General features: G+C 62.2%; 107 protein-coding genes, 5 pseudogenes and 2 riboswitches (1 of these 114 only partly in view). Of the genes and pseudogenes, 40 read left to right on the top strand and 72 right to left on the bottom strand.

Features of this window, described 5'->3' with window-relative positions; genetic code table 11:
- Positions 1-267: 267 nt before the first annotated feature.
- Positions 268-873, top strand: coding sequence for a hypothetical protein (locus AYK65_RS09195; protein WP_046120831.1), 606 nt, complete (start codon positions 268-270; stop codon positions 871-873).
- A gap of 69 nt (positions 874-942) precedes the next feature.
- On the opposite strand, the gene AYK65_RS09200 is transcribed toward AYK65_RS09195, so the two are convergent.
- The 7 genes from AYK65_RS09200 to AYK65_RS09230 form a co-directional block, all read right to left on the bottom strand.
- Positions 943-1,296, bottom strand: a complete 354-nt coding sequence (locus tag AYK65_RS09200; RefSeq protein ID WP_026613794.1) for a hypothetical protein — start codon at positions 1,294-1,296, stop codon at positions 943-945.
- The gene (locus AYK65_RS09205; protein WP_046120830.1) at positions 1,293-1,964 is read right to left on the bottom strand and encodes a hypothetical protein; all 672 of its coding nucleotides are present in this window, start codon (positions 1,962-1,964) and stop codon (positions 1,293-1,295) included. Before AYK65_RS09205 ends, AYK65_RS09200 begins: the two co-directional genes overlap by 4 nt.
- A 100-nt stretch (positions 1,965-2,064) precedes the next feature.
- Complete coding sequence (locus tag AYK65_RS09210) at positions 2,065-4,308, bottom strand: hybrid sensor histidine kinase/response regulator (protein WP_081158213.1); 2,244 nt, start codon at positions 4,306-4,308, stop codon at positions 2,065-2,067.
- Entirely contained in the window at positions 4,305-5,474 is a 1,170-nt protein-coding gene (locus AYK65_RS09215; protein ID WP_046120828.1) for an FIST signal transduction protein, read from the bottom strand. The genes AYK65_RS09210 and AYK65_RS09215 overlap by 4 nt, the downstream gene beginning before the upstream one ends.
- Positions 5,475-5,516: 42 nt before the next feature.
- Positions 5,517-6,206 carry a response regulator gene (locus tag AYK65_RS09220; protein WP_026613791.1) on the bottom strand — a complete coding sequence of 230 codons (690 nt, stop codon included), beginning with the start codon at positions 6,204-6,206 and terminating at the stop codon, positions 5,517-5,519.
- A 267-nt stretch (positions 6,207-6,473) separates the two neighbouring features.
- Complete coding sequence (locus AYK65_RS32905; protein WP_046120827.1) at positions 6,474-6,683, bottom strand: hypothetical protein; 210 nt, start codon at positions 6,681-6,683, stop codon at positions 6,474-6,476.
- A 406-nt stretch (positions 6,684-7,089) separates the two neighbouring features.
- The gene (locus tag AYK65_RS09230) at positions 7,090-7,338 is read right to left on the bottom strand and encodes a hypothetical protein (RefSeq protein ID WP_026613789.1); all 249 of its coding nucleotides are present in this window, start codon (positions 7,336-7,338) and stop codon (positions 7,090-7,092) included.
- Positions 7,339-7,714: 376 nt separating this feature from the next.
- Here AYK65_RS09230 and AYK65_RS09235 point away from each other — a divergent pair, with 376 nt between their 5' ends.
- From AYK65_RS09235 to AYK65_RS09250, 4 genes are all read left to right on the top strand, one after another.
- Positions 7,715-7,954 (top strand): DUF982 domain-containing protein, encoded by a 240-nt coding sequence (locus tag AYK65_RS09235; RefSeq protein WP_026613788.1) that lies wholly within the window; start codon positions 7,715-7,717, stop codon positions 7,952-7,954.
- A 447-nt stretch (positions 7,955-8,401) separates the two neighbouring features.
- Positions 8,402-8,608, top strand: a complete 207-nt coding sequence (locus AYK65_RS09240) for a hypothetical protein (protein ID WP_034885077.1) — start codon at positions 8,402-8,404, stop codon at positions 8,606-8,608.
- Positions 8,609-8,798: 190 nt separating this feature from the next.
- Positions 8,799-9,485: a fumarylacetoacetate hydrolase family protein gene (locus tag AYK65_RS09245; protein ID WP_026613786.1), complete on the top strand. Its 687-nt coding sequence runs from the start codon at positions 8,799-8,801 to the stop codon at positions 9,483-9,485.
- A gap of 75 nt (positions 9,486-9,560) precedes the next feature.
- Complete coding sequence (locus AYK65_RS09250; RefSeq protein WP_081158214.1) at positions 9,561-10,091, top strand: gamma carbonic anhydrase family protein; 531 nt, start codon at positions 9,561-9,563, stop codon at positions 10,089-10,091.
- 81 nt (positions 10,092-10,172) lie between these two features.
- On the opposite strand, the gene AYK65_RS09255 is transcribed toward AYK65_RS09250, so the two are convergent.
- Genes AYK65_RS09255 through AYK65_RS09265 form a run of 3 tightly spaced genes read right to left on the bottom strand, consistent with a single transcriptional unit; the run spans position 10,173 to position 12,296 of the window.
- The gene (locus tag AYK65_RS09255) at positions 10,173-10,568 is read right to left on the bottom strand and encodes a Fur family transcriptional regulator (protein WP_026613784.1); all 396 of its coding nucleotides are present in this window, start codon (positions 10,566-10,568) and stop codon (positions 10,173-10,175) included.
- Positions 10,568-11,395: a zinc ABC transporter permease subunit ZnuB gene (gene znuB / locus AYK65_RS09260; protein WP_046120825.1), complete on the bottom strand. Its 828-nt coding sequence runs from the start codon at positions 11,393-11,395 to the stop codon at positions 10,568-10,570. Before znuB ends, AYK65_RS09255 begins: the two co-directional genes overlap by 1 nt.
- The gene (locus tag AYK65_RS09265) at positions 11,388-12,296 is read right to left on the bottom strand and encodes a metal ABC transporter ATP-binding protein (protein ID WP_081158271.1); all 909 of its coding nucleotides are present in this window, start codon (positions 12,294-12,296) and stop codon (positions 11,388-11,390) included. Before AYK65_RS09265 ends, znuB begins: the two co-directional genes overlap by 8 nt.
- Positions 12,297-12,443: 147 nt before the next feature.
- On the opposite strand from AYK65_RS09265, the gene znuA reads away from it, so the two are divergent.
- Positions 12,444-13,445: a zinc ABC transporter substrate-binding protein ZnuA gene (gene znuA / locus AYK65_RS09270; protein WP_046120824.1), complete on the top strand. Its 1,002-nt coding sequence runs from the start codon at positions 12,444-12,446 to the stop codon at positions 13,443-13,445.
- 154 nt (positions 13,446-13,599) lie between these two features.
- Here the strand turns inward: znuA and AYK65_RS09275 are convergent, their stop codons facing one another.
- Both AYK65_RS09275 and AYK65_RS09280 read right to left on the bottom strand, forming a co-directional pair.
- The gene (locus AYK65_RS09275; RefSeq protein ID WP_046120823.1) at positions 13,600-13,968 is read right to left on the bottom strand and encodes an RcnB family protein; all 369 of its coding nucleotides are present in this window, start codon (positions 13,966-13,968) and stop codon (positions 13,600-13,602) included.
- Between the two features lie 162 nt (positions 13,969-14,130).
- Entirely contained in the window at positions 14,131-15,753 is a 1,623-nt protein-coding gene (locus tag AYK65_RS09280) for a glycoside hydrolase family 43 protein (RefSeq protein ID WP_081158272.1), read from the bottom strand.
- Positions 15,754-16,113: 360 nt separating this feature from the next.
- On the opposite strand from AYK65_RS09280, the gene AYK65_RS09285 reads away from it, so the two are divergent.
- Together AYK65_RS09285 and AYK65_RS09290 are read left to right on the top strand one after the other, a co-directional pair.
- The gene (locus AYK65_RS09285) at positions 16,114-16,689 is read left to right on the top strand and encodes a TRAP transporter small permease subunit (protein WP_026621737.1); all 576 of its coding nucleotides are present in this window, start codon (positions 16,114-16,116) and stop codon (positions 16,687-16,689) included.
- Positions 16,686-18,479 carry a TRAP transporter large permease gene (locus AYK65_RS09290; protein WP_081158215.1) on the top strand — a complete coding sequence of 598 codons (1,794 nt, stop codon included), beginning with the start codon at positions 16,686-16,688 and terminating at the stop codon, positions 18,477-18,479. Before AYK65_RS09285 ends, AYK65_RS09290 begins: the two co-directional genes overlap by 4 nt.
- Before the next feature lie 277 nt (positions 18,480-18,756).
- Here the strand turns inward: AYK65_RS09290 and AYK65_RS09295 are convergent, their stop codons facing one another.
- The 9 genes from AYK65_RS09295 to AYK65_RS09335 all read right to left on the bottom strand — a co-directional run bounded on the left by AYK65_RS09295 (position 18,757) and on the right by AYK65_RS09335 (position 30,256).
- On the bottom strand, positions 18,757-19,863 hold the full coding sequence (locus AYK65_RS09295; RefSeq protein ID WP_081158216.1) for a TRAP transporter substrate-binding protein: 1,107 nt from the start codon (positions 19,861-19,863) through the stop codon (positions 18,757-18,759).
- A 291-nt stretch (positions 19,864-20,154) separates the two neighbouring features.
- The gene (gene mgrA, locus AYK65_RS09300) at positions 20,155-21,183 is read right to left on the bottom strand and encodes an L-glyceraldehyde 3-phosphate reductase (protein WP_081158217.1); all 1,029 of its coding nucleotides are present in this window, start codon (positions 21,181-21,183) and stop codon (positions 20,155-20,157) included.
- 87 nt (positions 21,184-21,270) lie between these two features.
- Complete coding sequence (locus AYK65_RS09305) at positions 21,271-22,404, bottom strand: Gfo/Idh/MocA family protein (protein ID WP_026613774.1); 1,134 nt, start codon at positions 22,402-22,404, stop codon at positions 21,271-21,273.
- 15 nt (positions 22,405-22,419) lie between these two features.
- The gene (locus AYK65_RS09310) at positions 22,420-23,181 is read right to left on the bottom strand and encodes a sugar phosphate isomerase/epimerase family protein (RefSeq protein WP_081158218.1); all 762 of its coding nucleotides are present in this window, start codon (positions 23,179-23,181) and stop codon (positions 22,420-22,422) included.
- 132 nt (positions 23,182-23,313) lie between these two features.
- Positions 23,314-25,788 carry a beta-mannosidase gene (locus AYK65_RS09315; RefSeq protein WP_081158273.1) on the bottom strand — a complete coding sequence of 825 codons (2,475 nt, stop codon included), beginning with the start codon at positions 25,786-25,788 and terminating at the stop codon, positions 23,314-23,316.
- Between the two features lie 91 nt (positions 25,789-25,879).
- Positions 25,880-26,962: an ABC transporter ATP-binding protein gene (locus tag AYK65_RS09320; RefSeq protein ID WP_046120820.1), complete on the bottom strand. Its 1,083-nt coding sequence runs from the start codon at positions 26,960-26,962 to the stop codon at positions 25,880-25,882.
- Between the two features lie 6 nt (positions 26,963-26,968).
- Positions 26,969-27,910: a carbohydrate ABC transporter permease gene (locus AYK65_RS09325; RefSeq protein ID WP_139793159.1), complete on the bottom strand. Its 942-nt coding sequence runs from the start codon at positions 27,908-27,910 to the stop codon at positions 26,969-26,971.
- Entirely contained in the window at positions 27,903-28,811 is a 909-nt protein-coding gene (locus tag AYK65_RS09330; protein WP_046120819.1) for a carbohydrate ABC transporter permease, read from the bottom strand. Before AYK65_RS09330 ends, AYK65_RS09325 begins: the two co-directional genes overlap by 8 nt.
- Before the next feature lie 209 nt (positions 28,812-29,020).
- Complete coding sequence (locus tag AYK65_RS09335) at positions 29,021-30,256, bottom strand: ABC transporter substrate-binding protein (RefSeq protein ID WP_081158219.1); 1,236 nt, start codon at positions 30,254-30,256, stop codon at positions 29,021-29,023.
- A 504-nt stretch (positions 30,257-30,760) separates the two neighbouring features.
- Here AYK65_RS09335 and AYK65_RS09340 point away from each other — a divergent pair.
- Positions 30,761-31,810, top strand: coding sequence for a LacI family transcriptional regulator (locus tag AYK65_RS09340; protein ID WP_026613767.1), 1,050 nt, complete (start codon positions 30,761-30,763; stop codon positions 31,808-31,810).
- 23 nt (positions 31,811-31,833) lie between these two features.
- Here AYK65_RS09340 and AYK65_RS09345 read toward each other — a convergent pair whose 3' ends face one another.
- The 3 genes and pseudogenes from AYK65_RS09345 to ccoS all read right to left on the bottom strand — a co-directional run.
- Positions 31,834-32,103, bottom strand: coding sequence for a hypothetical protein (locus AYK65_RS09345; protein WP_046120817.1), 270 nt, complete (start codon positions 32,101-32,103; stop codon positions 31,834-31,836).
- 99 nt (positions 32,104-32,202) lie between these two features.
- Positions 32,203-33,633: an NADP-dependent phosphogluconate dehydrogenase gene (gene gndA, locus AYK65_RS09350; RefSeq protein WP_081158220.1), complete on the bottom strand. Its 1,431-nt coding sequence runs from the start codon at positions 33,631-33,633 to the stop codon at positions 32,203-32,205.
- Between the two features lie 180 nt (positions 33,634-33,813).
- Positions 33,814-33,969: pseudogene (ccoS, locus tag AYK65_RS09355) on the bottom strand (cbb3-type cytochrome oxidase assembly protein CcoS); the annotation flags it as partial.
- Positions 33,970-34,003: 34 nt separating this feature from the next.
- Here ccoS and AYK65_RS32725 point away from each other — a divergent pair.
- Positions 34,004-34,361, top strand: a pseudogene (locus tag AYK65_RS32725) (SRPBCC family protein).
- Positions 34,345-34,698, top strand: coding sequence for a VOC family protein (locus tag AYK65_RS09365; protein ID WP_026613763.1), 354 nt, complete (start codon positions 34,345-34,347; stop codon positions 34,696-34,698). Before AYK65_RS32725 ends, AYK65_RS09365 begins: the two are co-directional and overlap by 17 nt.
- A 384-nt stretch (positions 34,699-35,082) precedes the next feature.
- On the opposite strand, the gene AYK65_RS09370 is transcribed toward AYK65_RS09365, so the two are convergent.
- From AYK65_RS09370 to AYK65_RS09430, 13 genes are all read right to left on the bottom strand, one after another.
- The gene (locus tag AYK65_RS09370) at positions 35,083-35,793 is read right to left on the bottom strand and encodes a PAS domain-containing protein (protein ID WP_034885119.1); all 711 of its coding nucleotides are present in this window, start codon (positions 35,791-35,793) and stop codon (positions 35,083-35,085) included.
- A gap of 460 nt (positions 35,794-36,253) precedes the next feature.
- Positions 36,254-37,177, bottom strand: a complete 924-nt coding sequence (locus AYK65_RS09375) for a lipid A biosynthesis lauroyl acyltransferase (protein WP_034885076.1) — start codon at positions 37,175-37,177, stop codon at positions 36,254-36,256.
- 11 nt (positions 37,178-37,188) lie between these two features.
- Positions 37,189-38,217: a zinc-binding dehydrogenase gene (locus tag AYK65_RS09380; RefSeq protein WP_026613760.1), complete on the bottom strand. Its 1,029-nt coding sequence runs from the start codon at positions 38,215-38,217 to the stop codon at positions 37,189-37,191.
- 37 nt (positions 38,218-38,254) lie between these two features.
- On the bottom strand, positions 38,255-39,538 hold the full coding sequence (locus AYK65_RS09385; RefSeq protein ID WP_026613759.1) for a beta-ketoacyl-ACP synthase: 1,284 nt from the start codon (positions 39,536-39,538) through the stop codon (positions 38,255-38,257).
- Between the two features lie 11 nt (positions 39,539-39,549).
- The gene (locus tag AYK65_RS09390) at positions 39,550-40,752 is read right to left on the bottom strand and encodes a beta-ketoacyl-ACP synthase (RefSeq protein WP_081158221.1); all 1,203 of its coding nucleotides are present in this window, start codon (positions 40,750-40,752) and stop codon (positions 39,550-39,552) included.
- Between the two features lie 2 nt (positions 40,753-40,754).
- On the bottom strand, positions 40,755-41,231 hold the full coding sequence (locus AYK65_RS09395) for a 3-hydroxyacyl-ACP dehydratase FabZ family protein (RefSeq protein ID WP_081158222.1): 477 nt from the start codon (positions 41,229-41,231) through the stop codon (positions 40,755-40,757).
- A gap of 171 nt (positions 41,232-41,402) precedes the next feature.
- Complete coding sequence (locus AYK65_RS09400; RefSeq protein WP_139015633.1) at positions 41,403-41,690, bottom strand: acyl carrier protein; 288 nt, start codon at positions 41,688-41,690, stop codon at positions 41,403-41,405.
- 191 nt (positions 41,691-41,881) lie between these two features.
- Positions 41,882-42,634 carry a glycerophosphodiester phosphodiesterase gene (locus tag AYK65_RS09405; protein WP_081158223.1) on the bottom strand — a complete coding sequence of 251 codons (753 nt, stop codon included), beginning with the start codon at positions 42,632-42,634 and terminating at the stop codon, positions 41,882-41,884.
- A gap of 16 nt (positions 42,635-42,650) precedes the next feature.
- Entirely contained in the window at positions 42,651-43,634 is a 984-nt protein-coding gene (gene cbiB, locus AYK65_RS09410; protein ID WP_081158224.1) for an adenosylcobinamide-phosphate synthase CbiB, read from the bottom strand.
- Entirely contained in the window at positions 43,635-44,636 is a 1,002-nt protein-coding gene (gene cobD / locus AYK65_RS09415) for a threonine-phosphate decarboxylase CobD (RefSeq protein ID WP_046120810.1), read from the bottom strand.
- Positions 44,637-44,638: 2 nt separating this feature from the next.
- Complete coding sequence (locus tag AYK65_RS09420) at positions 44,639-45,937, bottom strand: cobyrinic acid a,c-diamide synthase CobB (RefSeq protein WP_046120809.1); 1,299 nt, start codon at positions 45,935-45,937, stop codon at positions 44,639-44,641.
- Positions 45,934-46,776: a uroporphyrinogen-III C-methyltransferase gene (gene cobA / locus AYK65_RS09425; protein WP_046120808.1), complete on the bottom strand. Its 843-nt coding sequence runs from the start codon at positions 46,774-46,776 to the stop codon at positions 45,934-45,936. Before cobA ends, AYK65_RS09420 begins: the two co-directional genes overlap by 4 nt.
- Positions 46,777-46,782: 6 nt before the next feature.
- Entirely contained in the window at positions 46,783-47,220 is a 438-nt protein-coding gene (locus AYK65_RS09430) for a cobalamin biosynthesis protein (RefSeq protein WP_026613750.1), read from the bottom strand.
- A gap of 395 nt (positions 47,221-47,615) precedes the next feature.
- Here AYK65_RS09430 and AYK65_RS09440 point away from each other — a divergent pair, with 395 nt between their 5' ends.
- On the top strand, positions 47,616-48,401 hold the full coding sequence (locus AYK65_RS09440) for a TSUP family transporter (protein WP_026613748.1): 786 nt from the start codon (positions 47,616-47,618) through the stop codon (positions 48,399-48,401).
- 179 nt (positions 48,402-48,580) lie between these two features.
- Here the strand turns inward: AYK65_RS09440 and cobO are convergent, their stop codons facing one another.
- The 4 genes from cobO to cobU are packed head-to-tail and all read right to left on the bottom strand — an operon-like array spanning position 48,581 to position 54,916.
- Positions 48,581-49,225, bottom strand: a complete 645-nt coding sequence (gene cobO / locus AYK65_RS09445; protein WP_081158225.1) for a cob(I)yrinic acid a,c-diamide adenosyltransferase — start codon at positions 49,223-49,225, stop codon at positions 48,581-48,583.
- A gap of 10 nt (positions 49,226-49,235) precedes the next feature.
- Positions 49,236-53,309, bottom strand: a complete 4,074-nt coding sequence (gene cobN / locus AYK65_RS09450) for a cobaltochelatase subunit CobN (RefSeq protein ID WP_139793160.1) — start codon at positions 53,307-53,309, stop codon at positions 49,236-49,238.
- An 11-nt stretch (positions 53,310-53,320) separates the two neighbouring features.
- Complete coding sequence (cobW, locus tag AYK65_RS09455; protein WP_046120804.1) at positions 53,321-54,385, bottom strand: cobalamin biosynthesis protein CobW; 1,065 nt, start codon at positions 54,383-54,385, stop codon at positions 53,321-53,323.
- 3 nt (positions 54,386-54,388) lie between these two features.
- Complete coding sequence (gene cobU, locus AYK65_RS09460; protein WP_026613744.1) at positions 54,389-54,916, bottom strand: bifunctional adenosylcobinamide kinase/adenosylcobinamide-phosphate guanylyltransferase; 528 nt, start codon at positions 54,914-54,916, stop codon at positions 54,389-54,391.
- 450 nt (positions 54,917-55,366) lie between these two features.
- Positions 55,367-55,516, bottom strand: a riboswitch (cobalamin riboswitch).
- 237 nt (positions 55,517-55,753) lie between these two features.
- Between cobU and AYK65_RS09465 the strand changes: the two genes are divergently transcribed.
- Positions 55,754-56,701, top strand: coding sequence for a FecR family protein (locus AYK65_RS09465; RefSeq protein WP_046120803.1), 948 nt, complete (start codon positions 55,754-55,756; stop codon positions 56,699-56,701).
- A gap of 51 nt (positions 56,702-56,752) precedes the next feature.
- On the opposite strand, the gene AYK65_RS09470 is transcribed toward AYK65_RS09465, so the two are convergent.
- The 3 genes from AYK65_RS09470 to AYK65_RS09480 form a co-directional block, all read right to left on the bottom strand.
- Positions 56,753-58,924 carry a CHASE2 domain-containing protein gene (locus AYK65_RS09470; RefSeq protein ID WP_081158275.1) on the bottom strand — a complete coding sequence of 724 codons (2,172 nt, stop codon included), beginning with the start codon at positions 58,922-58,924 and terminating at the stop codon, positions 56,753-56,755.
- Positions 58,925-59,048: 124 nt separating this feature from the next.
- Complete coding sequence (locus AYK65_RS09475; RefSeq protein WP_046120802.1) at positions 59,049-59,864, bottom strand: alpha/beta fold hydrolase; 816 nt, start codon at positions 59,862-59,864, stop codon at positions 59,049-59,051.
- A gap of 118 nt (positions 59,865-59,982) precedes the next feature.
- Positions 59,983-61,437: a cobyric acid synthase gene (locus AYK65_RS09480; protein ID WP_081158226.1), complete on the bottom strand. Its 1,455-nt coding sequence runs from the start codon at positions 61,435-61,437 to the stop codon at positions 59,983-59,985.
- A 243-nt stretch (positions 61,438-61,680) separates the two neighbouring features.
- Here AYK65_RS09480 and AYK65_RS31600 point away from each other — a divergent pair, with 243 nt between their 5' ends.
- From AYK65_RS31600 to AYK65_RS09490, 3 genes are all read left to right on the top strand, one after another.
- Entirely contained in the window at positions 61,681-61,824 is a 144-nt protein-coding gene (locus AYK65_RS31600; RefSeq protein WP_139015632.1) for a hypothetical protein, read from the top strand.
- A 476-nt stretch (positions 61,825-62,300) separates the two neighbouring features.
- Entirely contained in the window at positions 62,301-63,299 is a 999-nt protein-coding gene (locus AYK65_RS09485; protein WP_046120800.1) for a glycine betaine ABC transporter substrate-binding protein, read from the top strand.
- Positions 63,300-63,512: 213 nt separating this feature from the next.
- A complete protein-coding gene (locus AYK65_RS09490; protein WP_026613739.1) occupies positions 63,513-64,559 on the top strand; it encodes a quaternary amine ABC transporter ATP-binding protein in 1,047 nt (348 codons plus the stop codon).
- Between the two features lie 47 nt (positions 64,560-64,606).
- Here AYK65_RS09490 and AYK65_RS09495 read toward each other — a convergent pair whose 3' ends face one another.
- Entirely contained in the window at positions 64,607-65,017 is a 411-nt protein-coding gene (locus AYK65_RS09495) for a tautomerase family protein (protein ID WP_026613738.1), read from the bottom strand.
- Positions 65,018-65,123: 106 nt separating this feature from the next.
- Between AYK65_RS09495 and AYK65_RS09500 the strand changes: the two genes are divergently transcribed.
- Both AYK65_RS09500 and bmt read left to right on the top strand, forming a co-directional pair.
- On the top strand, positions 65,124-65,987 hold the full coding sequence (locus tag AYK65_RS09500) for a LysR substrate-binding domain-containing protein (protein WP_081158227.1): 864 nt from the start codon (positions 65,124-65,126) through the stop codon (positions 65,985-65,987).
- A 122-nt stretch (positions 65,988-66,109) separates the two neighbouring features.
- On the top strand, positions 66,110-67,126 hold the full coding sequence (bmt, locus tag AYK65_RS09505; protein ID WP_081158228.1) for a betaine--homocysteine S-methyltransferase: 1,017 nt from the start codon (positions 66,110-66,112) through the stop codon (positions 67,124-67,126).
- Between the two features lie 12 nt (positions 67,127-67,138).
- Here the strand turns inward: bmt and AYK65_RS32910 are convergent, their stop codons facing one another.
- Positions 67,139-67,642, bottom strand: a complete 504-nt coding sequence (locus AYK65_RS32910; RefSeq protein ID WP_244559961.1) for an SGNH hydrolase domain-containing protein — start codon at positions 67,640-67,642, stop codon at positions 67,139-67,141.
- On the bottom strand, positions 67,639-68,907 hold the full coding sequence (locus AYK65_RS09510) for an acyltransferase family protein (RefSeq protein ID WP_244559962.1): 1,269 nt from the start codon (positions 68,905-68,907) through the stop codon (positions 67,639-67,641). The genes AYK65_RS32910 and AYK65_RS09510 overlap by 4 nt, the downstream gene beginning before the upstream one ends.
- 220 nt (positions 68,908-69,127) lie before the next feature.
- Between AYK65_RS09510 and AYK65_RS09515 the strand changes: the two genes are divergently transcribed.
- Positions 69,128-69,472, top strand: coding sequence for a hypothetical protein (locus AYK65_RS09515; RefSeq protein WP_046121013.1), 345 nt, complete (start codon positions 69,128-69,130; stop codon positions 69,470-69,472).
- 83 nt (positions 69,473-69,555) lie between these two features.
- Here AYK65_RS09515 and AYK65_RS09520 read toward each other — a convergent pair whose 3' ends face one another.
- The 3 genes from AYK65_RS09520 to AYK65_RS09530 form a co-directional block, all read right to left on the bottom strand.
- Positions 69,556-70,308, bottom strand: coding sequence for a phosphodiester glycosidase family protein (locus tag AYK65_RS09520; protein ID WP_081158276.1), 753 nt, complete (start codon positions 70,306-70,308; stop codon positions 69,556-69,558).
- A gap of 238 nt (positions 70,309-70,546) precedes the next feature.
- Positions 70,547-71,242, bottom strand: coding sequence for a 4Fe-4S dicluster domain-containing protein (locus AYK65_RS09525; protein ID WP_081158229.1), 696 nt, complete (start codon positions 71,240-71,242; stop codon positions 70,547-70,549).
- Between the two features lie 107 nt (positions 71,243-71,349).
- Complete coding sequence (locus tag AYK65_RS09530) at positions 71,350-72,924, bottom strand: trimethylamine methyltransferase family protein (protein ID WP_026613732.1); 1,575 nt, start codon at positions 72,922-72,924, stop codon at positions 71,350-71,352.
- Positions 72,925-73,549: 625 nt separating this feature from the next.
- Between AYK65_RS09530 and AYK65_RS09540 the strand changes: the two genes are divergently transcribed.
- Complete coding sequence (locus AYK65_RS09540) at positions 73,550-74,248, top strand: corrinoid protein (RefSeq protein ID WP_026613731.1); 699 nt, start codon at positions 73,550-73,552, stop codon at positions 74,246-74,248.
- Positions 74,249-74,356: 108 nt separating this feature from the next.
- On the opposite strand, the gene AYK65_RS09545 is transcribed toward AYK65_RS09540, so the two are convergent.
- Positions 74,357-74,515: an entericidin domain-containing protein gene (locus tag AYK65_RS09545; protein WP_026613730.1), complete on the bottom strand. Its 159-nt coding sequence runs from the start codon at positions 74,513-74,515 to the stop codon at positions 74,357-74,359.
- 39 nt (positions 74,516-74,554) lie between these two features.
- On the opposite strand from AYK65_RS09545, the gene AYK65_RS09550 reads away from it, so the two are divergent.
- The gene (locus AYK65_RS09550; RefSeq protein WP_026613729.1) at positions 74,555-75,175 is read left to right on the top strand and encodes a DUF1638 domain-containing protein; all 621 of its coding nucleotides are present in this window, start codon (positions 74,555-74,557) and stop codon (positions 75,173-75,175) included.
- Between the two features lie 207 nt (positions 75,176-75,382).
- Positions 75,383-76,195, top strand: coding sequence for a formyl transferase (locus AYK65_RS09555; protein WP_172401988.1), 813 nt, complete (start codon positions 75,383-75,385; stop codon positions 76,193-76,195).
- Between the two features lie 78 nt (positions 76,196-76,273).
- On the opposite strand, the gene AYK65_RS09560 is transcribed toward AYK65_RS09555, so the two are convergent.
- Together AYK65_RS09560 and AYK65_RS09570 are read right to left on the bottom strand one after the other, a co-directional pair.
- A complete protein-coding gene (locus AYK65_RS09560; RefSeq protein WP_081158230.1) occupies positions 76,274-76,426 on the bottom strand; it encodes an entericidin in 153 nt (50 codons plus the stop codon).
- Positions 76,427-76,832: 406 nt separating this feature from the next.
- Positions 76,833-77,312, bottom strand: coding sequence for a BA14K family protein (locus tag AYK65_RS09570; RefSeq protein WP_081158232.1), 480 nt, complete (start codon positions 77,310-77,312; stop codon positions 76,833-76,835).
- Positions 77,313-77,637: 325 nt separating this feature from the next.
- Here AYK65_RS09570 and AYK65_RS09575 point away from each other — a divergent pair, with 325 nt between their 5' ends.
- The 7 genes from AYK65_RS09575 to AYK65_RS09605 all read left to right on the top strand — a co-directional run bounded on the left by AYK65_RS09575 (position 77,638) and on the right by AYK65_RS09605 (position 84,526).
- Positions 77,638-77,940, top strand: coding sequence for a virulence factor (locus AYK65_RS09575; protein WP_046120794.1), 303 nt, complete (start codon positions 77,638-77,640; stop codon positions 77,938-77,940).
- Positions 77,933-78,517, top strand: a complete 585-nt coding sequence (locus AYK65_RS09580) for a methylenetetrahydrofolate reductase C-terminal domain-containing protein (protein ID WP_026613724.1) — start codon at positions 77,933-77,935, stop codon at positions 78,515-78,517. The genes AYK65_RS09575 and AYK65_RS09580 overlap by 8 nt, the downstream gene beginning before the upstream one ends.
- Positions 78,514-79,605, top strand: coding sequence for a methylenetetrahydrofolate reductase (locus tag AYK65_RS09585; protein WP_046120793.1), 1,092 nt, complete (start codon positions 78,514-78,516; stop codon positions 79,603-79,605). The genes AYK65_RS09580 and AYK65_RS09585 overlap by 4 nt, the downstream gene beginning before the upstream one ends.
- A 141-nt stretch (positions 79,606-79,746) precedes the next feature.
- Positions 79,747-80,709 carry a methyltetrahydrofolate cobalamin methyltransferase gene (locus tag AYK65_RS09590; protein WP_026613722.1) on the top strand — a complete coding sequence of 321 codons (963 nt, stop codon included), beginning with the start codon at positions 79,747-79,749 and terminating at the stop codon, positions 80,707-80,709.
- Between the two features lies 1 nt (position 80,710).
- Positions 80,711-81,049 carry a hypothetical protein gene (locus AYK65_RS09595; RefSeq protein WP_026613721.1) on the top strand — a complete coding sequence of 113 codons (339 nt, stop codon included), beginning with the start codon at positions 80,711-80,713 and terminating at the stop codon, positions 81,047-81,049.
- A 20-nt stretch (positions 81,050-81,069) separates the two neighbouring features.
- Entirely contained in the window at positions 81,070-83,115 is a 2,046-nt protein-coding gene (locus AYK65_RS09600; protein ID WP_081158233.1) for an ASKHA domain-containing protein, read from the top strand.
- 190 nt (positions 83,116-83,305) lie between these two features.
- Positions 83,306-84,526 carry a GNAT family N-acetyltransferase gene (locus tag AYK65_RS09605; RefSeq protein ID WP_139793161.1) on the top strand — a complete coding sequence of 407 codons (1,221 nt, stop codon included), beginning with the start codon at positions 83,306-83,308 and terminating at the stop codon, positions 84,524-84,526.
- Here AYK65_RS09605 and AYK65_RS09610 read toward each other — a convergent pair.
- The 3 genes and pseudogenes from AYK65_RS09610 to AYK65_RS09620 all read right to left on the bottom strand — a co-directional run bounded on the left by AYK65_RS09610 (position 84,514) and on the right by AYK65_RS09620 (position 86,413).
- A pseudogene (locus AYK65_RS09610) lies at positions 84,514-84,980 on the bottom strand (SRPBCC family protein). The gene AYK65_RS09605 and the pseudogene AYK65_RS09610 sit on opposite strands and share 13 nt — an antisense overlap.
- 68 nt (positions 84,981-85,048) lie before the next feature.
- Positions 85,049-85,363: an ArsR/SmtB family transcription factor gene (locus tag AYK65_RS09615; protein WP_046120789.1), complete on the bottom strand. Its 315-nt coding sequence runs from the start codon at positions 85,361-85,363 to the stop codon at positions 85,049-85,051.
- Between the two features lie 159 nt (positions 85,364-85,522).
- Complete coding sequence (locus AYK65_RS09620) at positions 85,523-86,413, bottom strand: LysR substrate-binding domain-containing protein (RefSeq protein ID WP_026621256.1); 891 nt, start codon at positions 86,411-86,413, stop codon at positions 85,523-85,525.
- Positions 86,414-86,550: 137 nt separating this feature from the next.
- On the opposite strand from AYK65_RS09620, the gene AYK65_RS09625 reads away from it, so the two are divergent.
- On the top strand, positions 86,551-86,889 hold the full coding sequence (locus tag AYK65_RS09625; RefSeq protein ID WP_026613716.1) for a hypothetical protein: 339 nt from the start codon (positions 86,551-86,553) through the stop codon (positions 86,887-86,889).
- 127 nt (positions 86,890-87,016) lie between these two features.
- Positions 87,017-87,217 (top strand): hypothetical protein, encoded by a 201-nt coding sequence (locus AYK65_RS09630; RefSeq protein ID WP_026613715.1) that lies wholly within the window; start codon positions 87,017-87,019, stop codon positions 87,215-87,217.
- Between the two features lie 154 nt (positions 87,218-87,371).
- On the opposite strand, the gene AYK65_RS09635 is transcribed toward AYK65_RS09630, so the two are convergent.
- On the bottom strand, positions 87,372-88,235 hold the full coding sequence (locus tag AYK65_RS09635; RefSeq protein WP_081158235.1) for an alpha/beta fold hydrolase: 864 nt from the start codon (positions 88,233-88,235) through the stop codon (positions 87,372-87,374).
- A gap of 191 nt (positions 88,236-88,426) precedes the next feature.
- On the opposite strand from AYK65_RS09635, the gene AYK65_RS09640 reads away from it, so the two are divergent.
- Both AYK65_RS09640 and AYK65_RS09645 read left to right on the top strand, forming a co-directional pair.
- Entirely contained in the window at positions 88,427-89,038 is a 612-nt protein-coding gene (locus tag AYK65_RS09640) for a YdeI/OmpD-associated family protein (protein WP_026613713.1), read from the top strand.
- Between the two features lie 405 nt (positions 89,039-89,443).
- Positions 89,444-90,448, top strand: a complete 1,005-nt coding sequence (locus tag AYK65_RS09645; protein ID WP_026613712.1) for a GlxA family transcriptional regulator — start codon at positions 89,444-89,446, stop codon at positions 90,446-90,448.
- 96 nt (positions 90,449-90,544) lie between these two features.
- Here AYK65_RS09645 and AYK65_RS09650 read toward each other — a convergent pair whose 3' ends face one another.
- The 4 genes from AYK65_RS09650 to AYK65_RS09665 form a co-directional block, all read right to left on the bottom strand.
- A complete protein-coding gene (locus AYK65_RS09650; protein WP_046121010.1) occupies positions 90,545-91,831 on the bottom strand; it encodes a diguanylate cyclase in 1,287 nt (428 codons plus the stop codon).
- Between the two features lie 440 nt (positions 91,832-92,271).
- The gene (locus AYK65_RS09655) at positions 92,272-93,105 is read right to left on the bottom strand and encodes a response regulator (protein ID WP_026621263.1); all 834 of its coding nucleotides are present in this window, start codon (positions 93,103-93,105) and stop codon (positions 92,272-92,274) included.
- A gap of 137 nt (positions 93,106-93,242) precedes the next feature.
- Positions 93,243-94,859 carry an SMc04171 family calcium-binding repeat protein gene (locus tag AYK65_RS09660; RefSeq protein WP_081158236.1) on the bottom strand — a complete coding sequence of 539 codons (1,617 nt, stop codon included), beginning with the start codon at positions 94,857-94,859 and terminating at the stop codon, positions 93,243-93,245.
- A 255-nt stretch (positions 94,860-95,114) separates the two neighbouring features.
- On the bottom strand, positions 95,115-95,792 hold the full coding sequence (locus AYK65_RS09665; RefSeq protein ID WP_081158237.1) for a redoxin domain-containing protein: 678 nt from the start codon (positions 95,790-95,792) through the stop codon (positions 95,115-95,117).
- Positions 95,793-95,955: 163 nt separating this feature from the next.
- Here AYK65_RS09665 and AYK65_RS09670 point away from each other — a divergent pair.
- From AYK65_RS09670 to AYK65_RS09685, 4 genes and pseudogenes are all read left to right on the top strand, one after another.
- A pseudogene (locus AYK65_RS09670) lies at positions 95,956-97,364 on the top strand (DUF5939 domain-containing protein).
- A gap of 117 nt (positions 97,365-97,481) precedes the next feature.
- Positions 97,482-97,727 (top strand): hypothetical protein, encoded by a 246-nt coding sequence (locus tag AYK65_RS09675; RefSeq protein ID WP_026613707.1) that lies wholly within the window; start codon positions 97,482-97,484, stop codon positions 97,725-97,727.
- 221 nt (positions 97,728-97,948) lie between these two features.
- Positions 97,949-98,608 carry a dihydrofolate reductase family protein gene (locus AYK65_RS09680; protein WP_026613706.1) on the top strand — a complete coding sequence of 220 codons (660 nt, stop codon included), beginning with the start codon at positions 97,949-97,951 and terminating at the stop codon, positions 98,606-98,608.
- 171 nt (positions 98,609-98,779) lie between these two features.
- A complete protein-coding gene (locus AYK65_RS09685; RefSeq protein WP_026613705.1) occupies positions 98,780-99,199 on the top strand; it encodes a CBS domain-containing protein in 420 nt (139 codons plus the stop codon).
- Between the two features lie 91 nt (positions 99,200-99,290).
- Here the strand turns inward: AYK65_RS09685 and AYK65_RS09690 are convergent, their stop codons facing one another.
- Positions 99,291-99,554 carry a hypothetical protein gene (locus tag AYK65_RS09690; protein ID WP_046120783.1) on the bottom strand — a complete coding sequence of 88 codons (264 nt, stop codon included), beginning with the start codon at positions 99,552-99,554 and terminating at the stop codon, positions 99,291-99,293.
- A 464-nt stretch (positions 99,555-100,018) separates the two neighbouring features.
- On the opposite strand from AYK65_RS09690, the gene AYK65_RS09695 reads away from it, so the two are divergent.
- Positions 100,019-100,660, top strand: a complete 642-nt coding sequence (locus AYK65_RS09695) for a TerC family protein (RefSeq protein WP_026613703.1) — start codon at positions 100,019-100,021, stop codon at positions 100,658-100,660.
- A gap of 101 nt (positions 100,661-100,761) precedes the next feature.
- On the opposite strand, the gene AYK65_RS09700 is transcribed toward AYK65_RS09695, so the two are convergent.
- From AYK65_RS09700 to AYK65_RS09740, 8 genes are all read right to left on the bottom strand, one after another.
- The gene (locus tag AYK65_RS09700) at positions 100,762-103,455 is read right to left on the bottom strand and encodes a mechanosensitive ion channel domain-containing protein (protein WP_081158238.1); all 2,694 of its coding nucleotides are present in this window, start codon (positions 103,453-103,455) and stop codon (positions 100,762-100,764) included.
- Between the two features lie 261 nt (positions 103,456-103,716).
- Positions 103,717-104,184, bottom strand: coding sequence for a GFA family protein (locus tag AYK65_RS09705; protein ID WP_026613702.1), 468 nt, complete (start codon positions 104,182-104,184; stop codon positions 103,717-103,719).
- 23 nt (positions 104,185-104,207) lie between these two features.
- Positions 104,208-104,768: a DUF924 family protein gene (locus AYK65_RS09710; RefSeq protein ID WP_026613701.1), complete on the bottom strand. Its 561-nt coding sequence runs from the start codon at positions 104,766-104,768 to the stop codon at positions 104,208-104,210.
- 134 nt (positions 104,769-104,902) lie between these two features.
- Positions 104,903-105,907 carry a FecCD family ABC transporter permease gene (locus tag AYK65_RS09715; protein ID WP_234706869.1) on the bottom strand — a complete coding sequence of 335 codons (1,005 nt, stop codon included), beginning with the start codon at positions 105,905-105,907 and terminating at the stop codon, positions 104,903-104,905.
- Between the two features lie 172 nt (positions 105,908-106,079).
- Positions 106,080-107,027: an ABC transporter substrate-binding protein gene (locus AYK65_RS09720; RefSeq protein ID WP_026613699.1), complete on the bottom strand. Its 948-nt coding sequence runs from the start codon at positions 107,025-107,027 to the stop codon at positions 106,080-106,082.
- Entirely contained in the window at positions 107,024-107,884 is an 861-nt protein-coding gene (locus AYK65_RS09725) for an ABC transporter ATP-binding protein (RefSeq protein ID WP_063769986.1), read from the bottom strand. Before AYK65_RS09725 ends, AYK65_RS09720 begins: the two co-directional genes overlap by 4 nt.
- A gap of 19 nt (positions 107,885-107,903) precedes the next feature.
- Positions 107,904-108,284, bottom strand: coding sequence for a DUF1636 family protein (locus AYK65_RS09730; RefSeq protein WP_051440429.1), 381 nt, complete (start codon positions 108,282-108,284; stop codon positions 107,904-107,906).
- Positions 108,285-108,392: 108 nt separating this feature from the next.
- Positions 108,393-108,605, bottom strand: a riboswitch (cobalamin riboswitch).
- Positions 108,606-108,873: 268 nt separating this feature from the next.
- A complete protein-coding gene (locus tag AYK65_RS09740; RefSeq protein ID WP_026613698.1) occupies positions 108,874-110,649 on the bottom strand; it encodes an SLC13 family permease in 1,776 nt (591 codons plus the stop codon).
- Between the two features lie 399 nt (positions 110,650-111,048).
- On the opposite strand from AYK65_RS09740, the gene AYK65_RS09745 reads away from it, so the two are divergent.
- Entirely contained in the window at positions 111,049-111,330 is a 282-nt protein-coding gene (locus AYK65_RS09745; protein ID WP_026613697.1) for a putative periplasmic lipoprotein, read from the top strand.
- Between the two features lie 35 nt (positions 111,331-111,365).
- On the top strand, positions 111,366-111,653 hold the full coding sequence (locus AYK65_RS33615; protein ID WP_077068091.1) for a hypothetical protein: 288 nt from the start codon (positions 111,366-111,368) through the stop codon (positions 111,651-111,653).
- A gap of 51 nt (positions 111,654-111,704) precedes the next feature.
- Here the strand turns inward: AYK65_RS33615 and AYK65_RS09755 are convergent.
- Positions 111,705-112,028, bottom strand: a pseudogene (locus AYK65_RS09755) (DUF1515 family protein); the annotation flags it as partial.
- Positions 112,021-112,203, bottom strand: the 3' portion of a protein-coding gene (locus tag AYK65_RS09760; RefSeq protein WP_046120781.1) for a hypothetical protein. Its footprint extends 69 nt past the window's final position; only the last 183 of its 252 coding nucleotides appear in the window; its start codon lies off the right edge, out of view; it ends in the stop codon at positions 112,021-112,023. The pseudogene AYK65_RS09755 and the gene AYK65_RS09760, both read right to left, overlap by 8 nt.

Below are 112,203 nucleotides of genomic sequence, written 5' to 3' on the forward strand. Positions count from 1 at the left end.
CTCGACCAGCACCTCGCCGGCCCTCGGGCCCTCGAGCTCGACTTCGGTCACAACAAGGGGTTTTCCGGCCTCAACAGCCAGAGCAGCGCGTGTGCGCATGGATCGCCTCCGGTAATGCATTATTTATGCGGCCTTGTCGGGCCTTGTGCACAGATTACAGACGGGCCAAAGCACAAAGACAATTGCGACCTTAGTGTGTAAAACGCGACTTTTGGCTTCTCCCGTGGTCAGCCTATACTGACGTTTGTTCGATGAGGGAGACGAGCGATGAGAGCCGCCGGTTACGCGCTCGGTCTGGCGCTTTGCCTAACACAGGCCCTCGGCACCGCAGGCGCCGTGGACTTTTCCGACCCCGGCTGGCCATGCATTCAGCGCAAGGTCGAGAAGCTGTCGGCAAGCCTGATGTGGCCGGCGCCGGTAACCCGCACGCCCCTTCCGCCCGCGGCAAACGACCTCGTCGAGGTCCTGTCGCTGCGCCGCGTTTCGCTTAGGGAGGCAGAGGCCCTTATTCAGACCTTCGTCGAGAAGACCGCGCCGGTGGACGACCAGCTGGTCGGCAATATCTTCTACGGCGTATTCGAAAATCTGTCCGGCAATCGGCAACGGCTGATCGCTGGCATCGCCCGCTATTCCCGTAGTCAGATCGCACTGGCCGCCCGGATTGACGAGGCCAGGGTCGAGATGGCGAAGCTGACGGGTGAAGCGAAACCGGACTTCGACCGTATCGACAAGCTTGAGGAGCAGATCGACTGGGATGAGCGCATCTACCGTGATCGCTCGCAGGCGCTCACGTATGTCTGCGAAACGCCGGTGATTCTGGAAAAGCGCGCCTATGCCATTGCCCAGCTCCTGCTCAAGCACATGCCGGATTGAGCTATATCGCTCCGTGCGGCAGCCGGGCGTCGCAGGAGTTGAAAAGATTTGGCGCCATCGGAGCGTGGGTCAGAAACACAGCATCTCCGCCTCTGCCTGCGCGCGTCTCAAATCGGCTACCATGGTGCGGGGCACGACCGCCGACTTGAACATGGCCATCTGTTCGCCGCTTCCCTGCTGGAGGGACAGCACCGTTTCGGCTTCGACATATTTGTCATAGGGCAGGATGGAAGCGATCACATCGATCGAGCAGGCACATTTGCTTAACACCGCCCGGCTCTGGCCGTTGGCCGCCATGCAGGCAAACACATAGTCGGCCCGGACCTCGGTCGGATAATCGTTCAGACGCTCCGACATCCTCTGCCCGCTGGCCGGCACCGCCGCTGCGACGAGCGCCAGCGCCGATATGACAGCCCGCATCATGGCCGGCCCTCCCCTGCCGCTTTCAGGGTAATGGCATTGGAGTAGCCGACCTCCGCTCCACCGGCGGCTGCGGGAACCGTGGCAACAAGCGAATAGTACCAACCGGGAATGTCGTCCGACAGGGTGACGGCGAGCGCTAGTTCGGAGAACCGCCCCATCCGCTCGCGCGCCTTGTCCTTCATGAACGGTCGGATCGTCACCTCCCGTGCAGCGATGTCGCGATCCCGGTAGCGGACTGACACGGGCATGATTTGGGCATCGCGCAACAGCGCCTCCTTGATACGGTTGCGCATATAGAAGGGGCTGCCTCCCGATTGCGCGGAAATATCGGCAAGGACGCTTTCAAGGAAATACATGATGACGGGATTGCCGGCCGAGACCGGATAGTTGCCAAGCCCGCGCGACCGGGTGCCCTGATAGAGCGTCATGGCGACATTGTCGTCGGGCTTGATCTTCAGACCGATGCTGAAGCTGCCGCCTGCCTGGCCTTCGTCGAGACCCGTTATGATCCTGTCGTAGACGAGCGCGCCTTGGCCAGCTTCGCTACCCGGCATCGCCTGGAGCCCCTTCAGCGCCGTCGACCGGAAGAGAAGGTCGTAAGTTTCCGCAGCCGCAAGCGGCCCGTGACCGACGCCGAGCAGCAAGGCAAGCAAAAGAAGAACACGCATCGCTGACCTCCCGTTTCGCGGCCCGTTCGGGCTCCCGACCATTCCACAAGGGTAGCAATGGCTGCTTCAATGTCATCGGAGACCTTTGTCTGTGTTTGATTCACGCCACGCGCGGACGGGTCTTCCAGTCGATCAGTGCCCGCAGCCGCACCGGTTGCACGGGTTTGGCGAGCATGGCGAACGACATTTCGTTGCAGAGCCGCAGAAATTCCCGCTGCCGGTTGGCCGAAATGATGACCGCCGGAATTTCGACCCCCGCCAGCGCGCGCAGCGTGCGGATCGTTTCTATGCCATTGTCGCCGTCGTCCAGCTGGTAATCGGCCAGCAGAATGTCGGGGGCCGTGCCGATTTCCTGCATCAGCGCCACGGCATCGGCAGTCGACCCGGCCGCCAGAACGCTCGCCCCCCAGCTCTCCAGAATCTGCGTCATGGCGTGAAGCTCGGCGGGATCGTTCTCGATAACCATGACGATGAGATCGAGGCTGCCATCGATCATCGACTCCATCGTCGGACCTTCGCAGATGCTGGCACGGCCGGGCGCGGCGACCGGCACCTCGATCGAAAAGACGGAGCCACGGCTGGGCCGTGACACCAGCCGGATTGGATGATCGAGGTGCCGACACGCCCGTTCGACGATCGATAACCCGAGTCCCATGCCTGTGCCTTTTTCCGCACCGGCGGCCCGGGTGAACTCGTTGAAGATCCGCGTCTGGTCCTCCTCCGAAATGCCGATGCCTGTATCCCACACTTCGATCCGCAGCCGATTGCCGCTGAGCCGACAACCGACCAGCACACGGCCATGCTCGGTATACTGGATGGCGTTTACCACCAGGTTCTGCACGCAGCGCATCAGGTATCGCTGATCGCTGGTGACCCAACGCGTGGAAGGAACGATCCGAAGATCTATTTCCTTTTCTGCCGCCAAGGGCGCCAGATCTTCGGCCACGCCCTGCAGCAGGGTGCCAAGATTGAACGACGTGATGTTGAACTCGGCCCCGGAACTGTCGAGGCGCGAAATATCGAGAAGTGCCTGCAGAAGCGATTCGATCGAGGTGAAGGATCGGTTGAGACGGCTGACCACTTCCTCCGCCCCCGGTTGCCCCACCGTTTCCGTCAACATCGAGAGATAGAGTTTCGCGGCATTGATCGGCTGAAGAAGATCATGGCTGGCCGCCGCCAGAAAGCGCGTCTTGGATGCATGCGCCGATTCGGCCGCCTCCTTGGCCTGCCGAAGAGCGGCTTCGATTTTGGCTTGCTCATCGGCATGGATCTGCAGCAGGCGATTGGCCTCGGTCAGTTCTGCGGTCCGCTCCTGTACACGTTGCTCCAGAAGCGCCGCCGCCTGGGTCTCCGTCGTCACGTCCATGATCGACACGATGAACCCGTCGTCGGGCAAGGAACGGACGCGAATGTCGAGGCTCATCCCGTCGCGCCGCTTGAATCGCTCTTGCACCGTCTCGCCGCGACGCGCGGCCTTGAACCAGCCGGCAAACCCGGATCGGCGACCTTTGCGGTCGAGAATCTCGTGACGCTCGACATGTTCGACGATGCGCTGAAAGCGGCTTCCCTTCTTCAGAAGTGAAAGAGGCACGCCCAGAAGCTCGCCGAAACGCTCGTTGCGAACGAGCAACTCGCCGCCCGACGAAAACGTGCAGATGCCGAGCGACATGTGATCGAAAGCGGCTTGCAGGAAATGGGCCTGCTGGTCGATCAGGCGATTCTTCTCGCGCCGGTTTTCCCGCACGATGTCAGTAATCTCGGTTTGCAGGACCGTGATATTGTCGGAGCTCGTCTGCCGATAGGAAATCTGAAACCAGCGGTCGTTCCTGAGCGCCACCACGAAGGACGAAAAACGCTGGCCGGATCTTTGCTCTTTCACCACCGGCTGAGGCCGGCCGATCTCCCCCTTTTCGTCCCGGTTCAGATACTTGCTCGCATCGACAGCCGCGAGATAGTCGTCGAAACCGAGGCCCGGCTTGATCAGCGGCTCGACATCGGGAAGCAAGTGCCGGAACTGCGCATTGCAAACCTGCAACCGCTCTTCGGAGAAGAGGGCGAAGCCGTCTTCCATGGCGACCATGGCATCGGCAAGATTTCTCTGGATGCGCTCCTGCGTCTGGTAGGCGATTTCAAGCTCGCTCGACGCCCTGCCGAGCGTGTCGAGGGCCTTTTCAAGATCCTTGGTCTTTTCCCAGACCTTCGCCTGCAGTGCGATGGCCGATTCGAAAAGCGAATAGGCGGAGCCCCCGACTTCATGACTGCGCTCAGCCCGGTTGATCAGGGCCTCGATGATCTTGGCCTGCTTGGCGATCTGGATCTCGTAGGGTTCGTCCGGATTGATCACAGCGGCACGCCTCCCTTCGGCCGGAAAAATGCGACGCCCACGAAGGTCTGGTTCACATGCACGCCGAAATGCTGTTCACCATAGGTGCTGAAACCGACGACCCGTCGCTGCCGGAAATGCTCGGACGCCTCGCCACCCAGGCCCTTGCGCTCGATCTCGAGCTTGCGAAGATAGCAGTCGAAACCCAGGATGAAGTCGGGCGCTTCACCTTCCTCGTTGCTGACAGCGAGCCCTGTATCGAGGGTGCGGATGATTTCCTTGCCGCGACCGAGCGTCAGCAGCAGGCCGTCGTCGATCGCCGAAAGGAAGGTGAGCCCATATTCGCCGTGAATCTGCTGGATCGCCCGCACGTGATAGAGATTGCGATTGCGCACCAGCACCGGGTTCTCGGCGAAGATCGTCGGCGACAACTCGGCGACGGGCACCTTGACGAGCCGCGCATATTCCTCGGCCGCCGGCGAGCCGTTGATCTCGAGAACCAGCCGCTCCTCCGGAACCGCGCGGGTGACCACCATGCGTGTTTCCGTGGGCTGGAAATGATCGAAGCCGAGACCGCTGAAGGGCAGATCGGTTTCCAAGAGCAGCAGAAGCGCGGCGTTGCTGTGGAACTCCCCGTTGCGCAGCACCTGCGTGCGCTCGAACCGCAGCCCGTCGCCGGCCGAACCGCCAAACACGGGAATGTCCTTCAGTCCGGCCTCAAGGGCCGCCATCAGGATATCCTCCTGTTTCGACAATCCGTCGGCGAAAATCAGGGCAAGCCTTTTTCGGCCCGGCGTTGCGCGAAACTGCGAGACAAGCCGCTCCGTCTGCGACACCACATCGGCAATCGAGACCGGTGAGATCGGCTCGAACAGGATCGAGGCCACCCGAAAGTGACGCCGCTGAAAGGCGATCGCCAGCAATGCGTCGTCTTCGTACCCTCGCGGCGTGATCTGGCCGGCCGTCGTGCAGCCGAAGACAACAGTATTCGGCAACGACATCCGCAGAGCGTTGGCAAGCTCAACGGGCTGCAGCCTGTTCGGCACAAACAAAAAGATGAAGCTTGGCCTTGCCGTGGCGAGCTGCCGCCTGATCTCGGCAAGGGCGAGGGCCGCGTCGTCGGCGTGCGACACGGCGATCCGCACCGCCTCCGCCGGTTTGCGATCAAGATCGTCGACAGCCGTCATGCGCCGCCATTTCTCCGCTTCCTGGCCTTGTTCCGGCACGCCTCACTGCAGGTTATGGCGGATCGAGACTTCGCGCACCAACATTGCCGCCTGCGTGCGATTATGAACGCCCAGCCGGCGCAGAAGCGCCGTGATATGCGCCTTGACGGTCGCCTCGGCCAGCTTCATCTCGTAGGCGATCAGCTTGTTCGGCATCCCTTCGCAGATCAGGCCCAATATGCGGGTCTGCTGCTGCGACAAATGTGCGATCTTGCGCGAAATCGTTTCCACCGACTCGTCCACAGCCGGGGTGCGTGCCGGCAATGTGTAGCCCGGCGGCACGTAGATCTTGCCGTTCCAAATATCCTGCATCGCCTCCTGAAAATTCTCACGGCCGATATCCTTGGGAATGAATCCCGCAGCACCGGCGGCAATGACCGACTGGACGATGCCTTTGGATGTGATCGCCGAGATTACAATGACCGGTATATCGGGCGTCTTTTCCTTGATCTTGAGAAATCCGCTCAGACCGGATGCATCGGGCAGGTTCAAGTCAAGCATGATCAGATCGGGTGAAAACCGCATCCGCAGTTGGTGCAGGGCTTCGCTCAGCGAGGTCGCGGTTCGAATTCGACGCGTATTGAAGGTGTTTTCCATCGTCGCGGCCAGCGCATCGCAATAGAGCGGATGATCATCGATCACCAGTGCCGACTTAATGGAAAGCGGGTGGACGGACGAAGCGGTCCGCGGCATGGCTCTCCTCCCAAGAATACTTCCCAGGTTAACCGAGCAGCCGACCGGCTCCACGCATTACCGGCAAGTATTTCTACTCCCAATGCCGTCATGCTCTCCTCAGCACGACAGTGGGGGAATTTGTCGCACAGTTTTCCGGACCGGGCAATTCCCGAGTTCAGGACGCCCGCAATGCTGGACCACTGGCATCCGCCGGCAAAGGATTGGGAAGAGGCAGCGCGGGCCGCATCCGGATGATCCATCCTAGGGGAATGCCGGACTAAGGACTCAGATGAGCTTGCCCACGTCTGGGCGCTTGCAGCGCCATTTTTTGACACGAAGAGCCGGATGCTGCTCCGACCACTCGGCGATGTACATGACGGAGCGGAACATGCATTGGGTAAGAGAGCCTGGGCCTTGGAGCGGCAGAGTCTCCTCTCGGCACCGATCGGGTGCGGATGCAAGGCATACGATCAATACAAGCGCTACCAGCTCCATGATATTTTCAAGCCTTCGATTATTTTCCCCTCATCGAATTTACGCATGCGCTAATAAAAACTTCAATGAAGGCGCCCTCACCCGGTATCACCAAAACTGGGCCAATCTGTAGCTGCTCGAGGGTACTTTAGAGCGGGATGCACTCACATGCGTTCGCCGCAGCCCTATCCATTTGTATTTGCTGCATCTGAAGCGGGTGACGCGCCATGCGTCACTGCGGGCGGCCGACGGGCTGACTAACCGACTTGGAACACTCCCACGCCGCAGGCCGTTCATTCCTCATGAAAGGAGGAAGCAATGAACCAGATCATCTATCTCGTGGGATTGGTTGTGATCGTAATCGCTATCTTGTCGTTCTTCGGTTTGGGCTGAACTCGGCCGCAGCGATCTCGCATCTTCCCGGCGGCTATTCGAACCCCGCCTGGCGAAACCATTCCTGTATGCCGGCAAGCACCGCTGCCTTGGCGCCATCGAGGGTTGGCGCATAGTGGAAGCCCGTCTCGCGCGTACCGTTGCATTGGGAAATCCGCCAGGCCCAGTCGCTCATCGTCTGGCGCTTCATCACAAAGGCGACTTCGTGCCGCCCGAGCATAGCGCAATAGGTTTCGTTGCGCAGCGGCAACCACATCAGGCGAATCTCGGTAACCGACACCATCCCAACCCTCCAGCACAACCTTAAGATATAGGACGGCCGCCAAGTGCCTGAAACCCCACCAATTGAGGGGCATTGCATCCCACGGGGGCCGCGCACGCGAAGCGGCGTGTGCAACCCAGGATATGAAAGGCGGACGGCCAATGCCCTGTCCGCCCAAAAATACGGACAAACGGCAATTCCTGAGCTACATTGAGGCTCCGGGGCGCGGTTCCACCCGGGGGAGTTGCACGGAACCGGGGCCTATTTGACAACGTTTTAGAAGTTGATCCTTAGCGCGGGATCGACAGGACGTCAGCAGTCTCTGCCGGCATCGCGCCCGACGTACATGGCGACGCCTCAAATCCCACTTTGGGCATCGCATACCAGGAGGAGAAGCATGCATCAGGTATTGTGGAGCCGTCCTATCGAGCTTGGAATTTCCGGCGGCGGCGTGCGCACGGTAAAGGGACCGTCCGACGCGCTCGCATGCCTTGCGGGCCAGTGGCCCCACCGCGGCCCTTACTATGTGGCTGCGCGCAGCGCCTGCCGTGCCGCCATCGATGGCCGCCGGACGGCCGAGGAAGCCCGCAGGCTCTTCATATCCGCGGCCGAAGAGGCCCATTTGAAAGCGCATTAGAGAGTGATCCGACGGCGGTTCCGCGCCTTGTCGAGCGGCCGACCTCGGGACCGCGGTCGCGCGTTGCGTTCTAGCCATTCACCCTGCTCGTCGATACCGCTTCCAAAAGATAATACTATTTTCAATACCTTTCCCGAGTAGACGTATTGGTAATATTATTGTGTTGCAGCGCAATATTTCATCGGCTCTGCTCCGTCTTACTTGAAAAGTCGGGCGCCTTCTAATATAAGCGACCACGCGAGCTTATTTGCAGATGTGTCAGCGAGATCCTCACGGGTCTCGAGCCCGATTTCGAATTGAGACAGAAATCTCCGTGAAACTGCCCGATTTCTGTCGCGAAGCCTTCATTTATTGCCGCTATATTCTGAGGTGCCTCACAAAAACCAACATCGGAGCGTTTAAGTCCCTTAAAAAAGGGAGACAAAAATAAGAGACGGGAGAGCCATCATGAACGAGAGTAATCTCTATCGAATCGTCGAAGTCAGTATGAAGCGCGAAAGCGGCCGCAAGGACATCGGCATCATGACCGTGCGCCAGGCCCTTGAGCTTCCCGAAGTACCGAGCCTTGAATACAGCCATCCGGATCTCAACTCGCGCTCGGACGGCCGGTTCCTCACGCGCGACCAGCTCGAGGCTTATGCCCGCTGCGCCTGAGCCGCTGCGATTGCGGCTCTCATCATTCCTCTCGCCAGATCATCTTTGCGGTAGCCGTTCCGGCTGCTAACGTCCTTCCCAGATTCGCTACAGCGTCGAGCCTAGCCGGGCCGGCTGCTGTGGCGTTTCAAATTTCCGCATGTGTTTCGCCGGCAAACTGAATGAAACCGTGCGACGGAGCCGGACGACCATGGACACCATTCTGCCACCCCCGCCGCCCGTGCTACTGCCGATCTCCGGCAGCCCCGTGGGCTTTCCTGTGAGGCGGGTCTACTGCGTCGGGCGAAACTATGCGGCCCACGCGATCGAAATGGGGCATGACCCCGACCGCGAACCGCCCTTCTTCTTTCAGAAGAACCCGGACAATCTGTTGCTGCCGGGCGAGGATTTCCCCTACCCGCCTCTTTCCTCCGACGTGCATCACGAAGTCGAGCTGATCGTTGCCTTGCGCAGTGGCGGTGCCGACATTCCGGTCGCGGTAGCGACCGACCACGTCTTCGGCTATGGCGTCGGAATTGATTTCACCCGCCGCGACCTGCAGGCCGAAGCGAAAAAAGCCGGGAAGCCCTGGGCCGCAGCCAAGGCCTTCGAGCACTCCGCGCCGGTTTCGGAAGTCGTGCCAGCCAAGGCAATCGGCCATCCGAAGAACGGGAACGTCTGGCTCAAGGTCAATGGCGAGTTGCGTCAGCACGGCGACCTTGATCAGATGATATGGACAGTACCGGAGATCATCGCGGAGCTCTCCCGCCTTTTCACGCTCGCACCGGGCGATATCATCATGACCGGAACGCCCTCTGGCGTCGGTCCGGTTGCCCGCGGCGATGTCGTGACCTGCGGCGTCGATGGTGTCGCGGCACTCGCAGTCAAAGTCGTCTAAAAGGAGCGGAGCCGAGTTATCGGCCGAAGGCCGGTGTCCAGACGCCGCCCAAAAACGAGCCGGGAGGAAGTTCGCATGCCGCTCTACGCCTTGGGATCTCTGCAACCGCAGACGCCGCCGGAAGGCAGCTATTGGCTCGCGCCGGACGCCAATCTCATCGGTCAGGTGGAAATCGGCGAGGATGTCGGCATTTGGTTCGGCGCGACGTTGCGCGGCGACAATGAACCGATCCGTATCGGCGCACGCACGAACATCCAGGAAGCCGTCATCATCCATGTCGACCCCGGCCTTCCAGTGACCATCGGCGAAGGCTGCACCATCGGCCATCGGGCGATCATTCATGGCTGCACGATCGGCGACAATTCCCTGATCGGCATGGGCGCGACCGTGCTGAACGGCGCGAAAATCGGCAGTAACTGCCTCGTCGGAGCAAACGCGCTCGTCGCGGAAGGCAAGGAATTTCCCGACAATTCGCTGATTGTAGGTGCTCCGGCCAAAGTGGTACGCACGCTCGACGACACCACGATCGAAGGGTTGAAGCGCTCCGCCGAACATTACGTGAGGAACTGGCAGCGCTATGCGGCGCACCTCACGCGAATGGATTGAGCCTGCCGTTCGCCGCATTCACGCTCGGCCTTCCCACTTCGGGAAAGCGCGTCGCATGAATTCGATTGAACGTGAGGCGCTTTAGGCGCAGCTCTTGCAGTGGCCGCGGATCTCAATCGTCGTCTTCTCGGTTTTGAAGTTCTGCGTGCGGACGAGCGACGAGAGGCGCTCCTCGATCGCCTCGTCATGGAACTCCGTCACCTGTCCGCAGCCTTCGCAGATCGTGAAGGCCGTGACGCCGTGGTCGTGCTCGTGCTCATGCGGGCAGGTGCAGGCGACGAAGGCGTTGAGGCTCTCCAACCGGTGTACCAGGCCGTATTCCAAGAGCTTGTCGAGCGCGCGATAGACCTGCAACGGCGCACGAAAACCGTGGTCGCGCAGTTTGTCGAGGATCGTGTAGGCGCTCATCGGGCCGTCCGAATGGGCAAGCGCTCCCATCACCAGCGACTGGTTCTTCGTCAGTTGGGGCGTACCCATCAGCGTTGTCCTCCATGGGAAGAATGTGACGCGTGCTCAGTCCGGCGACCGACCGGCAGGAGACTCAGCACGAAGAGGGCCAATGCCGCAACCACGATAGACGGCCCGGACGGTGTATCCCAGTGGAGCGAGCCGAAAAGACCGCCGGCCACAGCAAGTGCGCCGATCAACGAAGCGAGAACGGCCATGATTTCCGGCGACGTTGCGAAGCGGCGCGCGGTCGCTGCCGGTATGATCAGCAGCGAGGTGATCAGCAGGATGCCGACGATCTTCATGGCGATCGCGATCACCAGCGCCATCAGCAGCATGAAGAAGAGCCTCGCCCTGTCCGGCTTCAAGCCCTCGGCCTCCGCCAACTCGGGATTGACGGTCGAGGCGAGCAGCGGCCGCCACAGATAGATCAGCGCGAAGATCACCAGCATGCCACCGCCCCAGATGATGTCGATATCGGCCTCCGAAACGGCGAGGATGTCGCCGAAGAGAAAGCCGACGAGATCGATCCGGACCCAGGTCATGAAGGCGACGATGACGAGGCCGATCGACAATGCCGAATGCGACAGAATACCGAGCAGCGCATCGGTGGAGAGGGCGCCGCGCCTCTGCAGGAACAGCAGCAGCACCGAAACGACCGAAGCGACGATGAAGACGCTGACCATCAGATTGAGGTCCATCAACAGCGACAGCGCGACGCCGAGTAGCGCCGAATGCGCCATGGTGTCGCCGAAATAGGCCATGCGCCGCCAGATGACGAAGCAACCGAGCGGCCCCGCCACCATAGCAATGCCGATGCCGGCGACGAGCGCGCGAATGAAGAAATCGTCAAACATCGCGCTTCTCCGCCGCCTCAAATCCCTGCAGCCTTGAGTGATGCCCGCAGCCGCAGTCCGGCTCGTGATCGTGCACGTTCTCGGCCTCGTCGTGATGGTGATGACCATCGCCCGGGAAGCAGCTTTCGGTGATGCTGCCGTCGGCATGCAGCACCCGCCCGTCCGGCAGGTGCGTATGGTCGTGGTGGTGGCTGTAGACCGCGAGCGCGCCGGCGGCCCGGCGGCCGAAGAGCTTGAGATATTCCGGGCTCTGGCTGACGGCTTGCGGGGTGCCGCGGCAGCACACATGGCCGTTGAGACACACGACGGTATCGGTTTCCGCCATGACGATATGAAGATCGTGCGAAATCAGGAGGATGCCGCAGCCGGTGCGGTTGCGGATCTGCTTGATCAGTTCGTAAAGCGCGATCTCGCCGGAAAAATCGACGCCCTGCACCGGTTCGTCGAGCACGAGGAGATCGGGCTTGCGGGCGATCGCCCGGGCAAGCAGCGCCCGCTGGAATTCGCCGCCCGACAGATGCTGCACCTCGGCCTTCGCCATGTGCAGCATCCCCGTGGCCGCCAGCGCCTCCTCGATCTCGCGACCTTTCAGCGGGCCGGTCAATGTCATCAGGCGCTCGACCGTCAAAGGCAGCGTCCAGTCGACGGCGAGCTTCTGTGGCACGTAGCCGGCCTTCAGGCCTTGTATCCGCTCGACCTGGCCCTCGTCCGGCTTCACGACTCCGATCGCCGTTTTCGCAGTCGTCGATTTTCCCGAACCGTTCGGCCCGATGAGCGTGACGATTTCGCCGCGATTGATCGAGAAGTCGACGCCGCGCACGAGCCACCGCCCGTTTCGCCGTACTCCGGTATTGGCAAGACGGACGAGAGGGGTCGTTTCTGGCGATCGATAATTCAGCATCAAAAAATCCAAGCTGATGGTTGCCTCTGGCTATCGCACACGTTATAGCATAACGCAATTGATGTAATAACATTACACGGCACTGCCTTGCAATGTCAGATGCATGCAAGCCCGCCGCAGCATTTTGAACCAAGCTCGGAGAACCCGATGAAATCGACGCCCGCCCTGCTTTTCGCATCCACCCTCCTCCTCTCCTCGCCAGCCTGGGCGGAAGCCCCCAACGTGGTGGTGTCGATCAAGCCCATCCATTCTCTCGTCGCGTCCATCATGCAAGGCGTCGGCGAACCCGCGCTCATCGTCGAGGGCGGCGCCTCTCCTCACACCTACAGCATGAAACCGTCGAACGCCGCAGCACTGCAGGCAGCAAACGTGGTCTTCTGGGTCGGGCACGGTTTCGAGGCCTTCCTCGACAAGCCGCTCGACGCGCTCGGCAGCGGCGCCAAGGTGGTGGAACTCGGTAAGGCTCCGGGAATCGAGAAGCTGAAGTTCCGCGAGGGCGGCGCCTTCGAAGCGCATAATGACGAGCACGAGGAAGGACACGGCGCGGGTGCCCATGAGGCCGAGGAAGCAGGGCACGAGAACCACGCCGCCGAAGCCGGCGAACATGGCCACGATCACGCCGAGGGCGAGTTCGACATGCATATGTGGCTCGACCCGATGAACGCCAAGGCAATGGCGGCCGAGATCGAGAAGACGCTCTCGGAAGCGGACCCGGCCAACGCGGCCGCCTACAAGGCCAATCTGGAGAAATTCAACGCGAGGATCGACGCTCTCGACAAGCGCCTTGCCGAGACCGTGGCGCCGGTCAGGGACAAGCCGTTCGTGGTGTTCCACGACGCCTATCAGTACTTTGAACACCGCTACAAAGTGCGCGTCGCCGGCTCGATCACGGTCAGCCCGGAAGTGCTGCCGGGCGCCGAGCGCCTTTCGGAGATCCATGCGAAGATCGAGGAGCTCGGCGCGACGTGCGTCTTCGCCGAACCCCAGTTCGAACCGAAACTGATCAGTGTCGTCATCGAAGGCACGCCGGCGAAATCCGGCACGCTCGATCCGGAAGCCGCGAGCCTCGAGCCAGGGCCGGATCTTTATTTCCAACTGATGGAAAATATCGGCACCTCACTGAAGGAGTGCCTTTCCTCGGCGAGCTAATGCACGTAGCCCAAACTGTGCAGCGGGCTTGGGATCATGACATGCAGGAACAAGATCTAAAGCGCGCATGACGCGCTTTCAAGTCGTCCTCCCAAGACGGCGAAGGCGGGCCTATCCGGGCCCGCCTTTTCTACGTTTCTTCAGTGCTGCCGGGTCAGTGAGCCGCTGCGAGGCCGACGATCACGCCTGTCGCCAGGCTGACCAGCAGGAAATCGTTGTCGATGCGCACCCATTGCTGGCCGCGCGGCGGAGGCCGCAGCCGATAGCGGCGGTAATCGTGGACATAGGCCATGTGACGGCGCTCGGCGGGGCTCAGCCGGTATCCGCGCGCCCAATGCTTCTTCTTGATGATCACGCGCTTCTCGATGGTCTTTTCCACACGCTTATCGACGTGGCGATCGACCTGCCTGTGGCGATAGCGGTCATGTGCCTGTGCCAGTTCAAAAGAGCCGGCCGTCTGAGCGAACGCCATCGGCGTGGCGAGGAACGAGCTGGCGACAAGCGCTATCAGGAGGCGTTTCATGGGGTTTCCTTTCGTTGTACGCCCCTTGAAACTAGGTCTGCCTTCCTGAACGGAATATGAAATATGGCATTACAATTGCGTAACGATTACCGTCGCTTATGATGAATTTCTCATAAACTAATGAATGCGGTCGAAAGTGCGCAGCGGCGTTGCACTTGGGTCTCACCCCTGCGCCGTGGTCGCCTCATAGCCGAACCGGTCGAAGTCCGCGGGCATTGCGTTGCCGGAAGTATCGAAGGCGAACATGCCCGCGAAGGCGCCGGTGAAGGAACCATGTTCGCCGCGCCCGCCCTCGTCCGAGATCACGCCGGCATCGAGCACGGGGCCGATCACCTTCCAATCGTCATCCGCCTTGGTCCGCCAGAAGAACTGGAGATCATTGTCCCTCACCTCCATAGCAAGCCGGGTCGGACCCTCGGGGATCGCGACACCGCTGCCGGCCGGAAACGCCAATCGTCCATGCGGGAAGTCCCCGGGGCAGGAAAGGATCGTAACGACGCGTCCAAGCGTCTCGTGTCGGGTGATTCCGAGGGCATGGAACTTGTGCCGGTTATAATAATGCGTGAGGCCCGCGACCTGCTGGTAGGTCTCGGGAGCGAATTCGACGAGTGTTTCGGCCCGGAAGGAATGGTGCTCCTGTCGCCGCGCCACCAGCGCCTGCTCGAACCAGCTTCCGATGCTCTCGCGACCAAAGAGGCGGAGGTGCCCCTCCCGCCAGGTGAGCGAGAAGATCCGCTCCGGCGCCGGTGTGCGCAGCCACTGGAATTCGAGCGGAAGCTCCGGTTCGTCGAAATCGGATTCGATCACGGCAGGCGGAGGGGCCGCTATCGCGTGCGCCGGCGCGGGAACGCTCACCTCAGGCACGACGCCGCCGCTTCCGAGGTACAGCCAGCCATCCTCCCGCCAGACGCATTTCTGCAACGCCGTCTCGCGCCCCAGCGTGCAGCGACGATAAGGCGGCAGCGGCCGGCCGCAAAGATGCGTGTGGTAAGCCTGCCCGTCCGGTGTTTCCACATACTGGCCGTGCCCCGCGCGCTGCAGCGCCGCCTCCGGGTGATTCTTCGAGGTGATGAGATGGGCGTTCGGATGCATCTCGTAGGGTCCATCGATCGCGCGCGACCGCGCCATGGTCACGGCATGGTCGTAGCCCGTGCCCCCTTCGGCGACGGTGAGATAATACCAGCCGTCGCGCTTGAAGAGATGCGGGCCTTCGACGAGCCCAAGGGAGCTTCCGGCGAAAATGTTCTTGACGGGACCGACGAGCTTGCGCGTCCGCTCGTCCCATTCCTGTAGCAGGATGCCGTCGAAGGCCGGGCTTTTCGGCGAGCCGCCGAAGCTCTCGGGCCGGTGGTTCCACTGCATGTTGAGGAACCACTTGCGGCCGTCATCGTCGTGGAAGAGCGAGGGATCGAAACCTGACGAATTGACATAGACCGGATCGGACCAGGTGGCCTCGACGCCCTCCGCTGTCACGATGTAATTGTGCGCATCCTTGAAGTTGCCGTCGAAGCGCTTGACGTCGGTATAGACCAGCCAGAACAGCCCGTCGCAATAGGAAAGGCATGGCGCCCATATGCCGCAACTGTCGGGGTTGCCGCGCATGTCGAGCTGGCTCGCGCGCTCCAGCGGCCGCCTTATGAGCCGCCAGTTCACGAGATCGCGCGAATGGTGGATCTGCACCCCCGGATACCACTCGAAAGTCGAGGTGGCGATGTAATAGTCATCGCCGACCCGGCAGATCGATGGGTCGGGATTGAAGCCCGGCAGGATCGGATTGCGGATCATCGCGGCCATGTCTTCTGCTCCTCCATTTCGGCGGTGCATCCAGCCCGAAACTCGCCGCCGTTTCAAGACCCGCGGCATAGGTTTTCGCTCAAGAAACAAGACGGCCAGCAGGCTCCGAATCATCCCGCCTCGGCATGAATTGCGCGCTTGCCGAGGACCGCGCGTTGAAGAGCGATGACGGCGGATCCCACCACTTGCGCCTAAGCTTTGGGCATTCTCGACGGGCCAATATGATACTTTCGTATAACGGCTCGTTGCCAAACAGAAAAATGGAAGCGCAGGCTTGAAAGGAGACTTGAAATCGGCACTCTGACTGTGCTTGGCAGAACACCAAAAACAGCCATTGCGGGGAGGTATCCGATGAAACCGTTACTCGGCTTCAGCCGATTGATAGACGCCGTCACCGAGAAAATCGGCAAGGCCGTCTCCTGGCTCATTCTTGTCGCCGTGCTCGTCAGCGCCGGTAATGCCGTCATCAGAAAAGCGTTCAACATCTCGTCGAATGCCTGGCTCGAGGCGCAATGGTATCTCTTTGGCGCCGCCTTCATGTTCGCTGCCGCCTATACGCTGAGCCAGAACGAGCATATCCGCATCGATATCGTCTACGGGATGTTTTCGCGCCGCGTGCAGCATTGGATCGACCTTTTCGGGCACGTCTTCTTCCTGATGCCCTTCGTGCTGCTGATGCTCTATTACCTCGTACCCTACGTGCGGATGTCCTATGTTTCGGGCGAGGTGTCCTCCAGCGCCGGCGGGCTCATCATCTGGCCGGCGAAGGCCATTCTGCTGATCGGCTTCATCCTTCTCGCCCTGCAGGGTGTTTCGGAGATCATCAAGAAGATCGCCATCATGACGGGGAACATGGACGATCCGACCCCCTACGTGCCGACCCACGCGCCGCTCGATGAAACGATTGCTCCGGAGGTACGCCCGTGATCGAATTCGTCGCCGAGAACCTGGCACCGATCATGTTCCTCTCGCTGGTCGTGTTCCTGCTGCTGGGTTATCCCGTTGCCTTCTCGCTGGCCGCCAACGGTCTTCTGTTCTTCATCATCGGCGTCGAGCTTGCGCCGCTTTCCGATTCGATCAATCTCTCCTGGCCGCTGCTGAATGCCCTGCCGGAGCGGTTCTGGGGGGTGATGTCGAACGACACGCTCCTCGCCATCCCCTTCTTCACTTTCATGGGGATCGTGCTCGAACGCTCGGGCATGGCGGAGGACCTCCTCGACACGATTGGCCAGCTCTTCGGCCCGGTCCGCGGCGGCCTCGCCTATGCCGTGATTTTCGTGGGTGCGCTGCTTGCGGCAACCACCGGGGTCGTCGCTGCCTCGGTCATCGCGATGGGCCTCATCTCGCTGCCGATCATGCTGCGCTACGGCTATGACCGGCGCATCGCCTCGGGCGTTATTGCCGCTTCCGGCACGCTGGCCCAGATCATCCCGCCGTCGCTGGTGCTGATCGTGCTCGCCGACCAGCTCGGCCGCTCCGTCGGCGACATGTATGCGGGTGCCCTGATCCCGGGCCTCGTGCTGACGGGACTCTATATGGGCTACATCCTCCTCATGACCTTCCTGAAGCGCGATTCCATGCCGGCACTGCCGCTCGAAGCGCGCACACTCGGGTCGGGCGTGACGTCGCTCATCATCGCACTCGCCGTCGCCGCCGGCATCGCCTACGCAGCCCATGTCTATCTTGCGCCGACGCAGGGCGAGAACGCCGACATCCTCGGGGCAACCGTCGGTACCGCGTTCATCTATGTGGTCGCTCTCATCGACAGGGCCCTAAAGATCAATGCATTGTCGCGCCTGGCACAGCAGGTCATCATTGTCTTGATCCCGCCGCTGGCGCTGATCTTCCTCGTGCTCGGCACAATCTTCCTCGGCATCGCGACGCCGACGGAAGGCGGGGCGATGGGTGCCGTCGGCGCTCTGATAATGGCGGCGGCCAAGGGGCGGCTCAACGTGGAGGTCGTGCGCGCTGCGCTCGCCGCGACCACGCGCCTCTCCGCCTTCGTACTGTTCATTCTGATCGGCGCGCGCGTCTTCTCGCTGACCTTCTACGGCGTCAACGGGCATCTCTGGGTGGAGCACCTGCTGGTCGGATTGCCGGGCGGCGAGATCGGCTTCCTGATCGCCGTCAACGTTCTCGTCTTCCTGCTGGCGTTCTTCCTCGACTTCTTCGAGCTCGCCTTCATCATCGTGCCGCTGCTCGCACCGGCGGCCGATAAGCTCGGGATCGATCTGATCTGGTTCGGCGTGCTGCTCGGCATCAACATGCAGACGAGCTTCATGCACCCACCCTTCGGCTTCGCGCTCTTCTACCTGCGCTCCGTCGCTGCTAGGGTGCCCTACCTCGACAAGGTCACCGGCAAGATGACGCAACCGGTGACGACCGGGCAGATCTATTGGGGCGCCGTACCTTTCGTCGGCATCCAAATCGTGATGGTGGCGCTCACCATCCTCTTCCCGCAGATGGTGATGCACTACAAAGGCAGCGGCGCGGTGGTCGACCCGTCGACAATCAAGATCGAAGTGCCGGGGTTCGGCCAGGGCGGCGGCGGGCTCACCCTGCCCGACAATGGCGGCGGGCTCGGTCTGCCCGGTGGCCTGCAACTCCCCGGCGGCAGTCCGCTCGACGGCGGCCAGCAACAGCCGGGCCAGCAGAACGCTCCGCAGCAGAACAAGCCGCCAGCGACTGACCTTAGCGCGCCGCCCTCGTTCAACTAATGCATGTCGCCCAAAAGTGTGCAGCGGTTTTGGAACAACGACATGCACAAAAACAAGGATCTAAAGCGCGTCGCGTGAGCTCGACCGAACGCGATGCACTTTAGGTGAGTGCGGAGAGTGCGGCCGGCCTCCGGCCGCATGTCGCTCCTCAATCGGCGCGGCGATGGCTGGAGCGGAGAGGTTTTTCACACTATGGCCCCTCCTCCGCCTGCCGTCCTTAACGAGTAAAAAGAAAACCCCGGAGCGGCGCTCCGGGGTTCTTCATTGCAACCGCAGCTCAGACCTTGCCGTTGCGCTGCTGGATCATCATGAAAGTGTCGTAGTTGTATTCCGCGATCTGGGCATTGAGGTAGTATTCGGCGCGGAACGCCTTGATCGAGCCCCAGATCTTCTTGAAGGTCGGGTTCGCAGCTTCCATGTCGGCGTAGACTTCATTCGCCTTGTCGAAGCAGGCCGACAAGATCTCGGGGCTGAACGGGCTGAGCTTCGCGCCGGCCGCCACGAGCCGCTTGATCGCAGACGGGTTGAGATAGTCGTACTTCTGCAGCATGTTGGCGTCGGTCGCCTGGCAGGCGGTGCGAAGCAGCGACTGGTAGGCCTTCGGCAGGCCGTCGAAAGCTGCTTTGTTGAACATGGCATGCACGGTCGGACCGCCTTCCCACCAGCCGGGGTAGTAGTAATAAGGCGCGACCTTGTAGAAGCCGAGCTTCTCGTCGTCATAGGGGCCGACCCACTCGGCGGCGTCGATCGTGCCCTTTTCGAGTGCCGGATAGATGTCGCCGCCGGCAAGCTGTTGCGGCACGAGACCGAGCCTCTCCATGACCTTGCCGGCGAAGCCGCCGACGCGCATCTTCAGGCCCTGCATGTCGGCAACGGTCTTGATCTCCTTGCGGAACCAGCCACCCATCTGCACCCCGGTATTGCCGCCGGGGAAGCCGATCAGACCCTGAGCCGCAAGGAACTCGTTGAACATGTCGATGCCGCCGCCATGGTAGTGCCAGGCATTCATGCCGCGCGCATTGAGCGCGAATGGCACGGCTGAGCCGAGCGCCCAGGTCGGGTCCTTGCCCCAATAGTAATAGGCGACGGTGTGGCAAGCCTCCACCGTGCCCGCGGACGTTGCGTCGGCGGCTTGCAGGCCAGGCACGATTTCGCCGGCCGCGAAGACCTGGATCTGGAAATTGCCGTCGGTCGCCTCGGACACGTATTTCGACAGAACTTCCGCGCCGCCGTAGATCGTGTCGAGCGACTTCGGGAACGATGACGTCAGACGCCAGGTTACCTTCGGATTGCTCTGAGCAATTGCCGGCGCGGCGAGCGTCGATGCGGCAGCCGCACCGAGGCCGCCAATGCTCGCGTGTTTAATGAATGAACGGCGATCCATGGTTCCTCCCTATTTCCCGCCATGACGGTCCAGCGCAGCTTGTCAGCGCTACCGCCCATTGCACCTGTCCCCGCCCGCCGCGGGCGCCGGAAGGTCTCTCTTTTCTCTTGTTCTTGCCGGCCGCGCAAGGTCATGAAGGCGCCTGCGAAGAGGACGGCATCCCTGCACCATACATAATCACCAATGCATGTCCAGCGGCCGTTTTCCGGCATCCTCTTCGACTTTTGTCTGAGTAGCCGGAAGGAGCCCGAACTTGCCCAAAATCGAGGCAAATCAAAGGATTCCGCCGGTTCAGCGCTCGGCGGACTTGGCCCAGAGGTTGATATCGGCCTCGCGCGCATAAAGATCGATTTCGGCCAGTTCCTCGGCCGTGAAGGTGTCGTTCTCCAGCGCCTTGACACAGTCGACGATCTGCTCGGAGCGGCTGGCGCCGATCAGTGCAGAGGTGATACGCCCACCGCGCAGCACCCAGGCAAGCGCCATCTGCGCGAGCGTTTGGCCGCGCCGTTCCGCGACAACATGCAACCTGCGGATGTTATCGACGATCTCCGGGCGGATGAAATCCTTCTTGAGGAAGTGGTTCAACGCGGCCCGGCTGTCCTGAGGAATGCCGCCAAGGTACTTTGCCGTCAGCATGCCCTGCGCAAGCGGCGAGAAGACGATCGATCCAATGCCGAGATCTTCGAGCGTGTCGACGAGACCGTCCTCCTCGATCCAGCGGTTGAGCATGGAATAGCTCGGCTGATGGATGAGGCACGGCGTGCCGAGGTCCTTGAGGATTGCCGCCGCCTCGCGAGTGCGCTGCGAATTGTAAGAGGATATCCCGACATAGAGCGCGCGGCCCGAGCGCACGATGTAGTCGAGAGCGCCGCAGGTCTCCTCGAGCGGCGTGTCCGGATCGAAGCGGTGGGAATAGAAGATATCGACATAGTCGAGCCCCATGCGCTTCAGGCTCTGGTCGCAGGAGGCGATGAGGTATTTGCGGCTGCCCCATTCGCCATAGGGGCCCGGCCACATGTCATAGCCGGCCTTCGACGAGATGATCAGCTCGTCGCGCAGGCCTGCAAAGTCCGTGCGCAGTATCTCGCCGAAGGCGATTTCGGCCGAACCGGGCGGCGGACCATAGTTATTGGCCAGATCGAAATGGGTGATGCCGAGGTCGAAAGCCGTGCGGCACATGGCCACCTTACGCTCATGCGGCGTATCGCCTCCGAAATTGTGCCAGAGCCCGAGCGAGATCGCCGGCAGCTTCAAACCGCTCCTGCCGCAGCGGTTGTATTTCATTTTCTCGTATCGGTTTTCCGCCGGTTGCCAGGCCATGGTCAGATTCCTCGTTTCGGATGGGTGCTTTGAATACCCCTCCCCAACCTCTCCCCACAAGGCCCTTGTGGGGAGAGGTTTTGTCCCTTAACGCAGAAGCGCCTGTGCTTCCTCGATGCCGAAGGCGGCCGGCTGCGTGCACGTGGTGGAGAGCGTTACGAAGCGCCCCTCCTCGCCCGATTTCAATATCGACACCATTACATCGACGCCATGCAGCGCGCGCTCGAGCGAGCAGCGAACGTCGCGCCCCTTGAGGATCGCGTCCGCCATGTCGGCGAGGCCGGCCGTGCGGTAATTGGCGATCGCTCCCATCGGGTGATCCCAATTGTCGACCGCGAAGGGGTGTTCCCACATTTCCAGCGGCTGAATGTTCCTGTCGCGGCCGCTCGCTTCGACCGTGCCGCCGAAGAAGTTGGGATCGGGCACGAAGAGCGATCCCTCGGTGCCGTAGAGCTCCATATTGGCGTGGCGATGGGACCAGACGTCCCAGCTTGCCGAAAGCGTGACGGTCGCGCCGTTCTGGAATTCGAGCAGGGCATGGATATTGGTCGGTGTCTTGACCGGGATCACTTCGCCCTTGCGCGGTTCGCTGGTGATGGTGCGGGTCTCGCTCGCCATGGAGGAAAGCGCCGCGACACGCTTCACCGGGCCGATCAGGTTGATGAGATTGGCGATGTAATAGGGGCCGAGATCGAGCACAGGTCCGCCGCCGGGCAGGAAGAAAAAGTCCGGGTTGGGGTGCCACATTTCCATGCCCGGGCTCATGACATGGCATGTGCCGGAGGTAATGCGGCCGATCTTCCCGGCATCGATATAAGCCCTGGCAAGCTGGTGCGCGCCGCCGAGGAAGGTGTCCGGCGCGCAGCCGACGGTCAGCCCCTTGGCTGTGGCGATCGCCCTCAATTCCTCTCCCTGCTCCAGCGAGAGCACGAGCGGCTTTTCGGAATAGACGTGCTTGCCAGCTTCGAGGATCGCCTTCGAAACGGGGAAATGCGCTTCCGGAATCGTCAGATTAACGACGATGTCCACTTCGGGATTGGCGAGCAGAGCCTCGATGCTCTGGGCCGTGACGTCAAATTCCGCGCCGCGCGCTTCGGCGGCAGCCGGATTGATGTCGGCGCATGCGACGACCCGGATGCCCTTGAAGAGCGGTGCAAGCTTGAAATAGGTGGTAGAGATATTGCCGCATCCGATGATGCCGACGCCAAGTTCTTTTGCCATGGAAGTATCCGTCACTCAGTAGGATTGGATGGAAGCCAGCGAGCGCTTGGCGAAACGCCGGAAATCGCTCGGATTGTCATGCTCGGCAATGAAATATTTCGCCGAAGTCGAGGCAAGCGCGCCGATAAGTCGCTTCCAGTCGAGCGTCCCTTCACCCACGTCCGCCCAGCCGTCCTCGTCCGTCTTTTCGCCCTTGGGCGCGATGTCCTTGACGTGGACGGCGGTGATGCGGTCCGCATATTTCGAGATCCAGGCAAAGGGATCGGCGCCGCCGCGGACGATCCAGGCGATATCGGCCTCCCAGGAAAGATCCGGGCCGCCGGCGAAGATATGATCGAGCGGCACCGAGCCGTCGGCGAGCGCATGGAACTCGAAGTCATGATTGTGCCAGCCGAAGTCGAGCCCGGCGTCGCGGAACGGCTTGCCCGCCGCCTGCAACCGCGCGCCGAAGGCCCGCCAGCCGGCCGCATCGTTCGGGCGCTCGTCGGGCATCAGGTAAGGGCAGTAGATCGCGCGAATTCCGAGCGCGTTGGCGATCTGCAGCACACGCACCGGATCCTTTTCCAGCATGTCGAGGCCAAAATGGGCGGTCGGCATGGAGAGGCCGTTGCGATCGAGGCCCGCCTTGAACTCGGCGATCTCCGTATCCGTAAGCGCCGCATAGAGGGCGCCATATCCCTCGACCTGCGTGTAACCCGCAGAACCGAGGGCGGAGAGGACTTCGGCGAGCGGCGGGAAATTGCGGGCGCTGTAAAGTTGGAAGCTGACGTCTTTCATCGAAATTCTCCTCGTGGAATTCGTGGGAACAGACTGGTGAGGCGGAAGCGATGGGGCCTCGTATCGTGATTTACTGGATGGGATCGGCCAGTGGGGAACCGCGCACTCGAACGGCAGGGTGTGTCATATCGCTCATCCCCTCCCTTGAGAGGATTCGAGATCGTAGGCGCTGAAGCGCGGCATCGCGTCGCCTTCGAGAGGCACCTTCGGCGTGAAGCGGATGGTCTTCGTTTCGCCGGCGGTCAAATCGAAGGCGTTGTCGGAATAACGGCCCTCGACATCCGCTTCGACCATCACATGCAGTGCGAGGGCGGTTGCGGCCACGGCAACGTCGAAGCCCCCGTCCGGCCGCGGCGCCGCCTCGACCGTGAGGCCGGAGGGCAGGAGATCAAGGGCCTTGTATGTGCCATGGACATAATGCCCCTCGCCGCGCATGCCGTTCGATGCCTCGAAAGACCAGAAAAGCAGCGCGCCCGCCGGTATGTCCGTAGCAGCGATCGTGACGAGTGTGGCAGCACGATCGGGAGAGCACGACCCCGCCGCAGCGATCAGCGGCTGCCGCTCGCCGTCGAGCGAGACGAGGAAAGTCTGCAGTTCTACCATCACCGGCTCAGCCGTGTCGTTCACCATCGAGAAGGCAATCTCCCGTCCGTCCGCGGACGGAATGGCCGCGACGGCGACCGGCTGGAAGAAGCGGCGGGCCATGTAGTGCATGGCCTTCCAGTGGCCGCCATAGTCGAGGCTGGACCAGGAGGCGACCGGCCAGGTGTCGTTGAGCTGCCAATAAAGCGTGCCCATGCAATGGGGTTTCAGCGACCGCCAATGGTCGACGGCGGTGCGGATCGCGAGGCCCTGCTGGACCTGGCTCAGATAGACGAAGCTCGGGAAGTCCTTCGGAAAGCGGAAGTAGCGGAACATCGTCCCGGCGATCCGCTCGTTGCCGCCGGCATTCTTCTGGTGCGCCTCCATCACCGGCGACGCGATGTTCAAGTCGCGCGCTTCGGCGAACTGGCGGATCACCGGCATCGAGGTATAGGACTGGAAACCGAATTCCGAGCAGAAGCGCGGCCGTACGGTGCGGTAATTGTCGAAGGACTTGTTCTCGTGCCAGACGGACCAATAGTGCATGTCGCCGGCGCCGTCGACATGCCAGGCATCGCCGAAGTTGAGATAGCCGACCGAGGGGCTGGACGGCCACCAGATCGCTTCCGGGCAGGCCGCCTTCATCGCCGCCTCCACCGTTCGGTTCAAGCGATCATAGGAGACGAGATAGCGGTCGCGGTCCTTGCGGCTTTCGTCGAACCAGTTGAGCGCACCGACAAGTTCGTTGTCGCCGCACCAGAGCGCGATCGAGGGATGAGAGGAGAGCCGCTTGACCTGGTAAACTACCTCGGCGGAGACATTCTCGAGGAAGTCCGGCGTCGAGGGATAGAGATTGCAGGCGAGCATGAAGTCCTGCCAGACGAGCAGGCCGAGCCGGTCGCAGAGATCATAGAACCAGTCCGGCTCGTAGAAGCCGCCGCCCCAGACTCGGATCATGTTCATATTGGCATCGACCGCCGAGCGAAGCAGATCCTCGACCGCCTCCGTCGTGACGCGTGACATCAGGGCGTCCGCGGGTATCCAGTTCGCTCCGCGGCAGAAGATGTCGCGCCCGTTGACCCGGAAAGCGAAGCGGCTGCCCGCCTCGTCCTTGTCGGTGAGAAGTTCGATCGTGCGGAAGCCGATCTGCCGCGTCACGCTGTCTTCGAGCGTTTCTACCTTGAGGATCGAAAGAGCCTGCGCGCCGCTGCCCGCCGGCCACCAGCGCCTGGGTTGCTCGACGGTGAAGACGTGGGTGATGCGCGTTTCGCCGACGCCGACTGCGCAATCCAGCCGCTCCCGCTGGCCGTCGAGATCGAAATGGATGGGCACGATGCCCGGTTCGCGGGCAAAGAGCGTGACGGTGACCTGAAGGTCGACCGAACCATCCGCCAGCCAGAGCTGACGCGTGGTGACATGCTCGATGCGCGCCGTCTCCAATCGGCAGAGCGCGAGCGAGCCGTAGACGCCGAGCGGCGCTATGGCGATGTTCCAGTCCCAGCCGAAGTGGCATTGCGGCTTGCGCAGCATGTTGCCATTGGAGATCGGCGAATTGCCCTCGTGGTAAGGCACGTAAAAGGGTTGCGCCGCCTGCCGCCGAGCCCCTTCGGCGATCGCCGAATGAAGCACGATGCGGATGCGGTTCTCCCCTGCGACAAGTGCCTCCGATACATCCGGACGATGACGGCGGAAGCAATTGTCGGCCTTAAGCACCAGCCGGTCGTTGACGAGCGCGGAAGCGATCGTATCGATGCTCTCGAAATCGAGATACCAATGCCCTTCCAGATCGCCTCGATCGATGGCGACGGTGCGCTCGAGCACCCACTCCTTATGCGCCACCCATTGGACGTCCGCCTCGTTCCTCCCGTGATAGGGATCGGCAATGATGCCGGCACGCTGAAGCGCGCTGTGCACATCGCCCGGCAGCGCGATGGTCGAGGCGTGGCTATTGTCGGCCGAGGCGAGCAGCCAGTCGCCGGAAAGGTCGATGCGGATGGCGTCGCTGTTCAAGGTTTCGGCAGGCATTTCCATAGTCCGATCACACCCCGGCGTTCCCGGCCGGCACCATTTCATCGATGCAAACCGCAGCGTCGCCCCGGCTCGCGCTCCGCAATCGTCAAAGACGCTTTTCGCTGTCGGCGTCGAAGATCGAAGCGACACCCATGTCGAAGGAGAGGCGCACGGTGCTTCCCGGCGGATAGCGGCGCTGGCCGGCGAGCCGCACCGACATCGATTGGCCGGCGAGCGTCAGCCAGAGCAAGTTATCGGCGCCCATCGGCTCTTCGATGTCCACCATCGCCTGGTGGGCGTCACCTGCCCCGGGCTCGTCGACCTTCACGTGCTCCGGCCGCACGCCGAGCACCACCTTCTGTCCCGGCTGGAGCTTTGTGCGCGCGGGGTAGGCGCTGACGTCGAAGGCGACGCCATCGACGCGGACGAAGTTGCGCCCTTCCCTCGCCTCCACCTCGCCGCGGAAGAAGTTCATCGATGGCGAGCCGATGAAGCCGGCGACGAAAAGGTTCTCCGGCGCGTTGTAGATCGTCATCGGATCGGCAAGCTGCTGGATGACGCCGCTCTTCATCACCGCGATGCGATCGGCGAGCGTCAGCGCCTCGATCTGGTCGTGGGTGACGTAGATCATCGTGTTCTTCAGCGATTGGTGCAGCCGCTTGATCTCGACGCGCAGTTCCGAGCGCAGCTTGGCATCGAGGTTCGACAGCGGCTCGTCGAACAGGAAAACGTCGACGTCGCGCACCAGCGCGCGGCCGATCGCCACGCGCTGGCGCTGCCCGCCGGAGAGCTCCGAAGGCTTGCGCTTGAGCAAAGGTTGAATCTGCAGGATTTCCGCCGCGCGCTTGACCCGCTTGTCGATTTCGGCCTGCGGCACCTTGGCGACCTGCAAGCCGAAGGAGAGATTCCTCTCGACCGTCATCTGCGGATAGAGCGCGTAGGACTGAAACACCATGCCGATGCCGCGGTCCTTCGGCTCCTCCCAGGTGACATTGCGATCGTGAATGAAGATCTGCCCGTCGGAAACGTCCAGCAGGCCGGCGATACAATTGAGCAGCGTGGATTTGCCACATCCCGACGATCCGAGAAGCACCAGGAACTCGCCGTGATCGATATCGAGGTTGAGCTTGTCGAGCACAGTGACGGCGCCGAAATTCAGCGACAGATCCCTGACAGATACACTGGTCATCCTTGCTTATCCTTTCACTGCGCCGGCCGCGATGCCGCGCACGAACAGCCGGCCCGAGACGAAGTAGACCGTCAGCGGCACAAGCCCGGTGAGGATCGTCGCCGCCATGTTGACGTTATATTCCTTCACGCCCTGGACCGAATTGACGATGTTGTTGAGCTGAACGGTCATCGGGTAGTATTCCGGCCGGGTGAAGACCACGCCGAACAGGAAGTCGTTCCAGATGCCGGTGACCTGCAGGATCATAGCGACCACGAAGATCGGCAGCGACATCGGCAGCATGATCCTGAAATAGATCGTCCAGAACCCGGCACCGTCGACGCGGGCCGCCTTGAACAACTCCTCCGGCAGCCCCGCGAAATAGTTGCGGAAAAGCAGAGTCAGGATCGGCATGCCGAAGATCGTGTGCACGATGACAAGGCCGGTCAGAGTGCCGTAGACGCCCATTTCCCTGAGCACGATCACGATCGGGTAGATCATCACCTGATAAGGAATGAAGGCACCGACGATCAGGATGGTGAAGAAGAGGTCCGCCCCCTTGAAGCGCCAGTTGGCGAGCGCATAGCCGTTCACCGAAGCGACTGCGATCGAGATAATCACCGACGGCACGGTGATGCGTACCGAATTCCAGAAGCCGCGCGACAGCCCGTCGCAATTGAGCCCGGTGCAGGCCTCGGCCCAGGCTTTCACCCAGGGCTCGAAGGTGATTTCGAGCGGCGGCGCGAAGATATTGCCGACGCGAATCTCCGGCATGCCCTTGAGCGACGTGACGATCATCACGTAGAGCGGCAGCAGGTAATAGAGGGAGACGACGATCAGCGTGCCATAGACGATGATGTTGCGGCGCGAGAGCCTCCTGCGGGGCTTGGCTCCCCGCGGCCCGGCCTTGAGCCTATCGGAAGCCGCATCGTAGGCCGTAACCATGCCGTTGCTTGCAATGTCATCCACGCTTGCGACCTCCTCCGAATTCCAGATATGCCCACGGCACGATGATTATGGCGACGGTCACGAGCATCATGGTGGAGGCGGCGAAGCCCTGACCCAGGTTCTGGGCGAGGAACATGTAGTCGTAGACGTATTTGGCCGGCACTTCCGATGCGATTCCCGGCCCACCGCTCGTCTGCGCAACGACGAGGTCGTAAACCTTGACGATGCCGCTCGCGATGATCACCAGCGTCGTAATGAAGACGCCGCGCATCATCGGAATGATGATCAGCATATAGGTCTTCCACATCGGGATGCCGTCGACTCGCGCGGCTTTCCAGATATCCTCGTCTATGCCGCGCAGACCAGCGAGCATCAGGCACATGACGAGGCCGGTGCCCTGCCAGAGCGCGGCAATCAGAATGCCGTAGATGACAATGTCCGAATTGTAGAGTGGATCGAAGGCGAAGCTCGTCCAACCGAGAGACCGCACGATCGACTGGATGCCGTACTGCGGATTGAGCAGCCATTGCCAGACCAGCCCCGTGACGATGAAGGACAGGGCGAACGGGTAGAGCATGATCGTGCGGAACGTGTTCTCGAAACGGATCTTCTGATCCATCAGCGCAGCGAGCACGAAGCCGATCACGAGGCTGAAGACCAGCGAGAAGAAACCGTATACCGCCAGGTTCTGGATCGAGATCAGCCACCGCGGTGCCGCCCAGAGCCGCTCATATTGATCGAGACCGACGAAGGCGAGCCGGGGCAAAAGCTTGGAATTGGTAAAGGAATAGACGACCGTCCAAGCCGTGCCGCCGACGAAGATGACCACGGCTGTCAGTATCATCGGAATAGAGGCGATCTTCGCATTCAGGTTTCGCAGCCACTGGTTCGGGCGAACCGAGCCGCGTGTTTGACCTGTCATGTTTCCTCCTCCAACTGCAAAGATTATCGAATGACGGGAGGTGCCAAGGCGAACATCGCCGCTGATGGTCGTCCGCCCCATCACACTGATCGCTGCCCCTTCGAACCGGAGCCCGTGCCGATGAGAGAGCGGCACGGGCGCGGCGCGACTTCCTCACGCCGACCGATGCGGGAGGCGGCCCCGCAAAAACGCGGAGCCTTCAACAGTAATCAGTCCGCCGCCGCGATAATTTCGGCAAAGCGCTTCTGCGCGTCTTCCGGCGTCATGGAGGGGTTTGCGAAGAACTCAGAGAAGAGGTCTTCCTTCTGCTTCTGGCTGTCCGGCGACAGAAGCTGATCGGTTCCCTGGATCACATTGCCTTTGGCAAGGATTTCGAGCCCCTTCTTCATGCAGTCGTTGGCCGTAGCGAGATCCACATCACCGCGCACCGGCAGCGAGCCTTTCTTCAGGTTGAAGGCGACCTGCGTCTCCGGCTTCAACAGAGTCGACGCCAGCGCTTCCTGCGCCTTAGACTTCTCCTCGTCCTCGAGCAGCGGGAAGTAGAACGCATCGCCACCGGTCGAGATCACCTCGTTCACGCCGAGGCCCGGGAGGCAGGTATAATCCGTGCCAGCCTTCTGGCCTGCGAGCTGGAACTCGCCCTGGGCCCAGTCGCCCATGATCTGGCCGGCGGCCTTGCCGGTGATGACCAGGTTCGTCGCCTGGTTCCAATCCTGGACATTACTACCCTTCGACATCTTGCGCGCGTCGTCGGCAGCCTTGAATACTTTCGCGATTTCCGGTCCGGCGGCGACTTCCTCGTCCTTCTTGGCAAAGACCTGCTCGAACACGTCCTTCCCGGCGATCGCGACTATCAGGACATCGAATGCCCCGGCTGCCTGCCATGGCTGACCGCCTAGGGCCAGAGGTATGATTCCGGCCTTTTCAAGCGCCGGGGCCGCCGCAACGAATTCATCCCAGTTCTTCGGAACCGGGACGCCGGCTTTCTCGAAGGCAGCGTTCGAAAGCCACAGCCATTGCCAGGAATGAATGTTGACCGGCGCACAATAGATCTTGCCTTCGATGGTGCACGATTCGAGCAGGCTTGCGGGCTTGACGATCTCCTTCCAGTTCTCGCGCGTGGCAAGATCGGTCAGATCGCGCATCAGCCCCGCCTCCACCAGCTCCTGTGCCTGACGGCCATGGTTGAACTGGGTGGCTCCCATCGGGTCGCCGCCGGTGATGCGGCTGATCATGATCGGACGCGCCGTCCCGCCGGAGCCGGCGATCGCGCCGTCGACCCATTTGTTGCCGGTCGCGTCGAATGCCTTGGCAAGCTCGGCGACCGCCGCGGCCTCACCACCCGAGGTCCACCAATGCGTGACCTCCAGATCGGTGGCGTTGGCTGCACCGAGCGGCAAGGCGACGGTTGCTGCCAGAGCGCCGGCCAGAGAACGTAATTTCATGAGTCTCCTCCCTCACTGTAACGTTACCGTAAAAACTTAGTTCAATCGATTTCGAGACGCAACACCTGCAACGACCAATTCAGAACAAATATTTATTTGCGTCTTTTGCGTGTATCCGGCGTCGGCCGGGAGTGCCCTAGCCGGGCATCCGAAAGCACCGGAAAACCTGCAATACTTAGGATATAAGCGCTTGTATCTTCAGGTCTTTTTTCACTCAGTGGTGGAAGTACAACGAGTTGCGCTTCGCCGGCGCAGTGCCGGAATTTTGCAAATGCGAGATTCAACCCTACGGTTATGCGCGTTGCGCTGCAGCAACAAAAAAGCTCGACATCGCTACTGTATCGTTACAGATTTCACCCATATGGCGTCACCTCCACAAACCCCTGCGGTAACTTGGAGTGTGGATCTGTGGAGATGGCGTCGCGGAATGGTAGGGGGCGGGGTTGCGTGTCGAAAGCGCTGCCCCTAGAGAACCCCTTGAGGAAGCGGGCTTAAGTGACGGGCATGGAAGGCAGAACGAAGAACAAAGCGGCGCCGGCGGAAGGCGGCAGGCCGACGCTGAAGACGATCGCCTTCATGACCGGGCTCGGCATCACCACCGTCTCCCGCGCGTTGAAGGACGCTCCTGATATTGGCGCAGAGACGAAGGAGCGCGTGCGTCTGGTGGCAAAACAGATCGGCTATCAGCCGAACCGGGCGGGCGTGCGCTTGCGGACGGGCAAGACCAACGTCATCAGCCTCGTGCTGACGCTGGAGGAAGAGATCATGGGCATCACCAGCCCCATGGTCATCGGGATCACCGAGATCCTCGCCGGCACTCAATATCACCTGGTCGTAACGCCATACAGCTCGGCCAAGGATCCGCTCGGTCCCATCCGCTACATCCTGGACACGGGCGCGGCCGACGGCGTGATCATCTCGCGCACCGAGCCGCACGACCCGCGCGTGACGCTGCTCACAGAACGCCGCCTGCCCTTCGCCACCCACGGGCGCACCGAGATGGGCATAGTTCACCCTTTTCACGACTTCGACAACGAGCGCTTCGCCTACGAGGCGGTGCGCAGGCTCGTCGAACGCGGCCGGCGGCGCCTGGTGCTGCTGGAACCGCCGCCCAATCTCACCTTCCATTCGCATATGCGCACCGGTTTCGAGCGAGGCTTGCGAGACTTTGGCGCGGAATCCGTCAGTTTCCATCAGGTCAACATTGACCACAGCCTCGTCGCCATCCGCGATGAGTTCGAGAAGCTGATGCAATCCTCCGACGCTCCGGATGGCATCGTCTCCGGCAGCGGCTCGGGCGCGATCGCACTGATAGCCGGGGTGGAGGCGGCCGGCAAGAAGGTCGGCGAGCACGCCGACATGGTCTCCAAGGTGCCGAGCGACTTCCTGCGCTGGCTACGCCCGGAGGTGATGACCATGTACGAGGACATCCGCGTTGCCGGCCGCGAGCTCGCCAAAGCGGTGATCGGCCACATCGAAGGCCGCCAGCCCGAAACGCTGCAGAGCCTCAGCCAGCCGGAATTCCAGCCGCCGATGGCGAGGTCGGTCAGGTAACCGGACGAGGGCAGCCGCCCTCCTCAAATGCCGACAGCCGGCCAGTACTTGTCGTCGGTGAAATCGTGCGGAATGGGATTGAGCTGCCCTAGCTTCTCGGCAACCAAGTCGATCTGCATCTTCAGATAACGGATTGAATTGGGGATCGGCGCGCCGGTGGCAAGGCTGCGTACTCGCCATTGGTCGTAGCCGGACGCCCTTATGCGCCGCTCCGCCTCGTCGCGGATGCTTGCTGGCCCGGTAACGGGCGAGGTTTCGATCGCTTTGCCCCCTTCGATCACCCTGAATTTCATGCTGCCTTCCCAATTGCTCCCAGGTTGAGATGACGTGAGCTTGTCGTGAAAGGGCGACCTGCGCCACCCTTCCTTTGGTACAAACGAACTAAACTGATCCTACGCGGTCAGCCCACGACCCCAGGGGCCGTGGTGGCTATCGGCGCCGTCGATGCGGTCGAAGCCGTGGGCGCCGAAGAAGTCGCGCTGGGCCTGGATGACGTTTGCCGTGCCGCTGCCGCGGCGGTAGCTGTCGAAATAGCCGAGCGCCGAGGCGAGCGCCGGCACCGGCAGGCCGCCGAGCACGGCCGCCGACACGACGCGGCGGAGTGCTGCGTCTGTCTCCTTGACCATCGCCGCGAAGGCCGGCGTCACGATCAGGTTTGCCGCATCCGGCGCCTTGGTGAAGGCGGTAGTGATTTCATCGAGGAACTGCGAGCGGATGATGCAGCCGGCGCGCCAGATCTTGGCGATCGTCGGCATCGGCAGGTTCCAGTTGAACTCCTTCGATGCCGCCGACATCACGGCGAAACCTTGCGCGTAGGCGCCGATCTTGGCGGCGAGCAGCGCGTTTTCGAGATCCCTGATGAAGGCGCCCCTGTCGGCCACATAGAATTCACCGGCCGGCGGCAGTCCGAGAGTCTTCTCCGCCGCCTCGCGCTCCTCCTTCATCGAGGAGATGCTGCGCGCGGCAACGGCGGCTTCGATGGCGGTCGCCGGCACACCCATGTTCTGCGCCTCGATCACCGACCATTTGCCGGTGCCTTTCTGGCCCGCCTTGTCTAGGATCATGTCGACGATCGGCTTGCCGGTCAGCGGATCGGCGGCCTTCAGGACCTTCTCGGTGATCTCGATCAGGTAGGAGTTGAGCCGGCCCCTGTTCCAGGCGCCGAAGACCTCGCCGATCTCTTCCGCCGTCATCTTCAGGCCGTCGCGCAGGATGCCGTAGATCTCGGCGATCATCTGCATGTCGGCATATTCGATGCCGTTGTGGATCGTCTTGACGAAGTGGCCCGCGCCGTTCTCGCCGAGCCAGGCGACGCAAGGATCACTCTCATATTTCGCAGCGATCGAGGTCAGCACCTTCTCGACTCGGGCGTAAGACTCCTCGGTGCCGCCGACCATGATCGACGGCCCGTGGCGAGCGCCCTCCTCGCCACCGGACACACCCATGCCGATGAAGGTGAGGCCGCTATCTCTCAGCGCGTCGAAGCGGCGCATCGTGTCGCGGAAATTGGCGTTGCCGGCATCGATCATGATGTCGCCCTTGGCGAGCTGAGGCTTCAGCGCTTCCATCTGCTGATCGACCGGATCGCCGGCCTTGATCATGATGATGATCGGGCGCGGCGGGCGGATCGCGGCGACGAAATCCTCGATCGTCTCGCACGGAACGATCTGCTCCTTGAGCGCTCCGGCCTCCGCATAAAACTTCCGCGTTGCATCGACCGTTCGATTGAAAACGGCAATCTTGTTGCCCTTCTCAGCGATGTTGAGCGCGAGGTTCGACCCCATGACGCCGAGGCCGATTAGGCCGATTTCCGCCTGTGACACGTGATTGCCTCCATTGGACAGGAGGGGCGGACACGGGGTCGCGATGGAGCGTTTCGTGCCGGCCCCTCGAATTGATCTGCGCATGTCTGTCAGCCTCGAAGGAAGAGGCCAGTCGGGACAAGCGGCGCGGAGGCTGTTTTGGCACTCAAATCGATTTACGACAAGCCACTCCTGGCAAATTCAATCCTTTTCCGGCTTGTCGCTGCCGTCATCGAGCACACGCCACGATGCGCCTTCCAAGTCCTCGCACTGGCCGCTCTTCAGCGCCCAGAGGAAGGTCGCAAGCCCGAGGCCGCCGAGAAGCAGTGTAATCGGAATAAGATAGACGAGCGTATTTCATCGCGCGCCTGCATGGGAAAGACGCGGGTCGCTGGCGCTGGGCCCGCGGTCCCCCTCGAGGCGCGAGGTCTATGCCTTCATGGCGGATCATGAGAAGATCCCTCTTTGGGCATCCGGCCTCTCGTCGGGTCTCGTCCGCGATGGCGACGAGTGGATCGCGCCGGGCCGCTCGGCAATGCTCGCGTCCGCTTCGCTCCCGACAATGAGTTCGGGGCCAATGGCGACGGCGCGGAGGTGATGTTCACGCTACTCAAGCAGCCAAGCATGAGCGACGAACAATTCGCCGCCGATGCCGCCTGGGTGGAAAGGATCTTGCCGCCCTTAAATCGATCTTGGAATCCGCAAACGACACATCAAACGACGGGAAAGACCATGGCAAACAAAGGTAACGACCGCCGCATCGACTATATCGAATTCAACGTGACGGACATCGCCGCGAGCAAAGCCTTCTACGGCAACGCCTTCGGCTGGACCTTCACCGATTACGGCCCGGAATATTGCGAATTCGCCGACGGCCGGTTGACCGGCGGCTTCACAACGTTCGGGCCGGTCCGCAGCGGCGGACCGCTCGTCATCATCTATGCCGATGACCTGGAGGGCGCCCAAGCCCGTGTCGAGGCGGCCGGCGGCAAGATCCTCAAGCCGGTCTTCACCTTCCCCGGCGGCCGGCGCTTCCACTTTGCCGATCCGGACGGCTACGAGCTGGCGGTCTGGTCCTCAGAGTAGACGCGTGCCGTCTTTGAACCGCGCGCGATCCTCACATCATGAATCGAACGACGCCCTATTCGCCGAAGCGGATGAATAGTGCGCCGACAAGACCGAAGACGACGATGCACTGAAGAATGTACATTGGCCACTCCTGTGACATCTCGTATCCTCCTGTCGAGCATCACCCGTTGCCACAAATTCGCGCTTCGAAAGCACGTGCAGTTGCCGCGCGCGTGAGTCTAACATTTCCGGCGGAGTTCCGCACAGAAAAGCCGTGCGCCCGGTGTCGGGCGCACGGCTTGAGCGGTTGAGGAAAAGTTTGAGCGGTTTTCTATCACCGCTCCGTTCGTCGGGATCGCTCGTCTCAAACCTTTATTCGCCGCGCCTTGGTGCCGGCGACGATCAGGCCGCGATAGCCCTGCGTCTGTCGGCATTTTCCTGGATGACGAGGATCGCGCCGATGAGCTTGCCGGTGCTCGATCTGCACGGCGTCATGCGACAGCGTACCACCGCGGTGCGGGAGTCGACTGTCTTGGCGAAAGTGTAATCGACCACTTCACCAGCAAAACAGCGGTCGAGATAGGCTTTCACCCGTTGCTCGAAACGCTGGAGGCCGATGAATTCGACGATGTGCCGCCCTATGAGATCCATCGGCCGGCTGTCGAGATGACTCGCATTTACCGGATTCGTGTAGAGATAACGGTAGTCCGGTGTGATGACCGCGATCCTGTCGGGAAAGCAGTCGAGGATCGCCTCGTTGAGCAGGCCTTCGTCGGCGCGCCCTTTGCTCGGGAATTTTGGCGCGCGTTCTAGGTCCAGCCCGGCGAGATCCGTCGAACGGGTCGCGGCGAAATAGCGATCGATCAACGACTGAAGCAATTGCGAATGACGCAGGACGCAGGCGACGTCGTCGGCCTCCATACGCAAGATGTCGATGAGAAACTGAAACTGGAGCCGGGCATCTTCGACACTCGCGGCCCTTTCGTCGTAAACGGCCTTCAGTATCGGCTCGAGTTCACGATCGAGAATACCGATCAGATGTTCGTCCGCCACCCTCACTGCGTATTGCAACTGTGAATACTTGAACCAGAACAACTCAATCAGTTCGTTCAATTCGAAAAGCCTCATTCCCCGCGGCTAGGCCGCGCCCATGCATTTCAAGACAAACAATGTGCCGTAGCAACAATCCCCTTTTTGATGAAATCTCCCTTTAAAACACGCTCAAAACCGCATCGCGCCCCTCACCCAAAGCGCTTGCAGCCGTCCCTCCGAGCACAACGATGAGTTTACACCCATTAGAGCACCGTTCAACAGAAGAAAGCCGGCGCGACCGACTTCAAACGTTTACGGAAGCCACGACATCGGGCGGCAGCGGCGGAAGGGCTTGAAAAACTCAGCGGATCCGCGCCGCCAAAGCGTCGTGCGAATGCTCGGACCACCGAAACGCGCCTTCGAGTCGGGAGGAACGCAAAAACCGCCGCACCTCTTCAAGTTGAAGATCGGCGTTGCAATGCATGCCGCCCGAAAGCGTGCGGCGGTCTTGGGGTAACGACATGCACAAAACAAGGGGCAGTTAAAGGCTGCGCTTGATGTTCCAGCGGTCGTGGTACCAGAGCCATTGGCCCGGATATTCGCGCACCCAGCTTTCGACCTTGTCGTTCAGCATCTGAGCCGTAGCGTTGACGTCGACGCTGCCGTCGGCCCGGCGCGGAATTTCGACCGCTGGCTCCAGCTCCAGCCGAAAGCGCCCGCCGGGCAGGCGGATGCAGCGCGCCGGATAGACCTCGCAGTTGAACTGGCGGACGAGCTTGGCAAGCAGCGGGTTGGTCTGCACATCCCGACCGAAGAACTTCGTCTTCAGCCCCTTGCGGAACTTCTGGTCGACGAGCACGCCAACGCCCCCGCCGTGCTCAAGCTGGCGGGCGAGTGCGAAGGAGGAGCCCGCATGCGACGGCACGAGGTTGCCCATGCGCGCCTTGCGGAACTCGAAGACCTTGTCGGCGAGATACGGATTGTTCGGCGGCCGGAAAAGCACGGTCACATTCAGGCCGAAGGCCGAGCCCGCGACCGGCAGCATTTCGAAATTGCCGCTATGGGCCGTGAAGACGATGAACGGCCGCGGATTGTCGCGCAATTCCAGGAAGAGCGGAATGCCGGAGACCTCCACCCTGCCCGGCTCCGTGCGCTCGGGATCGAAATCGAAGAGACGGTCGAGAAAGACATATTCGGCCGCAAGCCGGCCCATGTTGCCCCAGCTTTCGAGCGCGATCTCCCGGATTTCCGCCTCGCTCTTTTCCGGGAACGCATTGCGCAGATTGGTAAGCGTCAACGTGTGGCGGCGCGTCTTGGGACCGATCCAGCGAGCGATGCGATCCATGAAGTTGATCGCCCCGTCCGCCGGAAACAGCTTTAGCACTGTGAGAAGCAGAATAACGAATTGCGCGATCACCCACTGCCTGAAGCGATCGGCCGCCAGCACCAGCCGTGTGATCAGCATCCGCACGGAGGTCAATCCATCCTGAGGATGATCTTGCCGAAGACCTGACGCGATTCCATCCGCTCCAGCGCGCGGTCGATATCGGAAAGTCCGACCTCTGTGTCGATCACCGGATGAACGAGGCCACGCGCCATCTTCTGCATCGCGTTGGCCATGTTCTCCATGCGGCAGCCGAAGGAACCGAGCAGCTTCAGTTGCTGCTGAAAAAGCATCATCAGGTTCACTTCGGTCGAAACGCCGGAGGTCGAGCCGCAGGTGACGAGACGTCCGCCCCGCTTCATCGACAGCATCGAACCGGCCCAGGTATCCTTGCCGACGTGTTCGAAAACCACATCGACGCCCTTCTTCTTCGTCAGTTTACGTACGACGCCTTCGAAACGATCGGTGCGGTAGTTGATGACGTGATCGGCGCCGAGCGCCTTCGCCCTTTCGATTTTATCGTCCGAGCCGACGGTGGTGATGACGGTGCAGCCGATCTTCTTGGCAAGCTGGATCGCCGCTGTGCCGATACCGGAGCCGCCGGCGTGGACGAGGATCGTCTCGCCGGGTTCCAGCTTGGCATTGTCGAAGAGCATGTGCTCGACCGTGCCGAAGGTGACGGGAGCAAGCGCTGCACCGACCGCATCGACGCCCGGAGGTGCGGGAACGAGCAGGCGGGCGGGCAGGTTGACCTTCTCCTGCGCGAAACCATCCAGATGGAAGCCGTGCACGCCGCCGACATGTTCGCAGAGGTTATCGCGGCCCTCCTTGCATGGGCGGCAGAGACCGCAGGTGCGCGCACCGTAGATCGACACGAGTTGGCCCGGCAGAACATTGGCGACGCCGGGGCCGATGCTCTCGACGACGCCGGATGCCTCCGCTCCGATGACGAGCGGCATCTTGCGCTTGGCAAAGGCCATGCCGCGCCAGCCCCAGACGTCGATATGGTTGAGCGCAACCGCCTTGACCCGGAGCGTCACCTCACCCGGGCCCGGCGCTTCCGGCTCAGGAATGTCGGTGGTTTCCAGCTTGCGGTCGTCGAGCAGTTGCAGGGCACGCATGGTCTTTCCTTTTTTTATTTTCGAGCGTTTGCGCGTCTCAGGCCGGCTCGGCGGTCATGACGAGGCTGGCGTTCTGGCCACCGAAGCCGAAGGAGTTCGACAGCACCGCAGTGACCTGCTGGTCGCGCCTCACGTTCGGCACGACGTCGAGAACGATGGCCGGGTCCGGGTTCTGGTAGTTGATGGTCGGCGGCAGCGTGCCGGTAAGCATCGTCTGGATCGAGAAGACCGCCTCGACCGCTCCGGCCGCCGTCAGCGTATGGCCGATCATCGATTTGTTGGAGGAAACCGGAATCGACGGCAGCCGCTCGCCGAAGACGGCCGACATCGACAGGTATTCCATCTTGTCGTTTTCCGGCGTCGAGGTGCCGTGGGCGTTGATGTAGCCGATACCGCCCTCATCGATGCCGGCGTCCGCGAGCGCCGCGCGGATTGTCGCGATCGCCGGCCCACCATCGGGAGATGACCGTGTGCGATGGAAAAGATCGGCCTTTTCGCCGCAGCCCTTGAGGATGCCGTAGACGCGGGCGCCGCGGGCGAGCGCCGCTTCGAGCGACTCAAGCACCAGCGTCGCCGCCCCTTCCGCGATCACGAAGCCATCCCGCTCCTTGGTGAAGGGCTTGGACGCCTTTTCGGGTGGATCGTTCTGGGTCGAAAGTGCGGAGAGCAGGGAGAAGCGGATCAGCGCTTCGGCGCTTACCGAACCGTCGGTTGCGACCGTCAGCGCCCGGTCGGTGCGGCCCTGGCGGATTGCCTCGACACCGAGCTGGATTGCAGTGGCGCCGGAGGCGCAGGCCGTCGAGAGCGTGACCGGCAGCCCGCGCGTGCCGAAGCGATCGGCAAGGCGCTCGGAGATCGAGCCGAAGAGCACGGCCTCATGGAAGACGGGGTCCGCCTTCTCGCGCATGGCGGCGAGGAAGCGGTTATAGGCGTCGCCCGGCCGCTCGGAGGGCGGCGAGCGGTCGGCGAGCTCGAAGCGGGCGCTCCATTCCGGCTCGATCGGCGGCGCCGCCAGGAAAAGCGGGCCGTTGAAATCGCCGGAAATGCCGGCCTGTGCCAGTGCTTCCAGCGTCGTCTCGCGCGCCATCGCATAGGAGCGCTCGACCGCGTTCTCTGCCGGCAGCTCGATGAAGTCGACGGTACCGCTGATGCGCGTGGAAAGGCTGTCGGTCGGGAAGCGGCTGATTTTGTGAATGCCCGAAACGCCGCCCGAGAGCGCTGCCCAATTGTCTTCGAGCCCCTGGCCAAGCGAGGTGATGACGCCCATGCCCGTGACGGCGACGATCGGACGGCCGAGGTGATCCTTATAAGCCTTGCTCATGCGGAGCTCCTTTATTCCGCGGCAAGCACGGCGATGCCTTCGCCGCGGGCATGCCCGATGGTTGTGACGATCGCCGCCTTGGCTGGCGCCCCCATGGGCGCCTCGGCAACGGGATCGAAAGGCGGAACCTTCGCTGCGTTTCCGAGCGAAAGGGCGGCAAGGGCCATGCCGACGGGGAACTGCGCCTCGATGCCGTGGCCGACAAGACCGCCATAGGCGCGCACCGGCCGCCCGGCGAACTCGGTCTCGAGAAACGTCTTCTCGCGTTGAGTGAGATCATGGAAACCGCTGGCGCCCGCGAAGATGACGGTCGACTGCGGGTCGAGCTCTCTCGCCGGTTTCGCCAGGCCCCTGAGGCGTGCCTCAAGCCGGCCGTCCTCGCGGCCGCCGCGATCGCCGCCGATCGCCGCGATCGTGGCATAGATCCGGGCGCCCCGGGCTTCTGCATATTCGCGCGATTCAAGGACGAGGAAGGCGCCCACGGAGCCGAGGATCATGCCGCCACCGTTCTCAGGCTTGCGCGACCAGATCGGCTGCCATTCGCCGAGTGCGTGCCCCTGGATCGCCTCGATCAGCAGGACGATATCGAGACGCTCGGCCGAAAAAGCGCCGCCGACCAAAGTATGCGTCGACTGCCCGGCCTGGATGCGGGCGAAGGCCGTTTCGATCGCGGAGATGCCTGCTGCCTCCTCACCCATGAATGTGCGCGACGAGCCGGTCACCTTGTGGACGATGGAGATATTGCCGGCGAGCAGGTTGGAAAGCTGTGCCAGGAAGAGCGTCGGGCGCAGTTCCGTCGTCAGCTTTTCGTTCAAAAGCCGTTCGCGGTCGTTGCGCTTCAGGGCCTCGTCGACGATCAGCGAGTCGACATTGATGTCGCGCTCGCCGCCTCCGGCCGCGACGATCATATCCATGCTGCCGCAGGCATCGAGATTGTCCTTGAGACCGGCGTCGTCGAGCGCAAGGCCGGCGGCGAAAACCCCAAGACGCTGCCAGTTCTCCATCTGCCGCTGGTCGCCGCGCTTCGGGATCTGCTGCGACCAGTCGATTTCCGGCAGCGGGTGGACCGGATAGGGAGCGAAGCGCTCCATTTCGATCCGCACCTTGGGCGGTTCGGCCGCGCGGAGCAGCGCCACATGCGGCTCGGCACCGACGCCCTGGCTCGTCACGATGCCGACCCCGGTGATCACCACATCGTTAGCGGATTTCGTCATCTTCACTTCTCCGAACCGGCCGTCACGGCCATGAGTCCCAGTTCTTCCGCACGTTTGCGGACAATGTCTCCGAGCGGCACCTGGTCGAACGGAATCGTCCTCAGCTTCAACTGCGCATCGCATATCTTCTTGCCGCCCGACGAAATCTTGGCCTTCGTCACGGCGAAGCCGGATCCCTCATGTTCAAGCAGAGCCTCGATTTCAAGCTCGGCGGACGGCTCGACGAAGCTGCGCATCTTCGCACCGTCGACTGATATCAGGAACGGCATTGCGGCGAATTTCGTGGCGGCGAGCACCAGAAAGCCGGAAGCCTGCGCCATCGTTTCGATTAGCAGCACACCCGGGACCAGCGGATAGCCGGGAAAATGCCCCTCGAACACCGGACTCTTCTCCGGCACGACCGAGCGCGCCACAAGCCGCCCGGCCGCCAGATCGACGATCTCGATCCGGTCGATCATCTGGAAATATTCAAGCAGCATGAAGGCTCATCCCATTCGTTTCGCGCTCAAGTAAAAATGCCGATGCCGCCTGTCAAGCGCGGGGCGCGACAGGCGGCATCGGGAAAGGGACCGAACCGTGTCAGCGAAGGGTCGCTTAGGCTCTAAATAGATGAAGCGGGATACAGGCGGAAAACCGCTTCACACTTTTCCTCATCCCGCTTTGGCGGCCCGCAGGTCGTCGATCTTGGCGCAGAGGTTCTTCAGCACGAAGTATTCCTCGGTCGAGACCTTGCCCTCGTTCACTTCCTGGGTCCACTGTTCCAGGGGAATCTTGATGCCGAATTCCTTGTCGATCGCAAAGACGATGTCGAGGAAGTCCAGACTGTCGATGCCGAGATCGTCGATCGTGTGGCTTTCCGGCTTGATCGTTTCGCGGTCGATCTCGCTCGTCTCCGCAATAATATCGGCAACCTTGTCGAATGTAGCTGTCACGCGCATACCTCTTAAAAATCGAGTCTTGGCGAACCCTATAGAAAAATGCACCGCAAAAGCCAATGCCCCACGGCCTTTTGCGACCGCTATTTGAGAAACGCTGTTGCCGAACGGCTGCGGCCGGATGAAAGCGGCCCAGTGCGCACCGGCATCCTCACCCCGCGGACATCCATGACTGATCGGCGCCGAGCAAGCCGCTATTCGAAACAGGCGGCAGCGAGACGCGGATCGTCGAGAAGAATCGCGTCGGGGGCGATGGAATGCAGCCTTTCAAGCCCGTCTCGATCGATTGCGCCGACAGGAAATGGAAGATACTCCGGCAACGGCATCGACCGCGGCTGACCGACCATCACCGCAAGGCGCATTCCAGTCTCACGAATGACGGCCGCGCCTTCGGCCGTCGCAGCTCCCTGCCAGAGCCTGAACCAGTTCGCCCCTGCCTCTTGCGCCCCCGTGGCGGAATCCGGCTCCTCCAGGAAGGCAAGAATCGCAATGTCCGGCCGGGCGGCACGGGCAGCAACGATAAGATCGATACCGCGCAGGCCGAGCATTGTTCGCTCGACCGCGTTCGCGCGCACGATTTCATCGATGACGCGCGGTATCTGCGGCTCGTCGGTGAGCTTGATATCCAAGACGACGCCCAGTGAACCGCTGGCCGCGAGCGCTTCGCCGAGCATCATTAGCGCCGGGAACAGTCGACGCAACGTCGCAGGGTCGAGATCGGCCACGGCGCGCGGGTCACCGCAAAGCCGGCGGAGGTCGACGTCGTGGAAACAAACGAGAGCGCCGTCCCTCGTCAGTCGAACATCCGTTTCGATGGCGTCCGCCCCGGCTCGAGCCGCCGCGTGCAGCGCTTCTATGCTGTTCTCGGTGGCAAGCGCCGCGCCGCCGCGACGCGCGATGATGCGGGGTTTGCGTTCGGACGGGCCGGTCCACCAGTGAGTGGTCATCGCGCCTTCCGCGTTGCTATAGAGCCAGGAACGCCAAGGCCAGGGCGGCAAAGGCAAGGGTCATCGCAGAACAGGCGGAGTAGAAAACGGAAACAGCGGCGTCGATATCGTCCGCGCTGGCGACCGCTCGGCCTGAACCGTGGATCATCGGCTCGTCCACCGCTACGCCGCCATAGACCCTGGGCCCCGCAAGCTGGAGATCGAGCGCCCCCGCCATTGCAGCCTCGGGCCAGCCGGAATTGGGCGAGCGATGGAAGTGATGGTCGCGTCGCGCGACGTCGATCGCGGTCCGCCCCTCTTCGACGCCCCGTTTGAAATAGGCGCCGGCGGCAATGAGGAAGACGGAAAGCCGAGCAGCCGGCAGGTTGGCGATATCGTCCAGCCGCGCCGAAGCCCAACCGAAATGGAGATATTTCGGGCTCTTGTGGCCGATCATTGAATCGGCGGTGTTCAGCATCTTGTAGGCCAGCAGCCCGGGAAGCCCGCCGAGCGCATACCAGAGAGCCGGCGCAACGACCCCGTCGGAAAAATTCTCGGCAAGACTCTCGATCGCCGCGCGGCAGACGGCGGGCTCGTCGAGCGTCTTCGGATCGCGGCCGACGATCATGGACACCGCCTCGCGACCGCCGGAAAGCCCGTCGCGACGCAGGCCGCGGGCAACCCGAATCACGTGGTCGGCGAGGCTCTTCTGCGCGAGGAACACCGCAACAGTGATCGCCTCGAGGACGAAACCGAGGGAACCGAGAACATCGAACAGCCGGTTGAGCACCACTCCGACGGCCATGCTGACCGCGATCAGGATCAGGATCGCTGCGAGCCCCCGCATCTTCCGCCAGCCGTCGCTGACCTTACCGCGGTTAAGCGCGTCGTCGAAGAAGCCGATCGCCTTTCCGAAAAACACTACCGGATGCGTCAGGCGCGACCAGAGCCAGTCCGGATCGCCGACGAGACGGTCGATCAAGAGGGCGATGACGAGGATGGAGAAAATTTCGGCCGACACTTAGACTCCTGCCCTGTTCAAGGCTTCCGCAAGGCGACGATCGCCGTTTACATCCGCCGAAAGGCCGATGCGTAGCCAGCGCGGGTTGTAATCGAACTTGCGCGTCAGGATGTGCGCTTCGCAAAGCGCCGCATGCAGATCGTTTGCCCGCTCATGCACGACGAGCGCGAAGAGCCCCGTGCCGCCGGCGACTTGGAGCCCCGCCTTTCGCAGAACCGAATCGAGCGCGGCCCTGCGTTCAAGGATACGGCCCTTGATCTGGCTCGTATCACTCTCCATCAGCTTCGCGGAAACGGCGAGTGCCGGACCGGAAACCGCCCAGGGGCCGAGGCGCTCCCGCAGAACCTCCAGCACCGGCTCGGCTGCGACGACGAAGCCCAGCCGCAGGCCGGCAAGGCCGAAGAACTTGCCGAAGGAGCGAAAAACGACGAGGTTGTCGTGGGCGCCCACATGCGGCGCAACGCTCGCCTCCGGTTGGAGATCGCCGAATGCTTCGTCGACGACGAGAAGGCCGTCATGGGCCTTCATCGCCTTCGCCATGGCCAGGATCGCCTGCGGCGGGAAAAGCCTTCCGGTCGGATTGTTGGGATTGACGACCACGGCGAGGCCGTGCCGGTTGGCGAGATCCTCGACGCTCTCGATGAAATCCAGGGCGAAGCCGGCCGCCGTCAGCACACGAGCATATTCGCCATAAGTCGGCGCGAATATGGCGGCACGTTTCCCCACATCCGCAAGTTGGGGCAGCAGTTGAATGACCGCCTGCGTGCCGGGGACCGGCAGTGGCAACACGCCACCTGCTAGGTAGTAGCGGCTTGCCGCCGCGCGCGCCGCATCCTCGATATGCCGGTCCGGCAGCCGTTGCCAGACGCGCGCTTCGATCTCAGGAAGCGCAGCCGGGCACGGGTTGATGCCGGTCGAAAGGTCGAGCCAGTCGGCGGGTGCGCCGCCGAAGCGAGCCGCAGCCTCCGTGATTGCGCCACCGTGAATGATCGGAGCGGTCATGGTTATTCCGAACGATCGATCAGATGCATGAAGGAACCGGCGACGTTGCCCCGGCGAAGACCTGCGCGGCCAAGCTCGAGACCCGCGGCGTCCTTGACCGCGAAGAGCTGCTCGGCCGCCCCCTCCGAAACGATGGTCGCATAGTGGAATTCGTGCGCGGTCATCGGTCCATCGAAAAATGCGTTGTCGAGCGGCGCCACGCGCCGATACCCGAGGTGCCGCTTGCGCTCTGCGAAACTGGTGACGAGCGGCAGCAGACCGAGCATCTCGTAGCGCCTGCCGTCGGCCGCGACAAGCCCCTCGCCCAGCGTCATGTAGCCGCCGCACTCCCCGAAGATCCGAGTACCCTGCTCGGCCGCACGCCGCATTGCGGAGCGAAAATGCAAGGCACCGGCAAGCCGCTCGACATGCAATTCCGGATAGCCGCCGGGAAGATAGACCGCATCGACGCTCGCATCGGGCGCTTCGTCGTCCAGCGGCGAAAAGAACGAGAGTTCGGCCCCCTGCGCACGCCAGCCGGACAGCAGATGCTCGTAGCAAAAGGCGAAAGCGACATCTTGGGCGATAGCGATCCGCTGGCCGAGCGGCCTGAGCGCCCTGGCTGCGGGCATCGTTCGCGGCTTCGAGGGCGCCGCCGCCGCGGCGAGTATGGCGTCAAGATCGCAACCTGACGCAACGCGCACGGCCGCATGGTCGATGAAGGATTCGAGCGTCCCGTGTTCGCCTGCCTGGACGAGCCCCAGATGCCGTTCCGGCAGCTTCAATGCGCTGTCCTGACGCAGCACCCCGAAGATCGGGATGTCGACACGCCGAAGGGCGTCGCGGAGCATCGCCTCGTGCCGGTCGCTGCCGACCCTGTTGAGGATAACGCCGGCGAGCCGGATATCGGCGCGATGATCGGCATAGCCGCGGACCAGGGCCGCAACCGAATGGGAGAGACGGGCACAATCGACGACGAGGATCACGGCCAGCCCAAGCGTCGCGGCAAGATCCGCTGGCGACCCCGTGCCATCGGTCGCGCCGTCGAAGAGTCCCATCATCGCCTCGACGATTAGCGTAGAGCCGTCTCCCGTGGCCGCCGCCGCATTGGCGAGGAGCAGTTCTCTCCGCATCGCCCAAGGATCATAGTTGAGGCAGGGCTCGCCGCTTGCCGCCGTGTGAAACGCTGGATCGATATAGTCCGGCCCTGCCTTGCCCGGTGCGATGGCGACCCCGCGCTTCTTCAGCGCCCGCATCAGGCCGAGCGCGACCGTCGTCTTGCCCGAGCCGGAGCTCGGAGCAGCAATCATAATGCCGCTCATGCCGGGTTCCGAAGGATGCGGCTCGAAAACGGGTCGGCCACCAGTGCACGACCATTGAGCGCGCCGAGCCAGTCGAGTGACGGGCGGAGGCGGACGACCTCGCCGACGACGACGATCGCCGGCGGCTCGAGGCCGGAGGCCGCGACATCGGCTTCTGCGCGCGACAGCGTGGTCTCGAGCACTACCTGCTCCGGCGTCGCGGCGTTGCAGACGAAGGCAACCGGCTCCTCCGGCGATCGGCCGGCGCCGATGAGATTCGCCGAAATCTGGCCGATATGCTTCATTGCCATATACATGACGATCACCGGCGAACCCTTGGCGACGCCCTCCCAATTGATCCGGTCGGGCACCACGCCGGACGAATCGTGACCGGTTAGAAAGGTGACCGCATGATTGACCTCGCGATGCGTCACGGGAATCCCGGCATAGGCGAGCCCACCAATGCCGGCTGTGATGCCCGGCACGATGCGAAACGGAATGCCATGCTCGACGAGCGTCAGCGCCTCCTCGCCGCCGCGGCCGAAGACGAAAGGATCGCCGCCCTTGAGGCGCAACACCCTGAGCCCGGCGCGCGCAAGCTCGACGAGTCTGAGCGAAATGTCGCGCTGCTTCGGCGACGGCTTGCCGCCACGCTTTCCCGCGAATTCAAGCGTCGCGCCGGCTTTCGCCAGCTTCAGGCAGTCGCCATTGACCAGAGCATCGTGAACGATCACGTCCGCCTGGCGCAGCGCGTTGGCCGCATGCAGGGTCAAGAGACCGGGGTCGCCCGGGCCTGCCCCGACAAGCCAGACGGTACCCGGTTGGAGTTCAGGCAGGCCGGCAAATAAGGTATCCGTCATCGTCTCTTACTCCCGGTCGAACGAAGCAGTGGAAACGGCGCCGGCTATCGCCGCCGTTGCGCGCGCCGAGCGGATCTTCGGCACGATCAGGACCGCATCCCGCCCAGCCCCGGCAAGCGCGGCCCCTTCCGCAACGCCATGGCAGCCGGTATGGGCGAAGACGATCTCGGATGGGCTTTGCAACCGCTCCGCCTCCGCCTCGAGCGTTGCTGCGTCAAAAAAGCGAAGCGGCACGGCAAAGTGTTGCGCAGCGGCGTGAACGGCGGGTTCCTCCGAACGCGTATCGAGGGAGACGATGAGAGCGAGATCGCTCCCGCAGGCGCCCGCATCCGCCAGCGCCCGTTCCGCAAGCGCGATCACTTCCCCCGGTGGCGTGTGGCGCTCGCAGCCGAGACCCAGCACGAACTTTCCAATGGTGACGGCTGGTCCCTCGGCCGAAGACATACGGTGCGGCTCCCTACAGCGGCGGCCCTATCGACACGCCAGCTGCGACTCGGTTGATTGCTGCGCAGGGATGTCGGTTCCAAGGCCCAGTGCAGCGGTCGGCGTTCCATACGAAGCGCGGCCGGGCAGATGCCCCACACCGGTCTGGACAGCACCGGATCAAGCCCCCGAACTGGGTCGGCCGCACCGGACGCTCTTTCAGTCCGTGTGCACGGACGCCGTCGCATGTCCGTCATTTTTATCGAAGGGTATCCAGACGGTCAAACCGGATTGCGTCATCCGCGTGTCGTAGATGGCGTAGCGGATCTGCTCCGCTGGCCGACAATCCTTTGCATTTCGCCTCCGGGTCTGACACAAGGCGGGAAACATTTGGCTGCCTTCCATTCGAGTCCTCCGTGCCCGATCTCGCCTTTCACATCCTGCTCTTCCTATTCGCCGCCGCCTTCATTGCCGGTTTCATCGATGCGATCGCCGGCGGCGGTGGCATGATCACCATCCCCGCGATGCTGATTGCTGGCATTCCGCCGCTCGAAACGCTCGGGACGAACAAGCTGCAATCGCTGTTCGGCTCCGGTTCGGCGAGTATCGCCTATGCGCGGCACGGCCATGTGAATCTGGTGGAGCAATTGCCGATGGCGGTGACGTCGGCGCTCGGCGCCGTTCTCGGCGCTCTGCTGGCGACGGTCGTTCCCGCCGACGCGCTAAAGGCCGTCTTGCCCTTCTTGCTAATAGCCATCGCCATTTATTTCGGCTGCAAGCCGAATATCGGCGATGTCGAAAGGCATCACCGCATGACGCGCTTCATGTTTACTCTCACCTTCGTACCGCTGATCGGCCTCTATGACGGGGTCTTCGGCCCCGGCACTGGTTCCTTCTTCATGCTCGGCTTCGTCACGCTCGCCGGCTTCGGCATTCTCAAGGCGACGGCCCACACGAAGTTCCTAAATTTCGGCTCCAATGCCGGCGCCTTCGTCGTCTTCGTTCTCTACGGCGTCGTGCTCTGGAAGGTCGGACTGATGATGGGCGTCGGCCAGTTTCTCGGCGCGCAGGTCGGCTCGCGCTATGCGATGGCAAAGGGCGCGAAGATCATCAAGCCGCTGCTCGTCATCGTCTCGATAGCGCTCGCTATCCGACTGCTTGCGGACTCGACGCATCCGCTGCGGCTCTGGCTGGGGATGTGATTTCGACGCCGACCGGCGAAAAGGGCAATAGGCGCCGCAAAGACAGCGGAAGGCGGCGCCCTACTGCATGTCTCCTTAAATCGCCTCGATTTAAGGAGAAGGACATGCAGCGATTCAAAGTGCTACAGCGACCTTTGCGCGTCTGGTAAGACGCGCGGCGCTGTAGCCGGAGCTTCTAATTAGAATTCGACGCCCTTCTGCGCCTTGATGCCGGAACGGAAGGGATGCTTCACCAATTCCATTTCCGTCACCAGATCGGCGATTTCGATCAGGTCTTCCTTGGCGTTGCGGCCGGTCAGGACGACATGCGTCATGTGCGGCTTTTCTTCCTTCAGGAAGCGCACGACCTCGCCGATGTCGATGTAGTCGTAGCGAAGTGCGATGTTGATCTCATCGAGCAGCACCATCGAGTTGCGCTCGTCACGGATGAGTTCCTTGGCCTTTTCCCAGGCTTTTTCCGCCATGGCCACGTCGCGGGCACGGTCCTGAGTCTCCCAGGTGAAACCTTCCCCGAGCGTATGGAACTGGCAGAGATCGCCGAAATGCTTCTCGATCAGATCCCGCTCGCCGGTGTGCATAGCGCCCTTGATGAACTGCACGACTGCGCATGGCATGCCGTGAGCGATGTGGCGGAAGATCATGCCGAACCCCGCGGTCGACTTGCCCTTGCCCTTGCCGGTGTGGACGATGATCAGGCCCTTCTCGTCCGTCTTCGTTGCCATGATCTTGTCACGGGCGGTCTTCTTCTTCGCCATCTTCATGGCGTGACGGGCTTCGTCCTTCTCGGCGGCCGGTTCCCCGGTGTTTGCGGTTTCGTCGCTCATGGCGTCCTCCCTATTCGTTTCCGGCGGCTAGGCGGTCGTTCGCCGCCCGGCCGGTCAGGCTGCTGAGTTCAAATCGCGCCGAATTGGAGCGCGGGTTCCAGAGACGGCGGTCGATTGCTTCCACGAAGCGCTCCGACATTTCTGCAAGGGCGGCCGGGTTCTTCTCGCGCAGGAAGTCGAGAACCGCTTCGTCGGCAATGAAGGCCTGGTAGGCCGCCTCGAAATGGTGGTCGCGCACGGCCCCTGTCGTCGCTGCGAAGGCGAACATGTAGTCGACAGTCGCCGCGATCTCGAAGGCGCCCTTGTAGCCATGGCGCATGACGCCGGCGATCCATTTCGGATTGACCACGCGGGCGCGGACCACGCGACCGATCTCCTCCTCCAGCGAGCGGATCACCGGCTTTTCCGGGCGGGAATGATCGTTGTGATAGATCGACGGCCGCTGCCCGGTCAGATGCTCCGCCGCGGCGCTCATGCCCCCCTCGAACTGATAGTAGTCATCGCTGTCGAGCAGATCGTGCTCACGGTTATCCTGGTTCTGGACGACGGCTTCGATCGAGCGCAGGCGCTCCTCCAGGAGGCCGCGTTCGGCCCTGCCATCCTCCCCCGCGCCATAGGCGTAGCCGCCCCAGGTGAGATAGGCTTCGGCGAGATCGCCGCGGCTCCCCCAGCCCTTCTCGTCGATCAGCGCCTGCAGGCCCGCGCCATAGGCACCGGGCTTCGCGCCGAAAACGCGGTACGAGGCGCGGCGCGCGGCCTCTTTCGGTTCGACGCCCTTCTCCTCCAGACGCCGAGCTTCGGCACGCATGCGCGCGGCAATCATGTTGTCGGCATCGTCCTCGTCGAGCGCCCCGATCGCACAGATCGCCTTGTCGAAGAGCGCGATCTGCTCCGGGAAAGCATCACGGAAGAAACCGGAAATACGCAAGGTGACATCGACGCGCGGGCGGCCGAGCACGGCAAGCGGCACGATTTCGTAGCCGGTCACGCGGCGCGAGGCCATGTCCCAGACCGGCTTGGCGCCGATCAGCGCCAGCGCCTGGGCGATGTCGTCGCCGCCGGTGCGCATGTTGGAGGTGCCCCAGGCGGTGAGACCGAACGAGGACGGCCATTCGCCGTGATCTTGTAGGTACCGTCGGATGAGTAGCTCCGCGGACTTCTTGCCAAGTTCGTAGGCCGCCGGCGTCGGCACGGCGCGGCTGTCGACGGAATAGAAATTGCGGCCCGTCGGCAACACGTCCGGCCGGCCACGCGTCGGTGCACCGGAGGGACCCGGCGCGACGAAGCGGCCGTCGAGGCCGGTGAGCAGACCTTTGATCTCCGCCTCGCCGGAGCCCTGGATCGAGGGTTTTAGGCGGGCGTCAATCTCGTCAAGAACAGCGCGCGTGTTGCCCCAATCATCCGGGCACGCGATTTGGCCCGAGACCAGCTTCGCAGCGAGAAGTTCGATTCGCTCGACCGTATCGCCTGCGGCGCGCCAGGGGGCATCCGAGAGTTCGGCGAGAAGATCGGGTCGTGGGCCGGTCCATGGTGCTGACATTACGCAGTCAAGGGGATCAAAGGGTTGCGGGTATTGGGAAATACCCCCCTCTGCCCTGCCGCCCGGCAGGGCAGAGGGGGGGGCAGCCGCGCCCAACCTGAGATCCGCCGCAATCGCCCGCTGCAGACTCTGGTCCCCACCCTCGCCCAGTCCGCGCGGCACGCGGGCGAGCGCGACCGTAAGATCGGTCAGCAGCCGTCCTTCCGGCGCCACACCGAAGACATGCAGACCATCACGGATCTGCATCTCTTTCAGGTCGCAAAGATACGCGTCGAGCTTTTCCAGCGCCTTGTCGTCGCTGTCGTTCTTGTCGATCCCAGCATCATGGTCGAAGCCGATGTCGCGGACGAGATCGAGGATCTGCCGGCTGAGCAGCCTTAGCCGCCGCGGATCACCGCCCGCAGCTTCGTAATATTCATCGACCAGGGCTTCCAGGTCCTTGAGCGGCCCGTAGGACTCGGCGCGCGTGAGAGGCGGCGTCAGATGGTCGATGATGACGGCACTCGTGCGGCGCTTCGCCTGCGTGCCCTCGCCCGGATCGTTGACGATGAAGGGATAGAGGTGCGGCGTCGGGCCGAAGATGGCCTCTGGATAGCAGGTCTCCGAGAGAGCCAGCGCCTTGCCAGGGAGCCATTCGAGATTGCCGTGCTTTCCCATGTGCACGATGGCATCGGCTCCGAACATCTCTCGCAGATAGGCGTAAAAGGCGACATAGCCGTGCGGCGGGACGAGGTCCGGAGCGTGATAGGTTTCCTTCGGATCGATATTGTAGCCGCGCGCCGGCTGGATGCCGACGAGCACCTTGCCGAAATGGGCGAGCGGCAGCGCAAAGGCATCATCGAGGAAGAAGGGATCGGCTTCCGGCTCCCCCCAGCGCTCGATCACCTCCTGCTGAATCTTAATGGGAAGACTGGCGAAGAACTCCTTGTATTGACTCAAGGAAATGGCCTCGCGGATTTCCCGGTCGCGGCTTGCGGCATTGGTCGGGCCGGCCATCAGGAAGCGCATCAACGCGTCGCCGTCTGCAGGCAGTTCACCGACGGGATAGCCTTCATTCGCCATTGCCCGCAGCACCTCGATTGTACCCGCAGGCGTGTCGAGGCCGACGCCGTTGCCGAGACGCCCGTCACGGTTCGGGTAATTGGCCATGACGATGGCGACGCGGCGTGCCTCTGGCCTCGCGCGGCGCAGTCGCACCCATCTGGCAGCGAGTCTGGCAGCAAAGCAGACGCGGTCAGCAACCGGCTCGTGGCCGACGATATTCGCCTCCACGAGCGGATCGTAGACGGATGCCGCCTTGAAGGATACGGCGCGAGAGAGGATGCGCCCGTCGACTTCCGGCAGGGCGACATTCATGCCGAGATCGCGGGCCATCAGGCCCTGTGGAGAGGCCTCCCAGGCTTCGCGTGACGAACCGGAAAAGATGACTTGTAGAACCGGCGCACGTGTCGATTCGAGCACCGTCGGCTGCCGGTCGGCACCGGGGGCCGAGACGGCAAAGCCGGTGGCGTTCATTACGACGTCTGGGGCAGCCTCGGCGAAAATCGCTTCCAGCGTGCCGATCGAGACCTGATCCTTGAGGCTGGAGACGAAGACGGGTAGCGCGCGCATGCCCTCCACGGTCAGTGCGTCGATCAAAGCCTCGACTGGCTTTGTCTCGCCGCTCTGGACGAGGGCGCGGTAGAAGCAGATGGCGATGGTCGGGGGTTCGAATCCCTCCTCCATCTTCGTCTGCGCGAAGTCACCCCCCTCTGCGCTGCCGGGCATCTCCCCCACAAGGAGGGAGATTGACTCGCGGCTACCACTCGTTCCCACAAATACGCCGGAAATAGCGGCACCGACGGAAGTCGTAGAACGCGCCTCCAATTCGACAGCCGTTGAGGAGCGAGGGATTGCATCCCTACTCTCCCCCCTTGTGGGGGAGATGCCCGGCAGGGCAGAGGGGGTTTCGCCGATCCTTCCGGCAGCACGCATCCACTCGCCAACCCCAATCACACCCCTGCCGGGCCACCAAATGCCAGCCTTGAGCAACGGCCGCGCCGGCTGCGGCTTCTCGCCGCCGTCGATCAGCGCCTCCGCATAATCGAGGAAGAGGCCGGCATTCTCGGCGCCGCCTTCGGTGAGATAGGCCCAGAGGCGGCCGCGGTCTTCAGCCGGCACTGTGGAAAACGGCTCGAGACCCGGATCCGGCTTGTCATCGCCCGACAGCACGGCGATGTGGAACTTGCCCGCCACCGCCGCGGCATGCAGCGCCTCCAGCACGTAGCGGAAATAGCTTGCGCCGCCGAGCGGGCGTACGACGATCAGCTTGGCATACCGCGCCGTGCGTTCGACGTAAGTGTCGACCGACATCGGGTGCATGAGGTTCATGAGGCTGGCGATGCGCAGGCTCTTTGCTCCCGCGCGCCGCCGGTTAGCGGCGGCGATCGAGGCGAGTTCCGTATCGGCGGCCGATAGGAATAGCATATCCGCCGGGCTTTGCCCGAGGTCGATCGCCTCGTTGCCGTCGGCGATCGTTCCTTTCTGAGCGAGAAGCAAGTGCATCTTCTATCCGATCACACCAGCGCCGAAATAGCCGTGCGGACCGCCGCTTCGTCCATGTCGTGCAGGCCGATGACGACGAGGCGGGTGCCGCGCCTCTCGCCCGGCGTCCAAGCGCGATCGTAATATTGGTCGATGCGGCTGCCGACCGCCTGGATCAATAGCCGCATCGGCTTACCGGGAACGTCCGCGAAACCCTTGAGGCGCAGCACGTCATGCTCGGCAATGACGCCTTTGAGGCGATCGACGAAGGCGGCCGGATCGGCGATCGCTCCGAGTTCGACGACGAAGCTGTCGAATTCGTCGTGGTCGTGCTCCTCGCCCGCCTCGTGCTCCAACTCGTGGTGCGACTTGCGGTTGGCGATCTCGCCCTCGGTGCCGACGCCGAGGCCGAGCAGGATCGCGGCAGCCACCTCGCCGTTCTTCGCCTCGATCATCGTCGGCCTGCGGCTGATACGAGAGGCCACCTCCTCGCGAACCGACTTCAGCCCATCGGCGTCGATGAGATCGGTCTTGTTGAGAACGATGAGGTCAGCGGCGGTGAGCTGATCCTCGAACAATTCTTCCAATGGACTCTCGTGGTCGAGGTTTTCGTCGTTGACGCGCAACGCATCGACCTTGTCGTGATCGTCGGCAAATCGCCCTGCCGCGACCGCAGCGCTGTCGACGACGGTTACGACGCCGTCGACGGTGACTTCGCTGCGAATGTCCGGCCAGTTGAAGGCGGCGACGAGCGGCTGCGGCAGCGCCAAGCCGGAAGTCTCGATGACGATATGATCCGGGCGATTCTCGCGCTCCAAGAGCTTCGTCATGGTCGGGATGAAGTCGTCGGCGACGGTGCAGCAGATGCAGCCGTTGGTGAGCTCGATGATATCCTCTTCTGAGCAGGCTTCCGCGCCACAGCCCTTGAGCACGTCGCCATCGACACCGAGATCGCCGAACTCATTGATGATCAGCGCGATGCGCTTGCCGTCGGCATTCTGCAGGAGATTGCGGATCATCGTCGTCTTGCCGGCGCCGAGAAAGCCCGTGATGACGGTGGCCGGGATCTTGCCCTGTTGGGGCTTTGCGAGTGTCATGGATCAACCCTTCATTTTCAGCGGCAGTCCGGCCGCAACGAAATAAACTTCGGCGGATTTCTCCGCCACCATCTGGTGCAGCCGGCCCGCGTGGTCGCGGAAGTCGCGCGCCATGCGGTTTTCCGGCACGATGCCGAGACCGACCTCGTTGGAAACGAAAACGAGCCGCGCACGCGCCTCGGGTAGGAAAGCAGCAAGTGCCGCGAATTCGGCCGCCATGCTGCGCTCCTCCATCATCAGGTTCGTCACCCAGAGCGTCAGGCAATCAACGAGCACGGCGCGGTCGGAAGCGTCGACACGGCGAAGCTGGCCGACGAGGTCGAGCGGCTCCTCGTGAGTCGTCCAACCCTTGCCGCCGCGCGCGGCCTGATGATGGGCAATGCGCTCGCGCATCTCGTCATCGAAGGCGCGTCCGGTCGCTACATAGTGCTTCGGCAAGCCGGATGCCTCCACGAGCCTCTCTGCAAAGCTGGATTTTCCGGAGCGGGCGCCGCCGAGCACAAGGATCGGGCCGACATTTGAGACGGTCATGCGGCCGGCCTCAGCGCACCAAGGCGAGGCGGGAGGCCGCAACGACAAGCAGGCGCGCCAACGGCGCGTTCAATGGAAAACCTGTAAGCCACGACAACCTCCGTGCTGGCATGGGGAAGTGCTCCCCTGGGCGAAATGCCCCGACGGATGGCAGGTCTCCTGGCTCACGGCGCCACGGCCCTCACTACAGCAACCGCGCGTCCTTATGATGCGCAAAGATCGCTGCAGCACTTGCGTGACCGCATGTTCCCGAGATCGTTTCGATCCAGCAACGACGCGGCAGAGAGTCGAACGGGTTCGCCTCGCCTTCCCGGCGCATGCGGTACCGTGAAAGGCGGACGATTCGTAGAAGAAGAGGCGTCCAGCCCGGCTGATCACGATGCCACGCCAGTGGCTTTTCCGGTCTGTCGCATCCTCCCCGCGAGACTGCCCCATGCAGCTCATCAGAAGGCAACGACCGACCGGACGGCGAACCCTGACCGTTCTACAGTCGCGGGGTCGGCTGCGATAAGGGCGCCCGGCGTGGGTCCGCCCCGTCGCATTCCCATTTACTCCCCCGCTCCATCTGGGTGCGAGGGAACCATCCGTTCTGCGTTAATTATGAAGCGGGGGCGGCAAAGTCAATCGACGGCTTGCGACACCGCGCCCGCGAATTACGCCAGAGCAGCCTACCGGCCCCGATCCGCTGCTACTCCGAACGGGTAGGGAGACACCTCTGCCCCGCGCGTGATAAGAATGTGCACTTTTGGGGCATAGCGCGACTTATCCATCGCTCGCGCTTCCATGTTCACGTTCGTGGCCCCGCTCACATGAGCGGAGTTCACGGTGGAGGGTGCGATGTTGCGTCTGCGTCACGCCGCGATCGCCACGCTCAGCGTAGCGCTTTACGGTTTCACACCGACAATGGCGGCCGAAGCGGTCGGTGAAGCGGTCCGGATCAAGACCGACGTCAGTGGGCAGAGGGGACCGCTCGCGGTCCGGGACCCGGTGCATCGGGACGAAAGGATTCGGACATCGAGATCGGGACTAGGGCAATTCGTGTTCCGCGACGGCAGCAAGTTGGCCGTGGGGGCCGGGTCGTCCGTCGTCATCGACAAATTCGTCTTCGACGACTCGAAATCGGTCCAGAAGCTCACCGTCGCGGCGGCGAAGGGCACATTTCGCTGGATCAGCGGCAACTCGAAGCACAGCGCCTACGAGATTGTGACACCCGCCGGAACGATCGGCGTCCGGGGCACCGTCTTCGACTTCTACATCGGCGGCGACGGAACGACCGCGATGGTCCTTCTGAGCGGCGCTGCCGAGTTCTGCGGCCGGGGCGGCTGTCAACAACTCACTCGGCGCTGCGACTGCGTAATCGCCAAACGCAACGGGAGCGTGACGGAGACCCGCCGCGTCAACAGGAATATCTTCAACACGCTCGGCAATCGGGCGGCCCTCCCCTTCCTGTCAGGCGATCAGAAACTATCCGGTGCATTCCGAGCCGCCGGCGGCAGTTGTGGCCTGACGGCGGCACTCGAAGTCAAGCCGCCCGATCGTGCGCCCTTACGCGCAACCACGCCGCAGCAGCAGCCGAAACCAACAAAGCCGGACAAGCCAAGGGACAAACCGCCTAGCGACGGGGATCCGCCGCACAACGACCGGGATCCTGACCGAGATCCGCCTGATAGGGATCCGCCGCAGGGCGATCAAGATCGGCCGCATGACAAACCGGATCGTCCGCACGCAGACAATCACGACCGGCCACACGACGACGAGGGCGGTTCTGGCGACGAGAGAGACTGAGGGATACAGAAGCTTTCCTTCGCTGCCGCCGCCTGTCGTCGGGCAACGCCATCACTTCGCCGATGTTTCGGCTTTGGGCACAGCCTCGTCGGCGAAATGGTCAGCCCTGCGCGAAATGCGGCGGTAGAAATCGGGTAGTCCGGCTCCAATCCGTGCGGCCTTCATTTTCGCCGCCGCAAGTATTTTGCGGCTCATCGCAGATCGCGAACGCAGAGCTTCGATCAGTTGCGCGTGGATGCGCCGTAGCTCTGTAAATTCCGGCGAGGCGGCGAGACGCTCATCGCCGACGACCGCAAAGAGCCGCGTGCGAATGCTCCTGCCTTTCAGACCGAGCGCTCCGGCTTCGAGCAAGGCGCAGTCGGAAAGAGATCTCGCCGTGCTTTCGGAAATCAGAATGTCGAAGGCGACATCCTTGCAGGCGGACTCGATCCGCGCGGCGACATTCACTGCGTCGCCGACGGCGGAGTAGTTGAAATGCGCCTCGGCCCCCATGTTGCCGACGCAGGCGAGCCCCGTATGGATTCCCACTCCGATTCCGACACGATGCTCGCTCCCGAAACCGAAGGCGTCGCTTTCGTTGAGGCGGGCAAGCGTCTCCCGCATGGCCAAGGCCGTACGAACGGCCTTGCTGGCGTGATCGGTAACATCCACCGGGGCGTTCCAGAACGCCATGATCGAGTCTCCGATGAATTTGTCCAGCGTGCCCTCATTGGCAATCACATCGCGGCTCAGAGCGTCGAGAAGTGTGTTCAGGAACCGGACCACCTCCGTCGGCGAAAGACGCTCGCTGATCTCCGTGAAATTGCGGACATCGACGAACATGATCGTCAGCTCACGGTCATCGCCGCCGAGACGCAGGGCGTCGTGCGTGTGCTCGATGCGGTAGAGAAGCGACGGCGATAAATACTGCCCGAAGGCTCGCCGCACCACTCGCCGTTCACGGTCGGTGACGAGGAAGCGGTAGGCGGTCGCGGCGAAATGGGTAATCGATCCGGCGAGGATCGGAGCCAACGGATCGAAGAGAAGCCCGGCGTAACGAAACGTGAGCCAGGAGGCGACGAGAGCCATCGCGGTGATCAGCAGGCCGCAGGCAAGCGCGACTGCCGGGCTGACGAAGGTGGTGAGCAAGACAAGCAGGCTGCCCGCCACGGCGATCGACAGGATTTCGAGCCCGTCCGCCCAGTCCGGACGCGAGAGAAAGCGGCCGGACAGGACCTGCTCGACGGTCTGTGCGTGCAGCGACACGCCGGGTACGTTGTGCCCGAGCGCGGTGGTGCGGATATCCTGCAGCCCCGCCGCCGAGGTGCCCACGAAGACGATGCTGCCCTTGATCGCCGCCCTGACGTCGGCAGGCACGCCGCCGGGCGCCAGCACCCGGCCGGCCGAGACATATCTCTCCGCGCGGTCGGGACTGACATAGAGCCAGAGTTCGCCCGCCGCCGTCACGGGCACGACGAAGTCGCCCACCTTGATCAGCGTTATGGTGTTCGGTGCGTCCGGTGCACCGGCCAGAACATACGTGGAGGCACCCTGCGCAACACGCAGGGCTTCGAGCGCGAGGTTCGGATAGAGCTGCTCGCCGTCGCTCAGGAGAAGCGGAACCGCGCGCACGACCGCCGACGGGCTGCCGGGGTTGAGGCTGATGTGGCCGATGCCGGCGGCATTGGTTTCGAATTGCGGCCGCAAAGGCGTGGCGGCGGCAAGCCGCGGCGGCGCATCGAGCGGACTTTCCCCCGTGAAGGCGAAACCCGCCTTAACGGGCGGACGATAACCCCCTTGATTGGAGAGCCCGAAGCCGAGCACCACGGGCCGCCCATCCATCGACCGGGCGAAGATCTCGTCGTTGTCCGGCAATCGGTCGATCAGCGCCGGATCGACACCGCCGACGTCGCGCACGACCGTGCGCGGTGACAGACGGTCGGGCTCGGAGAAGAGAATGTCGAAGGCGATGACCGCGGCGCCCATTTCGGAAAGCCGGTCGACGAGCACGGCAATGCGATCGCGCGGCCATGGCCATTGGCCGAATGCCTTGAGCGAGGCCTCGTCGATATCGACAACGCGAACTGGAGCGGCCTCGAAGCTACGGGGCACCAGCCGCTGATATTCATCGAACGTCACGTCGCGGGCGAGCCGCAGGATTGGCGGGTCGCTTGCGCGTAGCGCAGTAAGCGCGGCGACGATCAACAGGCCGAAAATGACGCCTACCAATTGCGTACGTGTCATGGCCGCGCCCTTCACGCCGGACGTCGTCGCCATCAACTGCGTCGCAGATATCGTCCTGGCCCCGGTTCATGCTGCCCTTTTCAAAAGGACGATGCAATGCGGAAAGCCGCGATCGCCCGGCGCGTCACTCTCCGACGGGAAGAACCTGGTCAAGAAATCGATGCATCGCGCCATTGAACAACTCCGGCCGCTGCAACGGGGCGAAATGGCTGACATCGGAAAGCCGGAGCAGTTCCGCTCGGGGAATGCTGCGGGCAAGGTACTCGGCATGTTCACCCTTAATGAATTCGTCATGCTCGCCTTGGACGATGGCGACCGGAACGCGGATCTCGGCCAAATCGCTCGCCGAATAATTGGGCTGTGTGCTCATCATTTCGCCGACGGCTGCGACGAAGTCGTCGAATGCATCGGGCGTGGAGGACAGTTCTGCGTAGTCCTTCGCATGCCGCCGGAAACAGCGGTCGATGACGGCAGTGGACTCGAACTCCTTCGTGCCGCTCGGGTCCATGTTGCAGGCAAAGAAGAAGACACCGGCGATGCGCGCGGGAACCTGTCTGGCAAGAACGAGGCCAGTGCACGCCCCGTCGCTCCAGCCTACGACGGCCGCCTTGTCTAATTGCACGCGATCCATCACGGCAAGCACGTCGGACGCCATCAACTCATAACTATAGGGGCGTGAATCGCGCGTACTGCGGCCATGACCGCGGCTATCTATGAGTACGACTCGGCGACCGGTCTCGACTAGCGATGGCACCTGGTGTCCCCAATTGCCGCTATGGCCGAGGCCGCCATGCAGCAGAATGACGGCCGGCCCTGCGCCGTAAGCCGAGTACCAAATTCGCGCGCCGTCCCGCTCGACATAGCCCTGTTCCTCGGCCTCCGGCAGAGCCGGCGCGCCATGCGCTTCGAAATGTCGTAGATCGTCGTCGTGTGCCTCCATGGCATCCCTCCCACGCGTTCCCGCCCCTCATGGGCGGCCGTGCGGCCGCGACGATACGATGCCTGCGAGGAATTGACAAACCGAAGGCCGGCCTGATCAGAGGCAGTGAAACCGGCCCTTACCTCAACAGGCGCTCGACCCATCCCCGATCGAGCACCGCTTCAAGCTCGGCGGCGATCTCGTCGAGCGCCGCATCCACCGAGCCGCGGTAACTGCCTCCACCCCCCTCGATACCGAAGCTTCTGAGCAGCGCCGCGCGATAGGCATCGCTGCCGAAGAGGCCGTGCAGATAGGTCCCCATGACCTTGCCGTCGGCGGACATGGCCCCGTCCGGGCGACCGTCGATCGACACCGGCGCCCGGGCACAATCGGCGCCCGTCGTTTTGCCGAGATGGATTTCGTAACCCTCGAGAGCCACGTCGTGCTCCAGCGACCAGGCGCGGCTGTTGCGCACCGTCTTTTCCGGTGCCATCTCGGTTTCGACCGCGAGCAGCCCGAGCCCGGCGATCTCGCGCTCGCTACCCTCGATCCCGATCGGATCGGTGACGCGGCTACCCAGCATCTGGTAGCCGCCGCAAATGCCTACCACGCGGCGGCCGCGACGGAGGTGGCGTTCAAGGTCCCGATCCCAGCCTTGGGCGCGGAAATCCTTGAGATCGGCAATGGTCGATTTCGAGCCCGGGATGACGACGAGGGCGGCATCCTCCGGAAGCTGCATGCCGGGCCGGACGAAGACGAGATCTACCTGCGGTTCGGCCGCCAGCGGGTCGAGATCGTCGAAATTGGCGATGCGCGACAGGACCGGCACGGCGACCTTAAGCGCCTTGCCGCCGCCACGCGCCAGCCTCTCGAGCACGACGGAATCCTCGGCAGGCAGCCGCGCTGCGCTTTTCAGCCAGGGGACGACACCGAAACAAGGCCAGTCGGTGAAGCGGCGGATTGCAGCGATCCCCTCGTCAAAAAGCGTGACGTCGCCGCGGAACTTGTTAATGAGATAGCCGCTGACCATCCGCCGGTCCTCGTCCGGGAGGATCGCGTGTGTCCCGACCAGCGAAGCGATGACGCCGCCGCGATCGATGTCGCCGACCAGAACCACGGGCACACCTGCACGAGTGGCAAAGCCCATATTGGCGATGTCGCCGGCGCGGAGATTGATCTCCGCGGGAGAGCCGGCACCTTCGACGATGACGAGATCGGCGCCGGCGGAGACCTGCTCGAAACTCTCCATCACCGCGCCGAGAAGCTTGGGCTTCAACGCCTGGTAGTCCCTGCCCTTCGCCTGCCCCGCCACCTTGCCCTGAAGGATGATCTGGCTGCCCACATCCGATTGCGGCTTCAGCAGCACCGGGTTCATGTGCACGGAAGACGGCACGCGCGCGGCCAACGCCTGCAGCCATTGCGCCCGGCCGATCTCCCCGCCGTCATCGGAAACGGCGGCGTTGTTCGACATGTTCTGCGGTTTGAACGGCCTGACGTTCAGGCCGCGATTGGAGGCAAGCCGGCAGAGGCCTGCCACCAATACCGATTTTCCGACATCGGAGCCGGTTCCCTGCAGCATGATCTTACGTGTCATGCCTCTCCCGTAGCATCGAAACCTTCTCCGGCAAAGCGCTGTCTTGAAGCGATTTCGCCGCAATTCTGCCGTCAGTGATCACGGCTTGATTCAGGCCGTCGGCAAGCTTGCGAAAAGCGCGAGCGCACTAGCGAAATTGCGACATGGGATGGCGAGTTTGGCATTCAAAAATCAGCGGCGCATGCCTATATCACCGGCATCGAAAACATCCCGGAAATCCGGTCCTCCCAAGGTAGAAAAGCCATGCTGTTCGTCTTCAGCAAACCCAACTTCGTGCAGATTGCCTGGAACTCCAAGGCGCCCAAGAGTCAGTCCCGCGAGCGCAACGTTGTAATGGACGCGCCGTTCGGCGCGCTCGGTCTCATTCGCACGTCCAACGTCGGATAAGGAGGTCACTCCCGGCCCGATAGATGTCGCCCAAAAGTGCGCAGCGGTTTTGGGCGAACGACATGCACAAAGAGCAAGGATCTAAGCCGCTCCGCTTCGGGGCGGCTTCTTTTGCCCTGACGACGGCGACTTTCACCGAGCGCTCAACGCGAAAACCGCACCCAACCCCTAAAACGGAAGGATGCGGCCGCGAAAATCGGGTCCGGTACGCACTACCTGATCCGGACCTGCGGCAGTCGCCCGCCGCAGGCAAACAATTATCCCGACAACGTTACCGTATGGTTATTGAGCCCTTAACCAAAGGTGAATTCCGCTTTTTTTCTCTCGCTTCTCAAAAGCGAGCGAGGCCGTGCCTTACGAGCGCAGCCAACGCATCCAAGAGGTTGATTTCTCATCGGGAACTCTTAGGCTGTCATGAGGAGATCGATCCGGCACTCGACCGTGGGCGATGCAAAGATTTGGGGAGCTCGGACAACATGAGAGAACTCCTTGCTTCCTCGGTTCTTGCCGCCGGCATCTGGGCCCTGGCGGCGCCCGCCGGAGCTGCGGAATGCGGCGAGGTCAGCATTGCCGAGATGAACTGGGCCTCTGCCGGCATTGCGGCACATGTGGACAAGTTCATTCTGGAAAACGGCTATGGTTGCACAGTCACGCTTGTCGCGGGCGATACGATGCCGACCTTCGCTTCGATGAACGAAAGGGCCGAGCCGGACGTGGCGCCGGAACTTTGGATCAACTCCGTGCGAACTTCTTTGAATGAGGCGGTGAACGACGGTCGCCTTATCGAAGGCGCCAAGATCTTGAGCGAGGGCGGTGTCGAAGGCTGGTGGATTCCGAAGTTCATTGCCGACGCGCACCCCGAGATCAGAACGGTCCAGGACGCGTTGAAGCGTCCGGACCTTTTCCCCTCCCCTGAACATCCCCCCAAGGGAGCGGTCCACAATTGTCCCCCCGGCTGGAACTGCCGGATCTCGACGGCCAATCTCTACAAAGCGCTCGAAGCGGAGAAGGCCGGCTTCGAGCTGATCGACACGGTCTCCGCCGCCGGCCTTGACGGCTCGATCGCCAACGCATTCGAGAAGAAGACCGGTTGGCTCGGCTATTATTGGGCGCCGACCGCCATCCTCGGCAAATATGAGATGGCGCTGTTGTCCTTCGGGGTCGATCACGACCGGGCGGAATGGGACGCCTGCTCGGCCGTTCCCGACTGCCCGAATCCGAAGGTGAACTCCTATCCCGTGTCCGATGTCTATACGGTGGTGACTAAATCCTTTGCCGACGAGGCCGGTGTCGCCATGGACTACGTCAAGACGCGCAGTTGGGACAACGCGACGGTCAACAAGGTGCTGGCCTGGATGGACCAGAACCAGGGCACCAACGAGCACGCGGCACGGTATTTCCTCGAGAACTTCCAGGGTACGTGGACGCAGTGGGTCAGCCCGGAGGTTGCGGAAAAGATCAAGGGCGCTCTCTGATATCGGGCCCGAAAGCATGATACTTGCTGAGTGCGACGCAGTATCGTCGTCTGCGTCGCAAACAGCACAGCGGACGGCATGTTCCGCTGTCACATTTTTGATGCGGGGAGCAGAAGAGCCCACAAACGAACTGCGCGGGGAAAGCGGCAAACGGTTTTCCCCAGACGCAAGCGGCCGAGAGAGGCTCCCAGCCGAGAAGGGGAAAGGTTGTTCATGGCAAGTCACGCAATCGAGGTGAAGAACCTCTACAAGATCTTCGGCCCCCGTGGCGAGGAGTATGTCGATGTCGTCAAGAACGGCATGGGCAAGACCGAGCTCAACGAGAAGCACGGCCACGTGCTCGGCCTGCAGGACATCAACATCTCCATGCCTGGCGGCTGCATCACGGTCGTGATGGGACTGTCCGGCTCCGGCAAGTCGACGCTGATCCGCCACATCAACCGGCTGATCGATCCGACCGCCGGCGAGGTCCTCTATGACGGCGTGGACGTCTGCAAGATGAACGAAAGCGATCTTCGCGCGTTCCGCCGCAACAAGACGGCGATGGTGTTCCAGAAATTCGCGCTCCTGCCGCATCGCAACGTCCTCGAAAACACCATCTACGGCCTGGAGATCCAGGGTGTGGAGCGGCGCGAAAGTGAAAAGCGCGCGCTCGGCTGGATCGACCGCGTCGGCCTCAAGGGCTTCGAAAAGCACTATCCGAACCAGCTTTCCGGTGGCATGCAGCAGCGCGTCGGCCTTGCCCGGGCGCTTACCAATGACGCCGAGATCCTCCTGATGGATGAAGCCTATTCGGCGCTCGACCCGCTGATCCGCGTCGACATGCAATCGGTGCTGCTCGAACTGCAGAAGGAATTGAAGAAGACCGTCGTCTTCATCACGCATGATCTGGACGAGGCCCTGAGGCTAGGCGACAAGATCGCGATCCTGCGCGACGGCCGCGTCGTGCAGCAAGGGACCGGCCAGGAGATCGTTCTGTCGCCGGCCGACGACTACATCACCGCCTTCGTCAAAGAGGTGAACCGGGGACGCGTGATCAACGTCGAAACGATCATGCGGCCACTCTCGGGCAATCCGGAAGGCCTGCCGCTAGCGGCCGGCACCGTCCTCGAAGCGGCGGCCCGGACAATGACGGGCGCCCATATCAACGCCGCGCATGTCGTTGACGCCAATGGCCGCCCGATCGGCGCCATCGACCTGCAGACGATCATCGCCGCCATGGTGACGCCAACCGGCCACGTCGCCCGCAAGGCGGCGTGAAATTGCGCCCCAGGCGGTAGAAAGGCTCTGGGCGACCCTCTCCTCGGCTACACGGCCGCCTGCAATTTGCCACTGATGAAGCGGAATTCCTGCGTTTTGCCGCCGTAGCCGTAGGCTGCGGCGGAGACCTCATGAACGAGCACATAGCTCTCTGGATGCACCTTTCCGAGGAGCAGTTCGAATGCGGCGAAGATCGCCTCGATATAGCGTGCTACTTCCTGCTTCGTATTGGTGCCGTCGACGACCTTGATATCGAGCCAGAAACTGTTGGTCTCTTGAGATGCGATCGACTTCCCGCCGGCGAACCAGTGCTGCGGATCGATATAGGTGATGGCGACCGCCGTGACAGTGGGATCCTTGCGTAAGTGAAGCTGCGTCAGTTCGCTTACGGCCTTAGCGATTTTCGCGGAAATTTCCGGGTCGGATTGGGTGGTAACGAAGACGTTGATGATCGGCATGGGAATCTCCTTCCTTGGTTGATGTCGTTGCCAAGTTCAGCCTGCCATCACTAATTGATCAGAAAAATCGAATTGTTTTGCATAAATAATTCCATATTATCGAACCATGAGGATGATCGACCCCGACCTGCTGCGAACCTTCATCGCCTTTGCCGAAAGCGGCTCGCTCGCCCGCGCGGCAGCGGCGGTCAATCGCTCGCCATCGGCGGTGACGGCGCAAATGCAACGGCTCGAAGCGCTCATCGGCGAGCCTCTCCTCGCGCCGGCGGGGCGGGGACGAGCATTGACCCCGCTCGGCGAAGAATTCGTGGACCATGCTCGCCGCATCGTCGAGGCCCATCGCGACGCTTGGCTCAGCCTCAAGGGGGCCCGGGCGGATGGTCGGATTGCGCTCGGCAGTACTCAGGATTTTGCCGATACGGCGCTTCCCGTCCTCCTGCGCCGGTTTGCCCGGTCCTATCCGCGGGTTCGCCTCGACCTTAGGATCGGCAGGACGAAGGAGTTGACCTCGGCCTACGAGCAAGGCCAGATCGACATTCTGCTGACGATGCGGCAGGGACCTGCGGCTGACGAACTGCTGGTGCTGCGAGAGCCGATGCTCTGGTTGTGCTCCGAAGCAGGCCTGGCCTCCGTCGAGCACGAGCTTCCCTTGGCCGTGCTCGACCCGCCCTGCGGCTTTCGCGCGACCGCCATCGCCGCGCTCGAGGGCGCCGGCCGCGCGTTCCGGATCGCTGCCACGAGCCCGAGTCTCTCCGGGCTGCGCGCTGCTGTCTTAAGCGGTATCGCGGTTACGGCGCGCACCGAACGCTTTCTCGGCCCCGGCATAGCGGCGGCGCCGCGGCATCTCGAACTGCCGGCGCTGCCGGCCGCGGAATTCGGCCTGCGCCTGCGCCCCCAGGCCCACAGCGTGTCCGCCGACCTCGCGGCCCTACTAGCGGATGAACTGCCGCGATTAAGCATAGATACTTGAGGCCGCCCAAAGCCATCGCCGCGAAGCCGGAGGCATGGAGGCGTATTTAGTTTGATTGCCGATTGCAAAGACATAAAGATATCTTTATACGTTGCTGCAACTCATTCAGCCGGGAAAAACTGATGTCCGTTGCCTCCAATGTCCTTTCCGATCTTCTCGCCCAGAAGGGCGTGCTGCTTGCCGACGGTGCCACGGGCACGTCGCTTTTCGCCATGGGGCTCGAGGCCGGCGAAGCGCCGGAACTCTGGAACGAGACGAAGCCGGAAAACATCACCAAGCTCCACCAGGACTTCGTCGATGCCGGCGCCGACATCATTCTCACCAATTCCTTCGGCGGCACGCGTCATCGTTTGAAGCTGCATCAGGCCGAGGACCGCGTGCATGCGCTCAACAAGTGCGCCGCCGAAATCGCCCGGGCGGTCGCAGACAAGGCGCCGCGCAAAGTCATCACCGCCGGCTCGGTCGGACCGACCGGCGAATTGCTGATTCCGCTCGGCGCACTCTCCTATGAGGATGCCGTATCGGCGTTCGTCGAGCAGATCGAGGGCCTCAAGGCCGGCGGCGCCGAAGTCGCCTGGATCGAAACAATGTCCTCGCCCGACGAGATCCGTGCAGCAGCCGAAGCCGCCACGAAGGTTGGTCTTCCCTACGTTTATACCGGCTCCTTCGATACCGCCGGCAAGACGATGATGGGGCTGCATCCGAGGGACATTCACGGGGTTGCTGCCGATATCGGTGACGGTCCGGTCGCCGTCGGTGCCAATTGCGGCGTCGGTGCGTCCGACATCCTCTCCTCCCTCCTTGACATGACCGCCGCGAGCCCGAATGCGAGCGTCGTCGTCAAAGGCAATTGCGGCATTCCGGAATTCCGCGGGTCCGAGATCCACTATTCCGGCACGCCGCCGCTGATGGCGGAATATGCGCGGTTGGCGGTCGACGCCGGCGCCAAGATCATCGGAGGCTGCTGCGGCACTTCCTGCAATCACCTCGCCGCAATGCGGCTTGCGCTCGACAATCACACGAAGGGCGAGCGCCCGACCCTTGAGGTGATCATCGAAAAGATCGGTCCCTTGCGCAACAAGACGGCAAACGAAGGCCCCGCAGCACCGGTACGCGAAAGACGGAGCCGGCGCGCCTAGAGGCCCTTTCATCTAAAGGGTGGAAGCATCGAGCGCGCCCGCGGGTTTCATCACGCCGGAGAGGACCTCCTGCTCGGCCGCGTCGACGAAGGTGCGGTAGAAGTTGAAGGAGAGCCCCATCTGGCGTGAGCCTCCAGCCGAGAAGTGTCCGTAGTCCTCGAAAAGCGCGACGCCCTTGTCTTCGACCTTGCAGAAGTCTTCGTCGCAAAGATAGTCCATGAAGCTGACCACAGGATAGTCGTCGCCGATATCGGCGATGACCTGGAGCACGTCCTTGTTGTCGGCGCGAACATCCTTCAGCGACAATTCACATCGCTCGATCGGCTGACCCAAAAGCCTCGCTCTCGCGACGCAGAGGCCGGTATCCCTACCGTTCTGCGGCGGCGGCGCCACCCAGACCGTCTTGAAACCGTTCGCCTCCAGCCAAGCAAGCGTCGAACGGGAGTCATCGATGAGCGTCTTGATGTCAGCGGGAACCTCCCGACGCCCGTCGAGAAGCACCGTCTTTTCGTTCAAATACTGGCCGTCGACGAGATGCCGGGCGTAGGAGTCGCCCCAGACCGCATTTCGGGCTTTGGACTCGTCGCGCATTTGAGGTCGATGACTGCGTCACACTCCTTGGCGAGGCCGACACTCGGTTCGATCAGCCGCGCAAGCTCACGGTTTCGGGATGCGAATCCGTCGGTGCCATCAAGGCTCAGCCCCGCCACCATCGCGGCTCCGCCAACGGTGAGCGTCAAGGCAAAAACGACCCCACGGGCGACGCGAGCAGGTTTGCGGAACGGCAGTTCGATGTAGCGCCAGCTCAGATAGGCAAGTACCAGGCATAACCCAAGCAGGAGGATGTAGCCCACGGGCGGAATCTCGTCGATCGCGCGTAACCGCGCGAAGGCCAAGACCGGCTGGTGCCAGAGATAGAGGCTGTAGCTGATGAGGCCGATCGCCACCAGCGGCCGGGCGCACAACAGCCTGCCGACAAGCGTATCCGCCCGCCCAAAAGCGAGGACCGACGCGGTCCCAAGCACCACTGGCACCGTCGTCCAGCCGGGATAGAATGCGGATTCGCGGACCAGAAGATAACTTGCAACAATGGCGAAGAGGCCGAAGCCGGCTGCAAACTCGCGAAAGCCTTTAGAAAGACGGGAATAGTCCTCGCCAGTGAGCGCGAGCATTGCGCCGACACCGAGTTCCCAAAGCCGGCTCGGCAACAGGTAAAAGTTTGCCGCCGGATCGACGCGGGCGAGAATCTGCGTGGCACCAAAACTGAGGACACACCCCGCGACCAACACCTTCAGCACCGTCTCTACCGGATAGCGTCGAAGTGCCAGCAAAAACAACGGAAGCACGATGTAGAACTGTTCCTCGACCGCCAGCGACCAGGTGTGCAGGAGCGGCATCAATTCACTGCTCGGCGCGAAATAGCCGGTCTCGTTCCAGAACACAAAGTTCGATCCGAACAGATTTATGGCGTAGAGACTCTTGCCGAAATCATTGAGCTCCTGCGGCAGCATCCACATGACGGCGAAGATCGCCGACACCACGCATACGAAGAACAGCGCCGGCGCCAGCCGGCGTGCACGGCGCTCATAGAAGGAGACGATGCTGAAACGCCCCTCACGAATTTCGCGGTGAATGATCGACGTGATGAGGAAGCCGCTTACGACAAAGAAGACGTCGACACCGGCAAATCCGCCCCCGATGAAGTCGAAACCTGCATGGAAAAAGATGACGGGCACGACTGCGATCGCTCGCAGTCCATCGATTTCGGGTCTGTAATGCATCAGGAACGCCTGTTGGAGGACCGCCCGTTACCACGGCCGCCGCCGACGAGCCACCGCGCCGCCCGGTATATCCACATTTGTGCGAATTCTAAGGCAGCTTCCGTCCCGTAGGATAGAAATGAAAGCAGTAGCGTCCGCCGCGGAACCCATGTCCGTTGTTGCGCATCGTCGGCGGCTCGCCTATCCGCACAAGGACATTCAATGTGAGGGAGACGATTCCATGAGTGGGCCAGCCGCCTTTCCGGACCGGGATTCGACCGCCGCCAAGCTTTCGAGCTTCGGCGATACCGATCAGGCCTTCATCAGGCTGCTGATGGAAAATCCCGAACAGGACGAGAATTTGCTGGAGGGGCTCTACCGCCACCTCGACGTCGCCGCGGAAGCGCGCTTCCTGAATTCGTTAAAGCTCGAAAAGCTCGGAGAGTGGCTCGGCAACGAGGCGCCGCCCCGCCTGCAGATGAGGTTCATGGAAGCTGCCCGATCCAGCCAGCATCCGGCTTACCAGGCCTTCAGGGCTGGGCTGAACAAATCCGGCGGATTGCAGCGCGCCTTCCCGAAGGTCTGAAGGGCCTCAGCCGCCTCACGCGGCCTGCATCCCACCGATCTCTCCCCGCCTGACGGGGAGCGATCTATTCTTCGCGCCGCGGTTCAGCTCGGAAACCGGGCAACGACGGCGATGATCGGCCCCAGCGGAAACAGCCGGTCATGCCGGTTGATCTCGGGCGCGTAGAGGCTCGAAATCGTGCCGTCTAGGAAAAGCGCGTTCGGACAGCCGAGCTCGTCGCGAAACAGCGACGCGAAATCATGGAAGCGCACCGGCCGCTTCGAAACGGCGAAGACCACCTCGCCCGAAGCCGTCACCCCGACGCCGTTGCGGGTTTTCAGGCTGTCGCTGTCAGGCAGGAAGCGCGGGTGAAGCGCACCGTCGGTGACAAGCATCGGCCCCGACTGCGTCGCGAAGCGCGGCTTGATGCCGGCGGCACGATAAGCCTCCGCCGCCATGACGCCCGCCTTGCCGTCGCCGACATAGAAGACGCCGTTCGGCAGCATGTGGAAATTGCCCCAGCCCGGATTGGTGTTGAGCGACGCCTGCTCCGTCCCCTCTTCGACATGCAGGCCGACCGGAGAAAGGTCATCGTGATACATGCCGCCATTCATGGCGAAGACGAGATATTCGCCGCGTTGACGCAGTTCGAGCGACAGTGCCTTGAAGGATCTGAACGGCACACCCGCCTGATCCTTGTTGTAGAGGCGAATGTCGCTCGCCGCCGGATCGAAGCTGCAGGCGATATAGGCCTGGCCGAGATGGTTCACGTTACGGCAGGCGGCGAGTGCCGGCTCGGCAAGGCTCGCGGAGAGAATGGCGGCCCCGGCAAGGAGAGAACTGGGAAACAGCGGCATGATTCGGAACTCGAGTGGAATCGTCATGGACAGCATCGCATGGATTGCGGCGGATTAATGCGCGCCCGCAGATGCGTCCGTTTCTCTTTTTCGACTTCAACGTTGTTCACGGCGCAGACGCGCCGTAGCTGGATTCCTATGATAAGCACAGGAATCCAGCAGCGCCGCGTCTACGGCGCGAGAAACTCTGACCAAAGTGCACAGCGACAGGTGGTTTGCGCAGCGGAACATCGCGCTACTAAAGGCCAAGCGCCGCCATATGGAAACCGATCTGCGCTGGCGGATAGCGATAGTCTCGCCCCAGCGGGCACATCTCGCGCGAACGACAGCCATCGGCGAGGCAGCCGCTTACCCCGGCATTCGTCCTCAGATGGGCGCGGCAGCCGCCAACATCAAATGTGCCGGACGCCAAAGCATCCGCCGGACAGGCGGAGATGCACGGCCTTCCGCAGCTATTACATGCGTGATGGGCCGCCGCCTCGCCCGTCGCCGGCATCGCGCAACCGAAACCGAGCGCGCCGCGATAGCCGTGCCAGAGGCCGTATGTCGGATGAATAAGAATGCCAAGTGGCGACGGCTTAAGCCCTTCGGCACGCATCGCCCATTGCTGGAAAGGCTGCCAGGGCGGATCGGATGGGAAATAGGCCGTGGCGCCCACTGCCTTCGCCACCGGCAGGATCGTCTCCTTCGACCAATTATCGAGCGGATCGGCACCGCCGCGATCCCGCTGCCCTTCGCGCCAGCGGCTGAACGGCTCCCACATCGAACCGCCGATATTGCCGATGAGGACGACGCTTGCGGCGGGCGGGCCGCTCTTCAGCTTCGGCGCCGCTTCGCCGGGCGCGAATGTGACTGTTCCGCGCAAAAAAAGACCGTGCGGCTTGAGTGCCGCACGGAGCGTTTCGACGAGCTTTTCTGTCGGGGGAACCGTCATTTCGGTTTCGGTCCCTGAAGTTCGTAATGCGGGCGCCAGACCTCCTTCTGGATCATGTCGGCCACCTGCGTCCTGCCGCCTTGCTCCCTGGCGCGTTCGGGAGCCTTTCAGGTGAAGGCGTCCGGCATCGAGTCCTTGCGCTTGGCGATGTATTCCTTGAGCGCCTCGTCGATCGCCGGATCGAGATAAGGCGCCTCGTAGTGCTCGAGCCAGGAGCGGGCAAGCGCATTGGCGCGCTGTTCGATCCGCTTCTCGCCTTCGATCTCCCACTGCTCGAAGGAGTTGTTGTCGGCGAGCGGCGAACGGTAGAAGGCGGTCTGGAAGTTCGCCTGGGTATGGGCGCAACCGAGATAGTGGCTTCCCGGACCGACTTCGCGGATTGCGTCGAGCGCCTGGGCGTTTTCGGAAAGGTCCACGCCCTCCGCCATCTTCTGCATCATGCCGAGCTGGTCCTGGTCGATCATGAACTTCTCGTAGGACGAGACGAGGCCGCCTTCGAGCCAGCCGGCCGCATGCAGCACGAAATTGGTGCCGGCAAGCAGCGTCATGTTCAGCGTGTTCGACGACTCATGCGCGGCTTGCGCATCCGGAACCTTGGAGCCGCAGAGCGAACCGCCGGTGCGGAACGGCAGGCCGAGGCGGCGAGCAAGCTGCGCGGCGCCGTAGGAGACCAGCGACGGCTCCGGCGTACCGAAGGTCGGCGCGCCCGACTGCATCGAGATCGAGGCGGCGAAAGTGCCGAAGAGCACCGGCGCGCCCTTGCGGATGAGCTGGGTGAACGAGGCACCGGCGAGCACTTCGGCAAGAATCTGCGTCAGCGTGCCGGCAACGGTCACCGGGCTCATCGCGCCGGAAAGGATGAAGGGCGAGAGCACGCATGCCTGGTTATGGCGTGCGTAAACCTTGAGCGCGCCCACCATTGTCTCGTCGAAGACCATCGGCGAGTTGGCGTTGATGAGGTTGAGCGTCACCGTGTTGTTCTCGACGAAATCGTCGCCGAAGACGATCTTCGCCATGGCGATCGTGTCTTCGGCGCGTTCCGGTGCGGTCACCGAGCCCATGAAGGGTTTGTCGGAATAGCGGATATGGCTGTAGACCATATCGAGATGGCGCTTGTTGACCGGAATGTCGACGGGCTCGCAGACCGTGCCGCCCGAAGAATGCATCGAGGGCGCCATATAGGCGAGCTTCACGAAATTGCGGAAATCCTCGATCGTCGCGTAGCGGCGGTTGCCGTCGAGGTCGCGCACGAAGGGCGGACCATAGACCGGTGCGAAGACCGTCGCCTTGCCGCCGATATGAGCGTTGCGCTCCGGGTTCCGCGCATGCCAGGTGAAGTTCGACGGCGCGGTCTTCAGGAGTTCGCGGCAAAGACCCTTCGGGAAATGCACGCGCTGGCCGCGCACGTCGGCACCGGCGGCTTTCCAGAGCTCAAGCGCCTCGGCGTCGTCGCGAAACTCGATGCCGATCTCCTCGAGCACGATGTCGGCATTACGTTCGATGAGCTGCAGGCCTTCCTCGTCAAGCACCTCGTATTCGCGAATCTTGCGTTGGATATAGGGCAGAGACGGTCCCGGACCACCGCCGGTGCGGGATGCCCGGCGCGCCGCCGCTCCCCGCCCCTCGCCACGCGCGCGGCGTCCGCCGCCTTCGACCGCGCCTTGTTCTGTCACGTCGCTCATTCGCTCGTTCCTCTCCCGCAGCGCCCCGCGCATAATGCGTGAAGGACGCTGCAACACTTTGACTAGGTGGGCGCATAATGCTTCCCGCGGGTGAAATCCAGCGGTCGGCACCATGCACCCGGCATCGATTTGGCCTAATGCTACCAACGCGCCGGACCGGTACGGGTCTCAATGCGCCAAGAGGTGGCGCATCTTAGACACTCGCGCCGCGGTCGTTCCATTCGCCTCAAGAGCGCCAGCTCGTCGACCTTGGTGGAGCGAGGCCCCGGAAACAACACTCTACAGCGCCGTGCGTCTTATCAGACGCACAAAGAACGCCGTAGCACTTTGAATTGCTGCATGTTTTTGTCCTTAAATCGGGGACGATTTAAGGAAACATGCAGTAAAGCCTTGAGCTGTTGCATAATTTTACCACGCCGCCGATACCGAACCGCGAGATAATGCGTTACGACAGGGGAGCGGGGGGATTTGCGCCGGGGCGTCGTCGTTTTTCATCATATGCGACGTCGCTTTCGAAAAGAGTTTTTTAGATGTGGCCCGCTAAGGATTGGGGAACGCGTCCGGATTGCGCCCTCTCGTGCCGCCCCGCGCGAAATGCTTATGCCAGGAACCGAGGAACCCTACTATGGCAGACGATGAAATCATTCTCGAGGACCTTTCCGACGAGGAACTCGTGCAGCAGATGCATGACGACCTTTATGACGGTCTCAAGGAGGAAATCGAGGATGGCACGCGCATCCTCCTAGAGCGCGGCTGGACGCCTTACGACATCCTCACCCAGGCGCTCGTCGAAGGCATGCGCATCGTCGGCATCGACTTCCGCGACGGCATCCTCTTCGTGCCGGAAGTGCTGCTCTCGGCCAATGCGATGAAGGCCGGCATGTCGATCCTGCGGCCGCTCCTTGCCGAAACCGGCGCGCCGAAGCTCGGCAAGATGGTGATCGGCACCGTCAAGGGCGATATCCATGACATCGGCAAGAATCTCGTCGGCATGATGATGGAAGGCGCCGGTTTCGACGTCGTCGACCTCGGCATCAACAACCCGGTCGAAAACTATCTGGAGGCGCTCGAGCGCGAGCAGCCGGATATCCTCGGCATGTCGGCGCTGCTCACGACCACCATGCCCTACATGAAGGTCGTGATCGACACCATGAAGGAAAAAGGCCTGCGCGACGACTATGTCGTTCTCGTGGGAGGTGCGCCGCTCAATGAGGAATTCGGCAAGGCGGTCGGTGCCGACGCCTATTGCCGCGATGCGGCGGTCGCCGTCGAAACCGCCAAGGATTTCATGAAGCGCAAGCACAACAGGCTCGCGGCCGGCTGAGCCTCGCAACTGCGAAAGATAAAAGCCGGCTGCGCGGATGAAAACGGCAGCCGGCTTTCTTATTTGAATGCGATGAGATGGCGCGCGGATGAGCGCGCTGCTCAATTGTCAGTTTGCGGCCCTGGCGACCCGGCGTCCGGCTCCTTCTGTCGCGTTCACGGCGTTTGCAGTATCCTGCCCCATGCCGCGGATCGTGTTTGCGCAGGAAGTCAGGGTTGCGAGCGCCACAATGACGGCGCCGATCATCGCGATGAATTTTGTTGTCATGACCATGATTCCTTCATGTTGCTGCAAGGCGGAATAAAGATGGAAAATGCAACGGCGGCAAGAGAACGTGCACAACCAAAGAAAGTTCATGTCATTGGTTGCGGCGCCATCGCGCGCGAGATTCTTGCCGTCTGCGAATCAAATGGGCTCGATCATATCGACCTGAACTGTCTGCCCGCCATCTGGCACAACACGCCAGAAAAGATCGTCCCCGGCCTGCGCGAGGCGATCGCCAGGGCACGCGCGGAGGGCTTCGAGCGCATCTTCATCGCCTATGCCGACTGCGGCACCGGCGGCCTCCTTGATCGGCTTTGCGAAGAGGAAGATGTCAAGCGCATCCCCGGCCCGCATTGCTATTCCTTCTTCGCCGGCAATGCGGATTTCGCCAAGCGCTGGGACGACGACATCAGCGCTTTCTTCCTCACTGATTTCCTCGCCCGCCAGTTCGAGGCCTTTGTTATCGAACCGCTCGGCCTCGACCGGCACCCTGAACTGCGCGACATGTATTTCGGCCATTATCGCAAGCTCGTTTATCTCTCGCAGGTGGAGGACGAGGCGCTGCAGGAGAAGGCTCGCCGCGCCGCCGAGGCGCTGGGGCTTGAATATGAATACCGCTACACCGGCTATGGTGATCTGACGCGATCGCTGATCGAGGCCTGACTGATTCCCGCGAACGGCGGACAGAGTGACACGACTTCACCTTCCTCCCCTCTAAAGAAAGCAGCGTCATTCACGGTGCGTAAATCTCCAATGCCTGCGTTAAGGTCACCGTAAGCCATCTCGGCATATTGCTCGCACACGACCAAGGCTTCGGTTGCCGCTCCGGCAATACCGGCTACCGCCAGCATGAACGGGGTTGCGAGGATGATGGACATCACCAGCCAGCCAAACGCAGGGCAGACGCCCGCGAAACCGGCCGGCGGCCGCATCGTCGTGATCACCGCGGGCGGCGACAATCCGAATGTCATGATCAACGCGCTTGCCGCGCATTTCGACGACGTCGTGGTCCTGCAGGAGCAGCCGGAGTCGAAGGCGGTCTTCGTCAAGCGCCGCGCCCGTAAGCTCGGCTGGATCACGGCCTCGGGCCAACTCGCGACCATGATCGTCTCTCGTTTCGGCAAGCACTTCACCCGCCGACGCGCGGCGGAGATCCTGCGCGAGTACGGCGTTTCAGCAGCGCTCGATCCGGCGCTCCCCGTCCATCGGATCGGCTCGATCAACGATCCGGAATCCCACGTCCGCCTGAAGGCGTTACAGCCCGCGGTCGTCTTCCTCATCAGTTGCCGCATGCTGAAGGCGGAAACGCTTGCCTCGATCGCTTGCCCGGTCCTGAATTTCCATGCCGGCATCAACCCGCAATATCGCGGCCTGATGGGCGGCTACTGGGCGGTCGTGAGCCGCGATTCCGAGAATTTCGGCGCGACCGTTCATCTCGTCGACGAGGGAGTGGACACTGGTGGCATCCTCTACCAGTCACGACAAGTGCCGGGCTGCGCCGACACGATGCACACCTACCCGCTGCTCCAGACTGCAGCCTCGACCGGCATTGCAGTCAAAGCCGTAGAGGATGCACTGACCGGACGCCTCCGGCCCGTCGACGTTATGGCGCCATCCCGGCAATGGTACCATCCGCCGATCTGGACCTGGCTTTGGAACGGGTTGCGGTGTGGAATCTGGTAGGTGGCGCGATGACGATAAGCCGGCAGAGCGTGTTTATTCCGCTATTGCAGGCCGACCCGAGTGCTTCGATGCGGCACCTTACTGCGCCCCTGCCCTCAGCACCTTTCTCGTCGCACTATCGACCGCGACGCCGGTCTGGGCGCTGTCCTGCCTGAACCCGCGCGCGGTATTGGCACAGGACGAAAGTGCGAGAAGTGTCACGCAAAGGATCGTGATAACAGCCTTTGGCATCGTCAACTCCGTATCTCCGCAATTCTAAGGAAATGATGCGCGTCCCCGCTAAATCAAGCTGGCGTTGTCTCTAGGGAGCATCTGAGAGAATATTAGCGCTTCGTCACATCCAATCGATGATTGGAGCATTACGATGACCCGCAAATCGCTAGTCGCAACCGCGATCGCCCTTCTGACGCTCGCGGGATGCATGAGCAGCCAGTCGGCCCAAAGAAATACCGCCCCTCCGCCTCCGAGCAGTTCCGGCGCTGGTACCGGCACTTCCGGTGCGCCCAGCGGCGGCATGGGCGGCGGTGGTGCCCAGGGAAGCGGAAGCGCCGGTTATTGATGGGCGCCCGCTCGGCAACCGTTTTACCTGATAAGCCAAGACCGCCCGCAAGGCCGCGCGGGCGGTCTCCCATCGCCCTTAGTAGTAAGGCGAGTAGCACTGCTGCCGCGGACCGCCATAAGGCTGGTAGGAGTTATCCCAGGCGCGGTACGAGCGGTATCTGGAATAGCACCAGCTTACGTGGCGCGAGAGGAGACCCGATCCGGTATAGCGAGGTGCCGCATAGCGCGGCTCGACGTAACGTGGCGGCTGCGCGATGGCGCCGCCGATGACCATCCCGGCTCCGAATGCCGCCAGGGGGTACCACCAGCCGTCGCTGTGCCGGCGATAGCCATGGCGGTGATAGCGGTAGCCGCGATGGCCGTTATACCAGCCGTAACGAGGACCATGACCGTACCAGCCACGGCGCGGCGGTGGTCGGTGCCAGCCACGGTGGTCGACCAGTTTTACGTCGTGCGCCTGCGAGGCGGAAAGGGTTACGACAGGCATGGCCTGCACAGGCGCGTAACTCGTGAAAGCCGTCATAGCGGCGAGGAAAAGGATCCCAATCTTCTTCATCTGCACACCTATCAGTTTAGGATAGGAGCAGATTTCATGCTTTTACGTGAACTGACCATGAATGCCAACTTCATGATATTCTAAGACAATATCCCGGCGCCGAGGATGAGCGCCGCCGCTTATCCGTGAACGGCACTTGTCTTACACATCGGCAACCGCCAGTCGCCAGCGATGAATTACACGTCCCTCCTCGGATTGCCGACCACATGGCCGCGCGGTGACGCCGCGGTGGAGCGTCGTTTTTGGACATATCCGACGTCGTGGCAAGGTGAGCCACCTTAAATGGACATGCGCATTGTCGCCTTTAGAGGAGACCAGAAATCCGATGGCAGATCGCATAATCGTCTACTGGCGCGACATTCCCGCGCAGGTCATCATCAAACAGGGCCGCAAGAGCGCAAAACGCGAGCTTTCGCTGCGCTTTACCGAGGCGATCGACATGTGTGCCATGCGCACTGGCGCCGCCGAGACGGACGACTACCTCGCCGAATGGCGCAAGGCCGATCCGGTACCGGTCTCGGACGATCTCGAGGCGGAAGCCGACAAGGCGGCGGCCGAACTGGAAACAGCCTACGACAAGGAGCGGCTCGTCGCGCTCGTCAAGGCCGGAGGGCGTGAAAATGCCTGATCCGAAAGTCGTCACCGGCAACGCCCAGCCCGCCAGGAAAGCGGCAAGCGGCGCCTACATTCCGACGAATGTCTCACCCAGCCGACGCTCGCGCCACAAATACACCGTCCGGCTCTGGGCCGTACGGCATTCGCGGTTCCTCGAATGGTTCTACAACCGCTTCGCCGACATGTTCCTGAAGCTCCACCCGCTTTGGAACGCCATCGGCTACGGCCGCGTTGAACGGCCGGTGACCTTCGTGGAACGCCACGTAAAGGGTTTCCTCTTCGACTGTCGCATGTGCGGCCAATGTGCGCTCTCCTCGACCGGGATGTCCTGCCCGATGAACTGTCCGAAGCAGTTGCGCAATGGCCCGTGCGGAGGCGTGCGCGCCAACGGCAATTGCGAGGTCGAGCCGGACATGCCCTGCGTTTGGGTGCAGGCGTGGAAGGGCTCGCAGAACATGGTGAAAGGTGATGCGATCATGAACGTGCAGCCGCCGGTCAACCAGTCGCTGCGTGAAACGTCGGCCTGGCTGCGCGTGACCGCCGAGGCTGCGGCCCGCCGCGAGGCGGAGCAGAAGGAGGGCCAGCAATGAGCCCGGACATCAACCCGCACGATCCCGGCGCGCCGCTCGATCCCCTCCCCGGCCACTCCTCGCGCGGCCGCCTTGAGCGCGTGCTCCGGCGCGGTGAGTTTGCCGTCACGGCCGAGCTCAACCCGCCGGACAGCGCCAATCCGCAGGACGTTTACGAGCGTGCCGCGATCTTCGACGGCTGGGTGGACGGCATCAACGCGGTCGACGCCTCGGGTGCCAATTGCCACATGTCGTCGGTGGGCATCTGCGCGCTGCTGACCCGCATGGGTTATGCGCCGATCATGCAGATCGCCTGCCGCGATAAGAACCGCATCGCTATCCAGGGAGACGTGCTCGGCGCCTCCGCCATGGGCGTGCAGAACATCATGTGCCTGACCGGTGACGGCGTGCAGGCGGGTGACCAACCGGGCGCCAAGCCCGTCTTCGACCTCGACTGCATGTCGTTGCTCGAAACGGTGCGCATCATGCGCGACAATTCGAAGTTTCTCTCCGGCCGCAAGCTGACGACGCCGCCGCAGGTCTTCCTCGGCGCGGCGATCAATCCCTTTGCGCCCCCCTACGACTTCCGGCCCTACCGGCTGGCGAAGAAGATCGAGGCCGGTGCGCAGTTCGTCCAAAGCCAATATTGCTTCGACGTGCCGATGTTCCGCGAATACATGAAGAAGGTGCGCGACCTCGGCCTGCATGAGAAATGCTTCATCCTCGTCGGCGTCGGACCGATGGCGTCGGCCAAGACCGCTCGCTGGATTCGCTCCAACGTGCCGGGCATCCACATTCCCGACAGCGTCATCAAGCGGCTCGAAGGTGCTCAGGACCAGAAGAAAGAAGGCAAGCAGCTCTGCATCGACATCATCAACGAGGTGAAGGAGATCGAGGGCGTTTCCGGAGTCCATGTCATGGCCTACCGCCAGGAGGAATATGTGGCCGAGATCGTTCACGAGTCCGGCGTGCTGAAGGGCCGCAGACCATGGAAGCGCGAGGCCACGCCGACAGATGCGCTGGTTGCAGAACGGCTCGAGCATCTGCGTGAAGGCATCGAGGAAAATCAGCAGCAGATGGCGGAGGCCGCGGCTCATCATCCGCACTGAGCTTTCGACCCGGAGGGGGCCGCCAATCGTGCCGTCCTTCGATTAGAAGAGGAAAACCGGCGCCAGGTACGCCTGGCTGCCTTACAAACACGAAACGGGCCTATTACATAGCCCCACGCTCCAAGGATCAGAGGATCTTATATGACCCGTACCATCGTCGCCTCCGCCACCCGAGAGATCGTCATCGGCTTCGACCAGCCCTTCTGCGTCATCGGAGAACGCATCAACCCGACCGGCCGCAAGAAGCTCGCCGCCGAAATGATCGAAGGCAACTTCGAAACGGTCATCAAGGACGCGCTGGAGCAGGTGGCCGCGGGCGCCACGATGCTCGACGTCAATGCGGGCGTGACAGCTGTCAACCCGAACGAGACCGAGCCGCCGCTCCTCGTCAAGACGCTGGAGATCGTACAGGGCCTCGTCGACGTGCCACTGTCGATCGACAGTTCGGTGACGGCGGCGATCGAGGCAGGCCTGCGCGTTGCAAAGGGCCGGCCGCTCGTCAACTCGGTTACCGGTGAAGAGGAAAAGCTGGAGGCGATCCTGCCGCTCGTCAAGAAATACGACGTCCCTGTCGTGGCGATTTCCAACGATGAAACCGGTATCTCGATGGATCCGGATGTGCGCTTCGCCGTCGCCAAAAAGATCGTCGAGCGCGCCATGGATCACGGCATCAAGCCGCACGATATCGTCGTCGACCCGCTCGTCATGCCGATCGGCGCGCTTGGCGATGCTGGCCGGCAGGTCTTCGCGCTTCTGCGTCGCCTCCGCGAAGAGCTCAAGGTCAATACCACCTGCGGCCTCTCCAACATCTCCTTCGGCCTGCCGCACCGCCATGGCATCAATGCCGGCTTCATCCCGATGGTGATCGGCGCTGGCATGACCTCGGCGATCATGAACCCCTGCCGTCCGCAGGAGATGGAGGCGGTGCGCGCAGCCAACGTGCTCAACGGCACCGACCCGAACTGCACCAACTGGATCATGACCTATCGCGACCACAAGCCTGCGGAAGGTGGCCATGCCGTGGCGGCGGCTGCCCCGGCGGGCGGCGCCGGACGGCGGGGTGGACGTGCGGCACGCGCCGGCGCTGCCGCAAGGACGGAGTAAGATGGCGAAGCACCGTTCCCTTGCCAGCGATCTGGCGGCGCTCTGGTTCCAGGCGCCGATGGTCATCGCCGCTCGCACTCAAGCCATGGCTGTTGCGGCCATGACAGGGTCCGCAACCGACTATGTTGAGGCAAGCCGGATGGTCACGGAGAAGATGGCGGCCGCCGCCGAAAGCGTCGTCGCCTGTAATGTCGCCTTGGCAAAGGAAGGCATGGGCGCGGCCGCGGCGTTAGCCCTCGGCAAGATCGGACCCGGGGCCGGTCACAAGCGGATCGCGGCAGCGGCACTTCGCCCCTATGCCAAGCGCGTGCGGGCGAATGCCCGCCGCCTCTCGAAATAGCCATTGGCGAGATCAGGAAGATGTTGAACGTGCCCCCGAAGGACAACAAGACGGACCCGCTGGTGCTCTTCATGCCGTCGGGAAAACGCGGCCGCTTTCCGGTAGGCACGCCGATCCTCGACGCGGCACGTTCTCTCGGGGTCTATGTCGAAAGCGTCTGCGGCGGACGCGCGACCTGCGGGCGCTGCCAGGTTTCCGTGCAGGAAGGCAATTTCGCCAAGCACAAGATCGTCTCCTCGAACGACCATATCTCGCCGATAGGCCCGAAGGAGCAGCGCTATGCAACGGTGCGCGAACTGCCCGATGGCCGCCGCCTTTCATGCTCGGCCCAGATCCTCGGCGATCTCGTCATCGACGTGCCGCAGGACACAGTCATCAATGCGCAAGTGGTCCGCAAGGCCGCGACCGACCGGGTCATCGAGCGCAATGCTGCCGTCCAGCTCTGCTATGTCGAGGTGGACGAGCCGGACATGCACAAGCCGCTCGGCGACCTCGACCGGCTGAAAGCGGTCCTGGAGAAGGATTGGGGCTGGAAGGACCTGCTGATCGCGCCGCACCTCATCCCGCAAGTGCAGGGAATCCTGCGCAAGGGAAATTTTGCGGCTACCGCCGCCATCCACCGTGACATGGATTCCTCGCGTCCTTTCATCGTCAGTCTCTGGCCGGGTCTCAAAAACGAGGCCTATGGCATTGCCTGCGACATCGGCTCGACGACGATCGCCATGCATCTGGTGTCGCTGCTCTCCGGCCGTATCGTCGCCTCCTCTGGCGCATCGAACCCGCAGATCCGCTTCGGCGAGGATCTGATGAGCCGCGTCTCGTACGTGATGATGAATCCGGACGGCCGCGAGGCGATGACCAAGGCGGTGCGCGAGGCGGTGAACGGTCTGGTGGGCAAGGTCTGCGCCGAAAGCGAGGTCGATCGCCACGACATCCTCGACATGGTGTTCGTCGGCAACCCGATCATGCACCACCTCTTCCTCGGCATCGACCCGACGGAGCTCGGCCAGGCCCCCTTCGCGCTCGCCGTCTCCGGCGCCCTGCAATATTGGGCGCACGAGATCGACATCGAGGTCAATCGCGGTGCTCGGCTCTACACGCTGCCCTGCATCGCCGGCCACGTCGGCGCAGACGCGGCCGGCGCGACGCTTTCGGAAGGCCCGCACCGGCAGGACAAGATGATGCTGCTCGTCGACGTCGGCACCAATGCCGAAATCGTGCTCGGCAACAGGCAACGCGTCGTAGCGGCTTCCTCCCCGACCGGCCCGGCCTTCGAAGGCGCCGAGATCTCCTCCGGTCAGCGCGCCGCTCCCGGCGCGATCGAGCGCGTGCGCATCGACCCGGAAACGCTGGAGCCGCGCTTCCGTGTGATCGGCGTCGACAAGTGGTCGGACGAGGAGGATTTCGCCGAAGCAGTGGCGGCGGTCGGCGTCACCGGCATCTGCGGCTCGGCGATCATCGAAGTCGTCGCCGAGATGTACCTCACCGGCATCATTTCGCAGGATGGCGTGGTTGACGGAGGCATGGCCGCGAGAAGCTCCCGGATCGTCCCGAACGGCCGCACCTTCTCCTATCTGCTGCACGACGGCGAACCGCGCATCACGGTAACGCAGAACGACATACGGGCGATCCAGCTCGCCAAGGCGGCGCTTTATGCCGGCATTAAGCTGCTGATGGAGAAACAGGGCGTCGATCATGTCGACACGATCCGCTTTGCCGGCGCCTTCGGCTCCTTCATCGACCCGAAATACGCCATGGTGCTGGGGCTTATCCCGGACTGCGATCTCACCGAGGTGAAGGCGGTAGGCAACGCCGCCGGCACCGGCGCGCTGATGGCGCTCCTCAACCGCGGTCACCGCCGCGAGATCGAGGAAACCGTCAGGAAAATCGAAAAGATAGAGACGGCTCTTGAATCGAAATTTCAGGAGCATTTCGTCAATGCCATGGCGATGCCCAACAAGGTCGATGCCTTCCCGAAGCTTGCGGAAGTGGTCACCCTACCGGAGCGTAAGGTGCTCGCGGATGAGGGTGAAGGCGGCGGACGCAGGCGGCGCCGGAGCCGCTAGCAGAGAAGCTTTGACGCGCCCGCCCGACCTTCACCCCGTCCATCGCCACAAAGTACGGAACTTTCTTGATCTGGAAGGTCCAGCGCGATCGGGAATTTTCCGATGATCAGCGCCGTGTAAACCTAATCTTGATCAAAGGCTGTCACTTCTGCTCGCCGATGCAGACACTTCAAGGCTGGCGGGAAGCGGTGTGCGAACAAATTTCAGAATAACCATCCATGAGAGGCTGGAAGACCTTTCCCCGGAATGGCCCGTTGGTGGTCGGCCACCGGCGCCTAGGGCGCGTTTCCACGCGTTTCAGACGGCAACTTTTCTCAGTGCCTGGCTGAACAGCTTCGGACGTTCCGGCCGTCAGAGCCTGCAGTTTATCGAGGTTCGAGACGAAGCTTCGCTGCCCCTGATCTTTATTCCTTTACGTATTTTACACCGGGGCGGTACACGGCTTCTCCAGTTCGTGGATCAGGATGCGGCCGATTACAACGCGCCCATTCTCTTTGAGTCGCACATGATCTGGTCGCGTGAGGTCGCAGAGGATCTGTGGCGGCAGATTGTCGAAATGCTGCCCCCGTTCGACGTCGTCGAACTCATCAAGATGCCGGCGGAAGTGGAGGGGCTGATCAACCCTCTCGCATATCTCGGCGACCGTCAAAGCGAACTCTCGTGCCATGCGACGGATCTGCGGCGTTCCTGGAACGAGATCGACAGGGAGGTGCCGCGCCGCACCACGCTGCTGCGGAAAATCCGTGGTCTTGAGCGGGTGGCGCCCGTGGGATTCCACCTCGCACAGACTCCGGACGAAGTGAGGAAGATCACGGATGTAATGCTCCGCCAGAAGCAGCGTCGCTTCGAGGAGACGATGGTGCCGGGCTTCGATGTCGACCGCGACAAGCATGACTTCTTTCGCGAAGGGACGCCCCTTTTCCATCGTGAGGAGATGCTGACCCTCTTCTACCTGACGGCCGGCGAGACGATCGTTGCAACCATTTGGGGTCTGGTCGCAGACAAGCGTTATTACGCCATCATGCTGTCCTTCGAAGGCGACGAGTGGACGAAGCATTCCCCCGGTAGCATCCTTTTTTACAAAGCGCTGAAATGGCTGCACGACAAGGGCTACGAATGGATGGATCTCGGCATCGGAAATGAGCCCTGGAAGCTGGAAAGCTGTAGGACGATGATCACGCTTTCGGAACGCAGCGAAGCCGTGACCGGGCGGGGCAGGTTCTATCTGGCCCGTCTGCGGGCGAATGCGCAGCTGCGGGCGACCAAGGCCTACCAGAAGCTGCGACCGCTGAAATGGATCGTGCTACGTTCCTTGCGCGGCCGGCGTCATATGACACCGGCAGACGTGGACACCGGTGCCTCTCTCGTCTGCGAGCGCAGAAGGGGCGGCCCGCCCCCTCAACCCACTTGAGCGGCATAGGACGCCAACAGACCAACCCAGCCTTTCTCGGAATCGAGAACACCGCGGAGTTCCGCGGTTCTTGCGCCGTAATTGGCAAGATCCCGGTGCTCAAGAGTGACGATCGTCTCGCTCTCTCCCTTTGCTTCGAAAAGCACCTCCACCTCCGTCCGGAATGCAGGATCGAAGTCGAAATCGGCATTGAGCTGCCAGGCAAAGACGATGCGGTGCGGCCGGTCGCAATCGATGACGCGCCCCCAATCGCACTCTTCGCCGGCGTTGCCGATCTCATACCAGCGGCCACCAGGGACGGCCTCGACGACCACCGTCTTCTGACCGGACTGCGTCACGCTGTGGTCCTTGATCCACCAGCTCCCCATGCCGTGACAAAGACGTCGAACGCCTTTTCCAGCGATGCACGAACGGTGACGGACTTGCGAACCGCGGCTGCGTCGATCGTATGCATGACATCTCCTCCTGCTGTTTCCTCTCATTTGAAACGCATTGGACCGTGGCGGCCGGAGTGCCTCAGCGCTATTTCCGGTTGTTCCTTCCTTCGACCGCAGTCTTGAACGCCGCGAGTTGATCGCCCCAGAAGCGCTCGAGCCATTGCCGAAGCGGTCCAAGACCCTCGGGATCGACCGAATAGATCCGCCGTGCGCCCGACGGCTCGTCGCGGACGAGCCGCGCCTCCTTGAGCACCTTCAAATGCTGAGAGATCGCCGGCTGTGACACCGGTATCGCTCGGGCGAGTTCGGCAACCGAATGCCGCCGCTCCGCGACTCTTTCGAAAATTGCGCGCCGTGTCGGATCGGCCAGCGCAGCAAACATCTTATCTTCATAAGTCATGGCTTATTATAAGCCAATGCTTATAATTGTCAATCAGCACAGTGCGCGGCCAACACATGAGACGCCGCGCATTCCTGGAATGCGCGGCGTCTCATGTGACGGCTATCAAACCGTCAAAAGTGGGTCGGCCGAGCGACGGCGTCGGGGAATAGCCCCGTCCTATTGCGTCTGCAGCTCGGCGAAGGCCTCGCGGACGTGGTCGGCAACCGCAAGAACCGGCGCAGGCGCGTCCTCGATGACCTTGAGGCCGATATCGTAATGGCCGAGATCCGGAAGGCCATCGCGCTCACCGAGCTGAACCATCTCCCCTTGGACGAGATAGCGCGGCAGCGGCGCGATCGCGAGCCCAGCGAGAACCGCCGCGCGTTGCCCGGTCGTATAAGCACTTAGGAAGGCGACGCGGAATTTGCGACCGGCCCGCGACAGCTTCTCCACCGCATCGGCGCGCCACACGCAGCCATCTTCCCACATGGAAACCGGCAGCGGATCGCGCAGGTGCGCGTTGCCGCATTTCGCGCCCGCCCAGACGAGCTTTTCCTGCATCAGGATTTCGCCGTCCTTCGCCGATTCGTCCGAAAGGCTGTTGTAGATGGCGATGTCCAAGCGGTGCTCGTCGACCCTCTTGCGCATCGCATTGCTCATGCCGATCGAAACGTCGACCGTCACGTTCGGATAGGTTTCGGCAAAGCGTTTCAGGACATCCGGAAGAATGCGCTCGCCGACGTCCTCCGGCGCACCGACTCGCACCACGCCGTTCATGTCGGGCATCAGGAAGCGCGAGACCGTCTCATTGTTGAGCGACAGCAGCCTCCGGGCGAAGCCGAGCAGCAACTCGCCCTTCGGCGTCAAAGACACCGAGCGTGCATCGCGCAGGAAAAGCGTGCAGCCAAGCATCTCCTCGAGCTTCTTGATCTGCATCGAGACGGCCGAGGGCGTGCGATAGACAGTCTCGGCGGCCGTGGTGAAGTTGCCGGTCTCGGCGATGGCGACAAAGGTCTTCAGCACGTCCATCTCGAGCAGCGGAAGCGCGTGGCGCAGCATCATGTTCATGGCGGCATCCTCATTCAGAAAATCTGAAAGATAGCTTTATTTCATTTCGTTTGATTGAACATCACGTGTGAGCGATAGTCAAGCTGCAAGGAGGGAGTTGTGCAAACCTCCTCCGAACCCTGACGAAGGAGAAGGCTATGTCCGCTATCACATTGGCCATCGACAACGGCGCCACCGTGGGACGTTGGATCGCAGGCGCTGCGACGACCGAGCAGACGATGCGGCCGGCGGACGGCACGGCCGATCGCACTGGAACCGCCCCGCAACGCCCGCGCGATGGAGATGACATCGTCCTAGTAGTTCTGTCACGCGCGCGGCTGTTCATCGAACGGATGGCCGACAGGAGGCGCGCCGGCAATATCGTCAGGAATCGGGTGGAAACCCGCCGCCAATTGGCGAAACTGCCGGCCAGGGTTCGCAACGACCTGTTACCCGCGGAACAGCAGCCGACCTCGACACCTGATAGAACCTGCTAAACGCGGGCGGCAACCGATCACCATGTTTGATGAAAGACATCAAACATATTCGTTTGAATGATCAATCAGGTTGCGCCATACAGATGCATGGTCGCGACCTTTTGAGAAACTCAGAAGGAAACCGGAAATGTCTGCGAACGAGTATTCGTCATCCTCATCGAACCAGGGCCATTCGGCACTGCCTGGCCTGTTCAATCTCCGGGCCCGCGCCTGGGCCGCATGGAAGCGGCACCGCAATGAACGTGTTCTGGAGAACCTCTCCTACGACACGTTGAAGGATATCGGCTTCCCCTCCGTCGACGATGCGGTGCATAAGACGGAACAATGAATAAAGGCTCCAAATGCCACCCTCCCGGCATTGACCGCAAAGTGAGCCTCTGAAGGGCATTCCCGAAAAGGAATGCCCTTCTTGTTTTGGAGGAAAAAATTCGCCTGAATTGGACGTCCGGCCTTGAATCTATGTTCGGCCGCTCCATGCGTTCCTACTCAAACATTCGCTTCGGTGTCTTGCCCTTGAGGAACGGCTCGATGAAGGCGTGTAATAGCTCTGTCTGGCCGATGACCGCGGTATGCGACGTTGCCGGCATCACTGCAAGACGGGAAGCTGGGAGCGGCTTGCCCATATCGCCCATGACACCGCCGCCAAGCAGCCGGAACAGTGCGACTGAATGCTCGAGCGTGGCGACGTCCGCGTCGCCGGTGATGATCAGAACCGGGGTCTTCAGTGTCTTGACGTCTGGCCCCCAGGCCATCGGTTCGTGTTCGAGAGCGATCAGCTTCTTGACCAGGGCCGGAAAGCCGTCGGGATTGGCAGCGAGTTTGCGGTGTTCCTCCGCGAACGGCATGTTGACGAACATCTCTACCGTCATTTGCGGAATGAAGGCCTTGAACGCCGGCTGCCAGCCCTCGGCGTCATAAGCGACGGAGGCGGCGGCGAGCTTGTTGACCTTTTCCGGGTGACGGATCGCAAGCTGCAGGCCGGCAGCGGCGCCCATGGAATAGCCGAAGACGTCGGCCTTTTCGACGCCGACGGCATCCATGAAAGCTGCGACGTCGTCAGCAAGATTCGGATAGGTGATCGGCCGGTCTATGTCGGTGGTGCGGCCATGGCCCTGAAACTCAAGTGCGTAGACCTTGTGGGTCTCGGCTAGTTTCGGGATGATTGCGCCCATCGAGGGAATGTTCATATAGGCGCCGTGCAATACGATCAGCGGATCGCCCTCGCCCGATACCTCGTAATACATCTCCATACCGTTGACCTTGACCCGGTCACCCGCAGGTTGGGATTGGGCCAGCACGGGGCCAGCTATGAGCAGGGCCCCGGCAATCAGTGCAGTGCGAAACATCGATGTCTCTCCTCGTCTCTACGCGGCTCATGCCGGCGTCGATGATAAGACGAACGAGGTCTCCGCGCCCCGACATTGTCGGAGCCGACGTTTTCGGCAAAGCCCACCCGCTTGCTTTCAAGCGCGTCGCGCTCGATAGTCGCGACGACCTGCCGCGGGTTTTGGAAGCGGCCCAGACAAGCGACGATCGGATGAGTGAAAAAGACCAATTGCCCATCATTCACTTTGGCGACGCCAAGGCGTTTGAGGACTGGCTCGCCCGACAGGAACCCGATTGCCCGGGTCTATGGGTGAAGTTCGCCAAAAAGGCGTCCGGCATCGCAAGCATCACCCCGAAGGAAGCGCTCGACGTTGCGCTTTGCTACGGCTGGATCGACGGCCAGCGGGTCGGACTCGACGACGACTATTATCTCAACAAATACACGCCGCGCCGGGCGCGCAGCAGGTGGTCCGAGATCAATCGCACGCGTGCGCTGGAGTTGATCGCGGAAGGACGGATGACGCCCCGGGGCATGGCCGAGGTGGAGAGAGCGAGGGCCGACGGCCGCTGGGAAGCGGCGGCGGCACCGCCGAGCAAGGCGACCGTGCCGGAGGATCTGCAGGATGCGCTCAAGCGCAACGGGGCGGCGAAGGCACTGTTCGACGAACTCGACAGCCGGAACCGCTATGCGGTTCTCTTTCGTATCCAGGATGCGAAAAAAGCCGAAACCCGGAAGGCACGCATCGAGAAATATGTCGACATGCTCGCGAGAGGGGAAACGCCCTATCCACGCGGGAAAGGCCGCGCGCAGCGGAAGAGCTGAAAGAGGCCCGCACTGCACGCCGCGATGGTTCGATCTCGACGGCCAACGCGGGGCCGCACCGAAGATCCCGCTCCTCTACTCGGAGTATCCGCCAGACCTTGTCAAATACCGACATGGCTCGCACGGCCAAATGAAGAGTCGCAATCGGAAACGTGACGACCAAGTGCGTGCGGGTGCCCTCTTTTCCCCAATTTACGGGATTTTTGCCCGATTGCGCCATCGCCGCTGGTGGCGGTGTCGCTTTTCATACGATCGCGGCGCCGTTGTCCGAGATCTCTTACTGCGGCCATGTCGCAATGCGAAAATTTCTTCTCCGTCGCGGCTTTCCATGCCAATGTCGCAAATCGACAAGCCGGGCGGCATATTCCAAGCGACGAATATGCGAGCCGTAGCCTGGGAGGTCCAATGAACAAGCCCCTGACGAAAAAGCGTTCGCTCGTTTTCTTTCTAGTGCCGAACTTTTCGATGCTGCCCTTTTCGGCGGCAATCGAAACGCTCCGCATCGCCAACCGGATGCTTGGCTATGAGGCCTATACATGGCGCCTCGCCTCGACCGACGGCCAGAAGGTCTTCTCCTCGGCCGGCATTGCTCTCGAGGTCAACACTTCCCTGGCAGACGAACGCAAGTTCCTGAGCGGCGAAAACCGCCCCTCGATGGTTCTGGTCTGTTCCGGCGTCTATGTCGAGGAGTTCCAGAACAAGTCGGTGAACGCCTGGCTGCGCGAGGTCTACAACCGCGGCATCGCCGTCGGCAGCCTCTGTACCGGCGCACATGTACTGGCTTCGGCGGGCCTGCTCACGGGCAAGCGCTGCGCCATCCACTGGGAAAACCTGCCGGGTTTCTCCGAAAGCTTCCCGCAGGCTGAGGTCTATGCCGACCTCTACGAGATCGACAGCAACATTTACACCTGCGCCGGCGGCACAGCGTCGCTCGACATGATGCTGAACCTGATCGACCAGGATTTTGGTGAAAACCTCGTCAACCGCGTCTGCGAACAGGCGTTGACGGATCGCGTGCGCGGCCCGCACGACCGGCAGCGGCTGCCTCTGAGAGCCCGCCTCGGTGTCCAGAACGCCAAGGTGCTGTCGATCATCGAACTGATGGAGAGCAACCTCTCCGAACCCTTGTCGCTCTTGGAAATCGCCGAAAGCGCCGATCTTTCGCGCCGCCAGATCGAGCGGCTCTTCCGCCAGGAAATGGGGCGCTCTCCCGCGCGCTACTATCTCGAGATCCGCCTCGACCGCGCCCGGCACCTCCTCATCCAATCCTCCATGCCGGTCGTGGAAGTGGCCGTGGCCTGCGGCTTCGTCTCCGCTTCGCATTTCTCCAAATGCTATCGCGAACTCTACAACCGCTCGCCGCAGCAGGAACGCGCCGAACGCAAGCTGACACTGCAGATGGCGCGTTGACGGACAGACGGGGAGGCAATCGAAAAGTCGCCTCCCCTTTTCGTGCACATAGAGGGGCGACTGGTCGTCCGAGCAAGCGGACGCTCGCTGCCGCTCTCATGACACCAGAGCATCAAGCAGTGTCAGTTCCGACATCACGCGATTGCGGCCGGCATGTTTCGCCATGTAGAGGAACTGGTCGGCGGCGTGCAGGTAGTTTTCGAAGGATTCGGACGCTTCGATTGTCGCAAGCCCGATCGAGACGGTGATCGTCAGTTCCTCTTCGTCCGCGACGATCTTCGATCTCGCAAGCTCGAGGCGCACACGCTCGCAGAAGGCAAAAGCCTCGCGGACATCGAGACCATTGAAGAGGATGCCGAATTCCTCGCCGCCGAGACGCGCCATCAGGTGCTCCGCGCCGACCAGCGCCTTCAGTCGTCGCGCCACATGCTTAAGCACGAGATCGCCGATCTCATGGCCGTAGGTATCGTTCAGCCGCTTGAAGTGGTCGATGTCCAGCACGGCGATCGACGTGCCCTCGCCCCGCCTCAGGCACTGATCGACCAGGCGTGGCCCTGTGAGGAAGAAGTGCCGGCGGTTGTAGATGCCCGTCAGATAGTCGCTTGCCGCCGCGCGGCGTAGCGCCTGCATCCGCTTCTGCATTGCCGCGGCATAGCGCACGCGGCCATGGAACTCCGCTTCCAGCACCGGCTTTCGGATGAAATCAGCGCCGCCAGCCTCGATGAAGCGCGCCGCCAGTCGCGCGTCGCCCTCTTCCGAAAGGCCGATGACCGGCGCGGCCTCCTCGCCCTGCCGCCTGCGGATTTCCTCCAGCAGGCTCTTTCCCGTCATGTCGGCGAGATTCGTGTCGGTGACGATGGCGTCGATCGCCTCGCCCGCGTCGATGAACTGCAGGGCCTCGGCGCCGCGCGACGCTTCGACGATCGAGAGCCGCTGCCGGCGCAGGATGCCCGCGAGATCGTGGCGCGAGGCCTGGCCGGAATCGACAAGCAGCACCGTGGTCCTGCCGCTGGCAAGCGCTCGACCGACCGAAGCGATCAGGCCGTTGAGCGAGTGCGGCTCGTTCTTGACGATGCAATCCACGACACCGCGGCTCAGGATCTCGTCACGCGTGCCGTCGTTGAAGGCGGCCGTGAAGACGATGGCCGGAACCCCTTCCTTGAGGAGGAAGTCCAGCGCTTCGCAGTTCGGCGCGTCTGGAAGGTTGAGATCAAGGACGGCCAGCGAAAACTCCTCGGCCATGTCGGAAAATTCCGCCTTCACCGCTTTGAGCGACGCGCAATGGGTGACGCTGACGCCATGCGTCAGCTCTAAGCCATGCTTCAGCGCGGTCGCGAACATACGCGAATCCTCGATGAGCAGCAGACGCTTGTCGCGGTGCATCTGCACGGAACTCACCCGTCCCGGCACTCGGCGCAATCTCACTGCAACCCCCATCCCCACCTGCATGATTCCTTAAATCGGCATCGATTTAAGGACAAAATGATGCAGCAACTCAGACGCGCATGGCGCCGCACCCAATCGAACCCCGCGTGCCCCGCCGCGCCCCTGCCGTGCTGGACGTCATAGAGCGGCCGCGCCTCCAAGAACGCTGCAACTCGCCAGTCCTCGATCCCTCGGACCGATACAGTCTCGGGGATCATGGACGCAAGTGACGCTGACTGGATATGCAATTGCGCCGGCTCGAGCCCTGTTCCATTCGGCACGGCGGGCATCGCCGGGTATTCCCCATTTCTTTTAAGGGAATTGAAAGCTCTATCGGTTGCAATTCCGTTAACGGATCAACCGCGGTCGCCGAAGGCTGCCGAGATTGGCTGCGCCCGTCACGCGGGTATTTTCGTCTTTGCGCTTAGCGTCCTGATCTTGGTGAGTGTGTCGAGGTTCTGATTGACCCGGCAATAGAACTCCTCGTTGACGAAGGGCCGGACCACGAAATCGTTGCCGCCGGCCTTGAGGAAACGCGCCGAGAGCAGCCGGTTCGTCGACGAGGAGACACCGATGATGCGCAACTGGTGGGGTCCGTGGGCTGCGCGGATGCGGCGCGTGAGTTCGAAGCCGTCGATGTCCGGCATGTTGTAGTCGGTGATGACGAGCGCGATGTCCGGATTGTTCTTCAGGATCTCGAGGGCGGCAGCACCGCTCTCGGCGGAGCTCGTGCGGAAATTATAGCGCCTGAGTTGCGTCGTGAGCACCGCCCGCGCCGTCGGGCTGTCGTCGACGATTAGCACGTGATGCTTCTGGTTGGTCAAGAACCGGCAGACCGATTCCGCCAGCATGTCCACCGCGAAGACGCTGTCCTTGATGACGTAGTCGACGATGTCCTTGGCGAGAATGGCCTCGCGCGTGCTCTCCTGGAACGAGCCGGTGAAGACGATCGTCGGCACGCTCATCTCGATCAGATAGCCGAGCGCCTCGCCGTTCTCCGCGCCCGGCAGATTGATATTGGAGATGGCAAGCGCGGGTGGAAAGGAAGCATTTTCGACTGCGAACTGCAGATCCTCGTAGTCGCGGCAGACAATCACGTCGACATCGAACAATTCCTTCAGCCGCTTCGAAACCATCGAGGAAAACAGATTGGAGTCCTCGGCAAGCACGATGCGGTGCTCGCCGAGGGATTCGCCGGAATAGTACATTCCGGAAACGCCGAAGAATGACATTGATCGCCTATGAGAAAGAGTGTCCCCGCTGACATCCTAGAGGCAAAAGGTTTTATTGGGTGTTAATGGGAGCGACCACTGAAAAAGCCCGACCAGCGGCCCAATCGGGCCGCCGATCATGGGCCACGGTAGGGACCTTAGGCAAAGACGATATCGTCCGCCGAGAGATCGGACAGTGAGACCTTGTCCAGAAGGAGACCGAACGTGTCTGACCCGTTGAAGGCGATGTAGAGTCCGTCCTCCGTCTCGGTCGCCGCTGCAATGAGGTCGGCGAAGCTGCCGATGCGCGTGGTATTCGGTGCATGACCGATGAAGCGCAGCACGTCGCCGCCTTCAGTATCGAAATCGGTGATGCGGTCGACACCCGAGAACGAAAACGTGTCGGACGACCAAAGGAAGGTATCGCCACCGGCACCGCCCGTCATGACATCATTGCCGGCTCCGCCCCAAAGTTCGTCATTGCCGGCGCCGCCGTCGAGACGGTCGTTGCCACCATTGCCGGTCAGTTTATCGTCGCCGGCGAGCGTGCGGATAATATCGTCGCCTGCGCCGCCCTCCACCTGAAACGTCTCAATATTGGTGAATATCAGCCTCGTGCCGAACACGCCGGTCGCCGCATCGAAGTTGGTCGTTCCGACAAGTGGCTCGGTGACGTAGAGAGTGTCGTTGCCGTCCCCGCCATCGATGAAGCCGGAAGGAGCGCGGACCTGGATCAGGTCGTCGCCGGCACCGCCATCAATGATCGTGTCGCCGTCATCGAAGGCCGTTCCCGCGTCGTGGATCTCGTCGTTGCCATCGCCGCCGGCGAGCACATCATTGCCACCGACGCTGATCAAGATGTCGTCGCCAGCGCCGCCATAGAGGGCGTCGTCACCGCTTCCGGAAGCGATGTAATCCCTGCCGTTGCTGCCTTCGACGTAGTTGTCGCCCTCGCCCATATGGGCGCTGAGCGAGAAGAGATTTCCGCCGATTAGCGTATCGCTGCCGCTGCCGAGATCTACGCTGGCTACCTCGATGCCGCTGATCAGCGTGCCTGTCGAGGCAAATCCGCGCACGAAGTCTATGGTCACGTCCTCAGTCCTCTCGTCGTCGAAGAGGGAGAGCGTATCCCAGCCGTTCCCGCCGTCGATCACCGCGGAGGCGAGAGTGGTAGTGATCTTGTCACTGTGGTCGCCGGCGAAGATGCGATTCGCGCCGCTCATGTCGACGATGATGTCACCGCCGCTACCCGTCTCGATCGTGTCGTCGCCGAGCATGCTGGTGCCATCGTCGACGTCGGTGCCATGCGGCCCGATGATATCGTTGCCTGCGCCCGTCGAGATGATGTCGTCGGTGGCTGCCCCGAAGATCCGGTCGTTGCCGCTACCGGTGGTCAGCACCAGTCTCTCGATGCGGTTGAAGAAGATGTGTTCCCAGTTCGATGTATTGTAGCCGATGATACCGTGCCCGTGCTCCCCGCTGAACCGGACGGAGGTGCTGACGTCGGAGAGGTCGATCACCAGCGTATCGAAGCCGCCACCGCCGGTAACCGCGCCGCCGGTACCGGTAAGCGTGATCTGGTCGTCCCCCTCGCCGCCATCGAGCCGGTCGTAGCCGCTGCTACTCGCCAGGCGATCGTCCCCGGCGCCGCCGTAGACCAGATCATCGCCGTCACCCGCATCGATCTCATCCGCGCCAATGAGGCCGAAGATGCGATCCTTTTCCTCGGTTCCAAGTATCACGTCGTCACCGATCGTGCCAACAATCGTGCTCATGCCCCGTCTCCAAACAAATGAATATGGCTCTTAGCATGGCTTAAGATATGTTTGAATCAGTATTGTGACTCGATCTCGAAAATACATTAACAATTCAAACAAAAATTATATTAGTTCAAAGTTCAAATTATGTCGTGTTTAAAATATACTTAAATGCAGGCAGGCGATTGATCCAGCACGCAGTGAGCGCCAGCAGCGACTGCGAGGTGGAGTCCACCATGCGTGAAAAGGCGTTTTCATGTCGGTTGGAGATCCCTATTCGAGCTCGCTAGCGGCAGCGATGATCTCCTCGGGGGTGGGAAAGGTGCCGATGCCATTCGGACCGTCACGCGCCTCGATCTTTGCCCAGCGCACGATGCCGCCCGCATCTACCAGGAAATGGCCGACAAGTTGTGTGGCATGCTCGGCAAAGATTGCCTGATCGGTCTCGTCGAGTTCGAAGCCGTCTTTGGCATTCAACACGAAGTTGGCTTCCATCGGCTGCGTCGGCTCGGCCAGTTCGCCCGCGGGATTGATGCGTGCCTCCTGGAACTGCGCCATGGTCGCGCGTTCGGGCCATTGCGGCGGCTCGGTGCTCGCCTCCGGCAGAAACTGGACACGCGGCACGCCGAAGGCGCGGTGGGTGAGGCAGTCAGGATCTGAGAGAAGCACGACAGGTGTCGGCTGGTAGCGAAAATACAGCCGGGCGCGGTCGAGCGACGTGTTGATGACGGCAAGCGTCTCCACGCCTGCGGCACGTAATGCCGGCTGCAGGCCGGAGAGCTGTCTGAGCTGGCGCCGGCAGAACGGGCAGTGCAATCCGCGGAAGAGGCCGAGGAGAAAGGGACGCCCGCGCAAATCGACGAGAGATACGATCCTGTTGGCATCGACTGCGGGAAGCGCAAAGGCGGGTGCGGGTTCACCCGGTTGCAGCGTATTTATCTGATCGCCCATGGAGAGCTTTCTGTGACGCGAGGCCAACTGCAGTGCCTCTCGTCACTATAGCGGACATCACATCCTGGCACCATCGGCGCGCCCGGCCGCCTGAGAGCCCGGCAAAGCGGATGCCTCCTCGTATTTCGCTGACCGCGTGCGGATTTCCGTATAGAATGCGCCCATGAGTGAAGCCCAGTCTCTATTCGAAATGCTGCGCCAGTCGGTGAAGCCGGAGATTGTCGATGCGTTCGCGCGGCTCGTGCGCGACGCACCCGATCGCAAGCTCTGCCGCATCAACGCGCTTGCCTTTGCGGCCGCCGAAGGGCTCGACGAAGAGGACACGATCGCGGGTTTCCTGCAGGCCTCCCGCCTTGGCATTTTCGAGCTTTCCTGGAACGTGCTCTGCCCTGGCTGCGGCGGAGTGCTCGATGCCAATACGTCGTTGAAGACGGTGCAGGCCACGGAATATACCTGCGCGCTCTGCGCCGCCGGCTACGAGCCGACGCTCGACGAGATGGTCGAGGTGACCTTCACGGTAAGCCCGCGCGTGCGCCACATCGGGGCACATAATCCGCACGAATTGCCGGCGATCGAATATTTCCGCCAGATGTACTGGGGCTCCGGCATCGACCTGCCGGAGGACGATTACGAGGAAAAGTTCGACGAGTTCGTCATCGAGACACTGGAACTGCCGCCGGGCGACAAAGCCGTCATCTCGATGCAGCTTCCGGCCGAATTCGTCATCGTCTTCGAACCGGTGACGCATGCGGCACAATTCCTGGACGTAAAGGGAGAGCCGACGAGGGAACGACGGAACCTCGTGCTCGTCTTCGACCGTGCGCATCGCCATGCCGAGACCCTGAATCTTCAGCCGGGGCCGCTTCGGATCCAGGTGGAGAACCATGCCGAAGTTCGCACGCTGCCTTCCGTCTGCGTGGCAGGCGAGGCCCTGCACGAGATGCTTGGCCGCCGGCGACCATTCCTCACCGCCAAACGGCTCCTCTCCAACCAGACATTCCGCGACATTTATCGGACCGACACGCTCGACGTCGACCAGCGGCTGAAGATTACCAGCCTCACCTTCCTCTTCACCGACCTGCGCGGGTCGACGGAACTCTATGAGCGCGTCGGGGACCTTGCCGCCTTCGACCTGGTGCGAACGCATTTCCGGGTCCTGAACGAGATCGTCGCGGCCGAAGCCGGCGCCATCGTGAAGACGATCGGCGACGCGGTGATGGCCACCTTCCCGACGCCGGACCGCGCGGTCGCCGCGGCGATGCGATGCGGGACGCGATGCGCGAGCTCAATGAGGAGCGCGGCAGCGAGGACCTGCTATTGAAGATCGGCATCCATGAGGGGCCATGCATCGCGGTCAACCTCAACGAGAGGCAGGACTATTTCGGCCAGACCGTCAATATCGCCTCGCGCGTCCAGCATCTCGCCACCTCGCGCGAGATTTTCGCGACGGGATCGGTGCTCGAAGACCCGCGTGCCTCCAACCTGCTTTCCGACCGCGGCCTCAGCCCGATGCCGCACAGCGTGACGCTCAGGGGAATCGCCAACGAGATCAGTATTTTCGCCATTCCGTGAGCGGATGATCGGCCATACGGGTGGTGCAGATGCGCATGGAAGCGCCGGGCATCGCCCGTTGTTCAGTGCCGGTTCAGGCTCGTTAACGGAGGGTATTAGCAAACGAAGGAGAGAGCCATGCGTATGCACCTTGGCCTGTTTGCTGCCGTGGCGATGACAGCTGGCGTCGCCGAAGCCGGAAGCCAATCGTCGAACACGAGTTCGAACAGTACGTCCAATAACGGCATCGTCGACGAGCGGATCGTCGATACCTATTGCGAAGATGGTTATTGCGAGCGCCGTGTGTTGCGCCGCGTTTACCGTAACGACTGGCGCCATGGCGACGAAAGCAATTGGCGCCGCTATCATGATGACGATGATTGAGGTCGAATCTGATCAAAAGCGTTATGACTGCCGCAGGCATTCATGCATGGATCCACCTGCCGCCGGGGACGAAGACATATGACAGGGCCCTTGCGGCCCATAACGCCCCAGCGCGGCATCAGCCCGGAGCGACGGATCGGAAAATTTCAGGCGGCCGCTGTCGGCACCGGCGATCGTCAGGCGTCCTCGGGATCAGAACATCATGACCCAGGAGAAACGCAATGAGGAAGATCATCGTCGGTGCATTCGTTAGCCTTGATGGCGTCATGCAGGCGCCCGGCGGGCCGCAAGAGGACCCCATCGGTGGCTTCGACTATGGCGGCTGGGCGGCTCCCTACTTCGACGAAACGATGGGACAGGCGGTCGACGAGATGTTCGCCAAACCGTTTGATCTCCTGCTTGGTCGAAAGACCTATGACATTTTCGCCGCGCACTGGCCCTATGTCGGCGCCGACGATCCGATCGGGCCGCTATTCGACCGCATCACGAAATATGTCGCCACGCGCAATCCGGACTTGAAGCTCACATGGCAGAACAGCCAGACCCTCGGCCCCGACGCGGTCGCCACGCTCAAGCGGCTAAAGGACGAAGACGGACCAGATCTGTTGACACAGGGCTCGACCGACTTCCTGCAGACCCTTTTCAGCAATGATCTGGTCGATGAGATGTATATCTCGTTCTTTCCGCTCGTGCTCGGAAAGGGCAAGAAGCTGTTCGGCCGCGGAACCATGCCGACAGCGCTGAAACTCATCAATTCGAAGGTCTCCGGAAGCGGCGTCACCGTCAACAAATACGTCCGTGGAGGGCCGGTCGTGACCGGTTCTTTCGAGTTCGAGCAGCCTACCGAGGCGGAACTTGAGCGGCGGCGGAAGCTGACCTGACCGCGCGCGCTGCATCCGCCCGCGCGAGCGCTACGCGGGCGGATGCAGCCCGCTCCCGGGAGCACCCGGTCATGCATGCAACGGCTAAATTCGCGAAACCGCTTCGGGACCAACGATTGGCCACGATTTTTGGCGTATAATAAATGCCGTAGCTGATCATGGGAGGTTACCATGAGAACCGAAGAAGCAATGCATCCCGGCGTGCGTTGGATCGGCCCGGAAACAGATTTGCGCACGATTGCGCGCATCATGAAAGAAGAGGATATCGGCGCCCTGCCTGTCGGCGAAAACGACCGCCTGATCGGGATGGTGACGGACCGCGACGTTACCCTGCGCGCGTTGGCGAACGGCCACGACATCTCGACGCTTACAGCCCGTGACGTGATGACGAAGGATATCATCTACTGCCGCACGACTGAATCGGTCGAAGACGCCATTCACCTGATGGAGTCGAAGAAGATCCGGCGGCTGCCGGTGATCAACGAGCAGAAGCGAATGGTCGGTATGCTGTCGCTGGGCGACATTTCCCACTGCAGCAGTCAGGAACTGACGGGCGAGTTGGTAAAGGCCGTGACGGGTCACCACGCTTGAGACCCCACCGGATTGCGCCTGAAGCGCGCGTGTCACGAAGCGGCGCGATCTTCTGTGCCGCTTCGTTGCGGCAGAACGTGGGAATTTCCGCCTATTTCACCACGACGGAGCCGTTGACGATCTCGATCGTCTCGTCTCCCTGGAGACCAACGCGGTCTCCGCTCGGCGCGGTAACGAAGCAGCCGCTCGGGCAAATCATTTCCGTTGCACCAGATGCGATCGCAAACTCCATTCGGCTCTCCCCCTCGACGATCACCAGCACCGCGGTTTTTTCATCCCGGTTGGTCACCGTAGCCGCATCGGCCACACCAGCCATAAGCATGCCGCAAAACAAAGCAGCGAAAACTGTCCTCATCGCCCATCGGCGCCTGCGCGCCGTCCCCTCTCGGCAGCCCCTCGTCCCGTGACGAGGTCACGAGCCGCCTCTTCAGCCGCCGCCAGCCTACCGCACAAACCCTTAAACCGGAAATCGATTTAAGAAGAAACTGTGCAGCGATTCAAAGCGTTACCGCGACGCGCTCCTAAGCGGGGGCGCAGCGCCGCAAGGCGCGGCATGAAGTTGGGGAATTCATGCGGGCTGCGCGCTGAACCGGCGCTGAATGAGCCGTTGCGTGCGGTTCAGTATGCGAAGCGGGATGCCTCCGATCATCACCGGTTTCGTCGTGCTTCCAAGCGATCCCAATTCCGCGCCCCCGACCATCGCAGTTTAATCAAATATCTGCTGCACCCGATGTTCAGCCACTTGATCGCCCGATTGTTCACGGTCTATGCGTTTGCGCACGCCACCGGGCGTTTCGGGGACAACAAGGATTACCGCACATGGAGATTTTCACTTCCGCCGGGCTGGCGGCGCTGCTGCAGGTCATTGTCATCGACCTGGTGCTTGCCGGCGACAATGCCGTGGTCATCGGGCTCGCGGCGGCCGGTCTGCCGCTCGAGCAGCGCAAGAAGGCCATTCTCGTCGGCATTCTCGCCGCCACGGGGCTTCGCATCGTTCTTGCCATCTTCACGGTCCAGCTTCTCGCCATTATCGGGCTGCTGCTTGCGGGCGGCCTTCTCCTCCTTTGGGTTTGCTGGAAAATGTGGCGCGAAATTCGTTCCGGCGGGCACGAGAGCATCGATAGTTTGGAGGAGGCGAATGCTTCAGCGCCGAAGAAAACCTTTAAACAAGCGGCGACCCAGATCGTGCTCGCGGACGTTTCCATGTCGCTCGACAATGTCCTTGCCGTTGCCGGCGCCGCGCGGGAGCATCCGACCGTTCTCGTCTTCGGTCTGATGCTGTCGATCGCGTTGATGGGCGTTGCGGCGAGCTTCATTGCCCGTCTGCTCAATCGCTATCACTGGATCGCCTATGTGGGTCTTGCGATCATCTTCTATGTTTCGCTCGACATGATCTATCGCGGCGCGATGGAGGTGTGGCCACACGTGGTCCCGGTCGCCCAGGCACTGGCGGGACTATGACGGTCGGGCTGAAGAAACATGCAGTAGGATATGCATGACATCGGCGCAAAAAGAGGGAGTGGCATCGCCACTCCCTCTTCGCATTTTGCCCCTCTTTCTCGTCAACGGCTGCGGCGCCTGCTGATGGGCCGTTCGACTGCCTCGTCCTGTTCGGGTTGCGGCTCAACCTTCTCGTCCTCTATCGACGGGGGTTCGGCCTCTTCCTCGGGCGTCACGTCCTCGATCTTCATCGGGAACGGCGCACCGATCCCCTCGTCGCGGAAGCGCTCGTAGATCGAAACCCGAATGTCGTTACGCACATCGCCCGCCTTCAGCACGTCGGCGACATAGATGCGCAGTTCGAAGGTCATGCGCTCGTCGCCGAAGGTGGTGAAGCCGACATTGGGAGCCGGGTTCTTCAAGACCATGGGATGGGCTGCGGCGATTTCCTGCAGCAGCTCGATCACCCGGCGCGGCTCGCTCGCATAGGTAACGGTGACGGCGATTTCCGAACGGCCGAGCTTGTTGCGATGTGTCCAGTTGCCGACCGAAGCGTTGATGAGCAGCGAATTCGGCATCATGATCGATTGATGCTGGAACGTCTCGATCTCGGTAGCGCGGACGGAGATGCGTCGCACGAAACCTTCCGTCGTGCCGCTGACGATCCAATCGCCTACCTTGAAGGGCCGCTCGACAAGCAATATCAGGCCCGACACGAAGTTCGAAACGATGTTCTGCAGACCGAAGCCGACACCGAGGGAGAGAGCACCGGCAACGAGCGCGAGGCTTGACAGGTCGATACCGGCGGCCGAAAGGCCGATGAGCCCCGCGAGCCCGACGCCAACATAGCCGATTCCGGTGCGAATGGAGTTGCGCACGCCGGCATCGACGCGGCTGCGCGCCATGATGTTGCCGTCAATCCACCGCTGTACCCAGCGCGTGACGACATAGCCAAGCGCGAAGAAAAGGACGCCGGCGAGGATACCGACGAGCGAAATCGTGATCGTGCCGATCCTGATTTCCGTCAGGATTCGGTACGCCCAGGATTCGATGTCGGCGATCTGGAAGCCCCATTGCAACAGGATCAGCGGGATGAAGAACAGCACGACCAGGGCATAGATGCCGAGCCCGGCGGCAAGCCCGATCTGGTCGAGCGCAACCTGCTCCAGATTGAAGCGGCGCTCGGCATAGCGTCCTGCGGCCGTTTCGGCGAAGGCGCCCTGCTTGGAGACCGATTTCCCGGTGAGAAGGCCAATGTACATCGTCACCAGGATCGCGCCAGTGACGATGATCTGCGTGGCGATGAAGCGCGCGAGACCGACATAGCCTGAGAGCGCAATGGCGATGAGCGCCGCGCCCATCAAAAGGAACGAGAGGGAGATGACCCGCGGCCAGGGACGGCCAGGCGCTTCGAAAGGCTCGTCGGTCCTCAGCATCGGCCGGATCAAGGCCATAGACATCAGGATGAGGCCGATGATGATCGAAGCAAGAAAGCTTCTCGCAACCGTTAGCACGACCGGTGAGCCGAGGGACTCGCCGATGCTGCCGAGCAGGTAATCGAGGCCGTTGACCAAAGCCATGGCGAAGATCGGCACCATCAGCATTCGCGCCCCGCGGTCCGAGACCCGAACGAGACGCAAACTCGACCGCTTCGGCGAGAGGACGGAATTGGCCAGTCGGGTGACGAAGAATACGGCTACGCTCATCGCCAAAGTGATCGCGATGATCGGTCCGATGTCCGGTCGCAACACATTGAAACTGTTGAGGAAGAAATAACTCGACGCCGCGAAGGCCGTGAGGCTCATGGTCGGGATCAGCGTCGACCAGAATGCCAGCGAAAGCTGTCGGAAGTAGGTGGGCTCTTCCTCTTCGTCCTGGTGGCGCAGGAAGGGCGAAAAAAGCCGATAGCCGCCGACCAGAAAGAGGAATGCCGCGCAGAGCGAGAGGAAGAGCGCGCTGAGCAAAGGCACGCGCTTGTAGTTCCAGGCGAATGCCAGCCAGCTTCCGATACTGCGCGACAATGCCCTCGCCTCGTCGACCGTGGCCGTAACCGCCTCGCTCAGCATCGCTGCTGAGACATCGGTGTGTTTCAGCAGCGTATTGGAGAAGAGCGCGCGACGGGTGGCGGTGATGCCGTTTGCCAGCTTCCGTGACTCGACCGAAAGATTTTCCGCCCGCCCGGTCAGCGCATTGATCGCGCCGCGCTCGGCAAGAAGTCGCTTGCGCTCCTCGGTAATGATCGCCGCCTCCGGCGGCTGCCCTTCGCCCGGCGGATCGCCGAGCTCGGTGAGCCTCGCCTTGATTTCGTCGAGCCGCGGCCGCGTGCCGACAGATGCGGCGATGATCTGCTTGGAAAGTTCGTCGACCTGGACCTTGAGCTCGGCCAGCAAGGTATCGTCTTCTTTGGCAGCGTCGACGCGCTCGGCCAACCGGTTGAGTTCCCGCTCGGCTTGCGCGAGTTGGTCTTCCGCCTGTTGGAGTGCAGGAGACGCGGCCGCCGCCCCGTCGTCGGTTTCAGTGGCCGCTCCGGGCGGGGCCGGTTGCGTCGGCGTCCCTTGCGTGGCCGCCGGCGGCTGCTGAGGCGGCCGCACCTGCCGCGCCGGCTGGCTCGGTTGAGCGGGCTGTGCCGTTTGCTGGGCCGTCGCGAATCCGCCGCCGAGCGTGAGCACGCCGAACGAGCCAGCGATCAAGAGAGCGGTCAATTTTCCAACGGAATGCAATTCGGTGTCCTTCGAAGCGCGGAATGGAGCCCGAGCGGAATCGCCCGAGCTGTCGTTATGATCGATCTGCATACGCAACACGGCAAAAAGATGCAAAGGCGCACGGATGAGGACTATTCATACGATTTTCCTCGGCGCTGGTGGCCTTCCACCGCAGTCCCGGTAATTCCAACCGAGGCAACGCGACGCGCCGGGAGATCGACTCCCGGCGCCGGCACGGGTGCAGAGGGGAACCGTCCGCATGTCCCCTCTTCGGAACTTTGTATCTAGTGCTTCCTCCGCTTTCAACGGTGGACCCCCAACACAAAGGAAGGCGATCGCGTTTCTGCCGAGCAGATCGCAGTGCTTCGCCCGCATTCACCCTTTCGGTTTCAACGCCTGCTCTGCGTATTCCCGCAGCAGTCCGTCGTAGTCCTCAAGGGCCGGGAGCGCGGCGTAACTGTGCACCGCAGGCGTCGCGGCCCAAGGCAATCCCTCGCTCGTCCAGGTCTCGATGAACGGCGTGAACCAACTGGCGTCGTCGAGCATCGTCGCGCGGAGATTGACGAACCAGTCCATGCCCTCCGGCCGGGTGAACATCCAGCTCATGCAATGGGGGCAGAAATAGTGGCGCGTCGCACCGTGCAAGCCGCCGATAACCGGTTCGCCCCGTGTCACTGCAAAGCCTTCGCTCGGGATCGCAACGCTCAGCGAGAACGCGCTTGCCGTCATTCGCTGACAGCCAGTGCAATGGCACGCCATTGTCAGGAGCGGCGGTGCGGTGACTTTGACGCGCACTTGGCCGCAGCGACATCCCCCCTCCCAAGGCAGGTTTCCTGCGCTCATAGCTTCCTCCTAAGTCAATATCCCTAGAACCCGGCACCCGGCTGGGCCAGATATTCCTCCTCAGCCGGAGTCGATGTCCGCGCCAAGATGGCGTTACGGTGAGGAAAGCGGCCGAACCGTTCGATCACCTCGCGATGGCGGATGGCATAATCGAGATAGTTCGCGTCGCCGAGTTCGGTAAAGAGCTTCACGGCCATCGTCTGATCCGTCAGGTCTTCAGAATGCTCGAAGGGCATGTAGAAGAAGACTCGCCACTCTTCCGGCACGGTCAGATCGGCACTCGCACCGACGGCAAGCTTCGCCTCGCGCAGCGCCAGGCAATCCGTGGCAAATGCCAGGGGCGAGCCGCGGTACATGTTGCGTGGCAACTGATCGAACAGGATGATGGCGGCCAGCCAGTTGCTGGGGGTCGCCCGCCAAACATCGTCCAATTTCCTTGAAAGAGCCAGATGTGACGCCTGAAAACGCTGCACGCACTGCTGGTCGAGCTCGGGATCCGGCGTGAACCAATGGTCGTAGGAAAGCTCCGTGAACCAGAATTTCAACACCTCTTCCGGCGTGCATATCTCAATTTCATCGGCCATCGATGCCTCCCCCTCATCGGCGAATCTACTCCCGCCCATCAGATAGGGGGCGATCGTGCGGTTTCCACCGACAACCTGCAAGGCTGCTTCTACACCTTGGTCAAGACAGGACATCCATTGGCCGCCCTCCTCACTCAACCTCGCCGCTTCAGGATGGCGATGAAGGCGACGCCGCCGGCGAGGCCGGTGACGACGCCAATCGGCATGTCTTCGGGCGCCATGGCGACACGCGCGACGAGGTCGGCGAGGATCAGCACGAGAGCGCCGCAGCCGGCCGAGAGCGGGATGACGCGCACGTTGTCGCTTCCGGCGAAGAGGCGGACGAAATGCGGGATCATCAGCCCGATGAAACCGATGGCGCCGGAAAAGGCGACCATCACACCCGTGAGAAGCGCGGTGACGACGAAGAGCATGAGGCGGAAACGGCGCACCGGAATGCCGAGGGTCATCGCCGTCTCGTCGCCCATGGCGAGCGCATTGATCTCACGGGCCCGGATGATCAGCCAGGCGAGCGACAGAGCAAGCACAAGCCCCGGATAGGCGAGATGCTGCCACTGCGCGAGCCCAAGCCCGCCGAGCATCCAGAAAATCACGCTATGCACCGCCCGCGGATCGCCGAGAAAGATGAGCAGGTTCCCAACGGCCGTCAGCGTGAACGCTACGGCAACGCCGGAAAGCACGAGCCGATCGGCGCCGGTACCGAGCACACGGGCTATGAAGGCGACCAATGCCGTGGCGGCAAGCGCACCGGCGAACGCGAAGAGCGGCACCGTAGCGAGGCCCAGGATGAGTCCCGTGTGCAGCAGCGCCACGATAGCGCCCAGCGCCCCACCCGCCGAAACTCCGAGCAGATGCGGGTCGGCAAGCGGGTTGCGCGTCACCGATTGCAGCACCGCGCCAGTGACAGCAAGGCCAGCTCCGACAAGCCCGGCCAGAAGGACCCGCGGCAGCCGCACGTCCCAGACGATGTTTTCGCGCCCGGCCGACCAAAAAGGCTCGACGCTACCGGGCACGATCCTCTCGACGATTATCGACCAGACCGTTTGAACCGGAATAGGCGCGGTGCCGAGCGACACGCCGGCGGTGACGGCAAGGCACAAAAGAAGCAGTGCCCCGAAGAGGAAGAACAAGGTTCGCACGAATATCGGACTTTGGCAGTTGCGATGGCTGGACGCGGCGCGTGTGCCCCGAGCCAGCAATTCTGTTAAATCAATGCCCTATGGATGTTTTCTGAGGACGCAACAGGAGGTACCGGGCGGAATGCCGCCGCCGGCATGCCCCCGATAACAGCCGAAAGGTGCCCTCGCCTGCTCACATGACCTCGGCATGAAAACTCTTTGCCAGCCGCTCAATCGCATCGATGTTGCGCGGACCAGGCGTCGCCTCGACGTAGTCGAGCACGACAAAGCGGTCGTTCCGGACCGCGTCGATGTTCCTGAAGGCGGGATTGTTTTTCATGAAGGCGATCTTCTGCTCGGCTGTCACTTCGCCATAGTTGACGATGACGACCACCTCGGGGTCGCGATCGATCACCGGCTCCCAGGAGATCTCCGTCCAACTCTTTTCAACGTCGTCCATGATGTTGACCCCGCCCGCCGCTTCGATCATGGCCGTCGGAATGCCGTAGCGACCGGAGGTGAAGGGCTTCTCCTCGCCTGAATCGTAGACGAAAACCCGCCTTGGGCGCTCGATGGCCTTGGTCTTGCCGGCGACCTCGGAGAGTTGCCGGCGATATCCGTCGACAAGCGCCTTCGCCCTCGCCTCAACGCCGAAAATGCGGCCGAGATTGAGGAGGTCGACAAACATATCCTCCATCGTCGGCTTTTCCTTCGCCACGACGTGAATGCAGCTTTCGGTAAGTTCGTAGACCTTGATCCCGAAGGGCTCGAGCGTCTCCGGCGTCACTTCGCCGCCGACCTTCATGCCGTAGTTCCAGCCCGCGAAGAAGAAGTCGGCATCGGCATTGAGAAGCACTTCCTTCGTCGGATACTTCGCCGAAAGCTCCGGCAACGCCTTCACGTCCTCTCGCAGCTTCTCATCCAGCGTCTTCCAGCCGGAAACGCCGGTGTAGCCCACCATGCGGTCCTGCAGCTTCAAGGCCAGCATCATCTCGGTGAGATTGACGTCGTTGGAGATCGCCCGCTCGGGTGCGGCTTCGAACGTGACGTCGCGGTTGCAGCTCTTGACGGTGATAGGATAGGCGAAAGTCGGCGCTGCGGCCGCCAGAATGACACCGGCTGCGAGCAGTATTCTGTTCATTGGATTTCTCCTGTGGAACGGAGGGAGGAAATTCGGGAATTGGACCGCTTCGCGGGCGCTGCGTCGGAGCGCCGGAGCGAAAAGGAAAAGCGTGACGCATTGCTTTCCGGGGTCTCGTGTGCCGTCGCATGCACCCCGAAGGCAGCTGAAAGAGCCGACGGTTCCAGCACGGCACCGGGTACGCCGAAGGCGGCGAGCCGTCCTTCCGCGAGGATTGCCACATCGGTCGCGAATTCGGCCGCGAGATTGATGTCGTGCAGCGTCGTGACGATGGTGAGCCTGAGGGTCTTCAGGAGCTCGAGGATTTCAAGCTGGTGGCGGATATCAAGATGGTTGGTCGGTTCGTCGAGAATGATGATGCGCGGTTCCTGGGCGAGCGCCCGTGCAATCAGAACCCGCTGTTTCTCGCCTCCGGATAGGGTGGCGAACTGGCGTCCGGCAAGATGGCCGAGATCGAGATGATCAAGCGCATGCGCAACCTGCTCCCGATCCCGCGCAGTCCAGCCGCCTATGCCTTCACGCCGCGGGATGCGTCCCATCATCACCACATCGCGCACGCTGAATGGGAAATCGCTAGGCATTTCCTGGAGCACGACGGCGATGGTTTTCGCCGCCTCGCGCGCCGTGATGCTCCAGAGGTCGACGCCGTCGACTTCGATCTTCCCGGCAGCCGGCTGCGCGGCGCGATAAAGGCAGCGCAGAAGCGAGGTCTTGCCGGCGCCGTTCGGCCCGATGATTGCAAGCCGGCCGCCAGACGCGAGGGAGAGACTGATATCGCGGACCAGCCGGAGCCCGGGACGCGGCCCCCATTCCAGCCGTTCGACACGGAGGCTTGCGCCTGTTTCAAAGCAACTCATGGATCAAGTCTTCCCGTCCTCACTGCAGCCGCCCGACCGGCGCTTCGGATAGGATGAACGCGGCCGGATGGGCGGGCCGATCCCATTCGAATTCGGGATCGGCGGTGCCGTCGGCGCAGGCGGCGGCATATCGGACGAGATCGTCGACGTTTTCATCCGGCGAAACGTCACCGAAAAGATAGGTGGCGCTACCGGACGCCTGGAAAGCGATTGTGCAGGGACGCGTGCAGACCGCCATGCACACTGTGCCGGTGATGGCAAAATCGTCACCTAGCGGCTTGCCGAGCGCCGCAACGCTGCGGTTGAGCAGCGCCAGCAGCTCAACGCCCGGCCGGCATGGCCCTCCGGTAAAGCGGCAATCGGTTGAGACGACTATCTTGTGCTCTGGAAATTTCGCCATGCCATTTCTCCGCCGGGTTGGGCCGGAGAGAAAGTGGCAAGAATGCCGTAAGGCGGTTGACCGCCAAGCAGAAGCCAATTCTTTTCCATCGGAACACCCCGTCCGCTGTTGTTGATCGGGTCGATGGCAGGTCTCCTGGCTTGCGGGTCGCTGCGCAGTCACGTCTTCCCGGCCGTTCGCCAGTGACATCGTGTGAATGCGCTTTCCGCTTACAGTTGCGGGGGCAGCCACGGCATCGGTCCCTTCTGGGTCGCCCTCACCGTGTTCCCTTTTCAGCCGCCGCCGAGTCACGACAGCAGCACCATCGTCGCCTTGGTGGCATGAATCGCAGGCGGAGGCAACAATTGGACAGCAGGGGTGGCGGATTTCAACACCGTTCGCTCATCTCGATGATCAGGTACTCCTAGTTATGAAATAACATAACAAACATCAATAAAAAAATTTTCTGGAGCTTCGCCACGAACCCGCGCAGCTCGCCGTCTACGGCGCCGCGCGTTTTATCAGACGCGCAAAGGTTGCTGTAGCACGTTGAATTGCTTCATGTCTGTCTCCTTAAATCGAGGTCGATTTAAGGAGACATGCAGTAGCGTTATCGCAGCGGCCAGACCCACATCAACGCGGGCACGGCAACGATCACGATGACGATCGACAGAGGCAATCCGAGACGGGGATAATCACTGAAGCGGTAGCCGCCCGGACCCATGACCAGAGTGTTGCACTGGTGACCGATTGGCGTCAGGAAATCGGACCCGGCGCCGATTGCGACCGCCATCAGGAAGGCATCCGGCCGGTAGTCGAGCGCGGTCGCAAAACTCGCAGCGATCGGCGCCATGACGAGAACCGTGGCGGCGTTGTTGAGGAACGGTGTCACGGCCATCGCCGCGATGAGGATGAGGGCGAGCGCGCCCGCCGGCGGCAGCCCGGCGGCAATGCCGCTGAGCCAGCCGGCGATCAGATCCGATCCACCTGTCGTGCGCAGCGTATCGCTGACTGGAATAAGCGCTGCGAGCATGACCAGGATCGGTCCGTCGACAGCGCGATAGACCTCGCGCAACGGAATGACGCGGAAGATCACCATGGCAAGCGCCGCGGCAAAGAAAGCAACGGGGATCGGCACGACGCCAACGGCGGTCGCGCCCATTGCGGCCCCCAGCAAGAGGAGCGGTACCGTTGCGCGTCGGATGGTGCCGAGCAGGATCTCCCGCTGGGCGAGCGGCAGGCAGCCGAAATCCTGCAGGAAGGAAGGCAGTTCTCTCCGCGTCCCCTGCAGCACGACGATATCGCCGGCCTGCAGCCTTATGCGGCCGAGCCGCTGTTTCAGGCGCTCGCCCTGACGGCTCACCGCAAGCAGGTTGACATTGTAAGTGTTGAAGAGCGCCAGGCGCTGTGCCGACATGCCGATGAGCGGTGAACCGGTGGCGATCACCGCCTCGATGGCTTCGATCTCAGCGCGAGCACTCTCATTTGGCGTCGGCGAACGGTCGCCCGATATCTTGAGCTTCGCCTGCGAGACGATGCGGTCGAGGGCCGCCGGTCCGCCTTCGAGCAGCAGGATATCGTCGAGTTCGATGACGACGTCGGGCAGCGGTGCCAGATGCGTGCCGCGACGGAAGACCGCAAGGACAACCGCGCCGCCGTCGCCGATCTTCACAAGATTGCTGAGTGGCTTACCTATTACCGGTGACCCGGCGGGAACCACCGCCTCGGAGGTGTAGTCCGTGATCTCGATCGCCTCGTGCAGGGCGACCTGCTGGCTCTTGCGCTCCGGCACCAGTCGGTAGGCGAGAAGCAGGAACAGTGAGCCCACCACGGCCAGCGTGGCGCCAACGGGCGTGAAGTCGAACATGGTGAAGCTTTCGCCGGTCAGGTCCTCGCGCATCCGTGAGACGACCACGTTGGGCGAAGTTCCGACCTGCGTCATCAACCCGCCGATCAGTGACCCGAACGCCATCGGCATCAGGAAGACCGAAGGCTGCACGTTGGATCGTCGCGCAAACTGGAAAGCAACCGGTATCATGATCGCCAGCGCCCCGATATTCTTGATGAAGGCGGAAAGCACCGTGACGGTGACGACGAGCAGGGCGAGCTGCGCGCGCACGGATTGCACGTTCGGCAGGAAGCGCTGGATCGCTGCATCGACGGCACCCGAACGGGCGACGCCGGCGCTGACGATAAGCGCGCTGCCGACGATAATGACGATATCGTCGCTGAACCCGTCAAAAGCCCGATCGAACGGCACGATCCCCAGCGCGACCGAAAGCATCAGCGCCGAACAGGCGACGATGTCGTAACGAAAGCGGTCCCATATGAAGAAGACCATCATGGTGCCGAGAACGAAAAAGGAAAGCGCCTGTTCAGCGGTCATGGGCAGTCCCTGAGGCAGCGGCTGGTCTGAGCACGGCCAGCCTTGGATGCGACGCCTAACCCGCAGGAGGTTAGCTCGCCGTCAATACCGCTCGGCAGGGCCCGCCGTCTACATCCTTCAAAACATCAGTCGCATGCAACACAAAAAATCAGCCAGCGACCGAGTAGCGTATTGCGCCACGTACCGAAACTTACCGGTTGGGTGCTCGCTGTTAAAGGAAGAACAGCGGTGCGGCGCATTTGCCGGTCAGCAGTTTTCGCGCCCTTGCAAGGCCGCAAGCGCCCCCGCCCCGGGATGACACCTTGAACCGGTTCCGATTTAAGGAGAGAATTGCCGCGTCCGCAGTTTTTGCAGCGAGCTTTGCGCGCCAACGAGTGCGCGGCGCTGTCGGAGCACTCCATGAAGATCGCTTGGCTCACCCTCTGCGCGCCGCTCTTGCTCAGCGCCTGCACGTCGACGCAAACAGTCGGTTACGGCCCGAACCTGGAGCCGATACCCGGCAGCATCACCTATGGCGGCCAGCCGCGAACGAAGCTGACGAAAGCGCCGGTCGGCAGCATCGTGCCGCATCAGTTCTTCGACGATTTCGGTCACCGCGTCTACGAGACCTATGTTATTGAACCGGACCGCTCGCTGCGGCTGACAAGCCGACGGATAGACTACGATATCTTCAACGACTGAACATCGGTGAAGTCATGTAAATGCCGAGGACTGTCATGAAAAGCGCTCTTCCCGCCCTGTGCGCACTCGTGCTGCTGAGCAGCTGCGAGGTGACCACCACAGGCTATTCCCCCTATCTTGAACCAATTCCCGGTAGCATCACCTATGGCGGGCAGCCGCGCACGAGACTGACCAAAGCACCGATCGGCAGCATCGTTCCGCACCAGTTCAACGACCGGTTTGGCCGGCGGGTCTACGAGACCTATGTCATCGAACCGGATCGCTCGCTGCGTTTGGTAAGCCGTCGTTATCGCGGCCTTTTCCCCTTCGATGACGACGACTGAGCATGCGGCAGTCGAGGCGTGGAAAGGTCGGTGATCATCATCCTGCTCTAGCAGCATCAACGTCCGTTTGACGACATCGGCAAAGGTCACGCCGAGCGCTGCACCAGCGATGCCGATGACGCCGAGTGCACCCATTCCCATCAGCTTCCATCTGCGCACGTCCTCGATCACCGGGTTCATCCCGGCAATATCATCCTTGACGAGCCTCATTGATCCCTCGAGCGTACTCACGCGCTTGACGAGTTCTTCCATGCGACCACTCATCGAGACCCTCCCCGCCTCGGACCTGTCTTCCGACCGCCGGAAATCCTCGCGCAGGTTCTTCACCTCCGCGATCAGCGTCCCAAGCTGCTGGTGAACGCCGGCGTCAATCATCGTCGCGCTCCCCGTGCCTGGCGCATTCGGCCCTCGTCCAGACGGAGGCGGCGCAGAGGCCGACCACCGTGCGATCGATCCTGCGCTGATCCGCCGGCGTCGCACCACGCGCGCTGACGAGCTCAGTTCCGACGACCTCGCGAAGGCCGCTCACACTTGCCGACCCCGAAGTTCC

Origin of the sequence: Ensifer aridi, assembly GCF_002078505.1 — a bacterium.
Lineage (GTDB): Bacteria > Pseudomonadota > Alphaproteobacteria > Rhizobiales > Rhizobiaceae > Sinorhizobium > Sinorhizobium aridi.

Bases quoted from the DNA above. Each gene is read 5' to 3' on its own strand.
- AYK65_RS09525 (WP_081158229.1), bottom strand. From the start codon at position 71,242: ATGACGGTTCCCCCGACAGAAAAGCTCGTCGAAACGCTCCGTGCGGCA.
- AYK65_RS09485 (WP_046120800.1), top strand. From the start codon at position 62,301: ATGAGAGAACTCCTTGCTTCCTCGGTTCTTGCCGCCGGCATCTGGGCC.
- AYK65_RS09220 (WP_026613791.1), bottom strand. From the start codon at position 6,206: ATGCCGCGGACCGCTTCGTCCGTCCACCCGCTTTCCATTAAGTCGGCA.
- AYK65_RS09510 (WP_244559962.1), bottom strand. From the start codon at position 68,907: ATGCATTACAGACCCGAAATCGATGGACTGCGAGCGATCGCAGTCGTG.
- cobA (WP_046120808.1), bottom strand. From the start codon at position 46,776: ATGACGGATACCTTATTTGCCGGCCTGCCTGAACTCCAACCGGGTACC.
- AYK65_RS09475 (WP_046120802.1), bottom strand. From the start codon at position 59,864: ATGGAGGCACACGACGACGATCTACGACATTTCGAAGCGCATGGCGCG.
- AYK65_RS09255 (WP_026613784.1), bottom strand. From the start codon at position 10,568: ATGGGTACGCCCCAACTGACGAAGAACCAGTCGCTGGTGATGGGAGCG.
- AYK65_RS09215 (WP_046120828.1), bottom strand. From the start codon at position 5,474: ATGACGGCTGTCGACGATCTTGATCGCAAACCGGCGGAGGCGGTGCGG.
- AYK65_RS09400 (WP_139015633.1), bottom strand. From the start codon at position 41,690: ATGCGCGTGACAGCTACATTCGACAAGGTTGCCGATATTATTGCGGAG.
- AYK65_RS09405 (WP_081158223.1), bottom strand. From the start codon at position 42,634: ATGACCACTCACTGGTGGACCGGCCCGTCCGAACGCAAACCCCGCATC.
- AYK65_RS09265 (WP_081158271.1), bottom strand. From the start codon at position 12,296: ATGCTGAATTATCGATCGCCAGAAACGACCCCTCTCGTCCGTCTTGCC.
- AYK65_RS09295 (WP_081158216.1), bottom strand. From the start codon at position 19,863: ATGGATCGCCGTTCATTCATTAAACACGCGAGCATTGGCGGCCTCGGT.
- AYK65_RS09710 (WP_026613701.1), bottom strand. From the start codon at position 104,768: ATGGCCGATGAAATTGAGATATGCACGCCGGAAGAGGTGTTGAAATTC.
- AYK65_RS09340 (WP_026613767.1), top strand. From the start codon at position 30,761: ATGGAAGGCAGAACGAAGAACAAAGCGGCGCCGGCGGAAGGCGGCAGG.
- AYK65_RS33615 (WP_077068091.1), top strand. From the start codon at position 111,366: ATGAAAAGCGCTCTTCCCGCCCTGTGCGCACTCGTGCTGCTGAGCAGC.
- AYK65_RS09280 (WP_081158272.1), bottom strand. From the start codon at position 15,753: ATGATCCGCAATCCGATCCTGCCGGGCTTCAATCCCGACCCATCGATC.
- AYK65_RS09345 (WP_046120817.1), bottom strand. From the start codon at position 32,103: ATGAAATTCAGGGTGATCGAAGGGGGCAAAGCGATCGAAACCTCGCCC.
- AYK65_RS09600 (WP_081158233.1), top strand. From the start codon at position 81,070: ATGTTGAACGTGCCCCCGAAGGACAACAAGACGGACCCGCTGGTGCTC.
- AYK65_RS09205 (WP_046120830.1), bottom strand. From the start codon at position 1,964: ATGCGTGTTCTTCTTTTGCTTGCCTTGCTGCTCGGCGTCGGTCACGGG.
- AYK65_RS09665 (WP_081158237.1), bottom strand. From the start codon at position 95,792: ATGGGCGATCAGATAAATACGCTGCAACCGGGTGAACCCGCACCCGCC.
- AYK65_RS09575 (WP_046120794.1), top strand. From the start codon at position 77,638: ATGGCAGATCGCATAATCGTCTACTGGCGCGACATTCCCGCGCAGGTC.
- AYK65_RS09560 (WP_081158230.1), bottom strand. From the start codon at position 76,426: ATGCCAAAGGCTGTTATCACGATCCTTTGCGTGACACTTCTCGCACTT.
- AYK65_RS09595 (WP_026613721.1), top strand. From the start codon at position 80,711: ATGGCGAAGCACCGTTCCCTTGCCAGCGATCTGGCGGCGCTCTGGTTC.
- AYK65_RS09230 (WP_026613789.1), bottom strand. From the start codon at position 7,338: ATGGTGTCGGTTACCGAGATTCGCCTGATGTGGTTGCCGCTGCGCAAC.
- AYK65_RS09390 (WP_081158221.1), bottom strand. From the start codon at position 40,752: ATGACGAAATCCGCTAACGATGTGGTGATCACCGGGGTCGGCATCGTG.
- AYK65_RS09745 (WP_026613697.1), top strand. From the start codon at position 111,049: ATGAAGATCGCTTGGCTCACCCTCTGCGCGCCGCTCTTGCTCAGCGCC.
- AYK65_RS09250 (WP_081158214.1), top strand. From the start codon at position 9,561: ATGCCGCTCTACGCCTTGGGATCTCTGCAACCGCAGACGCCGCCGGAA.
- cobD (WP_046120810.1), bottom strand. From the start codon at position 44,636: ATGACCGCTCCGATCATTCACGGTGGCGCAATCACGGAGGCTGCGGCT.
- AYK65_RS09285 (WP_026621737.1), top strand. From the start codon at position 16,114: ATGAAACCGTTACTCGGCTTCAGCCGATTGATAGACGCCGTCACCGAG.
- AYK65_RS09305 (WP_026613774.1), bottom strand. From the start codon at position 22,404: ATGGCAAAAGAACTTGGCGTCGGCATCATCGGATGCGGCAATATCTCT.
- AYK65_RS09235 (WP_026613788.1), top strand. From the start codon at position 7,715: ATGCATCAGGTATTGTGGAGCCGTCCTATCGAGCTTGGAATTTCCGGC.
- cobO (WP_081158225.1), bottom strand. From the start codon at position 49,225: ATGAGCGACGAAACCGCAAACACCGGGGAACCGGCCGCCGAGAAGGAC.
- AYK65_RS09620 (WP_026621256.1), bottom strand. From the start codon at position 86,413: ATGAACATGATGCTGCGCCACGCGCTTCCGCTGCTCGAGATGGACGTG.
- AYK65_RS09490 (WP_026613739.1), top strand. From the start codon at position 63,513: ATGGCAAGTCACGCAATCGAGGTGAAGAACCTCTACAAGATCTTCGGC.
- AYK65_RS09725 (WP_063769986.1), bottom strand. From the start codon at position 107,884: ATGAGTTGCTTTGAAACAGGCGCAAGCCTCCGTGTCGAACGGCTGGAA.
- AYK65_RS09645 (WP_026613712.1), top strand. From the start codon at position 89,444: ATGAACAAGCCCCTGACGAAAAAGCGTTCGCTCGTTTTCTTTCTAGTG.
- AYK65_RS09590 (WP_026613722.1), top strand. From the start codon at position 79,747: ATGACCCGTACCATCGTCGCCTCCGCCACCCGAGAGATCGTCATCGGC.
- AYK65_RS09495 (WP_026613738.1), bottom strand. From the start codon at position 65,017: ATGCCGATCATCAACGTCTTCGTTACCACCCAATCCGACCCGGAAATT.
- AYK65_RS09470 (WP_081158275.1), bottom strand. From the start codon at position 58,924: ATGACACGTACGCAATTGGTAGGCGTCATTTTCGGCCTGTTGATCGTC.
- mgrA (WP_081158217.1), bottom strand. From the start codon at position 21,183: ATGGCCTGGCAACCGGCGGAAAACCGATACGAGAAAATGAAATACAAC.
- AYK65_RS09695 (WP_026613703.1), top strand. From the start codon at position 100,019: ATGGAGATTTTCACTTCCGCCGGGCTGGCGGCGCTGCTGCAGGTCATT.
- AYK65_RS09545 (WP_026613730.1), bottom strand. From the start codon at position 74,515: ATGACAACAAAATTCATCGCGATGATCGGCGCCGTCATTGTGGCGCTC.
- AYK65_RS09720 (WP_026613699.1), bottom strand. From the start codon at position 107,027: ATGAACAGAATACTGCTCGCAGCCGGTGTCATTCTGGCGGCCGCAGCG.
- AYK65_RS09740 (WP_026613698.1), bottom strand. From the start codon at position 110,649: ATGACCGCTGAACAGGCGCTTTCCTTTTTCGTTCTCGGCACCATGATG.
- bmt (WP_081158228.1), top strand. From the start codon at position 66,110: ATGTCCGTTGCCTCCAATGTCCTTTCCGATCTTCTCGCCCAGAAGGGC.
- AYK65_RS09310 (WP_081158218.1), bottom strand. From the start codon at position 23,181: ATGAAAGACGTCAGCTTCCAACTTTACAGCGCCCGCAATTTCCCGCCG.
- AYK65_RS09195 (WP_046120831.1), top strand. From the start codon at position 268: ATGAGAGCCGCCGGTTACGCGCTCGGTCTGGCGCTTTGCCTAACACAG.
- AYK65_RS09570 (WP_081158232.1), bottom strand. From the start codon at position 77,312: ATGAAGAAGATTGGGATCCTTTTCCTCGCCGCTATGACGGCTTTCACG.
- AYK65_RS09500 (WP_081158227.1), top strand. From the start codon at position 65,124: ATGAGGATGATCGACCCCGACCTGCTGCGAACCTTCATCGCCTTTGCC.
- cobN (WP_139793160.1), bottom strand. From the start codon at position 53,309: ATGCACTTGCTTCTCGCTCAGAAAGGAACGATCGCCGACGGCAACGAG.
- AYK65_RS09395 (WP_081158222.1), bottom strand. From the start codon at position 41,231: ATGCTGCTTGAATATTTCCAGATGATCGACCGGATCGAGATCGTCGAT.
- AYK65_RS09730 (WP_051440429.1), bottom strand. From the start codon at position 108,284: ATGGCGAAATTTCCAGAGCACAAGATAGTCGTCTCAACCGATTGCCGC.
- AYK65_RS09630 (WP_026613715.1), top strand. From the start codon at position 87,017: ATGTCTGCGAACGAGTATTCGTCATCCTCATCGAACCAGGGCCATTCG.
- AYK65_RS09680 (WP_026613706.1), top strand. From the start codon at position 97,949: ATGAGGAAGATCATCGTCGGTGCATTCGTTAGCCTTGATGGCGTCATG.
- AYK65_RS09585 (WP_046120793.1), top strand. From the start codon at position 78,514: ATGAGCCCGGACATCAACCCGCACGATCCCGGCGCGCCGCTCGATCCC.
- znuA (WP_046120824.1), top strand. From the start codon at position 12,444: ATGAAATCGACGCCCGCCCTGCTTTTCGCATCCACCCTCCTCCTCTCC.
- AYK65_RS09675 (WP_026613707.1), top strand. From the start codon at position 97,482: ATGCGTATGCACCTTGGCCTGTTTGCTGCCGTGGCGATGACAGCTGGC.
- AYK65_RS32905 (WP_046120827.1), bottom strand. From the start codon at position 6,683: ATGGAGCTGGTAGCGCTTGTATTGATCGTATGCCTTGCATCCGCACCC.
- AYK65_RS09660 (WP_081158236.1), bottom strand. From the start codon at position 94,859: ATGAGCACGATTGTTGGCACGATCGGTGACGACGTGATACTTGGAACC.
- AYK65_RS09365 (WP_026613763.1), top strand. From the start codon at position 34,345: ATGGCAAACAAAGGTAACGACCGCCGCATCGACTATATCGAATTCAAC.
- AYK65_RS09335 (WP_081158219.1), bottom strand. From the start codon at position 30,256: ATGAAATTACGTTCTCTGGCCGGCGCTCTGGCAGCAACCGTCGCCTTG.
- AYK65_RS09550 (WP_026613729.1), top strand. From the start codon at position 74,555: ATGGAAAATGCAACGGCGGCAAGAGAACGTGCACAACCAAAGAAAGTT.
- AYK65_RS09420 (WP_046120809.1), bottom strand. From the start codon at position 45,937: ATGAGCGGCATTATGATTGCTGCTCCGAGCTCCGGCTCGGGCAAGACG.
- AYK65_RS09375 (WP_034885076.1), bottom strand. From the start codon at position 37,177: ATGCTGATCACACGGCTGGTGCTGGCGGCCGATCGCTTCAGGCAGTGG.
- AYK65_RS09690 (WP_046120783.1), bottom strand. From the start codon at position 99,554: ATGAGGACAGTTTTCGCTGCTTTGTTTTGCGGCATGCTTATGGCTGGT.
- AYK65_RS09685 (WP_026613705.1), top strand. From the start codon at position 98,780: ATGAGAACCGAAGAAGCAATGCATCCCGGCGTGCGTTGGATCGGCCCG.
- AYK65_RS09655 (WP_026621263.1), bottom strand. From the start codon at position 93,105: ATGTCATTCTTCGGCGTTTCCGGAATGTACTATTCCGGCGAATCCCTC.
- AYK65_RS09530 (WP_026613732.1), bottom strand. From the start codon at position 72,924: ATGAGCGACGTGACAGAACAAGGCGCGGTCGAAGGCGGCGGACGCCGC.
- AYK65_RS31600 (WP_139015632.1), top strand. From the start codon at position 61,681: ATGCTGTTCGTCTTCAGCAAACCCAACTTCGTGCAGATTGCCTGGAAC.
- AYK65_RS09705 (WP_026613702.1), bottom strand. From the start codon at position 104,184: ATGAGCGCAGGAAACCTGCCTTGGGAGGGGGGATGTCGCTGCGGCCAA.
- AYK65_RS09615 (WP_046120789.1), bottom strand. From the start codon at position 85,363: ATGACTTATGAAGATAAGATGTTTGCTGCGCTGGCCGATCCGACACGG.
- AYK65_RS09640 (WP_026613713.1), top strand. From the start codon at position 88,427: ATGAGTGAAAAAGACCAATTGCCCATCATTCACTTTGGCGACGCCAAG.
- AYK65_RS09430 (WP_026613750.1), bottom strand. From the start codon at position 47,220: ATGTCTTCGGCCGAGGGACCAGCCGTCACCATTGGAAAGTTCGTGCTG.
- AYK65_RS09275 (WP_046120823.1), bottom strand. From the start codon at position 13,968: ATGAAACGCCTCCTGATAGCGCTTGTCGCCAGCTCGTTCCTCGCCACG.
- AYK65_RS09635 (WP_081158235.1), bottom strand. From the start codon at position 88,235: ATGTTTCGCACTGCACTGATTGCCGGGGCCCTGCTCATAGCTGGCCCC.
- cobW (WP_046120804.1), bottom strand. From the start codon at position 54,385: ATGACACTCGCAAAGCCCCAACAGGGCAAGATCCCGGCCACCGTCATC.
- AYK65_RS09480 (WP_081158226.1), bottom strand. From the start codon at position 61,437: ATGACACGTAAGATCATGCTGCAGGGAACCGGCTCCGATGTCGGAAAA.
- AYK65_RS09580 (WP_026613724.1), top strand. From the start codon at position 77,933: ATGCCTGATCCGAAAGTCGTCACCGGCAACGCCCAGCCCGCCAGGAAA.
- AYK65_RS09625 (WP_026613716.1), top strand. From the start codon at position 86,551: ATGTCCGCTATCACATTGGCCATCGACAACGGCGCCACCGTGGGACGT.
- AYK65_RS09320 (WP_046120820.1), bottom strand. From the start codon at position 26,962: ATGACCAGTGTATCTGTCAGGGATCTGTCGCTGAATTTCGGCGCCGTC.
- AYK65_RS09540 (WP_026613731.1), top strand. From the start codon at position 73,550: ATGGCAGACGATGAAATCATTCTCGAGGACCTTTCCGACGAGGAACTC.
- znuB (WP_046120825.1), bottom strand. From the start codon at position 11,395: ATGTTTGACGATTTCTTCATTCGCGCGCTCGTCGCCGGCATCGGCATT.
- AYK65_RS09200 (WP_026613794.1), bottom strand. From the start codon at position 1,296: ATGATGCGGGCTGTCATATCGGCGCTGGCGCTCGTCGCAGCGGCGGTG.
- AYK65_RS09245 (WP_026613786.1), top strand. From the start codon at position 8,799: ATGGACACCATTCTGCCACCCCCGCCGCCCGTGCTACTGCCGATCTCC.
- cobU (WP_026613744.1), bottom strand. From the start codon at position 54,916: ATGACCGTCTCAAATGTCGGCCCGATCCTTGTGCTCGGCGGCGCCCGC.
- AYK65_RS09555 (WP_172401988.1), top strand. From the start codon at position 75,383: ATGGACATCACCAGCCAGCCAAACGCAGGGCAGACGCCCGCGAAACCG.
- AYK65_RS09465 (WP_046120803.1), top strand. From the start codon at position 55,754: ATGTTGCGTCTGCGTCACGCCGCGATCGCCACGCTCAGCGTAGCGCTT.
- AYK65_RS09520 (WP_081158276.1), bottom strand. From the start codon at position 70,308: ATGCCGCTGTTTCCCAGTTCTCTCCTTGCCGGGGCCGCCATTCTCTCC.
- AYK65_RS09330 (WP_046120819.1), bottom strand. From the start codon at position 28,811: ATGACAGGTCAAACACGCGGCTCGGTTCGCCCGAACCAGTGGCTGCGA.
- AYK65_RS09385 (WP_026613759.1), bottom strand. From the start codon at position 39,538: ATGAGCAAGGCTTATAAGGATCACCTCGGCCGTCCGATCGTCGCCGTC.
- AYK65_RS09240 (WP_034885077.1), top strand. From the start codon at position 8,402: ATGAACGAGAGTAATCTCTATCGAATCGTCGAAGTCAGTATGAAGCGC.
- AYK65_RS09515 (WP_046121013.1), top strand. From the start codon at position 69,128: ATGAGTGGGCCAGCCGCCTTTCCGGACCGGGATTCGACCGCCGCCAAG.
- AYK65_RS09380 (WP_026613760.1), bottom strand. From the start codon at position 38,217: ATGCGTGCCCTGCAACTGCTCGACGACCGCAAGCTGGAAACCACCGAC.
- AYK65_RS09315 (WP_081158273.1), bottom strand. From the start codon at position 25,788: ATGCCTGCCGAAACCTTGAACAGCGACGCCATCCGCATCGACCTTTCC.
- AYK65_RS09650 (WP_046121010.1), bottom strand. From the start codon at position 91,831: ATGCACCGCGACAAGCGTCTGCTGCTCATCGAGGATTCGCGTATGTTC.